This is a genomic window from Enterococcus dispar ATCC 51266 (assembly GCF_000406945.1).
Lineage (GTDB): Bacteria > Bacillota > Bacilli > Lactobacillales > Enterococcaceae > Enterococcus_C > Enterococcus_C dispar.
Window position 1 is genome coordinate 898,101 of record NZ_KE136354.1, and the last position, 115,343, is coordinate 1,013,443.

The 115,343-nt window shown below is 36.8% G+C and carries 124 protein-coding genes, 1 tRNA gene, 1 pseudogene and 1 riboswitch (1 of these 127 only partly in view); of the genes and pseudogenes, 17 read left to right on the forward strand and 109 right to left on the reverse strand.

Annotated features, from left to right (window positions below):
• Positions 1–547: 547 nt before the first annotated feature.
• The 12 genes from RK01_RS04305 to RK01_RS04360 all read right to left on the reverse strand — a co-directional run bounded on the left by RK01_RS04305 (position 548) and on the right by RK01_RS04360 (position 13,362).
• Positions 548–730 (reverse strand): hypothetical protein, encoded by a 183-nt coding sequence (locus RK01_RS04305; RefSeq protein WP_016172055.1) that lies wholly within the window; start codon positions 728–730, stop codon positions 548–550.
• A 101-nt stretch (positions 731–831) separates the two neighbouring features.
• The gene (locus RK01_RS04310) at positions 832–1,467 is read right to left on the reverse strand and encodes an HAD family hydrolase (protein WP_016172056.1); all 636 of its coding nucleotides are present in this window, start codon (positions 1,465–1,467) and stop codon (positions 832–834) included.
• Between the two features lie 12 nt (positions 1,468–1,479).
• On the reverse strand, positions 1,480–4,209 hold the full coding sequence (locus RK01_RS04315) for a sigma 54-interacting transcriptional regulator (protein ID WP_016172057.1): 2,730 nt from the start codon (positions 4,207–4,209) through the stop codon (positions 1,480–1,482).
• A gap of 107 nt (positions 4,210–4,316) precedes the next feature.
• A complete protein-coding gene (locus RK01_RS04320) occupies positions 4,317–5,294 on the reverse strand; it encodes an SIS domain-containing protein (RefSeq protein WP_016172058.1) in 978 nt (325 codons plus the stop codon).
• A gap of 53 nt (positions 5,295–5,347) precedes the next feature.
• Positions 5,348–6,160: a PTS system mannose/fructose/sorbose family transporter subunit IID gene (locus tag RK01_RS04325; RefSeq protein WP_016172059.1), complete on the reverse strand. Its 813-nt coding sequence runs from the start codon at positions 6,158–6,160 to the stop codon at positions 5,348–5,350.
• Positions 6,161–6,175: 15 nt separating this feature from the next.
• Positions 6,176–6,955 (reverse strand): PTS mannose/fructose/sorbose/N-acetylgalactosamine transporter subunit IIC, encoded by a 780-nt coding sequence (locus RK01_RS04330; protein ID WP_016172060.1) that lies wholly within the window; start codon positions 6,953–6,955, stop codon positions 6,176–6,178.
• 18 nt (positions 6,956–6,973) lie between these two features.
• On the reverse strand, positions 6,974–7,444 hold the full coding sequence (locus tag RK01_RS04335) for a PTS sugar transporter subunit IIB (RefSeq protein ID WP_016172061.1): 471 nt from the start codon (positions 7,442–7,444) through the stop codon (positions 6,974–6,976).
• Positions 7,441–7,857 carry a PTS sugar transporter subunit IIA gene (locus RK01_RS04340; protein WP_016172062.1) on the reverse strand — a complete coding sequence of 139 codons (417 nt, stop codon included), beginning with the start codon at positions 7,855–7,857 and terminating at the stop codon, positions 7,441–7,443. Before RK01_RS04340 ends, RK01_RS04335 begins: the two co-directional genes overlap by 4 nt.
• 453 nt (positions 7,858–8,310) lie before the next feature.
• Positions 8,311–10,797: a glucosaminidase domain-containing protein gene (locus RK01_RS04345; protein ID WP_016172063.1), complete on the reverse strand. Its 2,487-nt coding sequence runs from the start codon at positions 10,795–10,797 to the stop codon at positions 8,311–8,313.
• A gap of 242 nt (positions 10,798–11,039) precedes the next feature.
• The gene (locus tag RK01_RS04350) at positions 11,040–11,558 is read right to left on the reverse strand and encodes a GNAT family N-acetyltransferase (protein ID WP_016172064.1); all 519 of its coding nucleotides are present in this window, start codon (positions 11,556–11,558) and stop codon (positions 11,040–11,042) included.
• Between the two features lie 14 nt (positions 11,559–11,572).
• On the reverse strand, positions 11,573–12,082 hold the full coding sequence (gene lepB, locus RK01_RS04355) for a signal peptidase I (RefSeq protein ID WP_016172065.1): 510 nt from the start codon (positions 12,080–12,082) through the stop codon (positions 11,573–11,575).
• A gap of 347 nt (positions 12,083–12,429) precedes the next feature.
• Positions 12,430–13,362, reverse strand: a complete 933-nt coding sequence (locus tag RK01_RS04360; RefSeq protein WP_016172066.1) for a dihydroorotate oxidase — start codon at positions 13,360–13,362, stop codon at positions 12,430–12,432.
• Positions 13,363–13,550: 188 nt separating this feature from the next.
• Between RK01_RS04360 and RK01_RS04365 the strand changes: the two genes are divergently transcribed.
• Positions 13,551–13,886, forward strand: a complete 336-nt coding sequence (locus tag RK01_RS04365) for a metal-sulfur cluster assembly factor (protein WP_016172067.1) — start codon at positions 13,551–13,553, stop codon at positions 13,884–13,886.
• Positions 13,887–13,989: 103 nt separating this feature from the next.
• Here RK01_RS04365 and RK01_RS13895 read toward each other — a convergent pair.
• The 5 genes and pseudogenes from RK01_RS13895 to RK01_RS04395 all read right to left on the reverse strand — a co-directional run bounded on the left by RK01_RS13895 (position 13,990) and on the right by RK01_RS04395 (position 21,919).
• A pseudogene (locus RK01_RS13895) lies at positions 13,990–16,658 on the reverse strand (HAD-IC family P-type ATPase).
• 543 nt (positions 16,659–17,201) lie between these two features.
• Complete coding sequence (locus RK01_RS04380) at positions 17,202–18,110, reverse strand: YitT family protein (RefSeq protein WP_229084962.1); 909 nt, start codon at positions 18,108–18,110, stop codon at positions 17,202–17,204.
• Between the two features lie 139 nt (positions 18,111–18,249).
• Complete coding sequence (locus RK01_RS04385; RefSeq protein WP_016172071.1) at positions 18,250–20,586, reverse strand: ATP-dependent DNA helicase; 2,337 nt, start codon at positions 20,584–20,586, stop codon at positions 18,250–18,252.
• 212 nt (positions 20,587–20,798) lie between these two features.
• Positions 20,799–21,170, reverse strand: a complete 372-nt coding sequence (locus tag RK01_RS04390) for a phage holin family protein (RefSeq protein ID WP_016172072.1) — start codon at positions 21,168–21,170, stop codon at positions 20,799–20,801.
• Between the two features lie 53 nt (positions 21,171–21,223).
• Positions 21,224–21,919, reverse strand: a complete 696-nt coding sequence (locus RK01_RS04395) for a B3/B4 domain-containing protein (RefSeq protein WP_016172073.1) — start codon at positions 21,917–21,919, stop codon at positions 21,224–21,226.
• Between the two features lie 135 nt (positions 21,920–22,054).
• Between RK01_RS04395 and RK01_RS04400 the strand changes: the two genes are divergently transcribed.
• The 3 genes from RK01_RS04400 (at position 22,055) to RK01_RS04410 (ending at position 24,475) form a co-directional block, all read left to right on the forward strand.
• Positions 22,055–22,687, forward strand: a complete 633-nt coding sequence (locus RK01_RS04400) for an MBL fold metallo-hydrolase (protein ID WP_016172074.1) — start codon at positions 22,055–22,057, stop codon at positions 22,685–22,687.
• A 50-nt stretch (positions 22,688–22,737) separates the two neighbouring features.
• Positions 22,738–23,445, forward strand: coding sequence for a histidine phosphatase family protein (locus tag RK01_RS04405; protein WP_016172075.1), 708 nt, complete (start codon positions 22,738–22,740; stop codon positions 23,443–23,445).
• A 196-nt stretch (positions 23,446–23,641) separates the two neighbouring features.
• Positions 23,642–24,475 carry an undecaprenyl-diphosphate phosphatase gene (locus tag RK01_RS04410; protein WP_016172076.1) on the forward strand — a complete coding sequence of 278 codons (834 nt, stop codon included), beginning with the start codon at positions 23,642–23,644 and terminating at the stop codon, positions 24,473–24,475.
• A 53-nt stretch (positions 24,476–24,528) separates the two neighbouring features.
• Here RK01_RS04410 and RK01_RS04415 read toward each other — a convergent pair whose 3' ends face one another.
• Both RK01_RS04415 and RK01_RS04420 read right to left on the reverse strand, forming a co-directional pair.
• Positions 24,529–25,152 carry a DUF47 domain-containing protein gene (locus tag RK01_RS04415; protein WP_016172077.1) on the reverse strand — a complete coding sequence of 208 codons (624 nt, stop codon included), beginning with the start codon at positions 25,150–25,152 and terminating at the stop codon, positions 24,529–24,531.
• Positions 25,153–25,173: 21 nt separating this feature from the next.
• Positions 25,174–26,157 carry an inorganic phosphate transporter gene (locus tag RK01_RS04420; RefSeq protein ID WP_051113724.1) on the reverse strand — a complete coding sequence of 328 codons (984 nt, stop codon included), beginning with the start codon at positions 26,155–26,157 and terminating at the stop codon, positions 25,174–25,176.
• Positions 26,158–26,396: 239 nt separating this feature from the next.
• Between RK01_RS04420 and rpsT the strand changes: the two genes are divergently transcribed.
• Positions 26,397–26,651, forward strand: coding sequence for a 30S ribosomal protein S20 (gene rpsT, locus RK01_RS04425; protein WP_016172079.1), 255 nt, complete (start codon positions 26,397–26,399; stop codon positions 26,649–26,651).
• 142 nt (positions 26,652–26,793) lie between these two features.
• On the opposite strand, the gene holA is transcribed toward rpsT, so the two are convergent.
• The 8 genes from holA to RK01_RS04465 all read right to left on the reverse strand — a co-directional run bounded on the left by holA (position 26,794) and on the right by RK01_RS04465 (position 34,464).
• The gene (gene holA / locus RK01_RS04430; RefSeq protein WP_016172080.1) at positions 26,794–27,816 is read right to left on the reverse strand and encodes a DNA polymerase III subunit delta; all 1,023 of its coding nucleotides are present in this window, start codon (positions 27,814–27,816) and stop codon (positions 26,794–26,796) included.
• Between the two features lie 45 nt (positions 27,817–27,861).
• Positions 27,862–30,069 (reverse strand): DNA internalization-related competence protein ComEC/Rec2, encoded by a 2,208-nt coding sequence (locus RK01_RS04435; RefSeq protein ID WP_016172081.1) that lies wholly within the window; start codon positions 30,067–30,069, stop codon positions 27,862–27,864.
• Between the two features lie 37 nt (positions 30,070–30,106).
• Positions 30,107–30,592: a ComE operon protein 2 gene (locus RK01_RS04440; RefSeq protein WP_016172082.1), complete on the reverse strand. Its 486-nt coding sequence runs from the start codon at positions 30,590–30,592 to the stop codon at positions 30,107–30,109.
• Positions 30,593–30,616: 24 nt separating this feature from the next.
• Complete coding sequence (locus tag RK01_RS04445; protein WP_016172083.1) at positions 30,617–31,243, reverse strand: ComEA family DNA-binding protein; 627 nt, start codon at positions 31,241–31,243, stop codon at positions 30,617–30,619.
• 196 nt (positions 31,244–31,439) lie between these two features.
• Positions 31,440–32,057 (reverse strand): HAD-IA family hydrolase, encoded by a 618-nt coding sequence (locus RK01_RS04450; RefSeq protein WP_016172084.1) that lies wholly within the window; start codon positions 32,055–32,057, stop codon positions 31,440–31,442.
• A 12-nt stretch (positions 32,058–32,069) separates the two neighbouring features.
• Positions 32,070–33,413: a PFL family protein gene (locus RK01_RS04455; protein WP_016172085.1), complete on the reverse strand. Its 1,344-nt coding sequence runs from the start codon at positions 33,411–33,413 to the stop codon at positions 32,070–32,072.
• A gap of 15 nt (positions 33,414–33,428) precedes the next feature.
• Positions 33,429–33,695: an ACT domain-containing protein gene (locus tag RK01_RS04460; RefSeq protein ID WP_016172086.1), complete on the reverse strand. Its 267-nt coding sequence runs from the start codon at positions 33,693–33,695 to the stop codon at positions 33,429–33,431.
• Positions 33,696–33,795: 100 nt separating this feature from the next.
• On the reverse strand, positions 33,796–34,464 hold the full coding sequence (locus RK01_RS04465; protein WP_016172087.1) for a 2,3-bisphosphoglycerate-dependent phosphoglycerate mutase: 669 nt from the start codon (positions 34,462–34,464) through the stop codon (positions 33,796–33,798).
• Positions 34,465–34,645: 181 nt separating this feature from the next.
• Between RK01_RS04465 and RK01_RS04470 the strand changes: the two genes are divergently transcribed.
• Entirely contained in the window at positions 34,646–36,001 is a 1,356-nt protein-coding gene (locus RK01_RS04470; RefSeq protein WP_016172088.1) for an MATE family efflux transporter, read from the forward strand.
• Positions 36,002–36,091: 90 nt separating this feature from the next.
• Here RK01_RS04470 and RK01_RS04475 read toward each other — a convergent pair whose 3' ends face one another.
• The 6 genes from RK01_RS04475 to RK01_RS04495 all read right to left on the reverse strand — a co-directional run bounded on the left by RK01_RS04475 (position 36,092) and on the right by RK01_RS04495 (position 40,462).
• The gene (locus RK01_RS04475) at positions 36,092–36,460 is read right to left on the reverse strand and encodes a P-II family nitrogen regulator (RefSeq protein ID WP_016172089.1); all 369 of its coding nucleotides are present in this window, start codon (positions 36,458–36,460) and stop codon (positions 36,092–36,094) included.
• Positions 36,457–37,212, reverse strand: coding sequence for a DUF1538 domain-containing protein (locus RK01_RS04480; RefSeq protein WP_016172090.1), 756 nt, complete (start codon positions 37,210–37,212; stop codon positions 36,457–36,459). The genes RK01_RS04475 and RK01_RS04480 overlap by 4 nt, the downstream gene beginning before the upstream one ends.
• Complete coding sequence (locus tag RK01_RS04485; RefSeq protein WP_016172091.1) at positions 37,209–37,892, reverse strand: DUF1538 domain-containing protein; 684 nt, start codon at positions 37,890–37,892, stop codon at positions 37,209–37,211. Before RK01_RS04485 ends, RK01_RS04480 begins: the two co-directional genes overlap by 4 nt.
• Positions 37,893–38,259: 367 nt before the next feature.
• Positions 38,260–38,904: a 3D domain-containing protein gene (locus RK01_RS04490; RefSeq protein ID WP_016172092.1), complete on the reverse strand. Its 645-nt coding sequence runs from the start codon at positions 38,902–38,904 to the stop codon at positions 38,260–38,262.
• 349 nt (positions 38,905–39,253) lie between these two features.
• Positions 39,254–39,391: a hypothetical protein gene (locus tag RK01_RS13610; protein WP_155855884.1), complete on the reverse strand. Its 138-nt coding sequence runs from the start codon at positions 39,389–39,391 to the stop codon at positions 39,254–39,256.
• A gap of 105 nt (positions 39,392–39,496) precedes the next feature.
• Entirely contained in the window at positions 39,497–40,462 is a 966-nt protein-coding gene (locus tag RK01_RS04495; protein ID WP_016172093.1) for an L-lactate dehydrogenase, read from the reverse strand.
• A gap of 147 nt (positions 40,463–40,609) precedes the next feature.
• A riboswitch (Fluoride riboswitch) is annotated at positions 40,610–40,682 on the forward strand.
• 96 nt (positions 40,683–40,778) lie between these two features.
• On the opposite strand from RK01_RS04495, the gene RK01_RS04500 reads away from it, so the two are divergent.
• Positions 40,779–42,053 (forward strand): chloride channel protein, encoded by a 1,275-nt coding sequence (locus tag RK01_RS04500; protein ID WP_016172094.1) that lies wholly within the window; start codon positions 40,779–40,781, stop codon positions 42,051–42,053.
• Complete coding sequence (locus RK01_RS04505; protein ID WP_016172095.1) at positions 42,050–42,400, forward strand: hypothetical protein; 351 nt, start codon at positions 42,050–42,052, stop codon at positions 42,398–42,400. Before RK01_RS04500 ends, RK01_RS04505 begins: the two co-directional genes overlap by 4 nt.
• Positions 42,401–42,522: 122 nt before the next feature.
• Here the strand turns inward: RK01_RS04505 and nifJ are convergent, their stop codons facing one another.
• The 18 genes from nifJ to RK01_RS04595 all read right to left on the reverse strand — a co-directional run bounded on the left by nifJ (position 42,523) and on the right by RK01_RS04595 (position 62,969).
• Positions 42,523–46,065, reverse strand: coding sequence for a pyruvate:ferredoxin (flavodoxin) oxidoreductase (gene nifJ / locus RK01_RS04510; protein WP_016172096.1), 3,543 nt, complete (start codon positions 46,063–46,065; stop codon positions 42,523–42,525).
• Between the two features lie 51 nt (positions 46,066–46,116).
• Positions 46,117–47,520, reverse strand: coding sequence for an NADPH-dependent glutamate synthase (gltA, locus tag RK01_RS04515; protein ID WP_016172097.1), 1,404 nt, complete (start codon positions 47,518–47,520; stop codon positions 46,117–46,119).
• Positions 47,507–48,346, reverse strand: a complete 840-nt coding sequence (locus tag RK01_RS04520) for a sulfide/dihydroorotate dehydrogenase-like FAD/NAD-binding protein (protein WP_016172098.1) — start codon at positions 48,344–48,346, stop codon at positions 47,507–47,509. The genes gltA and RK01_RS04520 overlap by 14 nt, the downstream gene beginning before the upstream one ends.
• Positions 48,347–48,370: 24 nt before the next feature.
• Complete coding sequence (locus RK01_RS04525) at positions 48,371–48,814, reverse strand: flavodoxin (RefSeq protein ID WP_016172099.1); 444 nt, start codon at positions 48,812–48,814, stop codon at positions 48,371–48,373.
• Between the two features lie 349 nt (positions 48,815–49,163).
• On the reverse strand, positions 49,164–50,102 hold the full coding sequence (ribF, locus tag RK01_RS04530; protein ID WP_016172100.1) for a riboflavin biosynthesis protein RibF: 939 nt from the start codon (positions 50,100–50,102) through the stop codon (positions 49,164–49,166).
• 4 nt (positions 50,103–50,106) lie between these two features.
• Positions 50,107–51,030 carry a tRNA pseudouridine(55) synthase TruB gene (truB, locus tag RK01_RS04535; protein WP_016172101.1) on the reverse strand — a complete coding sequence of 308 codons (924 nt, stop codon included), beginning with the start codon at positions 51,028–51,030 and terminating at the stop codon, positions 50,107–50,109.
• Positions 51,031–51,127: 97 nt separating this feature from the next.
• Positions 51,128–51,475: a 30S ribosome-binding factor RbfA gene (gene rbfA / locus RK01_RS04540; RefSeq protein WP_016172102.1), complete on the reverse strand. Its 348-nt coding sequence runs from the start codon at positions 51,473–51,475 to the stop codon at positions 51,128–51,130.
• A gap of 21 nt (positions 51,476–51,496) precedes the next feature.
• A complete protein-coding gene (infB, locus tag RK01_RS04545; RefSeq protein ID WP_016172103.1) occupies positions 51,497–54,160 on the reverse strand; it encodes a translation initiation factor IF-2 in 2,664 nt (887 codons plus the stop codon).
• Positions 54,161–54,172: 12 nt separating this feature from the next.
• On the reverse strand, positions 54,173–54,475 hold the full coding sequence (locus RK01_RS04550; RefSeq protein ID WP_034864505.1) for a L7Ae/L30e/S12e/Gadd45 family ribosomal protein: 303 nt from the start codon (positions 54,473–54,475) through the stop codon (positions 54,173–54,175).
• On the reverse strand, positions 54,468–54,764 hold the full coding sequence (rnpM, locus tag RK01_RS04555; RefSeq protein WP_016172105.1) for an RNase P modulator RnpM: 297 nt from the start codon (positions 54,762–54,764) through the stop codon (positions 54,468–54,470). The genes RK01_RS04550 and rnpM overlap by 8 nt, the downstream gene beginning before the upstream one ends.
• Positions 54,765–54,779: 15 nt before the next feature.
• Positions 54,780–55,985, reverse strand: a complete 1,206-nt coding sequence (nusA, locus tag RK01_RS04560) for a transcription termination factor NusA (protein ID WP_016172106.1) — start codon at positions 55,983–55,985, stop codon at positions 54,780–54,782.
• A gap of 18 nt (positions 55,986–56,003) precedes the next feature.
• The gene (gene rimP, locus RK01_RS04565; RefSeq protein WP_016172107.1) at positions 56,004–56,477 is read right to left on the reverse strand and encodes a ribosome maturation factor RimP; all 474 of its coding nucleotides are present in this window, start codon (positions 56,475–56,477) and stop codon (positions 56,004–56,006) included.
• Between the two features lie 139 nt (positions 56,478–56,616).
• Positions 56,617–56,964 (reverse strand): DUF2752 domain-containing protein, encoded by a 348-nt coding sequence (locus tag RK01_RS04570; protein ID WP_016172108.1) that lies wholly within the window; start codon positions 56,962–56,964, stop codon positions 56,617–56,619.
• Positions 56,949–57,365 carry a DUF4234 domain-containing protein gene (locus RK01_RS04575; RefSeq protein WP_016172109.1) on the reverse strand — a complete coding sequence of 139 codons (417 nt, stop codon included), beginning with the start codon at positions 57,363–57,365 and terminating at the stop codon, positions 56,949–56,951. Before RK01_RS04575 ends, RK01_RS04570 begins: the two co-directional genes overlap by 16 nt.
• A gap of 160 nt (positions 57,366–57,525) precedes the next feature.
• Positions 57,526–59,466, reverse strand: coding sequence for a threonine--tRNA ligase (thrS, locus tag RK01_RS04580; RefSeq protein ID WP_016172110.1), 1,941 nt, complete (start codon positions 59,464–59,466; stop codon positions 57,526–57,528).
• 289 nt (positions 59,467–59,755) lie between these two features.
• Positions 59,756–59,932: a 2-hydroxymuconate tautomerase gene (locus tag RK01_RS04585; RefSeq protein WP_016172111.1), complete on the reverse strand. Its 177-nt coding sequence runs from the start codon at positions 59,930–59,932 to the stop codon at positions 59,756–59,758.
• A 274-nt stretch (positions 59,933–60,206) separates the two neighbouring features.
• Entirely contained in the window at positions 60,207–61,997 is a 1,791-nt protein-coding gene (locus RK01_RS04590; protein ID WP_016172112.1) for a heavy metal translocating P-type ATPase, read from the reverse strand.
• Positions 61,998–62,108: 111 nt separating this feature from the next.
• Entirely contained in the window at positions 62,109–62,969 is an 861-nt protein-coding gene (locus RK01_RS04595; protein WP_016172113.1) for an aminoglycoside 6-adenylyltransferase, read from the reverse strand.
• A gap of 133 nt (positions 62,970–63,102) precedes the next feature.
• Here RK01_RS04595 and helD point away from each other — a divergent pair, with 133 nt between their 5' ends.
• Positions 63,103–65,382, forward strand: coding sequence for an RNA polymerase recycling motor HelD (gene helD, locus RK01_RS04600; RefSeq protein WP_016172114.1), 2,280 nt, complete (start codon positions 63,103–63,105; stop codon positions 65,380–65,382).
• 105 nt (positions 65,383–65,487) lie between these two features.
• Here the strand turns inward: helD and RK01_RS04605 are convergent, their stop codons facing one another.
• The gene (locus tag RK01_RS04605) at positions 65,488–66,135 is read right to left on the reverse strand and encodes a hypothetical protein (RefSeq protein WP_016172115.1); all 648 of its coding nucleotides are present in this window, start codon (positions 66,133–66,135) and stop codon (positions 65,488–65,490) included.
• Positions 66,136–66,231: 96 nt separating this feature from the next.
• On the reverse strand, positions 66,232–67,743 hold the full coding sequence (glpK, locus tag RK01_RS04610) for a glycerol kinase GlpK (protein ID WP_016172116.1): 1,512 nt from the start codon (positions 67,741–67,743) through the stop codon (positions 66,232–66,234).
• 166 nt (positions 67,744–67,909) lie between these two features.
• Here glpK and RK01_RS04615 point away from each other — a divergent pair, with 166 nt between their 5' ends.
• Positions 67,910–68,551 carry a DUF998 domain-containing protein gene (locus RK01_RS04615; protein ID WP_016172117.1) on the forward strand — a complete coding sequence of 214 codons (642 nt, stop codon included), beginning with the start codon at positions 67,910–67,912 and terminating at the stop codon, positions 68,549–68,551.
• A 66-nt stretch (positions 68,552–68,617) separates the two neighbouring features.
• Here RK01_RS04615 and RK01_RS04620 read toward each other — a convergent pair whose 3' ends face one another.
• The 11 genes from RK01_RS04620 to RK01_RS04665 all read right to left on the reverse strand — a co-directional run bounded on the left by RK01_RS04620 (position 68,618) and on the right by RK01_RS04665 (position 76,005).
• Positions 68,618–69,013, reverse strand: a complete 396-nt coding sequence (locus tag RK01_RS04620; protein WP_016172118.1) for a DUF805 domain-containing protein — start codon at positions 69,011–69,013, stop codon at positions 68,618–68,620.
• Positions 69,014–69,320: 307 nt separating this feature from the next.
• A complete protein-coding gene (locus RK01_RS13685; RefSeq protein WP_016172119.1) occupies positions 69,321–69,470 on the reverse strand; it encodes a hypothetical protein in 150 nt (49 codons plus the stop codon).
• A 128-nt stretch (positions 69,471–69,598) separates the two neighbouring features.
• Positions 69,599–70,318, reverse strand: a complete 720-nt coding sequence (locus RK01_RS04625) for a YebC/PmpR family DNA-binding transcriptional regulator (RefSeq protein ID WP_016172120.1) — start codon at positions 70,316–70,318, stop codon at positions 69,599–69,601.
• A 94-nt stretch (positions 70,319–70,412) separates the two neighbouring features.
• Positions 70,413–71,576: a nucleotidyltransferase gene (locus tag RK01_RS04630; protein ID WP_016172121.1), complete on the reverse strand. Its 1,164-nt coding sequence runs from the start codon at positions 71,574–71,576 to the stop codon at positions 70,413–70,415.
• 107 nt (positions 71,577–71,683) lie between these two features.
• The gene (locus tag RK01_RS04635) at positions 71,684–72,418 is read right to left on the reverse strand and encodes a class I SAM-dependent DNA methyltransferase (RefSeq protein WP_016172122.1); all 735 of its coding nucleotides are present in this window, start codon (positions 72,416–72,418) and stop codon (positions 71,684–71,686) included.
• A gap of 1 nt (position 72,419) precedes the next feature.
• Entirely contained in the window at positions 72,420–72,761 is a 342-nt protein-coding gene (gene rsfS, locus RK01_RS04640; protein WP_071864732.1) for a ribosome silencing factor, read from the reverse strand.
• A gap of 49 nt (positions 72,762–72,810) precedes the next feature.
• A complete protein-coding gene (gene yqeK, locus RK01_RS04645; RefSeq protein WP_016172124.1) occupies positions 72,811–73,401 on the reverse strand; it encodes a bis(5'-nucleosyl)-tetraphosphatase (symmetrical) YqeK in 591 nt (196 codons plus the stop codon).
• The gene (locus RK01_RS04650) at positions 73,391–74,029 is read right to left on the reverse strand and encodes a nicotinate-nucleotide adenylyltransferase (protein WP_016172125.1); all 639 of its coding nucleotides are present in this window, start codon (positions 74,027–74,029) and stop codon (positions 73,391–73,393) included. The genes yqeK and RK01_RS04650 overlap by 11 nt, the downstream gene beginning before the upstream one ends.
• Positions 74,030–74,041: 12 nt before the next feature.
• Positions 74,042–74,353, reverse strand: a complete 312-nt coding sequence (gene yhbY / locus RK01_RS04655; RefSeq protein ID WP_016172126.1) for a ribosome assembly RNA-binding protein YhbY — start codon at positions 74,351–74,353, stop codon at positions 74,042–74,044.
• 13 nt (positions 74,354–74,366) lie between these two features.
• Positions 74,367–75,482, reverse strand: a complete 1,116-nt coding sequence (gene yqeH / locus RK01_RS04660; protein WP_016172127.1) for a ribosome biogenesis GTPase YqeH — start codon at positions 75,480–75,482, stop codon at positions 74,367–74,369.
• On the reverse strand, positions 75,475–76,005 hold the full coding sequence (locus RK01_RS04665; RefSeq protein ID WP_016172128.1) for a YqeG family HAD IIIA-type phosphatase: 531 nt from the start codon (positions 76,003–76,005) through the stop codon (positions 75,475–75,477). The genes yqeH and RK01_RS04665 overlap by 8 nt, the downstream gene beginning before the upstream one ends.
• A gap of 240 nt (positions 76,006–76,245) precedes the next feature.
• Between RK01_RS04665 and RK01_RS04670 the strand changes: the two genes are divergently transcribed.
• Positions 76,246–76,316: transfer RNA gene (locus tag RK01_RS04670), tRNA-Gly, on the forward strand.
• 320 nt (positions 76,317–76,636) lie between these two features.
• Here RK01_RS04670 and RK01_RS04675 read toward each other — a convergent pair.
• The 18 genes from RK01_RS04675 to RK01_RS14000 all read right to left on the reverse strand — a co-directional run bounded on the left by RK01_RS04675 (position 76,637) and on the right by RK01_RS14000 (position 92,002).
• Entirely contained in the window at positions 76,637–76,894 is a 258-nt protein-coding gene (locus RK01_RS04675; RefSeq protein ID WP_016172129.1) for a transcriptional regulator, read from the reverse strand.
• A 3-nt stretch (positions 76,895–76,897) separates the two neighbouring features.
• Positions 76,898–77,602, reverse strand: coding sequence for a hypothetical protein (locus RK01_RS04680; protein ID WP_016172130.1), 705 nt, complete (start codon positions 77,600–77,602; stop codon positions 76,898–76,900).
• A 154-nt stretch (positions 77,603–77,756) separates the two neighbouring features.
• Complete coding sequence (locus tag RK01_RS04685; protein ID WP_016172131.1) at positions 77,757–78,695, reverse strand: peptidoglycan amidohydrolase family protein; 939 nt, start codon at positions 78,693–78,695, stop codon at positions 77,757–77,759.
• A 2-nt stretch (positions 78,696–78,697) separates the two neighbouring features.
• Positions 78,698–79,000: a hypothetical protein gene (locus RK01_RS04690; RefSeq protein WP_016172132.1), complete on the reverse strand. Its 303-nt coding sequence runs from the start codon at positions 78,998–79,000 to the stop codon at positions 78,698–78,700.
• Position 79,001: 1 nt separating this feature from the next.
• Positions 79,002–79,274, reverse strand: a complete 273-nt coding sequence (locus RK01_RS04695) for a phage holin family protein (protein ID WP_016172133.1) — start codon at positions 79,272–79,274, stop codon at positions 79,002–79,004.
• A 1-nt stretch (position 79,275) separates the two neighbouring features.
• On the reverse strand, positions 79,276–79,629 hold the full coding sequence (locus RK01_RS04700) for a hypothetical protein (RefSeq protein ID WP_016172134.1): 354 nt from the start codon (positions 79,627–79,629) through the stop codon (positions 79,276–79,278).
• A gap of 25 nt (positions 79,630–79,654) precedes the next feature.
• Positions 79,655–79,918, reverse strand: a complete 264-nt coding sequence (locus tag RK01_RS04705; protein ID WP_016172135.1) for a hypothetical protein — start codon at positions 79,916–79,918, stop codon at positions 79,655–79,657.
• 44 nt (positions 79,919–79,962) lie between these two features.
• Positions 79,963–80,388: a DUF1617 family protein gene (locus tag RK01_RS04710; protein WP_016172136.1), complete on the reverse strand. Its 426-nt coding sequence runs from the start codon at positions 80,386–80,388 to the stop codon at positions 79,963–79,965.
• 11 nt (positions 80,389–80,399) lie between these two features.
• On the reverse strand, positions 80,400–85,463 hold the full coding sequence (locus tag RK01_RS04715; RefSeq protein ID WP_016172137.1) for a phage tail spike protein: 5,064 nt from the start codon (positions 85,461–85,463) through the stop codon (positions 80,400–80,402).
• Positions 85,460–86,149, reverse strand: coding sequence for a hypothetical protein (locus RK01_RS04720; RefSeq protein ID WP_016172138.1), 690 nt, complete (start codon positions 86,147–86,149; stop codon positions 85,460–85,462). Before RK01_RS04720 ends, RK01_RS04715 begins: the two co-directional genes overlap by 4 nt.
• On the reverse strand, positions 86,149–89,139 hold the full coding sequence (locus RK01_RS04725; protein ID WP_016172139.1) for a phage tail tape measure protein: 2,991 nt from the start codon (positions 89,137–89,139) through the stop codon (positions 86,149–86,151). The genes RK01_RS04720 and RK01_RS04725 overlap by 1 nt, the downstream gene beginning before the upstream one ends.
• A gap of 196 nt (positions 89,140–89,335) precedes the next feature.
• On the reverse strand, positions 89,336–89,707 hold the full coding sequence (locus tag RK01_RS04735; RefSeq protein WP_016172140.1) for a hypothetical protein: 372 nt from the start codon (positions 89,705–89,707) through the stop codon (positions 89,336–89,338).
• Between the two features lie 110 nt (positions 89,708–89,817).
• Positions 89,818–90,393, reverse strand: coding sequence for a hypothetical protein (locus tag RK01_RS04740; RefSeq protein ID WP_016172141.1), 576 nt, complete (start codon positions 90,391–90,393; stop codon positions 89,818–89,820).
• Between the two features lie 11 nt (positions 90,394–90,404).
• Entirely contained in the window at positions 90,405–90,812 is a 408-nt protein-coding gene (locus RK01_RS04745) for a hypothetical protein (RefSeq protein WP_016172142.1), read from the reverse strand.
• Positions 90,812–91,213 (reverse strand): hypothetical protein, encoded by a 402-nt coding sequence (locus RK01_RS04750; RefSeq protein WP_016172143.1) that lies wholly within the window; start codon positions 91,211–91,213, stop codon positions 90,812–90,814. The genes RK01_RS04745 and RK01_RS04750 overlap by 1 nt, the downstream gene beginning before the upstream one ends.
• The gene (locus RK01_RS04755) at positions 91,152–91,556 is read right to left on the reverse strand and encodes a head-tail adaptor protein (protein WP_244874951.1); all 405 of its coding nucleotides are present in this window, start codon (positions 91,554–91,556) and stop codon (positions 91,152–91,154) included. Before RK01_RS04755 ends, RK01_RS04750 begins: the two co-directional genes overlap by 62 nt.
• The gene (locus RK01_RS04760) at positions 91,549–91,869 is read right to left on the reverse strand and encodes a hypothetical protein (protein WP_016172145.1); all 321 of its coding nucleotides are present in this window, start codon (positions 91,867–91,869) and stop codon (positions 91,549–91,551) included. The genes RK01_RS04755 and RK01_RS04760 overlap by 8 nt, the downstream gene beginning before the upstream one ends.
• 4 nt (positions 91,870–91,873) lie before the next feature.
• Positions 91,874–92,002 (reverse strand): hypothetical protein, encoded by a 129-nt coding sequence (locus tag RK01_RS14000; RefSeq protein WP_276324657.1) that lies wholly within the window; start codon positions 92,000–92,002, stop codon positions 91,874–91,876.
• Here RK01_RS14000 and RK01_RS13900 point away from each other — a divergent pair.
• Positions 91,992–92,204 carry a hypothetical protein gene (locus RK01_RS13900; RefSeq protein WP_244874952.1) on the forward strand — a complete coding sequence of 71 codons (213 nt, stop codon included), beginning with the start codon at positions 91,992–91,994 and terminating at the stop codon, positions 92,202–92,204. The two genes, RK01_RS14000 and RK01_RS13900, sit on opposite strands and share 11 nt — an antisense overlap.
• Here RK01_RS13900 and RK01_RS04770 read toward each other — a convergent pair.
• The 22 genes from RK01_RS04770 to RK01_RS04870 form a co-directional block, all read right to left on the reverse strand.
• A complete protein-coding gene (locus tag RK01_RS04770; RefSeq protein WP_016172147.1) occupies positions 92,176–93,297 on the reverse strand; it encodes a phage major capsid protein in 1,122 nt (373 codons plus the stop codon). The two genes, RK01_RS13900 and RK01_RS04770, sit on opposite strands and share 29 nt — an antisense overlap.
• Positions 93,294–93,971 (reverse strand): head maturation protease, ClpP-related, encoded by a 678-nt coding sequence (locus tag RK01_RS04775; protein ID WP_211212153.1) that lies wholly within the window; start codon positions 93,969–93,971, stop codon positions 93,294–93,296. The genes RK01_RS04770 and RK01_RS04775 overlap by 4 nt, the downstream gene beginning before the upstream one ends.
• Positions 93,949–95,130, reverse strand: a complete 1,182-nt coding sequence (locus RK01_RS04780) for a phage portal protein (RefSeq protein ID WP_016172149.1) — start codon at positions 95,128–95,130, stop codon at positions 93,949–93,951. The genes RK01_RS04775 and RK01_RS04780 overlap by 23 nt, the downstream gene beginning before the upstream one ends.
• A 19-nt stretch (positions 95,131–95,149) precedes the next feature.
• Positions 95,150–96,838, reverse strand: a complete 1,689-nt coding sequence (locus RK01_RS04785) for a terminase TerL endonuclease subunit (RefSeq protein WP_016172150.1) — start codon at positions 96,836–96,838, stop codon at positions 95,150–95,152.
• Positions 96,816–97,130 (reverse strand): hypothetical protein, encoded by a 315-nt coding sequence (locus RK01_RS04790; protein ID WP_016172151.1) that lies wholly within the window; start codon positions 97,128–97,130, stop codon positions 96,816–96,818. Before RK01_RS04790 ends, RK01_RS04785 begins: the two co-directional genes overlap by 23 nt.
• 392 nt (positions 97,131–97,522) lie before the next feature.
• The gene (locus RK01_RS04800) at positions 97,523–97,867 is read right to left on the reverse strand and encodes an HNH endonuclease (RefSeq protein WP_034864499.1); all 345 of its coding nucleotides are present in this window, start codon (positions 97,865–97,867) and stop codon (positions 97,523–97,525) included.
• 98 nt (positions 97,868–97,965) lie between these two features.
• Complete coding sequence (locus RK01_RS04805; RefSeq protein ID WP_016172153.1) at positions 97,966–98,385, reverse strand: hypothetical protein; 420 nt, start codon at positions 98,383–98,385, stop codon at positions 97,966–97,968.
• 21 nt (positions 98,386–98,406) lie between these two features.
• Complete coding sequence (locus RK01_RS04810) at positions 98,407–98,769, reverse strand: hypothetical protein (RefSeq protein WP_016171574.1); 363 nt, start codon at positions 98,767–98,769, stop codon at positions 98,407–98,409.
• 131 nt (positions 98,770–98,900) lie between these two features.
• Positions 98,901–99,320, reverse strand: a complete 420-nt coding sequence (locus tag RK01_RS04815) for a hypothetical protein (protein WP_016172154.1) — start codon at positions 99,318–99,320, stop codon at positions 98,901–98,903.
• Entirely contained in the window at positions 99,317–99,463 is a 147-nt protein-coding gene (locus RK01_RS13690; protein ID WP_016172155.1) for a hypothetical protein, read from the reverse strand. The genes RK01_RS04815 and RK01_RS13690 overlap by 4 nt, the downstream gene beginning before the upstream one ends.
• Entirely contained in the window at positions 99,460–99,627 is a 168-nt protein-coding gene (locus RK01_RS13695) for a hypothetical protein (RefSeq protein ID WP_016172156.1), read from the reverse strand. The genes RK01_RS13690 and RK01_RS13695 overlap by 4 nt, the downstream gene beginning before the upstream one ends.
• The gene (locus RK01_RS04820; RefSeq protein ID WP_016172157.1) at positions 99,624–100,184 is read right to left on the reverse strand and encodes a DUF1642 domain-containing protein; all 561 of its coding nucleotides are present in this window, start codon (positions 100,182–100,184) and stop codon (positions 99,624–99,626) included. The genes RK01_RS13695 and RK01_RS04820 overlap by 4 nt, the downstream gene beginning before the upstream one ends.
• A 330-nt stretch (positions 100,185–100,514) precedes the next feature.
• Positions 100,515–100,859 (reverse strand): hypothetical protein, encoded by a 345-nt coding sequence (locus RK01_RS04825; RefSeq protein WP_016172158.1) that lies wholly within the window; start codon positions 100,857–100,859, stop codon positions 100,515–100,517.
• Positions 100,860–101,117: a LexA family protein gene (locus RK01_RS04830; protein WP_016172159.1), complete on the reverse strand. Its 258-nt coding sequence runs from the start codon at positions 101,115–101,117 to the stop codon at positions 100,860–100,862.
• Positions 101,118–101,127: 10 nt separating this feature from the next.
• Positions 101,128–101,538 (reverse strand): RusA family crossover junction endodeoxyribonuclease, encoded by a 411-nt coding sequence (locus RK01_RS04835; RefSeq protein ID WP_016172160.1) that lies wholly within the window; start codon positions 101,536–101,538, stop codon positions 101,128–101,130.
• On the reverse strand, positions 101,531–102,367 hold the full coding sequence (locus RK01_RS04840) for a DnaD domain-containing protein (protein ID WP_016172161.1): 837 nt from the start codon (positions 102,365–102,367) through the stop codon (positions 101,531–101,533). Before RK01_RS04840 ends, RK01_RS04835 begins: the two co-directional genes overlap by 8 nt.
• Before the next feature lie 55 nt (positions 102,368–102,422).
• Positions 102,423–103,457, reverse strand: a complete 1,035-nt coding sequence (locus tag RK01_RS04845) for an exodeoxyribonuclease X C-terminal domain-containing protein (protein ID WP_016172162.1) — start codon at positions 103,455–103,457, stop codon at positions 102,423–102,425.
• Between the two features lie 2 nt (positions 103,458–103,459).
• A complete protein-coding gene (locus RK01_RS04850) occupies positions 103,460–104,419 on the reverse strand; it encodes a DUF1351 domain-containing protein (RefSeq protein WP_016172163.1) in 960 nt (319 codons plus the stop codon).
• 370 nt (positions 104,420–104,789) lie between these two features.
• Entirely contained in the window at positions 104,790–105,026 is a 237-nt protein-coding gene (locus RK01_RS04860; RefSeq protein WP_016172165.1) for a helix-turn-helix domain-containing protein, read from the reverse strand.
• Positions 105,027–105,028: 2 nt separating this feature from the next.
• The gene (locus RK01_RS04865; protein WP_016172166.1) at positions 105,029–105,568 is read right to left on the reverse strand and encodes a hypothetical protein; all 540 of its coding nucleotides are present in this window, start codon (positions 105,566–105,568) and stop codon (positions 105,029–105,031) included.
• An 85-nt stretch (positions 105,569–105,653) separates the two neighbouring features.
• Positions 105,654–105,806 carry a hypothetical protein gene (locus RK01_RS13700; RefSeq protein WP_016172167.1) on the reverse strand — a complete coding sequence of 51 codons (153 nt, stop codon included), beginning with the start codon at positions 105,804–105,806 and terminating at the stop codon, positions 105,654–105,656.
• Positions 105,803–106,033: a helix-turn-helix transcriptional regulator gene (locus RK01_RS04870; protein WP_016172168.1), complete on the reverse strand. Its 231-nt coding sequence runs from the start codon at positions 106,031–106,033 to the stop codon at positions 105,803–105,805. Before RK01_RS04870 ends, RK01_RS13700 begins: the two co-directional genes overlap by 4 nt.
• A 139-nt stretch (positions 106,034–106,172) precedes the next feature.
• Between RK01_RS04870 and RK01_RS04875 the strand changes: the two genes are divergently transcribed.
• The 4 genes from RK01_RS04875 (at position 106,173) to RK01_RS04890 (ending at position 109,525) form a co-directional block, all read left to right on the forward strand.
• Positions 106,173–106,841, forward strand: a complete 669-nt coding sequence (locus RK01_RS04875; RefSeq protein ID WP_016172169.1) for a LexA family protein — start codon at positions 106,173–106,175, stop codon at positions 106,839–106,841.
• A 30-nt stretch (positions 106,842–106,871) separates the two neighbouring features.
• A complete protein-coding gene (locus RK01_RS04880; RefSeq protein ID WP_016172170.1) occupies positions 106,872–107,462 on the forward strand; it encodes a hypothetical protein in 591 nt (196 codons plus the stop codon).
• A gap of 78 nt (positions 107,463–107,540) precedes the next feature.
• On the forward strand, positions 107,541–108,212 hold the full coding sequence (locus tag RK01_RS04885; RefSeq protein ID WP_016172171.1) for a DUF4352 domain-containing protein: 672 nt from the start codon (positions 107,541–107,543) through the stop codon (positions 108,210–108,212).
• 164 nt (positions 108,213–108,376) lie between these two features.
• On the forward strand, positions 108,377–109,525 hold the full coding sequence (locus RK01_RS04890; RefSeq protein WP_016172172.1) for a tyrosine-type recombinase/integrase: 1,149 nt from the start codon (positions 108,377–108,379) through the stop codon (positions 109,523–109,525).
• Positions 109,526–110,093: 568 nt separating this feature from the next.
• Here RK01_RS04890 and RK01_RS04895 read toward each other — a convergent pair.
• The gene (locus RK01_RS04895) at positions 110,094–111,407 is read right to left on the reverse strand and encodes an IS1380 family transposase (protein WP_016171469.1); all 1,314 of its coding nucleotides are present in this window, start codon (positions 111,405–111,407) and stop codon (positions 110,094–110,096) included.
• 644 nt (positions 111,408–112,051) lie between these two features.
• Here RK01_RS04895 and RK01_RS04900 point away from each other — a divergent pair.
• A complete protein-coding gene (locus RK01_RS04900) occupies positions 112,052–112,339 on the forward strand; it encodes a hypothetical protein (RefSeq protein ID WP_016172173.1) in 288 nt (95 codons plus the stop codon).
• 67 nt (positions 112,340–112,406) lie between these two features.
• On the opposite strand, the gene RK01_RS04905 is transcribed toward RK01_RS04900, so the two are convergent.
• From RK01_RS04905 to RK01_RS04920, 4 genes are all read right to left on the reverse strand, one after another.
• Complete coding sequence (locus tag RK01_RS04905; RefSeq protein WP_016172174.1) at positions 112,407–113,141, reverse strand: amino acid ABC transporter ATP-binding protein; 735 nt, start codon at positions 113,139–113,141, stop codon at positions 112,407–112,409.
• 24 nt (positions 113,142–113,165) lie between these two features.
• The gene (locus tag RK01_RS04910) at positions 113,166–113,855 is read right to left on the reverse strand and encodes an amino acid ABC transporter permease (protein WP_016172175.1); all 690 of its coding nucleotides are present in this window, start codon (positions 113,853–113,855) and stop codon (positions 113,166–113,168) included.
• A gap of 14 nt (positions 113,856–113,869) precedes the next feature.
• Positions 113,870–114,679, reverse strand: a complete 810-nt coding sequence (locus tag RK01_RS04915; RefSeq protein ID WP_016172176.1) for a transporter substrate-binding domain-containing protein — start codon at positions 114,677–114,679, stop codon at positions 113,870–113,872.
• A 523-nt stretch (positions 114,680–115,202) separates the two neighbouring features.
• Positions 115,203–115,343: the 3' end of an acetyl-CoA carboxylase carboxyl transferase subunit alpha gene (locus RK01_RS04920; protein WP_016172177.1), read on the reverse strand. It continues 642 nt past the right edge of the window; the window shows 141 of its 783 coding nt (coding positions 643–783); its start codon lies beyond the right edge, outside the window; the stop codon is at positions 115,203–115,205.

Here is a 115,343-nt window from a genome sequence, read left to right on the forward strand (position 1 = left end):
GTTTCAGCAACTCTTATATCTTATCAGCTGACGTTTTGTTTGTCAACTGTTTTTTTCAAAAAGTTTTGAAAACTTTTTGAAATGATATTTCAGAAATGTACTAATTACTAAGCAACTTCGTTAGTTTAGCAATCATTGTTACAATTGTCAACAACTTTTTTCAAAAACATTTCAAGTTGTTTTCAACTGTGTGACTGCTTTGTCAACGTTGATTAATTTACCACTTCTATGCTTTTTGGTCAATAGTTTTATTTTTTACAAACGCTACTATTTTTATTGCAATAAAACGACTTATATTTTTCATTCGTAAATTTTGCGCTTTCATTTTTTAAATCAGAGCTAGAAGGATTCTATTAAATTAAATACGCAAGCAATTTCTTCTTTTGATTAGTTAAAATTCGTGATTTTTTTATTCTTTGCAATAAAAAATCTGAATAGACCCGTTTAGATCTAAAGCAATAACTTTGGTATATCGTCCTCATTCCTTATGAAAATCACATAATTTCTTTTCCTACAAAAAAAGGAGATTTTCATCCCCTTAGCTCACTTATTTATCACGCGTCAAAAATCGGATGCGTTTTCCTTCATCCCGATAGATAATCGTTTCTTCATTCAAATAAGAAAAAGTCAATCGATCCAATTCCGGTTCACTTATCATTTTTTCATATCCAGTAAAGATATCGTGAATATATTTTTTATAGGCATGCTTTTTCTTCAATCTTTTCTTCATGAGGCACCTTCCTTTTTCAAATCACTGCCATCTTACCAAATGTGTAGGTGATAGGACAAGTAATTTTAGTGATTTATATGAAGGATATGCTTCTCAGTAATTTAATATACAATACAGTTTTCTACCACTTTAATAATATCGTATAGATTATCGATAAGTAAATCAGCTTGGCTTTGATCGATTGGAAAGTCTTGTTTTAGTGCTAACGTGTACAACTGAGCAGCTTTTGCTGAATATATTCCAACTGGAGAATCTTCTATCGCAATACATTGATTACAATGCAAAGCTTCTTTTGAAATTTGGTATATTTCAGGATGAGGTTTGCTTTTTGTTAAACTTTCACCTGAAATAACGAAATCAAAAAACGATTGCAAATTATTTTGATGAATCATCGCTTCGATTTCACTTTTAGGAGAAGAAGAGGCTAAAGCGATTTTTATCTTCTCACGTTTTAGATACTTTAATACTGCTTTTACGTCACTTCTTAATGCTTTCGTAAAATCAATAGGATGTCGTTTGCGATACTTTTGATATTCTTTTTTTAAGAAAGAGCGGTTTTCTGTTATTGGAACTAACACTTGCCAAATCTCTGCCTCTGTTAATCCAACAAACTCTAGTTTATCTCTTGACCCTGGAATTAGATTTTTCTCTTTAAAAAAATTCATTCGTCTTTCAAAATAAAAACTTTCTGAATCGATTAAAACACCGTCCATATCAAAAATTACCCCTAATGTCATTATAATCTCTCCTTAACCATTAATAATTTCATGGATTAAACGTAATTCCAAATCCGAAATCTTGATGGTATATTCATTCTCAACATGACGAAAAGCACGATGTATCAGTTCCATCTCTGAACCCGCCTGTGTCACATAGTCTATTAAATCTGATTGTTCATCGACACTTTCTTTTCGTAAAATGCGCTCAATCATGCAACAACAGTGTAAATATAATAAAAATAGTTTACTATTTGATAATTCAATGCCCAAATTTTCTTCTGCTAAAGATACAGCGCTTTGCACCAGTCGCAAAAGTTTAGCAGCATCTAAAATTGTTAAATTCTCAATAATTTTATTAATGGAAAAGCTAAACATCAGCTGTTCTTTCAACACTTTATCCGTAATATCAAAATGATCATTTAAAATCATGACAAATTTTTCGATATCCGTACCATTAATTAGATGATCCAAACCAATATAAGGAATTTGTTGAATTTTAGGATTTTCTGTCCCGACAATCATAAGCACTTCATACATTTGAAAAGGATCTTCATAAAGTTTATTCTTTTCTAATTTATGATAATCATAAGGAATAATCGCCAACTCCTCACAATAATCCTCCAAACAATGTTCTAAAATTTCTTGAATTTGAATAGCTGAGCCCATGCCTGTATAACAACAGGTCAAAATAGCCTGTTTTTTTTCTTGTTTTGGTAAAATTAATTGCTTTTGAACTTTATTTTCGATCTCAATCTTCTGGCTAATTTCAGAAATCGACACCTGATTTTGCACTAAATGTCCAATTTCCAACACTAACGGAGTAGAAACATAATCAATAATCAGTAGTGGTCCTCTAATTTTATTTTGCAATCGTTCCCCCAATTGATTTAAAGAGCCCATATCTACCAACAATATTAAACCCGCATCTGTTCGATAATCATTGATAAAACGAATAACTTGTTCTTCTACTTTATCTAATGTGATATTTATTGGCATATCATAGGCATGAAAAATGTTTTGTTTTAGCATTCTGTTACCAACATTTGCCATACTACTAGCAGTGGAATAGCCATGAGCTAAAATAATACTTTTAATCTCTTTTTCTCGTGGTGTTATTTGCAGCCCATGAAAGTAAAAAGAAACAAAAATCAAATCCTCATCTTTGAAATCTTGATCTAATTGACGAGAAATATGCCCTAAAACCTTTTTGGCATACCAATAAGAAGTAGCCATCGAACTTGAAATAAGATGTAAGAGTTTATTTTTAATGGTTTGCCACTGGTGATTTTCAGCAATAGCGTCGGTATTATTTTTCCGATACAGATACTGGGCTAGTGCAATAACCCGATTCCCGTCTTGATCAAAGCCATAATTCTCGTGCATCCAATCAAACGTTTCTCGAATTTGATAGGTCAAAACAGAATAAAAAGACTCTTCACTTGCATAATTATCTTTAAAAATGAATTCGTCCATTAAGTTATTCACACGATTTACCATTGTTTCAATAAGATCTTTAATGGTTAAATCTTGGTTCTCTACTTTTTGATAAAGTTGTATCATCTGTTCAAATAATTGTCGGATTTGCTTGGCTTCAAAAGATTCTAAAAAAACTTGATTGGTCGTGTGAGGTAAATACTGGCGATCTGGTAAAGCCTTAATCGTCTTTTTTAGTTGTCCTTTTAAACGCAGTGCATTTTCAGCTGGTAAATCTTTTAGGCGGACACGAATAGCAGTGCTATTTTGTTTTTTGGCAAATGCACTACCACAAACGTATTTCACAATATTTTTAATTTTACCTACGTTACCTTCTAAGTCACTATTTAACAAAAAATCGACAAGTTGATAGCTCACATCCACCCGTTTGGATAAAATATTGGCTTCATTAATAAAAAAAGTATCAATTAATTGCATTCTTTCAGACTGCGGTCGTTGTTCATAGTTGGGAAGTGTGACGATAACTGGCAAACGACGTATGAAAGTTGGTAAAAAAGTTTGATAGACGTTTTCTGTAGTAGCAAAAATCAAACGGACATCAGCTTTATGCTTAATAGAATTGTCTCCCATCGGCGAAAATTCACCGCTATCCATAAAGGTAAATAATTTTTCTTGGCCTTCATCTGATAAACGATGTACTTCATCTAAAAATAAAATACCAGTATTCGCTTTTTCGATAAGACCAACATGATCTTTTTCTGCCCCGGTAAAAGCTCCTTTAACGTGGCCAAACAAAGCTGATGATAGCAGTTCCGGATTATTAAAGTATTGCGCACAGTTATACGCAATAAAAGGAGCCTCTTTTGGAATGACTTTTTCTGAAATAGCATATTCATGAATCTTTTCAGCTAGAAAAGTTTTCCCTGAACCGCTGCTGCCAGATAAAAGAATAGGCAAACCATTATCAGGATATAAAATTGCTGTTTTTACTTGGTCAACTGCTTCTTTTAGACTACCTTTAGCACCAATCACAGTCTCTAAAGCATTTTGTTTTTCCAATATAAATAATTCTTCCCAACTTTCATACTCTGAACTCTTCACTATAATCCCCGCTTCAGCTAATGCCGCAATGTGCAAAAAAGAAACAGGATACCCTTTAACTTTTACGAGTATTCCTTCTTTTAATCCCTGATTTAAATAAGAACTTATTGTACTGCGGTTTAAGCCTACTTTTTCACTAATAACTGAAGCTGAAAAATCAGCTTTATCATGATTTGCATAGTTTTGAGTTAACTTTTTAATATATACTTCTACTTTTTGATTCATGATAATCACCACCTAAGTTCTTTTATTAAAACTATTGTAAGAGATTTTACAACCGCTTTCAATACGATGAAAGAAAAGCCGAGGCTAATGCCCCAGCTTATGAAAGTTTAATACTCTAATTTCCACATATAACGACGTTTAGTTAAAGGATGTTGCCGGGCTTTTGCTAATTCTTCAGCATAGACACGGAAAACTGCGGTAATGACAAATGGGTTAAAGTAATCTAAGACTTCCTTTTCAATATAAGCAGATAAGCCCCAATCTAGCGCATCCACAACTTCTGTTTTGGCATCAAAGCGATCTAAGAAAGTTAGTGCTCGTGCATCGATTGATCGCGTACGTCCATCATTCATTAATAAGATGAATGGAACGTTCTTGTCTGTAATTTCAAAAGGACCGTGGAAGAATTCTCCAGCATGAAATGTCCCTGAATTAATCCACTGCATCTCCATTAATAAACAGATTGAACTTGAATACGCTACTTCATGAGTAGCGCCTGAACTCATGACATAGATTACTTTTTCATCTTTGAAACGCGACGCGAATTTTTTAGCTTGGGAGCGAGCGCCTTCAGCACTTTCTTGGGATAAATCATAAATTTTACTGAAGCCAGCCATCATTTTATCGTAATCCGCGTAACCTTCAATCTGATTTAACAATTCTACTGCTAATTGCAAACAATAACCTGTTTTTTCGAGTTTTGCAGCATAATTTTCAGAAAAACGGTGGTAAATGACATAATCTGCATCTTTTGTTAGCGGAGAGTCGACGCTACGTGTTAAACTAATAACTGTGGCACCTTTTTCTTTGGCTACTGCGTTAGCTTGGACAGTTTCAGGAGTGGTACCTCCTAATGAAGCTGAAATAACAACAGTGTTCTCGTCGACAGAACGAGGTGTCGCGTAATTAAATTCATTCGCAGTAAAGTGACTCACGCGTAATTGATTAGCGTTTTGATCTAAAAAATATTTTGCTGGATATAAATCGGCTTTTGATGCACCACAACCTACAAATACAATCGATTTTACTTCTTTATTGCTAATAACCTCTTTTACAATCTCTTTTGGACCTAATTTTGAATTCATGCTTGAATTCCTCCTCATAACTTTTTTATTTTCACCTTATTCAGGTTTGTCCCTTAACTAAAAATTCCGCATACACTTAGTAAAATACCGCCCACAATACAAATCACTAACATTAAGCCTGTGCGTACTTTCTTTTGTAATAACCAATACATGAAAAATGTTAATCCTAATGGAATCAATTGCGGCATAATATTATCTAAAACATCTTGTAAGACAAAAGCCTTACCAAATTTTAAAGGTGTAGTAATACCAATCATGCTGGCAATCATAGCGCCAATTACCATTAAGCCTACAATAGTACAAACATACATAACCTTATCCATCAAACCTTCTTGATAGAGTTTAGCAAGATATTTATTGCCAGTGTTATATCCGATCTTTCCACCATAGTACGTTACAAAAAATGAAGGTAAAAATGAGATAATCATCGCTAAAATTGGTCCTAAAATACTACCTTGTTGTGCTAAATTAATTCCAAAACCAAAAGCCAATACACGTACTGTTCCTTGGAAAAAGGAATCCCCAATGCCTGATAACGGCCCCATTAAAGAAGTTTTCAAGGCCCCAATTGCTTCAGGATTAAAGTTTTCTTGATCTTCAGCATATTGCTCTTCCATTGAAGCAGCTAAGCCCAAAACAAATGCACTTGTTTGCGGCGTACAATTGTAGTAAGCCATATGTCGTTCGTATGCTTCTATTTTTTTTGGAGTATCTTCTGGTTTATCATAAATTTTGTCAATAATAGGCGCAATGCCATACATAAAGCCCATGTTCATTTGACGTTCATAATTCCATGAAGCTTGAATTGCCCATGAGCGCCAGAAAAATTGCCAATATTTCCAACTGTTTGGATCTTTTTTTGTCATTTGTTAAACTCCTTTCTACAAATCATCTAAAGGATCAGGTTCATTTTGACTCATACTATCTTTTTTACCGCCAAAATTTACTTGAGCCATCACAAAAGCGACAATACAGGCAAAAGCAGCAACTCCGGTTATACTCAATCCCGAATAGGCTGTAATCAGAAATCCTAGTAATAAAAACGGAACCATTTTTTTAGTCAACATAGTCTGTAATAATAAAGCAAACCCATATGCTGGTAAAATTTTACTTGCTACCGTCAGTCCACTGGTCAACCAGGCTGGAATAATATCCACAATGCTTTTAACCAAATCTGTTCCAAAGTAAATTGCTAAGAAAATCGGGATAAAATACATTAAAGAATACAAAACCGATCCATAGATGATATGAATCCGTCTGGCACTACTAAATTTCCCATCAGAAATTAAAGTATCAGCTCGGTGCGTTAAATTAGATAAAACCGTTCGCATTAAAATGCCTAGCATTTGACCTAAAACAGAGATTGGAATAGCAATAGTTAATGCCGTTTCAGCATTGGAACCAGACAAGATAGCAAAAGCTGTCGCAATGATAGAAGCCATATTCATATCTGGTGGTGCCGCAGCGCCAATGTTTACCAGACCTAAAGACATTAACTCCAACGACGCCCCAACCATTAACCCTTTTTCCAAATCTCCTAATACTAAACCAACCAGCGTACTGACAATCAAAGGCCGTTCAAAGTTCAGTCTACCTAACAGTCTAGAGTCCAGAATACAAAATATTCCGATTAACCCCAGGGCAATCGATTGAAACAACATAGCGCAAACCCCTTTCTTTTAAATCATTGTATTTAAATCTTCTTTTTTAGAAGTTGGAACTTGCTGCATAAACTGTGCAACTCCCATTTCTTTCAATGCTTTAGCATCTTCAATTTCACTATCTGTTAAAAAAATTGCGTTACTGAATTGCTTGGCACCTTCTTTTTTTATAATGCCTCCGTAATTAATGGCATTGATTTTAGGATAGCTTTGGCAGAATGTGCGGACATCTTTGGTATTTCCAAAAATCATCATGATATTCTCGTTTAATGTTTCAACCTTTGACATCTTGCTAAGAGTATTTTCAACGGTAAAAATATTCAATTTAATCCCCTGTGGCTTAGATAGTTCAAGAGACATTTTCTTAAATTCATCATTCGCCGCTTCGTTGTTGACAACAATGATCCGGTTTATTTGTAAAGACTTACTCCAAGAAAATACAACTTGTCCATGTAATAATCGATGATCAATGCGTACGAGTTTGATCATAGATCATCACCTCCTTTTCCTGATGTTTGTAGTAGGCGACTACAATCGATTAAAGAATTTTGACTTTCTGTAATAATTGTTTGCAAATCACTAGAATTAATTTCATCTACTTGTGTGGCAATGGAAATCACAAGTGGAAGGTTCATCCCCGTGATAAGATGTATTTCAGGATTTCCCTTTAAAAGCGTTAACATTTCATTATTCACGCTACCACCTAAAATATCGGTTAGAATAAATAAATTTTTTGTCCCCCTTTTTTTGATAAAGCGTTGCATTTGTTTTTCAATCGACTCATCTTCATCGCGATAGGCCGATAATGCATAGATATTATTTGCTGGTCCTAAAATCATTTCAGCAGTTTGTTTTAAGCCTTGAGATAGTTCTCCATGACTTGCTAGAATGATAGTATTCATATTTTCTTCCCTCCTTACTGACACTTTATTACAAGCAAGATATGTGCCAAGTTTTGTTTGGCATAAAAAAACCGTCACCACGCTTTTCCCCCAACACTTTCAACACATCGCCTGCTTATGTAGATAGTGTTGAGATGTATATTAAAATGTGTTGAAAGAGTCCATCTTCTTTATTGCGACTTATTACCTTCAGAATTACAGAAGAAAATTTTCAACTTTCCTAGAAAAAAACACTTCAATTGTGACAAATACATCAAATATGCTAAGGACTGCAAATATCCATGGGCCATCCATATTGTATGTTTTACCTGATAACAAAAGTTGAACGGACTCCTTCAGCTCTTAAACAAGAGACTTGATATATTGATATTATTCATTGTTGAAATCATATAATTCCTTTACATACAAAAAAAGCAGTCATCAATAATTGATGACTGCCGAGATTTATTTTGTTTATTTTGGTGCAACGTACGTTACATTATTGGAACGTGCGATACTATTTGGAATAATGCGATATGAAACCGTTGAGGGACTTACAACATTTCCTTCTGAGACTAAGATTCCATCAGGACCAACCGCTTCGACAAAAGCTACATGTCCATAAGCTGAGCTAGAACCGGCGATACCAGGATGGAAACTTACAGCATAGCCTACCTTTGGCACAGCAGTTGTTTTATAGCCTAACCGTGAACCTTTTTGGCCCCATTCACCACCATTGCCCATGAAGTTATCGACATGACCACCAAGCTGGGTAATTCGGTTGTATACATACCAAGTACATTGCCCCACTGGATATGAGCCCGAAGTATTGTAGTTTTTACCATTATAATCCGGGAAAATCATCTTGTTTCGATAGTAAGCCGGAATATTTTGGCGGGATTGAATAATCATTCCTGTTTGCGTTCCTTCAGGTGTTTTGGGTTCATCGTATTGCGTAAGATGATACGCCGCAATAATAGAGTTTAATTTGTTACTATATTGAGTATCGGTCGCGTATTTTCCCATTAAGTGATTAGTCGCTTGTAAGTAATTCCCTGCTTCTGATCGCCATGCATCTTGATAAAAGCTATCGTTACCAGCGATACCTCCACGGATTAATTCAACGTAATCTTCTAGTGATTCTTTGTAGCTAGGATAACTTCTGAAATTAGCCGTAATTTGATACAATTCACCATTGCCCTTATCCTCCATGGTCTTCATCGCAACAGAAGAACCCGAATGGGAACCTTTAATACCAAATAAATTGTAATACGGGGCTTGGGATAAGCCACTTCCACCAGAGCCACTTTCTAAAATAGCTTGCGCAATCATGACAGAAGCAAAAACATCATATTTCAAGCCTAATTCTCTTGCATTATCTGCAATTGTATCGATAAAACGCTGCGTAATCGGATTTTTCTTAAAATCAATTGTAGCAGCGTAGCTTGCCAAAGTTTTTTCGCCTTTTTTAGTTAGTTTCAAATCGGTAGGCATGCTTATAGCAAATGTTGGATTTTCAATCACGCCATACTTTTCCGTTAACAATGAACTTTCTTTTTGATCAGCTTGTTTCTCTCCATCAGCTTCGATTTTCACCACACCAGCGGCATTTACTTCATAACCTTGAAGGGTAAAAATTTGAACGCCAGGTAATGCTTTAGAATTTGTTTCATTAGTCTCGCTTTTTTCTTTATTAGCATTTGCTTGATTTTTCTTAGCTTCTTCTTTTAATTCGCGTTGCTCTTTTAGTGCTTCGTGATTTTCATCTGTAGCCATCATATATTTTCCTTGACCCAAATATACAGCCACTTTGTTCACTTGCTTATCTTGCCAAAAAAGCAAATCTCCCGGTTGCGCTTTTTCAAGTGAAATTTCTGAACCAACTTTTTTCATTTCTTCATAAGTATCACCCAGGGCTGCACCGAATATTTCGCGATACAAATAATTAGGCAAGCTTAGATTGTTGAAGGCGTCCGGTGCTTTTCCATCCTTTTCAAAAGGCTTATTCAAAGTTTTTAAGGCAGCGGCAATCAATGCTGCTTGTTTTTTATCTTTAAAACTACTCAATAATGGCAATTCGAAACCATTCAAATTGGAATCCGTCAAGCTGTCGACAACCAAATTACTATCTAGTTGCTTAGAGCTTTCAGTTTGGTTAGGTCCTTGCGTATCTTGTTTTGACGTTGTTGCCTGGCTAGTACTAGGTTTTGGTTTTTTATTATGACTTGTGACATTTGGTTTGTTGGTAACTGGTTTGTTGACAGCCGGTTTATTTTGCGCTGGTTTATTGGGTGTTGGCTGCGGCTTAGGATCTGGCTTTGGTTTGGGATCCGGTTTAGCAGCTTCTGCCTTTACTAAAGCATTGATTGCCTTTTGCAAATCGTTTTGGGCTTTCCCAACTTGATCAATTGTTGCATCCTCATTTTTCAATATTCCGTTTGCAATCTGGATTTGTGTTTGTAATGCTTTAAAAGAAGCTGGTGTATAGTCGCTGGCATTAAAAGTAGCCGCTTTTGTTAGTAACCTTTGTAGATTAGATTTATCTGCTTTAAACTCTAGGCCGTTTAAAAGAATATTGATATTTTCCGCACATGTTGTCACACTAACTTGGTCCGCTTCATTATCAGCCAACAATGTTTTTGCTTGATCATATAATTCGGCAAAACGTTCACTAGGATAAGTTGATGGACGATATTGTTGCGCATTTGCTATTGCTTCTTCCAAAAGTTTAAACTCTTGTTCCAATTTTGTTTTATCAACCACCACAGGTGAAGGTTCAGGAACTTGTTCTTCACTACTCTCTTGGTTTACTGTTTCCGTTGTATTTTCTTGCTCTGCTTGACTAGAACCACTAGTAGCAGCTACATTTGCATAAGCTGGCGCGCTTTGAGAAAACAATACCAACAACACACTAAATGCTGAAAGTGCACGTCTCAAACGCAAACTATTTCTTTTTTTCATAGAGCAACCCCCTTTTATTACCTCGCTATTATATTATCACAAATTCTCATTAAATTCTAAGCAAGAACGACCATTAAATTAAAATAACTAACGTAACGATAACAAGATTGCAAAAAAAGAATCCTACAGTCCCATGGGATACAGTAGGATTCAGATTAAGACGGGAGCAATTCAACCATTTTTAATAAATAAATTTCATTATTTTGACGCTAGTTTTTCTAAAAACAAAAGTATAAATAACTTTATTTTTCAAAATACAATTGGTAAGCATTTCGCATACCAGATGGAATAGGAAAATGAACTTGACCACAATAAATAAAACCTAACGTTTCAATCGTTTTAATCATCGGCTTATTTTCAGGGTATGTATCAATTCTGATATCCTTGTAACCTTCTTCATGAGCCACTTCTATTAATTCTCCTAAAAAGCGACGCGCAATACCTTGTCCAGTAAAGTTTTTATTTACAGCCACACGATGAATGGCAATATAGCCGTTAGAATCTTCTTTGATCCATTTACCCGTAATCGCACTATATACAGGATCAACGCCTTTTACAAGACTGGCAACGGCGACAATTTTTCCCTGGACGATGGCGATCCAACAAAAACGATTGACAATGTCTGTCGCCATTTGTTTACTATCGGGACCATAGCCGTTTTGCCATTGCGGTAATCCTTGTTGCTGCAGTGAAATACGGCCATCTTCAATTATCTTCATAATATCTGGTAGAATATTTAACGTAGCTAACTGTATTTGCATTTTAAACTCCTTTACTAAAATAGACGAAAAGAACTAATGGGATAAAAACGTAAACGAAATGCTCCGATAATTTCATCTCGATGAATCGATCCAAAATTACGACTATCCGTGGAATGATCGCGATTATCACCTAAGACAAAATACTCTCCTTTGGGAATTTGATAAATAAAATTATCCATTTCCCATACCATGTCTCCGGTTTTAAAATTTTCATTTGTAGCTTTATCATCAATGTATAAATCGTTATTCTTGTACTCAATTTTTTCACCTGGCAGACCAACTACGCGCTTAATAAATTTTTCTTCTTCACTAAATTGATCAGGATTTTTCAATACTACGATACTAAAGCGTTGCAATTTGCCAATTTTCAATGCGAAGCCACGATCACTGTCATAAAGAGTTGGTGCCATAGAAGACCCGTCCACAATTACAGGTGAGAAAATGAATATTCGAATGATTACTAAAATGGCAATAAAACCACCGAAAATCCCGATATCTCGAAGCGATATCTTCATTTTTTTCATATACACCCTCCTTTGACAGATTTAATTGAGTTGAAATGGTTAAAACAACATTAAAAAAATATTAATCAATACGAAAGCCGCACTATAATGTGTAACTTCTCATAATTAATATATAACAACCCTATCGCCATTTCAATGAATATCCTTTTATTGTAGAAGATAAAAAAGCTGAGCGGCGTCGTTCAGCTCTTAAGCGATTTATCAAGTTGTCGTCTTAGTGCCGTAGAAAGTTCGTTCGTGAAGCTAAATCCCAATAACCTTAGTATATCATCTTATCCCTTGTAAAAATCCTATAATCTTTTTACTCATAAAAAAAGATTGCACTAAAAAGTGCAGTCTTTTTTATTTTATGCAATAGTTTTTAATTGCCCACGAAAGTCAGCAATTGTTTTGTATCCTTTTGCTTTCATAATAGCAGTTAACTCTTCTTGCAACCGATCAAAAATCATTGGGCCTTCTTTTTGTAGCTGTGTACCTACTTGGAGCATCGTTGCACCACATAATAAATGTTCGTAGGCATCTTGACCCGTTATAATGCCGCCGGTTCCAATAATTTTAATTTCAGGCTTTAGCCGGGTATAAAATGCCCGCACATTGGCTAACGCTGTCGGTTTTACATATTCCCCACCAATTCCACCAAAGCCATCTTTGGGCTTAATGACAACTTGATCACTAGTTGGATCAATATACAATCCATTACCAATACTGTTAATGGAATTCACATAAGTTAGCGGATATTTATTTAAAATTGCTGCCATTTGATCAAAATGAGCCATATCAAAATACGGAGGTAATTTTACCCCTAACGGTTTAGTGAAAAATTCAAAGATCCGCGATAATGTTTTATCTGTCAACTCAAAATCATAGGCAACTTGTGGTTTCCCTGGAACATTGGGACAAGACAAATTCAATTCCGTTACACCTTTAAAATCACTTGCTTCAATTTCTTTTAACATAGCAATATTCTCTGCTACACTCATACCCGCTACTGAGAAAAATAGTGGTCGTTCTGTTCTTTCTTGTTGTTGTAAAGCATACTCCAAATAATATTTAAAACCTAGATTAGGAAGGCCCATTGAGTTAATACTGCCTAAGGGAACGTCAAAGTATCTTGGTGCAGGATTGCCATCTCGTTTTTCCGGCGTGGCACTTTTCATAATATATGCTCCTGCGTTTGAAACAGCCAGCTCATCAAGTTCACTAGTCGTCATACAATGGACGCCAGATGCGTTCATAAAAGGGTTATCAAAATCAAAATCTAAGAAGTTGGTGGTTAACACAAAATCGCCTCATTTCATTTGGTTGGCCTTAGCATAGCGATTTTTTAATATAAATTCAATAGTATCTTTAGTAACTCTGCAAAAAACAACAGATTCGTTCGCCTTTACCTATTTTTAGAAAACAGATGATTTACAAATAGACAAAAACAAGTTATTATTTGAAAAGAATTCTAAAAGGGGTTGCTGTTATGAATGAAACGCGTAGTAAACAAGAAGTTGAAGAGATTAAAGAGCGTATTTTAACTGCTTTAGAAACTGTGATTGACCCTGAATTAGGGATAGATATAGTCAATCTTGGTCTAATATATGATATTGAATTTGAAAGCGAAACTGGTGAAACAATCATCAAAATGACGTTAACTACAATGGGCTGTCCTTTAGCAGATATTTTAACCGATCAAATTCATCAAGCTTTAGTTGAGGTGCCAGAAGTTACCAAAACAGAAGTAAAGTTAGTTTGGTATCCAGCTTGGACAACTGACAAGATGAGTCGTTATGCCCGAATTGCCTTAGGGATTCGTTAGACTTTATACTATCTAAAAAGCGTATGCGTCACACAACTTGGTGAAACGCATACGCTTTTTTTCTGTTGCGATACTTTGCTGGAACAAGCAAATACTTAGTAGCCTATTTTTGCGTGTTAGCTCTTTTTAATCGGATTAATTTATCACATTCTGTAATTGCTAAGATGATAACTCCTGCAATAAGTGCAATCCCCCATTCCAATGGCGATAAAGCACCTGTATAAAACCAAGTTTGCATAATTGGCAGGTACGTTAACATGAGTTGCAATAAAAGCATGACCCCAATGATCACAAAAGCTTTCGGATTTGTAAAGAAGTTCTTGGAAAAAAGCGGCGCTTTCGTGCGGATATTGAACAAGTAAAAAATCTTACTTAAGACAACAATATTAATCATCATCGTACTAGCAACTCTGGTTGTGACACCTTGTGAAAGTAACCACTCATAAGCGACAAGGCTTATAGCTCCTACTAAAATTGAAACATATCCCATTTGAAAAATATCATGACGATTAAAAATCTTTCCCTTTGCTTGGCGTGGTTTTTTTGACATAATATTTTTTTCTGCCGGTTCAAAAATGAAGGCAAATTGAATTGTAATCGCCGAAACCATGTTAATCCAAAGAAGTTGAGTTGGCTGTAATGGCATGTCTTTTTGCAATAAGATTGTAAAAGCAATAATCAAGCCTTCTGCAAAAGAAGTGGGAAGCAAAAAGAGAATACTTTTTTTGATATTGTCATAGATGCGCCTACCTTCACGGATAGCAATAGCCATTGTTCCAAAATTATCATCAGTTAAGATCATATCTGCTGAATCTTTGGCGACATCTGTCCCCTTTTTGCCCATTGCAACACCGATATCAGCTTTTTTTAAGGCAGGTGCATCATTGACTCCGTCTCCTGTCATGGCAGTTACTAAACCATTTCGTTGCAAGGCGGCGATAATTTCCAACTTGTTTTTAGGCGTCGTACGAGCAAATACTTGATTCTCAATTACCGCCTGCTCCAGTTCGGATGAAGACATTTGATCTAGTTGCCCACCAGTCACAACTGAAATTTCCGGTGCCAAATTCAATTTTTCAGCCACAGCTTTTGCTGTTAGCGGATGATCGCCAGTAATCATTTTAACTTGAACCCCTGCCCGGTTCATCTCTTTTAAAGCAGGAATAACGGCCTCTTCAGGAGGATCAATGATTCCAGCCACCCCTAAAAAGTTAATACCCGTTGCTAAAAGCTCTGGTGTAATTTCAGTGATATTTGCCGGGACAAATTTGTAGCCAACCGCTACAACACGTTTACCTTGTTCGGACAAAGTAGTGACTTGTTGCAACCAGTATGGCTCATCAAACTTTGATTCTGCATGAGCTTTTGCCATTAAAAACAGTTTATCAGGGGAGCCTTTAATAAATAGCAAACGTTGCTTTTCTTTAGTTTCGACAAGTTTGGCAATATAACGATAATCTGAGTCAAAAGGCAACATATCAATTTCTTTATACCTCGGTTGATTGGGAAATTGAAATTGCTTATAATAAAGTGTCAGAAAGGCTCCATCAGTTGGTTCTCCATTAATCTTCCAGCCGTCTTCTTGAACTAGAACAGTATCATTTGCTTCAAAACCAGCTTCTAAAAACAACTTTAATTCTTCATCTAACAAAACAGTTTTATTTTCACTGGTAGTGATGTTGCCAATTGGTGCATACCCATCACCAGTAACACTTAACTTACGTTTTGAGAGGATGATTTCTTTAACTGTCATTTCATTCTTGGTTAAGGTTCCGGTTTTATCTGTAGCAATAACGGCCACCGAACCTAATGTTTCAACAGCGGGTAACGTTTTGACGATGGTGTGATTTTTTTGGCCATATCACTTACTCCCATCGCTAAAACGACAGAAGTTGTCGCCGGTAACCCTTCTGGAATTGAACCGACAATCATCGTCACAACAGCTAAAGAAAGAACTGAAATTGCATAAGTTTCTAACAACAGACTAATAATGAACAAAAGAATGGAAGTACCAATAATTATCCATGTAATTCCCTTACCTAAATTATCAATTTCCTTCATAAGGGGTGACTTTTGTCTTTTCGTCTGTGAGACTTCGGTTGAAATTTTACCAATTTCACTTTTTGCCCCAGTCCCAATAACAATCCCAATCCCGCTGCCAGCTGTCACAGAAGTTGATGCAAAAGCCAAATTTTTTCTTTCTGCCAAAGGCGTACCAGCATCGCAAATTTTTGCGGAAATTTTTTCCACTGAATCCGCTTCACCAGTTAATGACGATTCTTGAATGCGTAAATTATCCGTTTCCACCATACGCAAGTCAGCAGGAACGTTATCACCAGCTTCTAAAAAGACCACATCTCCTACTACTAATTTTTCTGCTGCGATATCTTGCCGGACACCATCGCGATAGACGGTAGCTTCTTGTGATAACAAATTTTTAATTTTTTCCAATGCATCCGCCGCACTTGCTTCTTGATAATAGCCAATCAAGACGTTGACAATGACTACAATCGCTATAATAATCGCGTCAGAAGTATGTCCCATTACCAAAGTCAACGCAGCAGCAAATAGCAAAATGTAAATAATCATATTATGAAACTGGCGCAATAATAATTTCCACTTGGGCGTCTTTTGACTGCTTAATTGATTCAATCCCTCTTTTTCTAAACGACATTTTGCTTCTTGGCTATCAAGTCCTGTTTCTATATTTTTTAGACCGTATCTATTTAATACTTCTTGTTCTTCTAATTGAAAATCTTGATATTTTTCCATTGTTGGTTAAGCTCCTTCAAATTTTAAATAAACGACAAATAAGCCCCTCATTGGTTAAATACAACCGCAGACGTGCTTTGTTTACTCAATTAAAAAGTAAGCCATACCAACTAAATATCTCTGCTCTCCTTCAGGCGAGTCTTCGTCCAAAAAAACCATCCCCTTTCCTATAAACTAAAGATAAATAATGAGTAAATTAAAATTTATCCTTTCCATTCAAAATAGCACATGTTATCCCAAAAGGAAAAATTTCCCTGCAAAAATTGAGATTATCTCTTTAATTTTATATTTTTCTTAAATTTCCGTATAATTTTATTGGATCATGATAAAAACAAGCGAATTATTCTCATTTAAGCCATCTTCAAATTATGGGTAGCAGATACAAAATATTGATTATACTGTTTCCCTTCAATTCTTCACACTAACAAAAAAACGAACTCTTCCAAAGATTAAGAAGTGCTAGCAATAATAAAGCTAAAGAACTTTTTAATCATTCGAATAGTCCGTTTATCTGGGATCTTTATGTTTCGGAATTTTTATTAATTATTTATGCGCCTTTTTCTTTGTCATTTTTATTTCAGGAAAAACTCCTGTTGCCTTAAAGGTACGTTGATCATCTTCGCTGGCAAAGCGGCCGATAATTGATTGAGTAGGAACAAAATCAACAAACGCATTTTCGTCGACTTCTAAAATCGCTTGTTCCAAATCATATAATTCATATCGTGTAACGACCATCATAATCATCTTACCTTCTACACCTGAATAGCCTCCCATAGAAGGCAGCAATGTCATTCCACGAAAAATATGCTCGGAAATATTTTGGCCAACTTTATCAGGCTTCGTTGTGATAATAAAGGCAGTGACTTTTTGATGACTCGTATGAATCGCATCTACAACATGACTCATTGCATAAATAGAAATGATGGTATATAAAGCACTTTCCCAATTAAAGATGAAGCCAGCGATTAAAACGATAATGCCATTTAACAATAACATAAAATTACCGACAGTTTTACCAGTGGTATTTGATAAAATCAAAGAAACGATATCTAATCCACCTGTTGTAAATCCAAGCTTCAAAGACAAACCACCACCAACACCTAATAATACACCCCCAACAATGGCATTCATCAAAATGTTATTTGTGACTTCTCCTTGCGGGATAATGATCGTAAATAATGAAACACTAATTACATTCATAAAACTCCAAAAAGTCGCAGCTTTTCCCAATTTTAAAAAGCCAACGATAAAAATTGGAACATTTAATAGAAAAATGAAAATACCAGTATCAAAAGTGATACCAAAGTATTGTCGACCTAAAGAAACAACAATTTGTGCCACACCGTTCATTCCTGCGGCCAGTACTTGAGCGGGGATTAAAAAGAAGTTCAGTGCTACAGCAGCAATTACGCCCGAGAGCAAAACAACTCCAATTTTTTTCATCATTTCCATTTGTAGATGCTGCTGCCAAACTTTTGTCACAACCTTCAATCTCCCTTTGCAATAAATTATTTTACTGTCGACAACGACAAAGTTATTCCATTTCTAATATAGCAGTTGTCGCTTTTAATGCAATCATTTTACCCACTTTTTATTCCCAAAAAGACAATAAATTTTTCTTTAATTCCTGGCGATTGTGAATTGGCAAAAAATGACGCCAATGAGCGGGGAAAAGCACCTGATAATCTGTCCTTTCAAACCGTTGATCAACTAACAAAACTACACCAAAATCATTTTGATCACGGATCACCCGTCCAGCAGCTTGCAGCACTTTATTCATTCCAGGCAAACGATAAGCATAATCAAAACCTTTTTGTGCACCATAATATTCCTTAATCAGCTCTTGTTCATGATTAATCTGGGGCAAACCGACAGTGACTACCATACTACCAATTAAGCGGGTACCTTTTAAATCAATTCCTTCAGAAAAGACGCCCCCCAATACACAAAAACCGACTAAAGATGTTGCGGGTTCGGCGACAAATTCTGCTAAAAAGTCCTCTCGCTGCGTTTCGGTTAATTCCGTATTTTGAATTATAGCCCGTATCTCAGGATAGGTTGTTTTAAAAGTTTCTGCCACTAAATCCAAATAGGCATAAGAGGGTAGAAAAACAAAATAATTACCATTTTTTGCTGTCACCATTTCATAAATTGCCGCCACCAAATCTGACAAACTATTTTCTCGCTGCTTATAAGTTGTCGGAATATAGTCTAATAAGAGCAATGCTTGATGTTCTGGGGGAAATGGGCTGGGCAAACGATAACGCAAAGCATCTGCTCCTCCACCTAAAACATCTTGATAATAACCTAGCGGAGTAAAACTAGCGGAAAATAAGACCGCCCCTTTCCCTTTGGCTAACATTTGTTCCAAAAAAGGAGCAGGATCTAAACAAAACTGTTTAATAGTCACGTCTTGATATTGCCGCGTAACAGTAGTTATATAATGATCATCATACAGTTCACTGATTTTAAGATAATTTAAAACAGTAAAATAATAATTGAGTGCTGTTTCCTGCGCCTTATTTTCCGGATTTTCCCCTAACCATTCTTGAAGTTTTTCACTGACTTTATACAACTGTTTGTTCAAGCTATCTGCAGGCAAAGTTTGGGCAAAAAAATTATCCTTTTTTTCTGCTACAGCTGTTTCAATTAAGGTAAATTCATCATCTAATTTTGTGAGGCTACGACGTAATTTATGATCTTGTTTTGGCAACATATTCAACAAATGTTCGCCGCTTTGACGATTAATCGCTGCTGAATACATTTCTTTTGAACGCGAAACAAGATTATGTGCTTCATCAATTAAAAAATAATAGTTCTCATTTTCCTCTTCAAAAAAACGCCGTAAGTATACAGTTGGATCAAAAAGATAATTGTAATCCCCTATAATGACATCACACCACAGGCTAACATCTAATGAAAGTTCAAACGGACAAAGGGTATGCTTTTTTGCATATACTTCAATAACAGAACGGGTAATCTGATTTTCATGATGCAATAAATCCCATAAACCCTCATTAATACGGTCGTAGTATCCGTTGGCAAAAGGACAATGCTCTGGAGTACAGTTTCGTTCTGTTAAAAAACAAATTTTGTCTTTTGCCGTTAAAGTTACACTTTTTACTTCAGCACTACTTTGAGCGCTAAGCGCTTTTAGCGCATCCTCTGCTACTTGGCGTGTAATGGTTTTGGCCGTTAAATAAAAAATGCGGTCATTGTTTTCTTCCCCTAAGGCTTTTAGCGCAGGAAAAAGTGTTGAAATAGTCTTACCTGTCCCAGTTGGCGCTTCAACAAACAAGCGTTGTTGTGTTTTCAAGGTTTTGTATGCTGCAATAGCCAATTCCCTTTGTCCTGTACGAAATTCATCAAATGGAAATTGGAGCAACTGTAATGAAGTATTTCGGACTCTACGCCAATTATTTTGAAATTCCAGCCATTTTTGGTATTCATTAATTAAATCAGAAAAAAAATCTGCCAATTCCGAAAATTGGAATATTCGCACTTCTTTTGTGATTTTTTCTTCTATAGTTTGGAAATAGGTTAATTGAACACTTATTGTTGCCAATTCTTGTTGTAATGCGTAAATATAAGCATAGACCATCCCTTGATAGAAGAACAATTCTTTTTGCTCTGAAGCCAATTCTTCAAAAGGAGTCTCAGAGGTTTTAATCTCATCAATGACATAACCTGCCTCGTCTTGAAATATACCATCAGCGCGGCCCTCTACTGTTAATTCATCTTTTGCTACTTTTAGAGTATATTTCAAAAAGACTTCTTTTTGATAATCCTCCCCCGCAGCTTTTTGCAAACGGCGATGAATTTTGGCGCCTTCTTGTGCAGTATGGCTACTAGTATGACGACTGTCGATACTGCCGCTGCGTAAAATAAACTCTACTAATTTTCGAACAGACACGCGAGCACTTTGCAAAAGACCACCTCCTATCACTGAACTTGAAAGAAAAATTTATCACACCGCGTTTAAAAGCGCAAAAATCAGTGTGCAATTTTTTGAAATACAACTCAATTTAACAGAAATTATATGGAGAAACAACTGTTGAATTGAAACGACTAAAAAGCTGCAGCATCACTGCTACAGCCTTTACACAAGGTGGCCTCAACTTAAGAAACAGAATCTAGCTTTTATTTCCGTTTTCTGATTTCTGCTAAAAACTTTTTAATGATTGAAGTATCTATTCCAAGTTTACGATAATTTTCCAAAATGGATTCTACTTCTAACCACAAATAACCTAAATAAAATACCCATAACATTGCAACGCCGGTACTTGCTGGTAAAATAAAGGCTACTGGTACAAAAAAAAGCAATAAAAACATACTTGCGAGCTTACGGATAATCCCATTAATGCCAATCCGAGAAGATACCGTCTTGGTTAGCGTTGCTGCGACCATCCCACTAAAAAAATCGAAAATCATAGCAATAGCCAAAACTGCAACAACGTTAAAAATACCCGTCTGCTCCAAAAACAATAGAAATTGCCAAAATTGATGATACATTTTCATCTCCTCCTTCCTAGTAACAACGAAGAAGAGGAAAGAAATGTCAAATACTATTCAAAAAAAGTATCTGTTTCTGGGGTCACAATTGCGATTTCATAATTTGCTTGCGGACAAACCTTTTGGATATTCTCACAAATACGAGTCAAAGCAGCCACACGAGATGCCACATCGGTATTGGCATTTCCTTGCATGATTAATAAAAGATTTTTAGTTGTTGCCGTGATTTTATAAGCTTCGCCATCTCTGGCATCAAGATAAGCCATCACACCGTTTAAATCGCGATAAAGAATATCTCCAATCGCTACTTGTTTTTCACTTGAACCAATGGGAAAAAAGACAGCTGGTTCTTCTGCTCTGGTAAATTCGACAAATTCTGTAATCGTATCATAATCATGAGCCCCAATTGCCAAAAATGAATGAAGTGCTTCAGCGTTATACAAATCTACAATACTATTTACTCGCGGCATCCTGCCACGACGCTGAATATTTTTGATGAGAGCCTCAGCTGTTGGCGGATTTTTTTTCACACTTTGCCCAATTTTTTGCATTTTTTCCCGATAACCAGCAATAACAGAATGAAGACGGATGGCTTCACGATCATAACTTGCCGCTAATTCTTCGCTGTCCGCAATATATTTTTCTAATTCGCCAGTTAACGTAGCATCGGGATTCACATTACTTACTTTCGCCACTACAATTGCTTCCATCCCTAATTGGACTATGCTATCGCGTAAATAAAATTTCACATTCACAAACCTCCATTACGACTTTTTCCTTTATCATAGCATATCTATCTGCAGTATTTCTTCAGACGTCTCTCTTTGTTTGTTTTAGTTCTTTAAGCTATACTGAAAGGGACAAACGTTGTTGGAGGCGAAAAAATGGAAATTATCAAAATTCCCACTGGTGCAATCCAAGAGAATTGCTATCTAGTAGTAAAAAAAGAAAATCTATTAATCATTGATCTTGGTGCTGACGGCCCTTTGATTGTGCAAGAAATTGATAAATTAAAGGCAAATCCAGTCGCGATTTTATTAACCCATACTCACTATGACCATATCGGTGCTGTGGATGAATTGCGTGAATATTATAATATTCCAGTTTACGTCAGCCCTTTAGAAGCAGATTGGTTACAAGATCCGCTTATGAATCTTTCTGGTTTAGGTCGCCATGATGATTTGGAAAATATTATCGTGGCACCAGCGGATTTCTTATTTGAATTGAAGGAATACACTTTAGGTGAAATGACATTTACCGTTGTGGCAACGCCAGGTCACTCCATTGGCAGTGTTAGTTTTGTCTTTGATGATTTCGTAATCAGCGGGGATGCACTATTCCGTGGGAGCATTGGGCGCACCGATTTACCTACTGGCAATTTGGAACAATTATTAAACAGCATCAAAACTGAACTTTTTACTTTACCAGATGAATTTCCCGTCTATCCAGGCCATGGTGAAGCTACTACGATAGAACGAGAAAAACAATCCAACCCTTTTTTTAAAGGCAAACTTTAAAAGATTGACTGGTCATGAAACTAAATTATTTTATAAAAGGAGATTTTTAGATGGAAAAAGTTGAACTTTACGTTATTCGTCATGGCAAGACCATGTTTAATGCGTTACAACGTGCTCAAGGTTGGTGCGACACCCCTTTAACTGAAAAAGGAGCGGAAATGATTCATTATTTAGGATTAGGTCTGAAAGAAACAGATTTCGTCGAAGCTGTTTCCAGTGATTCCGGGCGTGCCATTGAAACCATGCGGATCATTTTGGGAGAACATCCTAAGGGCAGTAAAATTTCTTATTCTCTTGATAATCGGATTCGCGAATGGTGTTGGGGCTCTTTGGAAGGCGGTTATGATTCGGAAATGTGGGGTGTTTTACCACGCGTTTTAAATTTTAAAGACAGTGAGGAAATGTGGGAAACAAATATTTCTTTTGGAAAAATTGCTGAGGCCGTTAAAGATGCCGATACTGCAAACTGGGCAGAAGATTTTGAGACAATTAAAAATCGCGTTCTTTCCGGCTTTGAAGATATCGCCCATCGGGTTCAAAAAAACGGTGGCGGTAAAGCAGTGATTGTATCCCATGGTTTTACTATCGCTTTTTTACTTAATTTAATTGATGCCAACCAACCCGTACGCGTTGATTTACAAAATGGTAGTGTTACGCGCTTAACTTATGACGAAAATGGAAATTTTGCTATCGAAGAAGTTGGCTCTACCACATTTATTAAAGAAGGCCAAAAGATTTCAAAAAATCTTTTAGCATAACTCCCATATTTAAAGAGATTATAAAAAAACATTTCCATTACAGGCAGTCCGCCAAAAGATTTTGCGGATTGTCTTTTTTTTGTAAAAGACTCAATAAAGCAATTGGTTTTCCAAAAATTTCAAGGTATACTATAGCCTGTAATCTTTTTATCGGCCGAAATGCCGATTACTTATAACTTAAGAAAGGAATGAAAGCATGTTTTTGCTTAACATTTTAAAAGCAATTATTTTGGGGATTATCGAAGGAATCACCGAGTGGTTGCCAATTAGTAGTACCGGGCATTTAATATTGGCTAATGAGTTTATCAAGTTACAAGAATCAGAAGCCTTTATGACTATGTTTAACGTTGTCATCCAACTCGGTGCTATCTTAGCTGTGATTTATCTTTACTTTAATAAATTGAACCCTTTTTCACCAAGTAAAAGTGACATTGAGAAAAAAGATACTTGGAATCTTTGGTTCAAAGTTGTTGTAGCCGTTATTCCTTCTGTCATTATCGGATTGCCATTGGATGATTGGTTAGACGCCCATTTCCACAACTTCTTTTCAGTTGCGTTAATGCTGATTATTTATGGGATTGCTTTTATCATTGTCGAAAAACGTAATAAAAACGTTACACCAAAATGCACCGATTTAAATAAATTCACTTACAAAGCAGCGCTAATCGTGGGTATGTTTCAAGTGTTGTCTTTAGTTCCTGGAACTTCTCGTTCTGGCGCGACTATTTTAGGCGGTATTTTAATTGGCGCTTCTCGATTTGTCGCTACTGAATTTTCATTCTTCATGGGAATCCCCACAATGATTGGTGCCAGCGGCTTGAAAATTGTCAAATTCATCATGCATGGTAATAGCTTTAGTTTTCAAAGTACAATTGTATTGTTAGTCGGAACTGTTGTATCGTTTATTGTCTCTGTCTTAGCAATTAAATTCTTAATGAATTACCTTAAGAAAAATGATTTTACCGTCTTCGGTTGGTACCGTATTATCTTAGGTGCTATTTTAATCGGTTATTGGTTAATCGCAATGTAACATAAATAAAAACGCAAACTATTTCTTAAATGAGAAAAGGTTTGCGTTTTTATTTATGTGTTTTTAATTACCATTCCGTCAATAATGTCTACGGCTGCTTCACTGGCATTGACAATTTGTTCGAATCGATCATAAACATCTTTCCATTTAATAATTTCTAAAATATCTGTTTCTTCTGTAAACAATCCTTTTTTCAACTCTGAATAAAGACGGTCAGATTCAGATTCTACCCGATTCACTTCATCAATCATTTTCTTTAGTGTTTTCGAGTGTTTAAATTTGGGAAACTCTAACATTGCGGTGTGGACACCGTTTGCTGCACCCAGTACCATCGTTGCAAATTCATCGGTTTGCGGACGCATTTTTTTAATTGCCAAATTTTCAAATAAATATGTTAGTGCGTTAATGCCATCTAAAATATCATCAATACGTTCAGCAATAATTAAAATATCTTCGCGATCAATCGGCGTAATAAAAGCATCATATAATTCATTGGTCAGCTCTGTTACAATCCGGTCACCTTCTTTTTCTAAATCATGAATCTTTTCAGCTTTTGTTACTAACGCTTCAGCGGAATAATCTTTAACCAATTGAACCAATACCTCCGCTGCTGCTGCTGCATTTTGCGTCAAGTGTGCCATTGCTCCTAAAAAGTCATATTGTTTTCTTCGTGCCATTTTTTAAGCTCCTTATCTAAATTAAAAGATTGCGACAAATAATTTCGCCATCAAATAAGCAATTAAACCGCAACCCGGGAAAGTCATAACCCAAGCAAAAATCATCTCTTTGACAATTCGCCAGTCTACACTGGAAAGTCTTCGAGAAGCACCGACACCCATAATTGCTGTTGTTTTAGTATGCGTAGTGGATACTGGGATACCAAATATCGAGGCCAAAAATAAAACAATGGCCGCACTAACATCTGCGGAAAACCCTTGGTATTTTTCTAGTTTAACCATATCCATCCCGACAGATTTAATAATCTTCATACCACCTACAGAGGTTCCAAATCCCATCGTAATGGAACACAATGCCATGACCCATAAAGGAATGGTGAAACCGCCCCCGGTTTTTTCCGCCAAATTATTATAATAAAGGCCTAACATAAAGACCCCCATAAACTTCTGCCCATCTTGTGCCCCGTGCAAAAAGGCATTTGCAGCGGCAGCGATTGCTTGACCGACTGTAAAAAATTTATTGGCTTTTCTTCTCGGAATATCCCGAAAAATAATTGCAATAAGTTTAGTAATTAAATAGCCCCCACCAAAACCTAGAATGGTAGAAACAACAAGACCAATTAACACTTTAACCCATTCTTGTCCATTCACAGCACCAAGGCCACCTAACGCCATAGCTGATCCGGTTAAGCCGGCGATTAAAGCATGAGATTCACTCGTTGGGATGCCAAAATACCACGCAGCTACCGACCAAACAACAATTGAAAAAAGCGAAGCGGCTAACGCCACTTGAGATGCGCCAATATTTCCTTGTGCATCAAAACTAACAATATTACTAATTGTTTCTGCTACTTGCGCATTAAAATAAGTCATGACTAATGCACCGAGAAAGTTCATGATTACTGCAATCCAAATTGCCACATTAGGCTTTAATACCCGCGTGGAAACAGCGGTTGCAATGGCATTGGGTGCGTCGGTCCAACCGTTCACAAAAATAACGCCCATTACCAAAGTAATCGTTACAACTAATGCTATCAAAAAGTTACACCACCAAAAAGCAGATTTGTATTTTTACGTTAGTATCATAGCATATTTCAATTTTGTTTGCGTCATTTTTTTAACTTTTTCTGTTAAGTAAAATTTCTTTACAACTTTTATTGCATTGCTTACAATGATTGGGTATAATGACTAGTGTTGATTTGTATGACTTGTCATGCAAAACTTTTTATTCGGAGGTGAAACTTATGCCAAACATTGAATCTGCAATCAAACGCGTGAAAACTAGCACTGCTGCTAACGCTAAAAATTCATCTCAAATGAGTGCTATGCGTTCAAGCATCAAAAAATTCGAACAAGCTGTTGAAGCTGGTGCTGACAACGTAGAAGCTTTGTATAAAGAAGCTAGCAAAGCAATCGACATGGCCGAAACAAAAGGCTTGATTCACAAAAATAAAGCTAACCGCGATAAAGCTCGTTTAAGCAAAAAAATCGCTAAATAGTGTCAAAAAGCGTTGAAGCTTAAGCTTCAACGCTTTTTCTTTGATATAATTTCTTGTTAGCAATGCTCTAGAGATACTAAAAATTTTTAGTATCTCTTTTTACTTACTATATAAACGACTCCTAAATCACTTGGCCATTTTCTTATTGCGCTGTCTTCAAAACAAAGAGCTGAAATAAAAATTCTTTATCCATTTGCCCTGTTTTTACTAAATAGTCATTTTCAATTAATTCATCATACAGGGTCATTAACTGTTTTTCATCATATTTGCGAACTTGTTGCATCGCAAGCTTTACCCGGTAGGGATGCACTTTTAAAGTTTGCGCAATATTTCCTTGTTGATAACCTGCTTTGGTCAATATTTTTGTTTGTAATAATAGTCGGACTTGACCAATTAAAATAGCGTTGATTTTGATTGTTTCTTCTCCTTGCAAATGCAAATCTTCGTAAATACGCAATGCCTTATCCGCATTTCCAGTCAAAACGTTTTCTGTCAATTCAAAAATATTATTCTCCAAAGATTTCGGCACTAATTGTAAAATCACATCTTTTGTCAATGGAGCGCCATTGGCAGCATATAATAGCAATTTTTCCAATTCTTGCATTGCTTTGGTCAAATCCATTTCCGTTAATTGCATAAAAGTATCAAAAGCTGCGCGCTCCAGTTGGATATTTTCTGCGCTTAACGTTTGACGAATATAGCGTTCTACCTCTTGCTCTTTTAATGGTTGAACATCGATTACAACTGCCTGCTTTTTTAGTAGTTTACTCACTTTTTTGCGCTCATCCAATTTTTCATAAGGGGCGATGATTACCACTACGCCACTTTCAGCTGGCGCATTTAAATAGGTTAAAAAATCAGTCAAATCTTGTTCTATTACATTGCTCTTTTTTTCCGCTGTTAAAAACAGAGGATTTTCAGCGATAATCAAACGCTTATCTTCCAAGGAAAATAAAGATGGTGCCTGAGCTTCTGCTACTACTAAATTCAAAGGATCTTGTTCTAAATCAAAATAAACCAAGTCTAAATCATCTTTTTGCAGTTGTAGACGTTCCATAAAAGCTTGCTTTATTCGGTCTTGTAAATAACTTTCCGTTCCCAAAATAAGATACAAGGGAGCCAGCGGTTTTTCTTTGATTGCTTGTAATGCTTCTTGAGCTTTCATTATCTTTCTCCTTCAAATACTCTTTTTCTATCCTACCATTTTCTACTATTTAGAGCTAGGAGATTCTTGGATTACTACAGGTGTAGCTTCTGATTGAAAAATGCGCCACTTAAAATAAATCATTCCATGTTGGTCAGTCCGTAGTGTCTGAATTTGGTTTTCATTTAATCCTCTCAAAACTTCTTTATGAGGATGACCGAATTGATTGTTTAAACCACAAGAAATGATTGCGGTTTTTGGCGCAACCGTGCGAATAAATTTTAAAGAAGATGAAGTGCGACTGCCGTGATGTCCTAATTTTAAAACATCACTTTTCAGATTGGGATAATCCTTTACTAACTGTTCTTCTCCAGCCTGATGTAAATCACCAGTCAATAAAAAGCGTTGTTTGCGAATTTGAATTTGTAAGACAAGGGAATCTTCATTCTCACCTTGACCGTGGATTGGGGCAAACACATACATTGGAAAAATCCCATTTACAAATGATTTTCCTTTAACTACTCGCAAGGCTGTTTTACGCGGTAGTTTTTTTAAAGTCTTCACCATGTTTTTATGATTTTGACTACCATCACCTAGAATCAATTGTTTTACATTAAAATGGTGCAACACTTCTTCTAAATCACCCATATGATCCGTGTCCCCATGTGTGATAAAAACCTTATCAATTCTTGTAATACCTAAGGATTTCAACACTGGAATCAAAGTGTTTTGTGCGTTACTATTTTGAATTTTCCGTTGCCAGTCTCTTGTTTCAAACAGCAGTTTCCCACCCGTATCTACCAAAATAACTTCACGATTAAAGCGGGATTTAAACAAAATGGCGTCGCCTTGACCCACGTCCACGAAAACGGTCATTAAAGGAAATAGAAGACGATTTACCATGAAAGGTAAGAAAACAAGTAACACTACGACTAACCAGCGGGGATATTTCCTTTGATAAAGAAAAACACCTAACAACATAAGAAAAAGGACAAAAAAAGGAGGCAACCAACCAATCGGCAAGGTAAAAAATGTGGTTATGTTTAAAATATTTTCAAAAAATTGAATAAAATTTTCAAATAAAGATGCGAAGAAACTGTCTGTTATAAAAAAGCTACCTACCATGATTATAAAACCAACAGGTAATAAAAAGAACTTGAAGATTGGTAATAATATAATTGTAAAGACACCACCTAGGATTGGCCATTCATAGAAATAAAAACTAATAAGCGGCAAGGCCAATAACGTTAACCAACAACTTTTTTTAAGACTCTTAAAAGTACTTTTGGTATTGTCGGTTGTTAACAACAATAGCGCCATGATAAAGGACAACTGACCACCCATTTGGAAGATTAAGAGTGGATCTTTAAATAGGCAGAGTAAAAGAACGATACTAAATTTGTCTAATTGAGATAAAGAGAGAGGAGCGAGTTTTGTAGCAATGCCTAAAAAGAAAGATAAGGTTGCACGCCAAATGCCAATCCCTCCCCCGCTGAACAATACTATTATGCCACCAAATAAAATTAGCAGTGGTAAACTTTGTTTTAAAGTTAAGCGCAAAAATTGCAGAAAATATAAAAATGTTCCTAAAAAAATATGCACATGCAGCCCTGAAATGCTAAAAAAATGTAAAATACCAGTTGGTGATAATACCGCTTGCGTTTCTTTAAAGTCTTGATCTTTATAACCTAAAAACAATGCACTTAAATAAGCCCTCGTTTTATTAGGTAATTTCTGCTTAAGCTGACGAATACAGCTCGCTCGAATTTGTCTGAAATTAAAAGACTTTTTAGTCTGCCATTGCAATTTTTCTACGTTCAAATTACCACAGTAATGGTGACTTCTTAAATATTTTACTTGATCAAAGCCTCCAAGATTACGTTGTTTTCTCCCTTTACTAAATTGGCCATAAACTGTGACAAAATTTTGGGCAATAGGTTTTTGAATTAGATAATCTTTTTCTTCTTTATTTTTTATTCGATAATAACAACTAAAGCGTTCCTGACGTGAGTTTGTACCAGAAAAGCTTAAACTATCACCGTTTATTTTTAGACTATCTTCTTCAATCTTAAGAACAAATTGTTGTTTTTGAGAATAACTTTTATCAGTTTTTTCTAAAATAATGAGGCAGCGCGGTACGATAAAAAAGCTGCAGATACCAACAACTAACAGAAGTTTGAATTGGCGACTACAGCAAAAATAGATACAATACAAAGAAAGTAATAATAAGAGCAGTGGCTGTTTTAAATAAATACTACAAATGATTAAGACCAAGGCTAGACTCGGGAAAATCCAGCGATTGGTTAAGCCGTTATTCAGTTACTTCGTTTAGTGAACCAAAAGAAAGTTTTTGAAAATATTCGGGATCTAAGATTACTTTTTGCGCTGTCGCACCGACCTGCGCAATTAATTCAACTGCATAAGGATCATTGTGGTAATCATGTAAGTAATATATTTTACGAATCCCTGCTTGTAAAAGAGCTTTTGTGCATTGTAGACAAGGAAAATGAGTGACATAGACTTCTGCTTGATCAGTCGAAATTCCCAATTTCGCACATTGTAACAATGCATTCATTTCAGCATGAATCGTGCGGATACAGTGGTTATCTACAACATAACAGCCATCATCTATACAATGGACATCCCCACTAACTGATCCGTTATAACCTCCTGCAATAATTCGTTTATCTTTTACCAATGTTGCACCGACCTCAAGACGAGTACAAGTACTACGTAATGCTAAGAGTACCGCCTGTGCCATAAAATATTGGTCCCAAGGAATTCTTTGATCCGTCATAACTTCGCTCCTTTATTATTTTATTTATATTGTAATCGATGCACGTAATTTTTCAACCGTCTTTTCCCCGATTCCCGAAACTTCTTTTAGTTCGTCAATGGATTTAAAATTTCCATTTTCCTCCCGATAGGCAATGATCGCCTCTGCTTTTTTTATGCCAATGCCAGATAAAGTTTGCAATTGTGTCAGGTCTGCCGCGTTAATATTTACTTTTTCTGTGTTATCATTAGTCCCATCCTTAATCTCGTTCAGCGTACTACTATCCCCTATATTTTTAGGGGATATTTCTTTGTGATTTGGTACATAGATCATCTGCTGGTCTTGTAATTTTTGAGCCAGATTAATTTCTTTTTGTTGCGCCTTTTTAGTAAAGCCGCCAGCCATCTGGACTAGTTTTTGCATTCTTGCATCATGGGGTAATTCGTAAACTCCAGGTCTTACTACTTCTCCTTTAATGTCTACGGTAATCGTTGCACTTTGGCTTTCACTTTGTTTTGATACCATTTCACTACTAGAACTACTAGGCAAGGTCTCCCATGTACTATTTTCTTTTTGTTTATACCAGATAAAAAATACTCCTATAATTGTAATACAAATGAAAATACCACTACCAATTAACAACTGCTGTTTTTTATCTCCTAAAACATTCATTTTTTTCCTCCTTTCATAGTTAACTACGCAAAAAAAATTATTTATTACTATTAACTAAAATTTCACAAAAAAAAAAGCAAAACCAGTTTAAAACTGATTTTGCTATTTATAATTTATCCTTTTATTCTAAGCCAATAACTAAAGTTAGCAATAGATGCTACATTATTGCACTATACTTCAAAAAATTTGCCGAGGGCTAGCTTTCACTAATTAAATTTTGTAACTGTAAAAAATCTGTAGCGTAGTAATCAGCAGAAATATTTTCTAACAATCCTTCATTATCAAAGAAACAAGTTTTTAATCCCGCTTCTTTTCCTGCTACAATATCTAAGAGCCGATCGCCTATCATTACCGTCTGTTTTTTTGGCAAATGATATTTTGTTACTAAATAAAGAAGTGCCTCAGGATCAGGTTTTCTCGCAAAATTATTTTCTTCACCAACAATTTCAACAAAAAAATCCGTCAATTGATAGTGTCCCAACAATTTTTTAGTAGAAGACACAGTGCGATGCGTCATAATAAAGTTACGGCCGCCGTTTTTTTGAACAGCAATTAACATCTCTGTCACATAGGCAAAAGGATGGGGCCACTTTTCCATTTCATTTTCATATTTATGAAAACGATGCGAAAAATCAGTAAAGTCGAGTTGATAGTGCTGTGTAACGGCTTTTGAAGATTTTTCCTTTAATAATCGATAAATATTTTCGCCCTCAGCGCTAATCCCTTCTTCTTGCAAAACTTTCAGAATTGCTTTTAACATATTGGGATAAGTATCAAATAACGTTCCATCAAAATCCCAAATAAAATCTTTCATTTTCATCAACCTTTAGTTTTTAAATGAATGAATGGGGGCCGGAATACGCCCACCCCGGGCAATAAAGTCGCTACTTTTCGCAGGATTAACTTTCATTACAGGTGCACGGCCTAATAAGCCGCCAAATTCTACCATATCGCCTACTTTTTGCCCTTTAGCCGGAATAATGCGCACAGCAGTTGTCTTATGATTAATTACACCAATTGCTGCCTCATCAGCAATCATAGCCGCAATTGTTGCAGCGGGAGTATCACCTGGAATTGCAATCATATCTAAGCCAACAGAACAAATTGCCGTCATGGCTTCTAATTTTTCTAAATTCAACAAACCATTTTCTACGGCTTTAATCATTCCCGCATCTTCAGAAACAGGGATAAAAGCACCTGATAAGCCCCCAACATGATTACATGCCATTACCCCCCCCTTTTTAACGGCATCATTTAAAAGAGCTAAAGCAGCCGTTGTTCCATGAGTTCCAACAGATTCTAATCCCATTTCTTCTAATATTAGGGCAACACTATCCCCAACAGCAGGTGTGGGAGCCAAAGACAAGTCGACAATACCAAAAGGAACACCTAAACGTTTCGAGGCCACTTGACCAACCATTTGGCCCATTCGTGTAATTTTGAAGGCTGTCTTTTTCACGGTTTCTGCTACAACATCAAAGGATTCACCTTTAACTTTTTCCAAAGCACGCTTCACTACACCTGGACCACTAACGCCTACATTAATTTCACAGTCTGCTTCGCCGACCCCATGAAAAGCCCCGGCCATAAAGGGATTATCTTCGACTGCATTGGCAAAAACGACTAATTTGGCACAGCCCATTTCTGAAGCTGCGGCTGTTTTTTTGATTGTTTCGCCCATTAATTTGACGGCATCCATATTAATTCCAGCTCGCGTTGAGCCAATATTAACAGAAGAACAAACAAATTGCGTTTCTTTTAGAGCTTCGGGAATGGAAGCAATTAGCGCTCGATCAGCACCTTGATAACCTTTTTCCACTAAAGCAGAAAATCCTCCGATGAAGTTTATGCCTAAAGCAATTGCGGCTTTATCCAAAGTTTTGGCAAAAGGAATACAATCATTAGTACCGCTTGCAGCAGCAACAAGAGAGATTGGCGTGACCGAAATTCGTTTATTGATAATGGGAATACCAAATTCGGTTTCAATATCTTCTCCTACTTTTACCAAATCACGTGCTTTGGTGGTAATCTTTTGGTAAATATTATCACAGGTTTTATGAACATCACTGCTGATACAATCTAGTAAAGAGATTCCCATTGTAATCGTACGAATATCTAGGTTTTCTTCTTCTACCATGCGAATGGTTTCTAAAATCTGATTAGTTTCCATGGACTAAGCTCCTTACTATAATTTATGCATTGCGTTGAAAATTTCTTCATTTTGAACGTTGATTTTGACACCCAATTTATCACCAACAAGATTCAATTCCTTTTTCATACTTTCAAAATCCGAATTTTGTTTTAATTGCAACATCATGGTCATGGTAAAATAATCTTCCATAATCGTTTGAGAAACATCTAAAATATTGATGTCCAAATCTGCCAGTTTTTGGCTAACACCGGCAATAATGCCCACCTTATCTTGACCAATTACTGTTAAAATAGCTTTCATATTTAAAATACCTCCTGTTTTTTTCGAGTATAGCAAAAATAAGTTAACCTTTCGATAAAAAAAGGAACAAAACCAAATTGTGCTTTGAAATTGTTCGTGTTTATATTAATTTTTTTTCAACGATTTGCAACTTATCATCAAATTCATAAACGATTGGTTGAGCATTGGGAATAGCAATGCTAGCCAATTGATTATCCGGTACTTCTTCCAAGTATTTTACTAATGCTCGTAAACTATTACCGTGACCTGCCACCAAAATATTTTTACCATCCAATAAAAGTGGCGCTATCTGATCTTGCCACAAGGGCACAACCCGTTTTAGTGTTTGCGCTAAACTTTCACCTTTAGGCAGATCTTGGGATGCTAATGCTTGGTATCTTCGGTCAAATGTCTGACTGTTTTCTAACGGTGGTATTTCCCAATATCCGCGGCGCCATTTTTTCACTTGTTCGACGCCATAAAGAGCTGACATTTCATCTTTATTTTTACCGATTAACGCGCCATAATGGCGTTCGTTTAATCGCCACGTTTTTGTAACCGGTACCCATAATTGATTACATTCTTCTAACACCACTTGACTAGTTAGAATTGCCCGTTTTAAAACGGAAGTAAACACCGCATCAAATTGAATATTTTCAGCACTAATTTTCTTACCTGCATTTTTTGCTTGTACCTTTCCTTTTTCCGTTAAAGGAACATCAAGCCAACCGGTCCAATAATTTTCAAAATTTGCAATACTTTCACCGTGGCGTATCAATACAACTTTCATCTTGCCGCCTCCTTATCTCTATTATCCCAGTAATAAAAAGAAATGTCATGAAAAAATTGAAAATTCTTGCAAAACCTCTTTGAAAAAGCTTGTATTTGGTAGCGGTTATGCTACCATTTACTTTGCTTAGGTAACACTGTAGAAAAAAATAATAAATTTACCAAAAAATAGGAGTAACGAAATGAAAGATTTGACAAAAGGAACACCTGCCAAACTGATTTTTATGTTTACCATTCCGTTGTTTGTGGGAAATGTTTTTCAACAATTTTACAATATGGTCGACATGATTATCGTCGGCCAAACTATCGGCAAAGATGCTCTCGCTGCTGTTGGCTCCACCGGAAGTATTACGTTTTTAATCATAGGCTTTGCTCAAGGCTTAACAGCAGGACTTTCAATTATTACCGCACAACGTTTTGGTGCTAAGGACTACAAAAGTGTTAAAAAAAGTTTTGCCGCAAGCCTTGTGATTAGTTTAATTGTCACACTTATTTTAACCTTGTTAAGTTTAATTTTTCTCCGTCCTTTACTGCTTATTATGCAGACACCACCCGAAATTTTTGATCAAGCTCAAGAATTTATCTCTGTCATTTTAGGTGGGATGTTTGCTGCGATGGCATTTAACCTTTTAAGTAACATGGTCCGAGCTTTGGGTGACAGCCGCACCCCTTTGTTCTTTTTGATTTTTGCCGTTATTATTAACGTTGTTCTCGATTTGGTTTTCATCACACAGTTTAATATGGGGGTGGCCGGTGCAGGTTATGCTACAGTTATTGCGCAGATGTCAGCTAGTTTAATGTGTTTTATTTATATTAAACGACGTATCCCATTGCTACAAATTAGTAAAAGTGACTTTAAGGATTTAAAAGAAGAATATCGCGTTCATTTAAATGCTGGTTTACCAATGGCCTTTCAAGCCTCGATTATCGCAATTGGTGCGGTTATTTTACAATCAGCACTTAACAGTTTAGGAACAGATGCGGTAGCAGCTCAAGCAGCTGCCGGCCGAATTGATCAATTTGCTACGCAACCAATGATGAGCTTCGGGGTTACGATGGCCACCTTTACCGCACAAAATTATGGTGCTAAAGAATACGGCCGCATCCTTGAAGGTGTTAAGCAGTGTTTGATTATGAGTATTATTTTCAGTATTGTTGCTGGCATTGTTGTGATTACATTTGGTGATTCTTTTGTGGCTTTATTTGTCAGTCGTAGTGAAACAAAGGTTTTTGAGCTTTCACGAATTTACTTTCTTATCGTGGCCAGTTTGTACTGGATATTAGCCATTCTGTTTATTTTGCGTTATACCTTACAAGGATTAGGACAAACCAAAATCCCAACAATCGCCGGCATCATGGAGTTAATCATGCGTTCTTTTGCAGCAATTGTTTTAACCCATTATTTTCAATATCCAGGTGCGGCAGCAGCCTCACCACTTGCTTGGGCAGGTTCTGTGATTGTTTTATTGTATTCTTATATTAAAGCGATCAAAGAGTTACGACGCTTAGACCACGAACAAAAAATGCAACTAAATTGAATCAAAAATACCCAATAATCGACTTCCAAACTATTGTGAAAATAGGTTGAAAGCAGATTACTGGGTATTTTCTTCTTTGATAAGAAGCAACTAATCTAATAATTGATCCATATCGACAACTTTACGATAAGAATTAATTTCTGTAATGCCCATTACCTTATCAATATCAATACTAAAGCAAATACCATTGCCAGGTTGGTTAATTTTAATGCCTTTGCCAATGGCATCCATCACTTCATTGGTAAGACTATCTGGTACTAAAGTTAAGACAATATCTTTTTCAGGTTCAATTTCAATTCCAAAGAAACGTCCTTTATCATGTGACCCGGATCCTTTACCATGAAGCAAAGTCCCCCCATTTGCTCCAGCTTGTTTGGAATATTCAATGACGGCATCTCCTATGCCCCGTTCCACAATTGTAATAATCATTTCAAGATTCAATGCCACTGGTTTGTTCATTTTTCAGCCTCCACTTTTACATCTTTTTGTTCTGCTCTTCTTTTATAAATATACCCTAACGCAAGTGTAGATAAAATCGGTGTTAAAGCAATTAATGCAACCACACCAAAGCCATCGATTAATGGGCTACGTCCTTCAATTTCAGCAGCAATCGCAACAGCCATGGATAAGATAAAAGTCGAACACATGGGCCCTGTCGCAACGCCGCCATTATCAAATGCCATCGCCAAAAACATCTTATCTACTTTTCTACCTAAAATAAATACAAGAATATAGCCTGGAATAAGAAAATAATACAAACTAAAGCCAGCTAATAAACGCCACATTGACAAGCTGACAGCAGCCCCAATTCCCAGAGAAACAACAGCTAGTAAAACTTTGCTACGGACAGTGCCGCCACTTTCTTCTTCTACTTGTTTGACCATCACATGAATTGCCGGCTCAGCAAATCCAACTAAAAATCCCATCAAAAAGCCTAATGGAATTAAAATCCAGTTGTAATCCAACTTGGCAATTTCACTACCTAGATATTGCCCGACAGGTACATAAGCAATATTTACACCATGGAGAAATAAAATTAAGCCCACGGTTGTAATGAGAAAACCTTTCAAAATTTGGACAAACTTTTTCTTATTTAATTTGAAACTGGTAAAATTCAACAAGACAAAGAGAAAAACGATCGGAAATATCGCCAATAAAACTTCTTTCATCATCGTGGTAAACCCGCTAAACACTTGTTGTAAAAAAATCATTGGAAGATCACCCCCAAGACCATAACAGCTAAGATTGGACCCAAAGAAGAAACCCCTACCATTCCAAAGCTGTCATTTTCACCCTTACCTTGATGAATCATACTCGTTAATCCACTTGCTAACGCCAAAATAAAAGGGACAGTAACTGGTCCAGTCGTCACCCCACCCGCATCAAAAGCAATCGGCATAAATTCTGGACTGGTAAAAAAGGACGCGATGAAAACTGCCACATAGCCCAGTAACATCATATGATAATAAGACATACGAAAGACCGTTCGTAATAATGCAAACGCTAAGAAAATTCCTGTTCCAACACTTACTACGCCAATCAAGACCGCTTTAGTGATAGCGCCTTCAGAAATTTCAGTGACTTGTTGGGCTAAAACTTGCACAGAGGGCTCCGCTATTGTAATTCCAATTCCAATTGAAAAGCCCAGACTAATCATAATTGCTAAGCTACGACGCTTAATCATATACTCTCCCACTAATTCACCAACACGCAACATAGAGTACTCCGCTCCAAATAAAAACAGCGTCATCCCCACCATCATGATAGCTGCACCGATGATAAATGTCGCTAATTCATCAATAGGCAGAGGTGCAAAAATAAAAGTCAAAATGACAATTAAGATTGTCATCGGTAAAATTGCCACAATTACTTCTTGAAAATTTTTCCGCATACAGTCCCTCCTTAATAAATGAAGTTGCTTTTAAAAATCCAATAACTTTAGTATACATGAAAATGACAAATAAAAAACAAAACTATGTATGTTTTTTAATAAAATGTGATTTAAACTCATTTATTTATTAAGGATACTATTCTTTTAAAGCGAGTAAATCACTTATAAGTACACCCTTAGTCGGTGCAATTGTTAGAGGATATCATGATTCAAATTTCTATTGATCAAAAGCATTCTATTCGTGCGAAAATACCACTTCATCACTAAAAAAGTGCTTATAATTAAAAAAATGAATTAGAACCTAAAAAAAACCAACATTCTTGTCTTCAACGAATGAAAACAAAAATGTTGGGTAGTAATGAATTGTTTAATTATCTAAAATTGTTACTTGAACTTGACGACGTCCCCAAGACTCACACTGTGCAGCTGTTGGAAAATGGACATCGATAATGTTACCTTGAATTGCTGAACCAGTATCAACAGCGTAAGCTTCGCCATATCCTTCAACATATAAGTGTGTCCCTAATGGGATGACACTTGGGTCAACTGCAACTGCCATTGGGTTTTCCAATAGGTTTTGACCGGTCGCAGTTACTGTTCCGCCACCTAGTGCATCGGCTGGATCAGAACTATAAGCCGTTGATTCCATCGTGATTGTCCGTCCAGAATAGGAATTGTTTGTACTTTGTGAAGTCGTAACAGCTTCCTTTTCATTTTGGGTTTCTGTCTGTGAAGCTGTCGTACTATTATCTACAGTAGTATTGGCTACATTAGCATCTGTATCAAATTTTAATACTTGGCCATCGATAATTAGATCCACATTTTTAATATTGTTTGCTTTGGCAATTGTATTCACATGATTTGTATCTCCGTAATATTTTAAGGAAATACTTGTTAAAGTATCAGAACTTGTAACAGTGTGTGCAACTTCTGCTGCATTGGCATTAACGCCAAAAGCTGCAAAGCCAGCTAAAATGGCAGTTGTGGCAAAAAGTGATTTTACTAATTTCATATATGAATTGCTCCTTTGTCTTTTCGATATTCGTCTCAAACGACTTCCATATCATAACAAGGAGCGAGAGCTGGTAGGTAACAACCACTTAACAGAATATTTCAAATCCACCAAAATTATTACAAAAAACCCCGTTTATTTAAAAAGGGAGGCTTTATTGCTTTTATACGTGGAAAAATACCACTTGAGAATTTTCTGACGATTGTCATAAAACACCTTTTCATTTTCCACTAAAAATTAAGAAACTTTTAAACGCGCACCATGTGACCCTTTTTGTTAGCAAACATTACAGAACTATTAATTTGTTACCACTACATTAGCAACATATCAAAATAAAGTGGCATCCAATCTATTTTTTCCTCGCATGAACTTTTATAAGTTTGTTTATCACCAACGTACCGCAAAAAATAAGTGTTACGGTTTGAATCATCTTATCCGACACATCTAATTGATAATGGAAATTTTTATTTTGCACCTGAACTTTCACTTCTTCTCCTCCTAAATCAAACAACAAGCGCCTACTGCTCTTCTTAGCTTAATAAATCCAAAAATCATTTCTAAGGGCATAATCATATGGGTAACTTGGTGTTATCTATTTTTCATCTGCGTATTTTTGGATTTTTGCTGTATATTCTCGAATAATGTCCGCAGAATGATGGAATTTTTCTTCTTCACTGTCTGTCATATGAATTTCTAAAATATCAAAAACACCAGAACGATTCAAGACCGCTGGGACGCCTGCGAATATTCCAGTCTCGCCATATTCACCTTCTAATAAAGTTGAAACCGGAACGATAGAATTTTCATCATACAAGACTGCTTTAATGATTCCCACACAGGCAGAAGCAATCCCATAATAAGTTGTTCCTTTGCGATTATAGATTTCCCAACCTTCTTGAGTCGTTTTATAGACGATCTCATCCAAATCAACATCTCCCACAAGCTCGGCATTATCTGCAATAATATCTGTGAAGGATTTACCGGCAATGGTTACAGTTGACCAAGGTACCATTAACGAATCGCCGTGTTCGCCTAATGCATACGCATAGACACTTCTAGGATCTACATCCACCATATCAGCTAAAAAGTTTTGCAATCGGGCAGAGTCCACTGAAGTACCAGAACCAATTACTTGATTTTTTGGTAAGCCAGAAAGTTTGTAAACAAGATGAGCCAACATATCGACAGGATTTGAAACCACCACAAAAATACCGTCAAAGCCGCTTTCCATAACTGGTTCAACAATTGATTTTGCAATCTTTGCACTAATGTCTAAAGTATCTAAGCGTGTTTGGCCAGCTTTTGGGGGAGCCCCAGCAGTAATTACGACAATGTCAGCATCACTACAGTCAGCATAACTGCCAGCTTTTACCCTGACATTCCGGTCTAAAAAGCGAATGGAATTACGTAAGTCTCGTACTTCTCCAGAGGCCTTTTCTGCATTAATATCTACCATCAATACTTCATCGCAAACCCCTTGTGTAATTATACTAAAGGCAGTAGAAGAACCCACCAGCCCACTACCAATAATAGCAACTTTTGATTTATTTATTCGCATATCTTTCACCTCAAAATTATTTTAAACACATCATCATGTTATCAAAACATTGGCTACCTGACAAAGCATTGGTGTTTTTTTATTCCAAAAATCTTTTCTGAAATTTTCTTGACGTGATGAAATCTTTCCGCTAAACTAACAACAGTTGAATATTCAGGGAATGATGATCTCCCATGGACTTATCCAAAACCGCTATTAAGCTAATGACTTCTACAAGTTTATTTGTAGAACCATTAGCTTTTTTTGTTTTTATTTCATTATTAATAAAAGGAGTCTTTTCCTTGGTATTTAGCAAATCATTTTCAGGAGGATTTCAATGCAAAAGAAAACAAGCGTCACCATAGTAAAAGAAAGTGGAATTTTTTATGGTGCCGTTCTGATAGTCGCCGTAGTAACCGGTAGTGTATCTCATTTTTTATTAGCCGGGCTTACGTGGGTGGGTAATTTTCGGGATAGTCATTCCTATTTATTATATTTATTACCACTTCTTGGTGTACTTACGGCTTATACTTATCAAAACTACGGAAAAAATTCTGACAAAGGAAACAACCTCATTATTGAAAGTATTCAAAAAGAAGCAGAAGTTCCTGTTCGAATGGGAGTTTTTACTTTTATTTTTACCCTTTTATCTCACTTATTCGGAGCTTCAGTTGGTCGTGAAGGCAGTGCTGTTCAAATTGGGGGAGTAATTTCCAATAAGTTAGGCGAGTATCTAAAACTAACTAAGAAAAATCGAAAATTATTAATTCACGCTGGAATTAGTGCAGGTTTTAGTTCAATTTTTGGAACACCTCTGGCTGGAGCCTTTTTTGGCATGGAAATGGCGTATATTGGAAAGATCGAACGAAATGCACTTTTATCCTGTTTTACCGCAGCCTATATCGGAAATTTTACCGCCCTTGCCTGGGGAACGACTCATAGTCACCATTTCATTTCCCCGACAATCAATGTGTCGCCACAATTTATTCTTATCTTTCTTTTGGCTAGCATTCTTTTTGGCCTGGCAGGGCGACTTTTTGCTTATTTAACCCACACTCTAAAAAGGCTCTATCGGCAAATTTTCGGCAACTATTTATTAAGAGCAGTTATTACAGCACTCATTGTCGTTGTTCTAATGATAGTTTTTCAGGGACAAAAGTATGAAGGATTAAGTCTGTGGATGATGGATGATGCTTTTGCCGGCTTAGCAACAATTCCGCAAGCACTCTTTAAATTGCTGTTTACCAGCTTAAGTCTAGGTGCGGGTTTTCAAGGCGGAGAAGTAACACCGTTGTTTGATATTGGGGCTGCTTTAGGTTCGGGAATTGCATCAACTTTCCAATTATCGCCTAGCTTATTTGCCGCTGTTGGTATGATTTGTGTTTTTGGTTGTGCAGCCAATGCACCTTTAACAACTATTATGCTTGGTATTGATTTATTTGGTTCCAAAATGATCCCATTTTATGTGGCAGGGGCATTTATCAGTTATCTTGTATCCGGACATCAAGGCATTTATACTGCACAATTGATCGTACGACCAAAATCTCTTTTTTTACAACATGACAAAGGATATCGCTTATCTGAATTACCTCAAAAAGGAAGTATCAAATGACACCAAATGCTGAGACAATCACTTTGACCAAATTATTTGGTAATAAACGCGTGCATACCATTCATTTCAACAAAACTGGGGCAAAATGCTTCCACATTAAAGTTCACGAAGGAACAATACACGTTTCACACAACCGCTATAGTATGGACAGCGGGAATTGGCTTGATGTGCCTAAAAATGATACTGATACCCAATCTCATCATCTTTTAAAGGCTGGCGAGGAGAAGACTATTCACTATACTATTGGTAAAATATATCATCAGCCCGATAAAATTTTTATTATGAATCATCATCTCTTTCAGTCAGCCCGTTTTTCTATCTATGAGATTACTGCTGAAAATATTTAGTGCTCCCTTGTTTAAGAGAGGTATCATAAATCCGATTAAGAACTTAAAATTATACAAAAATGCCCGCAAAAGTTAGATTTTATCTTCCTTTTGCGGGCATTTTGTATAATGTTCAATATTTTTTATTTCTTCAAATCAGCCAACTGGCTATACACACCAGTTCTTTCTTCCATATCTTGAACTGTTTGTTCAAGCATCTCATCCACTTCTTCGGAAGAAGTTTTGATATTCCGTAAAGCAGAAAAACGTACTTGATTTTCTAAAAATTCATTCATCTTCGTAAAATCAACTTTTTTAAAGTCAATTCGCATTGGATCTTTTCCTTTTTCACGCAAACGTGGATCGTAGCGATACAATTGCCAATAACCACTTTCGACTGCATCTTTGCTTTCTTTAATCGACTGACTCATACCACCTTTTAGTCCGTGATTAATACAAGGAGTATAACCAATTATAATTGAAGGCCCAGGATAGCTTTCTGCTTCCAAAATTGCCTTCAGTGCTTGTTTAGGGTTAGCTTCAATTGAGATTTGTGCAACATAAACATCTTGATAAGCAATCGCCATCATCCCTAAGTCTTTTTTCTTCGTTTTCTTACCACCGGCAGCAAATTTTGCAATTGCAGAAGTTGGCGTAGCTTTTGACATCTGGCCCCCGGTATTTGCATACAGTTCATTATCCATCACAAAGATATTCACATCTGCTCCAGTTGCTAAAACATGATCAATACCAGAATAGCCAATGTCGTAGGCCCAACCATCGCCACCGACAATCCATTGACTTGGTTTAACAAACATATCTTGATATTCTAATAATGGAGCGATAGCAGGAGTATTTGCCTCTGATTTCAAAGCAGCTATGACTTTTGCTGCCCGTTGTTGCGTGCCTTTTCCCTCTTGGGCATGCTCTAACCAATCAACTAATAATGCAGCAGTTTCAGGGGAAACCACATTTTTAGTCAATATGTCTTCGACTGCATTTGCCAAACGTTTCCGTTTGGTTTCATTGGCAATGTACATACCCAAGCCAAATTCTGCATTATCTTCAAATAAAGAATTTGACCACGCAGGTCCACATCCATTGGCGTTAGTAGTATAAGGGGTCGCAGGAGAAGATCCCCCCCATATTGAAGAACAACCTGTCGTATTGGCAATCATCATGCGATCGCCATACAATTGCGTTAATAATTTAATATATGGTGTTTCACCACAACCGGCACAAGCGCCGGAAAATTCTAGCAGCGGCTGCTCAAATTGAGAACCCTTAACAGATTCTTTTTTCACTGGATTTGCTTTTTGACGCAATGTCATAGCAAAAGCCCAGTTCATTGCTTCATCTTTCATCTCTTCGTATGGCCGCATCACCAAAGCTTTACCTTTGGCAGGACAAGCTTCAACACAAAGACCACAGCCGGTACAATCTTCAACTGATACTTGAATACGATATTCCAATCCATCAGCTCCCCGCATCTTACGCGTAATAAAGCCTTCTGGAGCTTCTTGTGCCTCATCTTCATCAGCAAGAAAAGGTCGAATCGCCGCATGGGGACAAATAAAAGCACATTCATTACATTGGGTACAAGCATCTGGCAACCACTGCGGCACTTCTAAAGCAATCCCACGTTTTTCATAAGCGGCAGATCCCATTGCCATCGTGCCACCTAACATGTCGTTGTCCATTAAATCTTTAACAGAAAGGCTGTTGCCTTCTTGGCGATTAATCGGTTCTAAAATATTACGAATATAAGCCGGTTTATTGGAATCCTCTTCGGGCTTTCTAACTCTTACTTGAACGTCTCTCCACTCGCTTGGTACTTCCACTTTTATCAAAGATTCAAATGTTTCATCAATGGCATGCCAGTTATTTTCTACTAATTTCATTGATTTTTTACCGTAAGCATTTTGGACTTCTTGTTTTAATAATGGTAAGAATGTGTTTCGATCCATGATGTCTGTTACTTCAAAGAATGCAGCAGAACAAACCGTATTGATGCGACGTCCTAAACCATTTTTGATAGAAATATCCATCGCGTTGACAATGTAAAAATTAATGTTATGCATAGCCAAATATTTTTTTAAATGACTTGGCAAGTTTTTCTTCACTTTTTCTTCGTCCCAGACAGTATTAAGTAAAAAAGTTCCACCATCTTTTAGTCCTTTTAACAAATCATACTGATGGATATAGGCGCTATTATGACAGGCAATATAGTCAGCAGATTCCACGTTATATGTCGAACGAATTTCATGGTCACCAAAACGCAAATGAGAGATGGTTAAGCCACCTGATTTTTTTGAATCATAGGCAAAGTAAGCTTGGGCATATTGATTGGTATTATTGCCAATAATTTTAATCGCTTGTTTGTTTGCTCCCACTGTACCATCGGAACCAAACCCCCAGAATTTTGCCTGAAAAGTGCTTGGCGCAGTTAAATCCAAAATTTCAGATTGTGGTAAAGACAGGTGGGTAACATCATCTTTAATTCCAATCGTAAAACGGTATTTTAATTGCTCAGGAGGCAGCAACAAATGATCAAAAACAGTCACAATTTGATCTGGCGTTACATCTTTTGATGCAATTCCATAACGACCACCAATAACAATCGGACGATTAACGTGACGGTATAAGACGCTTTGGACATCTAATAATAATGGTTCACCATCAGACCCGGGCTCTTTTGTTCGATCTAAAACAGCAATGCGTTCCACTGTAGAAGGTAAGTTTTTCAACATATTTTCAGCTGGGAAAGGACGATATAAATGAATATTCAAATGCCCTACTTTACGTCCTTGCTTATTTAAATAATCCACCGTTTGCTGAATTGTTGGAGAAACAGAACCCATCGAGATAATAACTTCAGTAGCTGCAGGATCTCCGTAGTAATTGGTTAGATCATAGTCGGTACCGCGTAAGTCATTAATTTTCCCCATATATTTTTGTACTATCGGCAAAATATTATCGTAATATTGATTAACAGTTTCTCTTTGTTGAAAATGAATATCAGGATTTTGAGCAGTACCTGAAACAGTCGGATGATTAGGATTCATTCCGCGCTGACGGAATTTTTGCAATTCTTCCCAATTTACCATTGCCTTTAAATCTTCATAAGCCAATACTTCAATTTTTTGTAATTCGTGACTAGTCCGAAACCCATCAAAGAAGTTCATAAAAGGTAAACTACCTTCAATTGAGGCCAGATGCGCCACAGCAGACAAGTCCATTACTTCTTGCACGCTGGATTCAGCCAACATACAAAAACCCGTTTGTCTTGCTGCCATTACATCGCTGTGATCACCAAAAATGGATAAAGCATTTGTTGACACTGCTCGTGCCGCAACGTGAAACACAGTTGGCAAAAGTTCACCCGCGATTTTAAACATATTTGGAATCATCAAAAGTAAGCCTTGTGATGCTGTATAGGTCGTGGTTAAAACACCTGTTTTTAAGGAACCGTGAACAGTACCAGCTGCGCCTGCTTCTGACTGCAATTCTACTAAATTAACAGGTTCACCAAAAATATTACGTTGTTGGTTAACAGAAGACCATTCATCGACCATTTCCGCCATTGTTGAGCTTGGCGTGATCGGATAGATTGCTGCGACTTCCGTAAAGGCATACGATACGTAAGCTGCGGCGGTATTCCCATCCATCGTTTTCATTTTTTTCATTCCGTTCACCTCACTTAAAGTTATGACAAAAAAGTCATAAATACTTTGCTATTATACATGGAGTTTTTGATTTTGGATATAGCTGTCGATTTGTGTCGCGGCAATTTTTCCAGCGCCCATCGCCAAAATAACTGTTGCAGCTCCAGTAACGATATCTCCACCAGCAAATACACCGGGGATATTAGTTTCACCCGTGCTTGTATTGGCATCAATATAGCCCCACTGGTTAAGTTGTAGTTGCTCAAATGTGTCCAATAAGATGCGATTAGAGCCTTGCCCAATTGCTTCAATGGCAGTATCTGCTTCTACAATAAAGTCACTGTCACAAATCGCTTCGGGACGACGTCTACCCGATTCATCGGGTTCGCCTAATGTCATTTTTACACACTTCACTGCTTTTAATTTTCCCCTACTATCACTAATATATTCAATTGGATTTGTTAACCAATGATAGTGAATACCTTCTTCAATCGAATGATGATATTCTTCTTCTCTGGCTGGCAACTCTTCTTTGGAACGACGATAGATAACCGCAACGTTTTCTGCTCCCAAGCGTTTTGCAGAGCGAGCTGCATCCATTGCCACATTACCACCACCAATGACGACTACATTTTTTGAAGATTGAACAGGCGTATCGTAATTTGGAAAATCATAGGCTTTCATCAAATTGATTCGCGTTAAATATTCACTGGAACTATAAACACCATTTAGCGACGTGCCAGGAATGCCCATAAAATTGGGAGCTCCCGCTCCAACTGCAAGATAGCAGGCATCAAAATCTGCTTGAATTTCCGCCATTGTAATTGTTTTTCCCACGACAACATTGGTTTCAATAGTTACACCTTGGGCAATAATGGATTCAATTTCTTTTTGAACAATTTCTTTAGGTAAACGAAATTCAGGAATTCCATAAGTTAAAACACCACCTGCTGCGTGCAAGGCTTCAAAAATAGTGACGTCATATCCTAATTTAGCTAAGTCGCCAGCGGCAGTTAAGCCAGAAGGTCCAGAGCCAATCACGGCGACTTTTCCTTTATCTTTTGGATTGTTCACTGCTTCCAGCGGTTGTTGCAACGCCCAGTCTGCCACTAAACGTTCTAATTTTCCGATTGCGACCGGTTCAAATTTCTTTGAGCGCCCTAAGCGACACGTCATTTCACATTGTTTTTCTTGCGGACAAACGCGACCACAAATTGCGGGTAAGTTTGTATATTTGCGAAGTACTTCGTGAGCTGCTTGCATATCTCCAGCTTCAATATATTTAATAAAACCCGGTATATCAATCATAACCGGGCAATTTTGAATACAAGGAGCATTTTTACACTGTAAACATCTTGCAGCCTCCAATTGTCCCTCCTCTAAGCTATAGCCTAAAGCAACTTCAGAAAAATTGTGCTTGCGTATTTCAGGAGCTTGCTCACGCATAGGCGTTTTCGTATAACTACGCTTTGCCATTTTGCATTCCTCCTTTAAGTAGGTTAGCAGCAACCTTTTCTTCATTGGAATACTGTTGCATCCGATTAATAAATTCATCCCAATCTACACTAGCACCTAAAAATTCCGGTCCATCGACACAGGCAAACCTGATTTGGTTATCTATCGTAACACGACAACCGCCACACATGCCGGTTCCATCTACCATAATCGGATTTAAAGATACAAAAATAGGGATTCCCGCTTCATTGGCTGTTAAAGTTGAAAACTTCATCATCATACTGGGTCCAATTGCCCATGCAGTGTCAATTTTTTCTTTAGCAAAGATCGCTTTCATAGCATCTGTAACTAGTCCCTTTTCTCCTAAAGAACCATCATCGGTCATTAGATAAAGTTCATCTGAATATTTTTCACATTCCGTTGCTAAAATCATTAAATCTTTGTTTTTAGCCCCTAAAATGGTGATTACTTTATTGTCAGCTTCTTTTAAAGCTTTAATAATTGGAAACAGTGCCGCAATTCCGACACCGCCTCCAACAAGTAATACGGTTCCATATTTTTCAATTTCCGTGGCTTTTCCTAATGGTCCTACTAAGTCAAGTAAACTATCACCGACTTGCAGTTGCGCTAAATCAGCAGTAGATTTACCGATAACTTGGAAAATGAGGCGAACAAGCCCTTTTTTAGAGCATGTATCTACTACTGTTAAAGGAATTCGCTCACCATTATCGTCGATGCGCAAAATAACGAATTGGCCAGCCTGAGCTTTTTGGGCAATCCGTGGTGCTTCAACAAAGATTTCAAATTCGATTGGATTTAATTCGTTTTTCTCAATTATTTTAAACAACGAAAATCAGACTCCTTCTCTAATCTATGCTTTTGTTAAAGCTGTCACAAAAACTTTCAACACCTCTTCATCTTCATCATCGGCATCATTTTCAATTTTAACTAATTGCGCCCCACGTTTTGCACCCGTTTTTTCAAATGCTTGATCAAAATCAACTGCTGCTTGACAGAAGTAATCCGGATATAATTCACTATCACCAGATCCTACAACCCCAAATACTTTTCCATCTAATTCAAAGTCAGGTAAATCATCATAGAAATCTTCTAAATCAAAGGGAACTTCTCCATCACCATCCGTATAAGTTGCCACTACACAAATATCTGCATCTTCAAAGGTTGAATCATCTGCATCATCTGCTTCAACTCTTTCTACGTCAATATCTAAGGCTTTAAAAGCGTCTTCTAGAATTTCTGAAATTCCTTCTGTGTTTCCTGTTGCACTTGCATATACGATTTTTGCTACTGTCATTATTATTCCTCCTCGGATATTCGAAATATTTTTAAATTCAATTCATTATAGTAATTAATACTTAATCACATTTTACTTCATTCCAGATAAGAACTAAACAAAATTTGGCATTTTTTTCAGCTTTCCTTCGCTTATAACAGCCTTTTTTATTCTTAATGTGATTAAATAAGTTCTATTATAACCGATTACCTAAATATGCGGATAATCATTTTGTAATCCCCCGAAAGTCTTTTTTATCTTCAACCTGACATTCATACTGCCCATAGAGCTCTTTTTAACCTTTTTAGCTATCAAAGCATTTTTCGGGTAACTAAAAAGAAGTCTACCTTTTAGTAAACTTCTTTTTAGTTTATTTATTAAAATAGTCTCGGGTATCTTCTTCGTCTTGATTTAGTTGTTTTATTAGACCTTCAGCTCCAGCAAATTTTACTTGCTTGCGAATAAGATGATTAAAGCGAACACGAACAGTTTCACCATAGATGTCTTTATTAAAATCCAGAATAAAAACTTCAACCGTTAGTTTTCTACCTTCGCCAAAAGTATCGTTATGGCCTATTGAGCCCATGGCTTGATACCACTTATCTGCTACTTTGATTTCTGAAACATAAACGCCTTCCATCGGTAAACGTACACTATTTTTAAACCGAATATTTGCGGTGGGATAGCCCAAAGTCCGACCCCTTGCGTCGCCATGAACCACAGTTCCTTCGATTTCATAAATATAGCCGAGTAATTTTGCTACTTCTTCCATATTCCCTTCATCTAATAAATCACGAATTCTGGTTGAGCTAATTTTCTCGCCAGTCAAGGTTTCTTTAGGGATGGTAACAATTTCAAAACGGTCTTTGGCATATTGGGGTAAATGAGCTACGTCTGCGATATCTTTGGGACCATAAGTATAGTCAAACCCACTTACAGCAGCTATGGCATGTAGACCCACAATATACTGGTCTACAAAATCTTGTGGTTTTAAATGAGCAAAATTAGAAGTAAATTCAATTTCGTATAAATAATCCACTCCGAGGTGCTCCATGTGATATTCTTTTTGTTCTAAAGTGGTAAGATACTTTAAATTTTCTCCCTCTTGTTTTTTAAAAACGACAGAAGGATGCTGATTGAAAGTCATTACAGCTAATTTTACCCCTTTTTGTTGCGCTAACTCTTTCCCAGCTAAAATAACCTTTTGATGTCCGCGGTGAACACCATCAAAAAAACCTAAGACAAGTACAACGGGTTCATCAGGAATTTGTTTTTTTGTATAAGGATGATGAATTTGGATAATTTTCACAATATTAGACCTCGGTTCGTAACATTTTTAAAGGCTTTAATTTATTTTTTTCTTTTGGGTTGTTCTCATATAAGGCTACAACTTTGTCTTCATAATATAAAGCAATTGGTTTACTTGGCATTTGTTTAAGACCAAACACATCAGGTGATAATCGCATACCATTTTTTACTTGCTGCCAAATTTTATCGGTAATGGTAACTTTGTCAAAAGACGATATACCATATTCAATCGGTAGTAAATATTCAGTAATAGTATTATTTGCAACCGCATCCGCTACTTGGGCTAAAGTCAGTGCTTGGGCAGGCTTTAGCCCCCCACTTTCCAAACGAGTTAAATCAGACATGTGGGCTGCTGCTCCCAGTTTCTTACCTGTATCTACTGCTAAAGTACGCACATAGGTCCCTTTGCCACAAACAACTTCAAACCGCCAACTTTGGGTTTTATTTTGTTTGTCATATTCTGGTTCACTTGTACGGCAAAAACTATCAATCTGTGCTTTACGTTGTGGTCGTTCTACCTCTAAACCTGCTCGCGCATATTCATATAGACGTTTTCCATTGACTTTAACTGCTGAATACAGCGGTGGAATTTGAATAATTTCTCCTTCCATTTGTTTCATAACGCCATCAATTTCATTCATACTAAAAGGCGTTTCAATCGGCGTTGTCGCTATTACATCACCAGAGGCATCTTCTGTGGTAGTAGCAAAGCCCAACGTAATTTCACCTGTATAAATTTTCCCACTATCTTGCATGAATTCAATCACTTTGGTCCCTTTACCAATACAAATAGGTAAAATGCCATCAACATCTGGATCAAGGGTACCACCATGACCGATTTTTTTTGTTTTTAAAATTTTGCGTAATTTGAACACGCAGTCATGACTGGTCATCCCGCGTTCTTTCCATAAAGCTAAAATGCCGTCCATTCTAACTCCTCGCTATCTCTAAATTCATTTCAACTGCCCCATTATAGCAGAAAAAGAGTCTCTTCAAAAGGTTTCCCTTTTAAAGAGACTCTCATCATTAATCTTTGTGTAAATTACGAATCATTTCGTCGATTTTGTTACCATATTGAACAGAGCTGTCTAATTCAAAAGAGATTTCCGGTGTCTTATATAAAGTTAACCGTTGTCCTAATTCGCGGCGAACTAATCCGCTCGCTTTTTCTAGACCAGCCTGTGCTTTTTCTTTGTCAGAGGCAAGATCAGATAAAATACTATAAAAAATTGTTGCTTGTTGCAAATCCCCAGTTACTCGCACATCCGTAATTGTCACATCTTGAACACGGGGATCGCGAACAGTTTTACGTAAAATATCATTCACTTCTCTTAAAATTTCGTGGGCAACCCGACGATCACGATAATTGGCCATAATTAATCCCCTCCATTTATCTTAGTCGTTTTTAATTTCTTCCATTACATAAGCTTCAACAACATCGTCCACTTTCAAGTCATTGAATTTTTCAATCATAGCACCACATTCAAAACCTTGTCTTACTTCTTTCACGTCGTCTTTAAAACGTTTCAAACTAGCAAGAACACCTTCATAAATAACGATGCCATCACGGATAACCCGTACACCACTATCCCGACGAATAAAGCCATCTGTGACGTAACAACCGGCAATCGTTCCAACTTTTGAAACTTTATATGTTTCACGAACCACCATTTGTCCTGTGATTTTTTCTTCAAATTCAGGATCAAGTAAGCCCTTCATTGCAGTTTCAATTTCTTCGATTGCTTTGTAAATAATGCGGTGTAAACGAATATCAACTGTTTCGGCATCAGCTTGTTGTTTTGCTTGCGGTGTTGGTCGTACGTTGAACCCGATGATAATAGCATTACTTGCTGCTGCTAATGTAACATCACTTTCATTAATGGCACCAACTGCAGAATGGACGATATTAACTCGCACGCCTTCCACTTCAATTTTTTTCAAGGAAGCGGCCAATGCCTCAGCAGAACCTTGTACGTCTGCTTTAATAATAACGTTAACTTCTTTTAATTCGCCTTCTTTTAGGCTTTCAAATAAGTTATCTAATGTCACTCGACTGTTAGAAGCACGTTGTTCCATCAATGCTCGTTTTGCTCGTTCTTCACCGGCCGCACGCGCAGTTTTTTCATCTTCAAAGACAACAAAACGATCGCCGGCTTGTGGTACATCATTTAAACCGGTAATTTCTACTGGCGTAGCTGGTCCAGCCGCTTTATCACGACGACCTAAATCATTCGTCATTACCCGTACACGACCGTAAGTGTTTCCGACTACAATTGGATCGCCAACATGTAAAGTACCTTGTTGCACCAATAATGTCGCAACTGGTCCTTTACCTTTATCTAGCCGTGCTTCAATAACTGTACCAATTGCCCGTTGAGTTGGATCAGCTTTTAAGTCTTCCACTTCAGCAACTAAAACGATCATTTCTAATAATTCGTCAATATTTTGGCCGAATTTTGCTGAAATTTCTACAAAAATTGTATCGCCGCCCCAGCTTTCAGGAATTAACTCATATTCACTTAACTCTTGCATCACGTGTTGTGGATTAGCACCAGGTTTATCAATTTTATTAACTGCCACGATAATTGGCACTTTCGCCGCTTTCGCATGGTTAATTGCCTCAACCGTCTGTGGCATAACACCGTCATCTGCTGCCACTACTAAAATAGTAATATCTGTAATACTTGCCCCACGTGCCCGCATACTTGTAAAGGCTGCGTGCCCTGGTGTATCTAAGAAAGTAATTGGTTTGCCGTCAATATCAATTTGATAGGCACCAATATGCTGTGTAATACCACCGGCTTCTCCACTTGTTACACGGGAATGACGCAATGTATCAAGTAACGTTGTCTTACCATGGTCAACGTGTCCCATAATTGTAACAACGGGTGGACGCGGTACTAAGTTTTCTTCTACCACTTCTTCTGGCTCAAAGAACTTATCGATATCTGCAATATCTACCTGTACTTTTTCTTGTGCTTCAATTCCATAGTCAGTTGCTAAAAGTTCAATTGTATCTTTGTCCAATGCTTGGTTTTGGTTCACCATAACGCCCATCATAAATAACTTCTTGATGATTTCTGCTGGTTCGCGGTGAATTTTTTTAGCAATATCCGCTACATTCATACCTTCTGTATATTCTAATACTTCTGGTAATTCCCGGAATTTACGAGGTGGTACTGCCGGTTTGTTGGAAACTTGTTGTTTTCCTTTTTTACCTTTTTTCTTGAATCTATTTCGATTTTGTTGGTAACCGCCTTGGCGATTTTGTTGTCCGTAATTCTTGTTACGATTATCGTTACCACGATTACCCGCTTTATTGCCATCTGCTTTAGCAGCTGGTTGATTATTAGTAGGTTTCGCTGCCGGTTTGTTGGTATTAGGAGCTGGTTTTGTTGCTGGACGTTGTTGTGCAGCAGGTTTTTGTGTTGTTGTTTTTTGATTTTGTGTTTTTTGTTGCGGAGCTTGTTGAGCTGGTTTTGATTGTCCAGTTTGATTACTCCGTTTTTGATTATTATTATTAATAGGCTTTTGATCCTCCGTCTTTTTGTTCACTACTGGCTTGTTAACCGGTGCAGCTTTTTGTGGTGTGTTTTCTGTTCTTGATGGAGCAGATTTTGCTGCTGGTGCTGCCGTATTATTGGAACGGTTGTTTTGTGATACTTGTTTATTCACTACCCCTTGTTGGCGGTTTTGATTCTGTTGATTTCGTTGTTGCCCTTGATTGTTCCCTTTATTTTGACTTTGGCCTTGTTTGTGGCCTTGTTTCGTAGATGGATTATTCCGATTTTGAAATTTTGGATTATTCCGTTGGGTAACAAATTTCTTATGTTCAGGTTTCTTTGCTTCATCTGGGTTAGCTGGTTGGGATGCAGGTTTTGGAGCATTGCCAGTACTTTCATTTACACCAACTGCTTGGCGTAACTTTTTCTCCTCAGTATCTGAGATTGCTCCCATATGATTTTTCACATCAAATCCTAAAGATTGTGCCTTATCCACTAATTCTTTACTTGATTTGTTGATTTCTTTTGCAAGTTCATAAATTCGTTTTTTTCCCATGCAATCACCTTCCTAACCTTGTATTAATTCTCCTATCTTTTTGGCAAAGCCTCCATCCAAAATACCAATGACCATCCGTGGCTTGCCGATCGCACCTCCAATTTCCAAGGCGGTTAAACGATCATTATAGGGAATTTTATAATAAGTGCACTTATCACTTATATTTTTATGGGTATTTTTACCAGCATCAGCGGCAATTAATACCAAACGTGCTTTGTTGCGGCGAATCTCTTTTAATGTCAGTTCTTCGCCAGTGACCAACTTGCCAGCGCGCATTGCTAAACCTAACATGTTCAATACCTTGTTTTTATCCATTACCAAATAACTCACGACGGGCTTTTTGGTGGGTAACATAATCAAGAAGTTCTTGATAAAACGCATCGGTTAAAGTCGTTTCCAACACACGGTCCAAAATCTTTTTATCCCAGGCTTTTTGCACTTCTGCTGGTTCAATGGCAACATAAGCGCCACGGCCGGGCATTTTGCCAGTCGGATCAATTGAAACTTCTCCTTCTTTAGACCGCGTAATGCGAATTAATTCTTTTTTTGGTTTCATTTCACCGGAAACAACGGATTTACGTAAAGGAATCTTTCGTTTCTTCATGAAATCGCCTCCTGGTTAATCCTCTTTTTCTTCATCAAACGCGATATTTTCGTAATCATCACTCGTCATAGCGCTATTTTCAATCACTTCGTCAACAGAATCTGTTTCATTTACACCTGCAGTTTCTTCATTCGTGAATTCACCTTCATCAATATAATCGCCTTCTTCTAATTTGGCATAAAATTCTTCCATATCAGATTCAGCCTTAATATCAATTTTATAACCGGTCAATTTTGCCGCTAAACGGGCATTTTGTCCTCTTTTACCAATTGCAAGTGAAAGTTGATAATCGGGCACAACAACTGTACAAGCGCGAGGATTATCTAAATCAAAGATAACGTCTTGTGCTTCAGCAGGATTTAGCGCATTGGCAATATAAATTGCTGGATCTTCATCCCATTCAACGATATCCATGTTTTCACCTTTTAATTCGTTGACAATTGCTTGAACCCGCTGACCTTTAGGACCGACACACGTTCCTACAGGGTCAATATTAGGATCATCTGATCGTACTGCAACTTTTGAACGATCCCCAGCTTCTCTGGCAATGCTAACAATCTCCACAGTACCATCATAAACTTCTGGCACTTCTTGTTCAAATAAACGACGCAATAAATCTGGATGAGAACGACTAACAAAGACTTGCGGACCTTTGGAAGTATTTTCCACGCGAGAAACATACACTTTAATACGATCATGGGGTTGATAAAATTCGTTTGGCATTTGATCTTGTTTAGACAAAACGGCCTCTATCTTACCCAAGTTTACATAAATGTAGCGATTGTCTTGACGTTCTACGATGCCTTGCATAATATCTTTTTCATAAGCTGAAAATTCATTATAAATAATGGTTCTTTCTGCTTCTCTGACACGTTGTAAAATAACTTGTTTCGCTGTTTGAGCAGCAATTCGACCAAAATCTTTGGGTGTTACTTCAAAACGGATCTTGTCGCCAATTTCATAAGCTGGATTGATTTTGATTGCTTCTTTTAAAGATACTTCTAATTGGGAATCCATGACTTCTTCTGTTACTTCTTTAACAGCATAAACATGAATGTCGCCTTTTTTTTGGTTAAATTCAACTTCCACATTTTGGGCTTGTCCATAATGACGTTTGTAAGCAGAAACCAAGGCGGCTTCTAACGCTTCAATCACGATTTCTTTTGAGATGCCTTTTTCAGCTTCCAATGCATCTAATGCATTTAACATTTCTTTACTCATCTGCTTGTGACTCCTTTTTTAAAATTGAATAGCTAAGCGAGCTTTGGCAATATTTTTGCGGTCAAAAGATAACTCTTTTTCCCGTGTTTTAATTCGAATTTTTAAAACAAGTTCCGTTTCATTTAGAGAAACTAAAAATCCTTCGTATTGTTTTTGACCATCGACTGCTTGATATAATGAAATATTGATGTATTCGCCTAAAGCCTTTTTATAATCAGCTTCTTTTTTCAACGGTCTTTCGGCACCAGGAGATGACACCTCTAGAAAGTAAGCTTGGGGAATCGGATCAGGATCCATACTATCCAATTTCTCACTTAATTTTTCACTTACATAGGCACATTCTTCAATATCAATGCCGCCTTCTTTATCGATGAATACTCGCAAAAACCAGTTTTTACCTTCTTTAACAAACTCTACTTCGACTAATTCAAAATTTTGTTCATCTAAAATTGGAGTAACCAAACCAGTTACTGTCTCTACAACTGTACTCAACAACCATCGCCTCCTTAGACCAATTCTTTTCATTAAAAAGAGTGAGGGAAAAAATCCCTCACTCCACTAAGTATCATTACCGTTACATATTCTAACACATTTTTTTGAAAATCACAACTGAAAGCAGAAATAGCGTTATTTAAGGAGCAAAAATTTTCCATATTTTCGACAAAAAGGCATTCGAATTGAAATCCAAGGGAACTTGATTTGGAAAAAGATGAACCATTCGATAAAAATAGACACCTAAAAACAGGACAGCAATTCCAATCCACCAATATTTATTAGTCAAAATTTTGGCTATGGTTGGCTTTTTCAAACTAATTCCGTATAGCACAACCAATAAAATAATTACCCAAAACAGCGGATGATAATAAAATGCTGTCGTGATCTCTCCTTGCGCTAAATGAACAAAAGCGCGCGTCATCCCACAAACAGGGCAAGGCAGACCTGTCACAGCTTTTAAAGGACATTCTAATAATCCGACCATTCATCGTCTCCTGTTGTATTCAGACCAGACACTTCTATATTTAAATGTTCATAAACATCATTTAAATCTGCTTGCAAAATTGCCATATTGATAACCGATAAACCAAAAATACGTAACACGATAAATAGTAGTCTATTGTCACTGCGGTAAGGTCGCAAAGCTTGTGCTTGGGCAGCCATCACAAGATCATTGATGCGATACCACCAATAAAACATATAAAGTCCACAGGTAATAAGTCCAAAAAGTAATGTCCATCCCGGTCTTAAGCGATAATCATCGGTTAATTCATTTAAGTCCTTAGTGGTAGTGTAAATAAAATAGATACCGTAAATACCACCTGTTAAAAGTGTAAATAAAATTACCGCTATTACAGAGCGTTTTTGCCATTTTTTTTGCGCCATAATTCCTACTTCCTTTCACGTCTTTCATTATGTAAAAGAAGCTGCCGCCTCTTTAACTGTTTTGGATAAAAATAATTTATTCCTGTTTGAAAATTCTTCAGAACTTTCTCAAATTACTTTACCATAAAAAAGTTAAATAAGGCTAAACAGCTTCAAAAAATTACACGCGACTGTAGTTGGCTACTTCAGCTACAATAGAGTCGACAAAAATATTTAATTCTTCAACTGCAGTATCTTTACTTCCGTAACGACGTACGTTCACAGTTGCATCTTTTACTTCGTTATCTCCCACAACAAGTTGATATGGAATTTTTTGTGTTTGAGATGCACGAATTTTATAGCCCATTTTTTCGTTCCGGTCATCTACTTCCACTCGAATCCCTTTTGCTTGTAAACGCTCCTTGATTTCATAAGCATAATCAGAATGTGCGTCGACAGAAACGGGAATGATTGTTGCTTGAATTGGTGCTAACCAAGTTGGAAATGCGCCTTTGTATACTTCTGTTAAATAAGCGACAAAGCGTTCCATTGTTGAAACAATCCCTCGGTGAATAACAACAGGGCGGTGAGTGTTTTCGCCGTCTTCTCCCACATAAGTTAACTCAAAACGTTCTGGTAATAAGAAGTCCAATTGAATAGTCGATAACGTCTCTTCCATTCCCATGGCAGTTTTAACTTGAACATCAAGTTTTGGACCATAAAATGCAGCTTCGCCTTCTGCTTCAAAATAATCCAAACCAAGTTCGTCCATGGCCGCTTTTAACATTGTTTGGGCATTATCCCACATCGCATCATCGTCAAAGTATTTTTCAGTATTGTTAGGATCCCGATAGCTTAAGCGGAAACGATAATCTGTTACATTAAAGTCAGCATAAACGTTTACCATTAAATCAAGTGTCCGTTTAAATTCATCTTTAATTTGATCGGGACGCACGAAAGTATGACCATCATTTAACGTCATTTCCCGTACCCGTTGCAATCCAGACAAGGCACCCGATTTTTCATACCGGTGCATCATGCCAAGTTCTGCAATCCGGATTGGTAATTCGCGGTAAGAATGAATATCATTTTTATAGACCATCATGTGATGAGGACAATTCATTGGACGTAAAACGAGCATTTCACCATCCCCCATATCCATTGGTGGAAACATATCTTCATGGTAATGATCCCAGTGCCCAGAAGTCTTATACAAATCGACATTAGCCATAATTGGTGTATAAACGTGTTGATAGCCTAAACTTACTTCTTTATCAATAATATAGCGTTCAATAATACGACGAATTGTAGCACCTTTTGGTAACCAGAAAGGAAGTCCGGCACCAACTTCAGGCGAAACCATAAACAAGTCCAATTCTTTTCCTAGTTTACGGTGATCACGTTCTTTTGCTTCTTCTCTTTGTTTAATAAATTCTTTTAAGTCTTTTTTATCAAAGAAAGCTGTTCCATAAATACGTTGCATCATATGGTTGTCAGAATTCCCCCGCCAATAAGCACCTGCAACAGATAATAGTTTGAAAACTTGAATACGACCAGTTGAAGGAACGTGTGGGCCACGACACAAATCGACAAATTCTCCTTGACGATAGGCTGTAATTGTTTCATCTTCTGGCATTTCATTAATTAATTCGACTTTATAAGGATCTGCTTGAAATAAATCCAACGCTTCAGCTTTTGATAAAACCAAACGTTCAATTGGTAGATTTTCTTTCACAATTTTCATCATTTCTGTTTCAATAGCAGGCAAATCTTCGGCTGTAATTGGCTGTTGACCGTTATCAGTATCATAGTAAAAACCACTATCAATAGCAGGACCTACGCCAAAGTGAATATTGGGAAATAAACGACGTGCTGCTTGTGCCATCAAATGTGCAGCAGAATGACGAAGTAAAGGCAACGCTTCTTCATCAGCAGGTGTGATAATTGCTAAGGTTGCATCTTCATTAATAGGACGATTTAAATCTACTAATTCACCATTAACTTTTCCTGCCAAAGCCTTTTTTGCCAAACTGTTAGAAATGCTAGCTGCAATATCTTTAATTGTACTACCTGATTCAAACTCTTTTTTTGCGCCATCAGGAAATGTAATTGTAATTGCCATAAATAATTCCTCCTTAAATAATAAAAAAAGTCCTAGTGCTGTAATAGCACTAGGACGTAATTAACGTGGTTCCACCTAATTTTAAGACATATATAATTGCCTTCTCTTTTGCAAGTAACGGTTGCGTCCGCCTGAGATTAATCAGGAATGCGTAAAGTGGTCATCATCTGGTTTTCTGTTGGAAAACTTTCAGCAGTTGTCTTCCTCTCTGTGACAGACTCTCAAAATCAGTTGGCTTTACAAGTTGACTATATTTAAACACTTCTTTTGAAAAAATGCAAGAATGAACTTACTTAAATTCCCCATTAACAGCATAGGTTCCTTTTTTCATTTCATTAATAATAACATGAATATGTTCTTTTGGCGCACCGGTATTCTTATGGACAGCGTCGGTAATATCTTTCATCATCGCTGTTAATTGTTCAGTACTGCGTCCTTCCACTAGCTCAACATGAATAAATGGCATATCTTTCACTTCCTTTTTAGTCTAACTCTATTTTAACCATAAAAGAATTGAAATGTCTCACCTAAAACTGATATTTTTTCATAAAATTTAAGACTGTATTGTCGATATTGGCTGGTAAAGAACTTTTATGCATTTTACCCAAATGGGGAATGAATGATTTTCGATATCTTCAGTAACAATATTTCATTCGCTAAGAAACAAATTTAATGTCGAATCTTTCTTTACAGAATCTGTTTAATCGTATTCACCTCTTCTTACATGCTCTTTAGCAATTTTAAGTATTACGATCGTTTTTAGCCCGTAAGGCACTCAAAATGGAGACCGTATCAACCACCTCTTGTAACATCGCACCGATTAGCGCAGGAATCACACCCGTACTAGCAACTAGCATCAACCCAACACAGATAAAAATTCCGATTAAAACTGATTGTCGGGCGATTTTCATTGTATCTTGCGAGATACTGACAGCCGCGGCCACTCTACTTAAATCATCTTTCAAAATCACAGCATCGGCACTTTCAGAAGCGGCTGAAGAACCGTGAGCCCCCATAGCAATACCGACATCAGCAATCGCTAAAGCCGGGGCATCATTAATTCCGTCACCTATCATAACTAATGGACGCTGCTCTTTGGAAACATTTTTTAAAACGTTAATTTTATCTTGTGGGAGGCATTCGGCATGAACTTCTTTAATTCCAACTGCGGCAGCTGTTAATTCTGCAATACCTTTACGATCTCCAGTTAACATAATTTCTTTATCGACACCTAAATTACGTAATTGCGTAATAGTCGTTTTGGCTTCTGTTCGTATTTCATCGGCAAAAGTTACACTACCGATGTATTGATCATCCAATGAGGCAAAAATCATTGTCGCATCACCGGCAGTAACTGTAGCATGAGCAAATTCAGCTCGCCCAATTTTGATGACTTTTCCGTCAATTTCCCCTTTTACCCCAGAGCCTACAACTTCTTCTAGATTCTTAACAGGTACCAACTCAACACGTTTAGTCGCATATGAAACAAGTGATCTAGCTAAAATATGCAGTGATTCTTGTTCTGCACTGGCAAGATAACTTAAAAATTTATCTTCAGGAAAACCAACTATAGGATTTACCGCTTCCACGGTTAATTGGCCTTTTGTAATAGTCCCTGTTTTATCAAAGGCAATGGTTTTTGCTCCTGCAAGTTTTTCAATCGTGGTCCCAGTTTTAACTACAATTCCGTTACGACTAGAGCGACTCATCCCTGCTACTAACGCCACTGGTGCAGCTAAAATCAATGGACAAGGAGAAGCAACGACTAAGACTTCAGCAAAACGAACGGGGTCTTTGGTAAGAAACCACGCCACTCCGCCAATTAAATACGCAATTGCAGTAAATGGAACGGCATAACGATCTGCCATCCGCACAAAATGAGCGGGTTTTTCTTGTGATTCTTTTACAAGTTTAACGATTTGTTGATATTGGGAATCTTCCGCCAAGGAAGTAACTTGATAGAGTAAAGTTCCTTCACCATTAATAGCACCAGACATAATTTCATCTCCGATACTTTTATCAACGGGGCGCGACTCACCAGTTAAGGAAGATTCATCAACACTGCCTTCTTGCAAGGCAGCTCCATCAACGGGTACAATTTCATGGGGTTTTACCACTAAAATGTCCCCTACTTTAACCTTATCCAAAGTTAAATCTTCTAGACGATCACCATTTTTTCGGTGCGCAATTTGGGGTGAATTATCTAATAAAGACTGTAACTCACGGCCAGCTTGGCGGCTGGCATAATCTTCTAAACTATCCCCACCTGTCAACATAATTAAAATCATCAAACTTGCCCAATATTCTCCCACAGCTAAAGTGGCAACAATGGCCGTAATCGCCAAAATATCTACTCCATAACGTCCAGATCGCAATGTTTTTACCATTTCGATTAACATTGTAAAAGCCATAATACCGCCCACAATTGTCACCAGCAGATAGGCCCACTGCCCTTGTTTAAACCCAAATTCAAACAGGCAGGCTAATGCACCTACAACCAATGTTAAAAAGAATTTTTTAAAATGACTCATTTTCATCCCTACTTTCCCCACTTGAATTACTCAAGCTTCATTTATAGGATAACTTTCTTATTTTGAAATGAAAATGAAAAAGGGCTAAATGAAAAAAAGAATCATTTACAATTAGCCGATATTACTCACGAGATGCCATTGTTGGCAATAGTTTTGAACAGAAATTGCCGTTTTTGCATCATACGAAAATCCGGTAATCGAAGCAAGTTTTAACGCGGTTTCATGAAAAATTTTTTGTGTTTTATCAAGACTCTGCCAAATTTTTTCATTCGTGGTAAAATCCATCAACTCTAATAATAGCTGTTGCGTTTGCTCGTTGAGATACTTTAGTAAATATTTGTCATTTTTACCAATACTAATGGTGAATCGGTGTTCAAAAGCAACTTGCCAACTTAGTAAGCGCCGTAATTCCTTCTGACAAATGCCATAAAGGTGATCTGTAGCATATAAGGTTTCTTGGCGCCATAATCCTTTGACAATATAAGTCGATACCCACCAAAACTCATTGCAACAATCTGCAAACTCCTCCTGACTAGGGGGCATTAAAAGATACCCAGCAGCATTCGTTTTTTTTAAATCAGAAAGTAGGTTTTGGGGATCCCATAAGGGCATGACGATTTTTTCTGTTTTTAACCAGTCGGACAGGCTTTTTATAGGACAAAGCAGCAAATCAATGCGATTATTATCAGTAAACAACATTAAAAATGTAAAACAGTCTCCTAATGTAGCCGGAAATAATGTCATCTCTTCTGGACATTGCATAATTAAGATTTCACCAAAATCTTTTAGCCAACTGCGCTCTTTTAATAAACTCTCTTTTTCATCAACCACGTATACAATGTCATAGTCTTGAAATATATCTTTTGGTGCTTGCGGATTAACCCGCGATCCAGAAATTGCCACTGCTTTAACCTGAGGTAAATTTTTAGCTACTTGTTTTATTCGGGCTAACATTTCTTTTTCCGTACGCATTTTCTCTTCCTTTCTCATTTACATAAAAATTTAGAAAATCTTTGAAAGATGTAACCTTTTTTTCATAGCCGAACTTGTGCTATAATTTTATGGCGTGATTTTATCACACACTTACGGAATGGAGGCTTGTTTTATGGATGAACGTGCCAAAGAGCAACAGCATGTCACTCGAACTATTGCGCTCATTTACAATGAGCAAAAAGTAATTAAAGAACAACAACAACAATTAACTGGCAAAATGCAAGCTGAATTAAAAGAAGTCGCCGATCATCAAATTCGTGGTGGTTCAAATGAATCTTTTTATGAATCTGCTGTCGAGTATCGGCAACATGAACAAGAATTATTACTCAAATATCACACCGCTGAAAGTCAGGCAAAACGATTAAAAACGCTTTATGCAATGGCGGGAAATCCTTATTTTGCGCGTATTGATTTTAAAGAAGGCCAAGAAAATAAGGAGACTCTTTATCTGGGTATTGCCTCTTTGCGGGATAAAAATCAAGAAACAATTGTAATCGATTGGCGGGCCCCCATTGCCAATCTTTATTACGAAGGTGAGCTGGGGCCGGCTTTTTATGAAACCGATCACGACCGCTATGAGGTAGAACTTTTATTAAAACGACAATTCAAAGTTCAAGATGGCCAGATGCTTTCTATGGTAGACACTTCTGAAGTGATTAATGATGAATTTTTATTAGAAATTTTAGATGAAGCCTCTTCTTCTCAAATGAAAAATATTGTCTCCACTATTCAAAAAGCGCAAAATAGAATCATTCGGAATACCACCAGTAAAGTAATGTTAATTGAAGGCATCGCCGGTAGCGGTAAAACTTCGGCCCTTTTACAGCGAATTGCTTTTCTGTTATATCGGAATCGTAAATGGCTGGCAGATGAACAAGTTCTTTTATTTTCACCTAACCACTTATTTTCTGATTATATTTCAATGGTTTTACCTTCGCTTGGGGAAAGCACAGTCCCAACTCGGACGTTCCGCTCTTTTATGGACCAATTGTTACCACAATTTACTATTGAAAAAGAGGCCGAGCAAGAAGATGTCTTTTTATCAGGTAATGAAAAGCACAGCGAACGGTTAAAAAGCAGTTTGGTTTTAGTAAATGCAAGTAAAAAATATATTCAAGCAATTACGGAATTGGGGCCGCTGTTTCGCAATTTGAAAGTCAATGGGCAAACTTTAATTTCTACTAAGCAGATGCGAACTTGGTATCAAGAAACAAACCCAAATTTGCCTCTTTATCAACGCACACAACTATTGCAGACAAAATTATTGAAAAAAGTTGGCGGCCTTCAAAAAGATGAAGCCAAAAAGACTTGGGTAAAAGACGCAGCCGAAGAAGAGTTGCAACAATATTTTGCAGATCATCCTAACCTTACTGACTCCGAAGAAAACGAACGAAAATTACGGAATCAAATCAAAAAACAAATTGTAAAACGGCATTTTCGCAGTATGGTTAAAAGTATCCATCGTTTTCAATTTATTAACTTTTCTAAACAATATTTGCACTTTTTACAAAACGTTTCTAAAAAAACTTTGGCAGAAAACCATGTGACAGAAAATCAATGGCAAAAAAGTTGGGAAGATACTCGCGAATTGTTAAAAAATCGTCTTTTAAAACAAGAAGATGCCGTTTTATTCTTTTTACTCTTAAAAGGGTTGCGGCCAATCGACCTTCCTGTTCAAGCCCGCTTTATTTTTATTGATGAAATGCAAGATTTTCCCCCAGCTCAAGTTGCCTTATTACGAGAACTTTATCCTCAAGCTAACCTTACCTTGTGTGGGGATTTAAATCAAAAGGTTTTTGGTAACGAAACGATTGTAGGCAATCTATCTGCTCTTTTTCCAAATCAAGAAGTGACCCGTTATCAGTTAACGACTAGTTACCGTTCAACAAAAGAAATCACAGACTTTGCTAATCAGTTTTTATCTAAAGAAGATGCAGTGGAAATGACCGCCCGAAAAGGTGATTTGCCAACCTTGGTTACTGGTTTTAATAAAACACAATGCCTTGATTATTTGAAAAACGATTTACAAACAAATGAAGCAAAAGCAAAATACTGGCGTACTGCCATTATTTGTCGCACGAGTCAAGAGTGTATCGCACTCTATGAAGCATTAGATGAAAAAATGCAACAAGAAATACAATTAATCGTTTCAGAAGAAGACTTTATGAAACGACGAATTATGATTATTCCTGCCTATTTAGCAAAAGGATTGGAATTTGATCGCGTCTATGCATGGCAAATTGACGATAGCTTTAAAACAACACAAGATCGCTTAATTTTTTATACAATTGCTACCCGGGCAATGCATGAACTGACAGTTATTAGTCATGAACCCCTCTCACCATTTTTTGAAACCGCAGATCCATTAACTTTTAATAAAATTATTTTATAAAATATTGTACGTCTAATTAATTGCTAAAAAATACCCAAACTATCACAGACTGCTTACTTGTCTTATCGACTTTAAAAGTAGGTCCTTGCAATAGTTTGGGTATTTTTAGATAAATAATGGCATGTATGGATATTTTAACTGAATAATTGCTAAAATCATTTTTAATTCGGATAATTGTTTTTTATCGGTTTCATCAAACAGTTTAGCATGGCGGCCGACCAAACCATTATCAATTAAGCGATGCCTTTTATTCCACACTTTAAATTCATTTAGGCTTTGGCATTGACTCAGCGGTAAGCCCGCCGCGTCAATTATTTCAGATAGCCGAAACACTAAAAAAGCACTATCAATAACAATATATTCTTGGTATTTATGGGATCTTTCTTGATCTTTGCGATCTCGCAAAATTACTTTTTGGGGTTCGTTTTTTAAATACCATGCTAATAGTTTAAAAAAGCCCTCTAAACGAAATTCTTCAGCAAATAATTCATAACTTTCAGGATTTTGGCGAAAAACTAAAGGAATCAGATAATTTTGGCGATAAATAAGCATTGGCGCTTGCGTCACACTGTAGTAAACATAACGATTTAAATACCCAGCACCACGAAAATCACCCAAGCGATATCCTTCTACGCCAAAACGTTGACACCGTGCAGCTAATGTTGAACAAGCCCCCACAGAGACAGCTAATTCCGCTTTTTGTTGATAATCACTTAAAATGCGATCAAATGGTTCCAAACAAATTTTTTCCAAGCAATCCCACCACCTTAAAGATAACGTTTTCTCTTAATCAGTATAGCATATTTTCTTTAAACAAAATGAAATGAAATTTCCAAAAAAGAAAAATATTTATTTTTCCAAAGGGCGATGTTTAAAGCCCATTGTCGCCTGAACAGCTTCTTGCCAGCCTGCATATAGATTTTCACAAACATCTGCGGCCATTTGTGGTTGAAATGTTTTTCCTTGGGCTTGAAAAGCTTTCAACTCGGCTAAATCTTGCCAAAAACCAACGGCAAGCCCTGCTAAATAAGCAACACCCAGCGCAGTTGTTTCTAAATAACTGGCTCTTTCAACCGGTGACTGTAAAATATCAGCTTGAAATTGGAGTAGTAAATCATTTTTAGAGGCACCACCGTCAACTTTTAAAATAGTGATGGGTGTTTGTGCATCTGCTGCCATCGTTTTCACTACGTCACAAGTTTGATAAGCCAAAGACTCCAGTGTTGCGCGAATTAAATGTTCTTTAGTTGTTCCTCGTGTTAAACCAAAAATAGCACCGCGAGCTTCTTGATCCCAGTAAGGCGCCCCTAATCCAGTAAAAGCTGGGACAACATAAACGTTATCACTATCTGCTACGCGACTGGCATAATTTTCAGAAGCTGGCGCTTGATCAAATAAACGTAAGCCATCTCGTAACCATTGGATAGCCGATCCTGCTACAAAAATACTTCCCTCTAAAGCATAAGTAATATTGCCATTGAGGCCATAACCAATTGTTGTGAGCAATCCATTTTTTGAAGTAATCGCCTCTTGTCCAGTATTCATCACAATAAAGGCACCAGTACCATACGTATTTTTGACGTTTCCTACCTCAAAAGCCTGCTGCCCAAATAAAGCAGCTTGTTGATCCCCTGCCATACCTGCAATTGGGATTTTTTGGCCATAAAACAAGTAATCATCCGTATAGCCATAAATTTCTGAATTGGATCGCACTTCTGGTAATAAACTTTTGGGAATATCCAAAAGGGCTAAAATCTCATCATCCCAACTTAAATTATGAATGTTATACATCATTGTACGACTTGCATTGGTGTAATCTGTAACATGAACTTTACCACCGGTTAGTTTCCATAAAAGCCAAGTATCGATAGTTCCAAAAAGTAATTCGCCGTTTTCCGCCCGTTTTCTCACACCTTCTACTTGATCCAAAATCCATTTTACTTTGGTAGCAGAAAAATAAGAATCGATTAATAGGCCTGTCTTTTCTTGAATCATTTTACTGTAACTATTATCTTTTAAATTTTTGGCAATAGCATTGGTTTGCTTGGATTGCCAGACAATCGCATTATAGACCGGTTCTCCTGTTTTTTTATCCCAAATGACCGTCGTTTCTCGTTGATTTGTGATGCCGATCGCGGCAATTTGATGGGGTTTAATATTCCCATCAATCAAGGCATCGGCAATCACTGATTGAATGGAATTCCAAATTTCGACTGGATTATGTTCTACCCAACCTGCTTTGGGAAAAATTTGAGGAAATTCCCGCTGTGCACTTACCACAGCTTCTCCTTTTTTATTGAAGACAATAGCACGTGAACTTGTTGTCCCTTGATCTAAGGCTAAAATATATTTTCTTTCCACAAATGCGACCTCTTTCTTTTTAACTATAAAGCAGTAATAGTATAGCATAATTCAATAAATTTCCTATTATTTTTGGCAGCCCTTTCTAAAAGACATAATAGTTTTCAAGTTCTAAAAATAAGGCTAAAATAAAAAAGTAAGCAAATGAATTGATGGAGTGATGTAGATGAAAATACTAAAGGAATATGGCTTTTACTTACTACTGTTGGCCATTATCAGTGAAATTGCACTCCCTTTTATTTTGGCAAGGTATTATCCTAATTATAGTCAAATCAATAATTTAATCTCAACTTTTGGCGAAACAGATAGTCCCACAAAATGGGCTTTTAAAATTTGGGAAATCATTAATGGCAGCCTTTTTGTCTTAAGCGCACCAGCAATTTATGAACGATTTAAAGAGACAAATCACAGATTTGCTCTTATCCTTTCATTGCTAGTCGTTGTTTTTGGTCTGGGGGATTGCATCATTACAGGTCTTTTTGATCGTGCTGCCAACCAAAGTGAAGTTGACTTCACGTCTTTGTTACACAATTATGCTTCTGGCGCTGGTTTTGTGGCGCTTCTAATCGGCACACTGCTGCTGTTTTTGCTTTATCGCCAAGAAAAAAATGAACTCTTCACCATTTTTTTACCGCTTATCTTTTTGGCTGCAATGGTATTTATGTTTTTATTCGCAATGCCTAAAATTCCCATTATCAGCCAGTTCCAAATTTCTCATCGCGGTTTGTGGCAACGATTAAATCTATGGTTTTTATATTTACCTTACTTTCTTACCGCAATTCAAAGCCTTTTAAATAAAAAAGCTTAAAAAAGACCAAGTTCTTACTGGTAAGAACTTGGTCTTTTTTTCGGTATGTTTGTGATTCACAACAATCTAAAGTTCTGATTGATTGATAGGCCAACGTGTATTAGCTTTACTTGGCAAGATTAAGGTAATAAAAATAATGATAGTGCCAATTAAAGGAATTAAGTAAAATAAAATCCACCAATTGCTATGATTGCGATCATGTAAACGACGCGCGCGGACAGTAAAATTAGCTAACCAAATTAATGCACTCAACAAAATGAAAGCCAGTGTAACAGCATTCCATTCTTTAATAACAGTACCATCGTCTGGGGTAATTTCAATGTAGCGGTTAATTCCTGTAACAACAGAATAGATTGCCAAAACTAAATAATTAATAACTTGCGGCCACCAGTATTGTCCTCTTTTAGCTGATGCGTTCATGACAGTCATGTTATGCCAATATTCTTTATAAGCGTTAATCATTCTAACACCTCCCATTCCACTATCCCAAAGGCAGGAAAGCTTGTCAAAAATTAAGCTTAAATGCAAAAAATATCTTTAAGCAGCGTTATAAATTTTAACAAGTCAGTTTTTTTATGACTACAATTTATGCTTATGATACTTGCAAGTTCTACTCTTATCTTTTCTTTCTCGCATACCAAGAAAAAATACCTGAAACAACCATAGCTACAATAGATAACCACCAATTTTGTATGGATACTGCATAAAATATTGTTAAAATTGCTAATAACCACATAATTTTAAAACTATTGTTTTTATTCATTTTTACTCACTTTCCAATTAACATCCAGACGATGAATTCAAGAAATACTAACCATGCAATCAAAACTTTGTAGTCACGCTTATCTTTAGGGATCCACTCTGTTTTCAAAGTCATAATAAATTTCCCACGGCCAATTTTATATTCTTTTACTTTCATAATTTCACCTCAAAATTGATTTGCATTAACGTTACTCTAGCTTATAACACGGTGAAATCTCACTACTGTAATATAAAAAGCACCTCTTACAACGAAGAGGTGTTTAATAATCGCAATTAAAGTTATAGTTAATCGTCTAGTTCAACGTTGTGAAAAATCTGTTGGACATCTTCCAAATCATCTAATGCATCAATCATTTTTTCGAATTTTTCCAAGTCTTCACCGGTTAATTTGATTTCGTTTTGCGGTAACATTTGAATTTCAGCTACTGAAAATTCACTGATTCCTTTTTCTTTCAAAGCTTCTTGAATGCTGTTGAAATCTTCTGGTTCACCATAGACGATGATTTGGTCATCTTCTTGAATTACATCACGAACATCAATATCTTTTTCCATTAGATATTCTAAAACTTCGTCAGCATCTTCACCGGCAAAACCAAAGATAGCAGTATTGTCAAACATATAACTAACTGCTCCAGAAACACCCATATTCCCACCATTTTTGCCAAAAGCTGCCCGTACATCTGCTGCAGTACGGTTCACGTTGTTTGTTAAAGCATCCACGATGACCATTGAGCCGTTTGGTCCAAAACCTTCATAGCGCAATTCTTGATAGTTTTCATCGCCAGAACCTTTTGCTTTTTCAATCGCACGATCAATGATGTGCTTTGGCACATTATACGTTTTCGCCCGTTCGATAACAAAACGTAATTTTTGGTTAGCGTGGGGATCAGGATCACCTGATTTTGCTGCTGCGTAGATTTCAATCCCAAATTTTGCATAAATACGGCTGTTTGCACCGTCTTTTGCGGTTTTTTTCGCGACGATATTTGCCCATTTACGTCCCATACTTTCACTTCCGTTTCTATATTATTCAACTGACGAAAAAACGTCCTTTTCCATTATACTTGTGTCTCAGCTTTATGTGAAGTATTTTTTTATATCAATTCAGTTTAAGTGGCATCCGACCAAAGTTTTGTTCTTGGATTTCTTTACTTGCTAAACGATAAATTTCATCTGAGCGCAACGTTAATGGTACTTGTTTATTTCCACTTTTTCCTACCCGGGCTAAAATAGGCCAACTTACAGTTTTTTTGATACTATTCAAATACTTTTGACCCTCAGCAGTAAAACCTAAAATGCGCAAATAATTGTTGTCCCACGCATTTGTGATTTCTTCTGTGCGTATATTCAACAAAATGTAACAAAGCACTCGTTGGATATGGGTGACAGTAAAATGTTTTGATTTAACTTTAGCCAGAAATATTGTAAAATCACTCTGTTTTGCGGCTACTTCTTGTAATTTTAAAGCTAAGCCTAATTCCATTTGATAAATTGTCAATAGCTCGTCTACTGTGCTGCTCAGTATGCGGTAGCGCAGATAAGGCCAAAATTGCTGCCACGAAATATTGGGCATTTTCAAAGCTAGCGCCATTTCATTTGGGACAAAATCAGCAATATTTTTTTTAGCTGCTAGCAATTGCCGGATTGCAGTTGCACTCGCAATTTTCTCATCTGTAATCTCAATGTCATGATAACCGGCTTTTTGTCGCTTAATCGCAATTAAGTGCATTGGATTTTCTAATTGTGCATTTTTTTTCGCATAGCTTAAGCCTAAAATATGATTTGGTAATATTTGATCTACTGGTGACAAATTAAAAAGTGTTTGATAAACCTCTTGCATAATCTGAGGGTAAGTTTTTTTCTGATCGGCTTTTTCTTCAAAAAGAGATTTTATTTCTTCTGTTCGCAAAATTAGCTGCTCTCCAAAATAATTATAGTCAAAAGAAGTATCATAATCGGTACCAAAACATAAACTTTCACACCGTAATTGTGCTAATGTTTGGACACTTCCTTTGGCAAAAATATCCGCTGCTTGGCAGGCATATTGAAAAGGTAGTTCCACTACTACATCGACTCCATTTGAAAGAGCAACTTGTGCTCGTTGCCATTTATCGACAATAGCCGGTTCTCCCCGCTGCAAAAAATTTCCACTCATTACAGCTATTATTACATCGGCCTGACTTTTTTCACGCGCCTTCTTTACATGATAAAGATGACCATTATGAAAGGGATTATATTCAACGATTACGCCACAGGCTCTCATAATTTCCTCCTTCATTATCTAGAAATAAAAACACCTTCGTCAAAAAACAAAGATATCCGAACTTTATATGTTTTATGCTAACATACAAAATTCGGATAAAATTTTAATTATTTTTGACAGACAAAAAACCAACGACGCGTTTTTTCATTGGGTTCACTATCTGTAAAATCTCCCAAACAGGCGACTTGGCTAAAGCCTGCATTTTCTAACATTCTTTGATAGAGTTCTAACGAATAAGTGCGTTCTTTATGCAATTCATCGCGCCGTTCAAACAAATCACTTTCTGCATCTTGGGCGACAAAGAAAGTTAAAAAGTGTTCGATACTGTTAGGGAGTTGGCCTTGATAACTTTCCCATAAGAAAGCAAAATCATCGGTTTGATAATGATAATTATAATCCGGAAAAACTTCATTAATTTGATAAAGAGAATGAACATCAAAAATAAAAATACCTTCATCATTTAAGATTTGATAGACGCCATCAAATACTTGTTGCACAGCTTGTTCGTCTGGCATATAACACAATGAATCGGAAAAACAAGTAACCGCATCATATTCACCTATGTCATTTAAATCCAGCATATCCCCTTCAATAAATTGAACGGAAACATCAGCTTCAAGAGCTCTTTGGCTAGCAATCATTAACATCTCTTCTGACAAATCTAAGGCTGTTACATCATAACCTGCTTTGGCAAACCGACAGGCTAAAGCACCAGTACCACAAGCCAACTCTAACAATTGCGTTTTTCCCTTTAAATGACGTTTGGAAAATTCATACCACTTTTCATAAAGGCTTTTGTCCATGACTTCATCATAAACAAAAGCAAACGTTTCATAGGCCATTTTAAGACACAAGCCATGCATTTAAGTCGACTAAAGGGGCATCTGACCACAATTTTTCCAAATTGTAAAATTCGCGCTCACTGGTACTGAAGACATGAACGATAACATCGCCCAAGTCAATTAAAACCCACTTGGCACCATCTTTACCTTCGATTCGCTTAATGGCAACTCCTTGTTCTTCTTCTTTTTCAACAATTTCATCAATAATGGCATTGATCTGACGTTCACTATTGGCCGAACAAATCAAAAAGTAATCCGCTAATAGTGAAATTTCCCGCACATCTAAAGCAATAATATCTTGTGCATGTTTTGAATCAGCAGCTTTCACAGCTGTCTGTAATATCTTTTCGCTTTCTATGGTGATTCCCTCCTAAAATTGTACTTCTCTTTAATTAAGCGCGTTTTGCAACCCACTTGTTATATGTCTCAATGGTTTTGGGATAAATTGGTTTTCCTTGTTTAATTAAATAAGCTAATGTATGTTTGGTTTCATAAGCTACTGCATCATCTAGATTAACCAAAGCAATTTCTCTTGCTTCATTTACACCAGGAAAATCTCGTCCCGGTTCAATAAAATCTGCGACGTAAATAATTTTAGCTAAAAGCGACATTTCAGCTGCTCCAGTAGTATGCAATGCAATGGCGTTCAAGATTTCATCATCATCAATGGCAAGCTCCCTTTGCACAAAATCAGCCCCAACGATACCATGCCAAATCGCATTATTCCATTTTAATAATGCTAAATCAAAGCCATCTCGACGAATGACAAGTTGAAACTCTTCATCGCTTCTTTCTTTAGCATAATCATGAGTCAATGCGGCAATGCTGGCCTTTTCAAGGGAGGCGCCGTACTTTTCAGCGAGTGCAATCGCAGTTTCTTCAACACCTAAAACGTGTTTAAAACGTCTTTCGCTCATTTGCATTTGAACTTTTTGCATTAATAATTCACGATCCATTGCCGTATAATTTTCACTATATTTCATCCAGATACAGCCCCTTTTCTAAAATATAGTTTAACACAGGATCTGGGAGAAAGTAGCGAGCTGAGCATCCTTGAGCAATTTTCCTGCGAATCTCAGAGGAGCTTAAATCCATTTGCGGAATATCCACCCAAATAATGGGATACGGACTTTCTTGGCTGTAATTAGGACGTTTCACCCCGACAAATTGAACCAAATCGATTAATTCATCGATTTGGCGCCATTTTGGTAAATAAGCCACCATATCACCGCCAATAATGAAATAAAAATCAACATCTGGATTTTGCTCTTTTAGCAGTTTCATCGTTTCGATAGTATAACTTACACCTTGTCGCTTCACTTCAATATCTTCTACTTTTAAGCGCGGATTATCTGCTACAGCAAGCTCCAACATCGCCAAGCGATGTTCTGGCGCAATTGTTTTTTTTGCATCGACATGAGGCGGCAGATATTCTGGCATTAAGCGTACTTCATCTAAACCCAAAAGTTGCCCTACTTGATCTGCAATGATTAAATGCATCAAATGGACAGGATTAAAGTTTCCACCTAAAATCCCAACTTGTTTCCGCCGGTCGGTTTTGAGTGGTGCAACCTTAACAGTAGGTGCGACATCAATTGTCACTTTTTGCATCTGCCAAACCTCCTAAATCGCTTTTACTTCTTTTGAAATTCGTTGATATTTCTCTTTGCTACTTGGACGGTATAAAACCAAAACACGACCAATAATTTGGACAACTTGACAATGTACTTCATCGGCTAAAATATGGGCGACATCTGTTGCAATTTCATCCGTATTTTGTAGCAAAGAAACTTTAATTAATTCGCGCTTTTCCAACGCTTCTCCAATTTGTATAATCATTGGACCGCTGACACCGCCTTTACCAATTTGAAAAATTGGTTGTAAGTGATGCGCTTTACTTCTTAAAAATCGTTTTTGTTTTCCGCGTAATTCCATAATTGCCTTCTTTCTAAATCAATGCTTTTCTAGTTAATACAGATACGCCTTTAGGAGCCCAACCAGCTATAACACAGGGTACGGTAATCGTAATCCAGCCTAGCCCAGCAAAGACAATATCAGTTTTTTCTTTAATTGAAAATTCAAAACGCTGTAAAGGTGGAAAGTCTTTTACTTCATCTGGACGAGGAGGCTGTAATAATCCCCCAACATGTTTTTCATAAAAAGCATCCGCATTTGCAAGTTTAGTTCGATGAATCTCTACATCATTTGAAACATAGGTTACAAATGAGCTCCGTTCGCCTTTAATAAAATCAAAGCGAGCCAAACCACCCAAAAAGAGTGTTTGTTCTGGATTTAATTGATACACTTTAGGTTTAACTTCTTTTTGCGGCGCGATAATTTTTAAATCTTGCGCTCCTAAGTAGTGGGCCATTTGCTCGCGATGAATAATTCCTGGTGTATCAATTAAGAAATGTCCATCTTCTAAAGGAATTTCTATTTTATCTAAGGTTGTACCCGGAAAACGTGAGGTGGTTATTAAATCCTGCACCCCAGCCGTTTGCTTAATAATTTGGTTAATCAAAGTCGATTTGCCAACATTTGTTACGCCTACCACATAGACATCACGTCCGTCGCGGTATTTTTCAATTGCTTCCAGTAGTTCTGTCATTTCTTGTGGTTTTTTTGCACTAGTCAATAAAACATCAACGGGACGTAAACCAACTTCGTGCGCTCTTTCCCGCATCCATTGGGTCATTTTACCCCGTTTTAAAGATTTCGGTAAGATATCCACTTTGTTGCCTACTAACAAGACAGGATTATTTCCTACAAAGCGATGCAAGCCTGGAATAATAGAACCATTAAAGTCAAAAATATCCACTACGTTTACAATTAGTGCATCTTTTTGCCCTAATTCGTTTAATAATCGCAAAAAATCATCATCCGTTAAAGCAACGGGTTGAATTTCATTATAATGCCGCAAACGAAAACATCTTTGGCAATAGACTTCGCCACTTTCAAGTCCTTTATCCAAAGCTGATTGGGGCGTATAACCTAGTTCGCCTGGACGTTGTGTTTGAATCTCTGCACCACAGCCAATACAATAAATTGTTTCAGTTTCAGTCATTTAGTTCACCTTGCCATTTCATATCCGGATTATTTTTTTGTAAATGCTTCATAATTTTCCGTTCAAAAAAGCGATTGATACGGGTATTCCAGCCGTCTGTTGCCACCACAGGCTTGACTAAAATACTTTTCACGCCAGCTCGGTTGGCCCCACGAATATCCGTCATAATTTGATCGCCTACCATCACGACATCTTCTTTTTTCATTCCCAGCTTTTGATAGCCGGCTTTAATACCTCTGGAAAAAGGCTTTAACGCACGCGCAACAAAATCCAAGCCAAATGGCGCTAAAGCATGAGCGATACGTTCATGGTTATTATTGGAAACCACCACGACTGGAATCTTCGCTGCGTCCATTTGTTTTAACCAATGACGCAACTCTTCTGTGCCGTTAGGGTTATTCCATGCAATTAAAGTATTATCCAAATCTGTTAAAACAGCTTTAATACCATGTTTTTTTAATTGTTCCGGTGTAATTTGATAGATGGCTGATACCATCCAAGTTGGTTTATATTCCTGAAACATAGGTGCTCCTTTACTCAAAAAATGAAGAAGTACCCTGTACTCCTCAAACCGAAATTATACTATAAAAGCTGTGATAATTCTAGCTTTCGAAATTTTCATAATAATTATTTCAAACTTTATTAAAATAAGAGACGATTTCTCTAAAAAGGGGATACTATTTCTTTCTTTAAAGCCTTTTTCAAAAAGAACAACAAATTACTTGCTCGAAAATAAAAAAAGCTATATACTAATTCTTGTCTCGCGGGTGTAGTTTAGTGGTAAAACAGAAGCTTCCCAAGCTTCCGTCGCGAGTTCGATTCTCGTCACCCGCTTCCATTAACAGCTCTAAACCTTTGATATATAAGGGCTTAGAGCTTTTCTTTTTGACCAACTACCCAAAAACTACCCAAAAAACGAGATATAAATTTTTTAATTTATATTTTAATAAACGTATATATCTACATATTGTTATTTTGGGTAGCTTTTGGGTAGCTTTTTAAATTTATTGTACTATATTTTTTAAAGCGAACATGTTTACGTTTTTTAAATAATCCGATTCTGTTCTTCTAAAATATGTAGTAGTTTGCTATAAATATTAAAAAAAGAGCCTTTTATTTAGGCTCCTTTTTCTTTGATAAAAATATAGTCAATTTTAGCCATTCAAATCGATCCCAGCTTTTTCTGTCTCGTAATCAATTTCGTACTGCATCAGCTTGTGAAGTAAATCATCATAAGAAAGTCCGGATTCAGCTACTAGATCGACTAATAGCTGAATAGGTAGTTCTCCAACCGTTTTTTCACGTGTTTTCCACATTGATAGTCGCGATTGCTTTGTAAACGTGGCTTTAGCAAAAGCATTGACAGTCATGTTTAAGTCTTCTGAAATGAAACGATAGACAGAATATTGCATTTATCATTCCTCCTTCGGCATATCTAAAACAGGCTCGAAGCTTGTATCGCTCCCACCTAAAAAGTCTGAACGTGGTAAATCGTAAATATCTTCAAAATCTTCATCTGACATAATTCGAGCATTATCAGCCATTTCTATCTCGTATGAAAGTTCTTCAAATGTGACTTCTTTCTTTTCAGCAGATTTAGGTTCATTTTGTTCTTGTTTAGGTCTGAAAGTAAACATTGGTTCCATTTGTTTTGTTACTTCGTGTTGATAATAACTATCTTCACGTTCATAGCGACGTGCTGCATATTTAAAAAATGCGTCTCGTACAAATCCAGAATCGAACTTTTCAAATTCATCAATCGCTTCAACTAATTTTTCGTCTAAGTTTATAAAAACGAGAGCTTGTGGATAAGTTTTTTTCATTTCAATTCCGTTTAAATCTAAAGATTTCATAAATTCAATAATTTCTTGTTCTTTATTTGTTTTTACTTCATTCAGTTCAGCAGCTAATTGTTCTGCTTGTTCATCTGTTATCGCTAATTTATTTGCTTCTTTACCATTAATCTTGATGTCACGGTTAAATCGTAAGAATTTTTGTCCTTTTTTAGTTTTTTCAATAGAAGAATAAGCTTTTACTGCGATGTCATTAACATTTACATTAAAGTAGTCGCTTGAAGCTACAGTAATTTCGAATGTTGCAACAGGTTTTTGAATAATCATAATGATCGTCTCCTTTTTTTATTATCTCTTTCTATATTTATATATTATCACATTTGTGATATATCGTCAACACATTTGTGTTAATTATTGAAGTGTTTTTTAAAAAAAGAGCAAAAAAATAGCCCGACCTCAATTAAGAGATCGGGGTTTTATTCTATTTAAATGTTCCCCATGCAGCCTTGCCAACGGGTCGCACAGGAATATAACGTTTGTCCTTTGTGTAAATCCATGTGTATCCTTCCGCTACTTTCCACCCAAGATATTTAACTGATTGACCTGGGAACAGAGCTGCTGCTGTAGGAGAAGAAAGACTTGGTTTATTTTTGCGAGTAGTGATAGGCTCATTACCATTCACAAAGGTTAATTCTTCTTTTGTGAAGCCAGTAGGTAGACTTGGTTTAGACCCTACATTGTTAGCGCCATAACCGCCTTCAATATCTTGGGATAAAATCCAGCCTAAAACTGTGCTTTTATTAGTAATTAAATACTCTTGGTTAGAGTAAGAGTAAGAAATAGGGCGTTGCTGCTTAACTTCAAAAGTACCGCCTTTTACAAAGCTTGCAATTTTTGCACTCTTACTTGAAGGAGACCAGTTAGTTGCATGATTTAGCACTTTCACTTTTCCAGCTGAAGGTGTTGATGGTGAAGTGCTACCATTTTGTCGGTATACATACCACCCCATGCTGTAAGGACAAGTAGTGGCTTCATTGTCAACATAAACCCCATTTGCACTAGCGGACTTCCATGTACAATGAATGATCTGTGTGTTGCTAATGAAAATAACTACGTGGCCTGCTGCTCCGCCAGATGCGCCTTTTAGTCCAAAGATTACAATATCTCCACGCTTTGCAGTCCATTCTTTATTAGTTGCAATACATTTAAAGCCATTCTTTTCCAGCCAACTGTGCATACTGTCAGTATTCAATACCCAGCCTGCATCTGTAGCGCCACCTTTTCTAAGTGAAGCATAGACAGTTCCAGAACAATCTCCTGTGCCATCAGTACCTGTACGGCTGCCATTCATGGAGTACCTGATACCTTTTGCCTTGAGTGATTCCATATGTTTAATTGCAGTTTCCATATTCGTAGACATAGTCACTTGCCTCCTAACAAATCTTGTTTAGCCGTTTCAATTAATTTGTAAATTTCTTCATAACTAAAGGAGATTTTATCTTTAGTCAAAGCGTCAATTAACTGTGATTTAACAAGTTCACGATCAAATCTATTCGACGAACTAATAAAAATCTCTGCGTAGCTACGTTTGATAGATAACTCATTCTTTAGTCGCTCAATACGAAAGGATTTCAGACATTGATAAATGGCAACTAACAAAGCAAACAGTAAAATCCCAAAAAGCGCTAAAATGATAATGTTTGCTACTCCGTCAAAAATCTGCATGTTATTCACCGTCCTTTTTTTGACTCCCACTTAATCCATCTAAAAACCGTGTAAAAGCTTGATGTAAACCAGTCGAAGCTAGTCCACTAACTGCACCAGCAATCGCTACCTCAACACTAAATCCGTTTAAGCTAACAGCAATTAATGCTCCCAAAACAGCTAAAACCGTTGGGATATAATCGTTAATTTGTAAGCTTTTAATACTTTTAATGCAATAACCTACTACTAAGCAACCTGCCATAACCGCTGGTACTAAATACTGACTAAAATCCATTTTATTTTTCCTCCTTAACATTCGGCAACAGAAGGACCTTTTTGTATAAGGTTTCTCCTGTACCATTTCCGCCTAATTTCTTGTATCCACGCCACAAATATTCCAAATTTTCCATATCGTCTACTGATATCCAACCATCTTCAAGAAATACAGTGCATTGTTTGTAAATTTTGTCATGGAGTATTGCGACATTCGCATATTCCAAAACTCGAAATCGTTCTTCCGTTCTTTCACGCGAGGATTGCGCTTGTTCTCGTGATTTTTTTACTTGCTTGTAAATCAGTCGACAAAAACCGGTAATCCCTCCTAATCCCAATGCAAGTAAAAGACTATTAAGTTCCAATAATTTGCCCATAACATACCCTCTTCAAAACCGATGATTATTTTTTAACCAGCTTATTTTTTGCTGTTTCTTCATCTATCAATTCATCTTCGATTTTCCACACCATTTGTTGAAATTCTTCGTAGTCAGCACGACATTCTTCTCTATTTGCTTTGTAGATTTCATAATCAGTGATAGATTGATTAATACTGGTAGTGTTGTTGCCGTCAGTGCTAACATTTGCACTATAAAAAACTGCTTGGACTCCATTCACCATACTTTGACCATTTAACGATACTGATTTTGTTGTTTTTAAACTCATTTATATTTCCTCACTTTCAATTTTTGTATTAAAAAAGACGCCGATTATTCAGCGTCTTTCATTAAATCTTCTGTTTTTTCAAATTCATCTAATAAGCGATCATAAATTTCAGCATTTTTACCGGATAGTTCCATTTCAATTTCGTTTAAAATTCGTGGAATTTGGTCAATGTTTTTAGCATATGTGCCACCTTCAATAACGACCACTTCGTTTAACAATTTTTGTTGCTCAATATTAAATTTCAAACGATTTTCTTTATTTTTTTCAGTCTGGTCTTTTAATCCACCATCTTCATTAACTAAATCAAATTCTTTTAATAGAGCTTGTTCTTCTTTAGATAGCTCGTTAAATGCACTTACAATTAAGTTGACGAACTTAGAACGATGACGGCTATCAGCCGGTTTTAAGTTTAATGTTTGTAAAAATTCGATTGCTGGTGATAATTCTTTATTTTTCAATTCAATTTTCATAATAATCTCCTTTATGCTACGTTTATTTTTTCTTCTAATTCCAAAATACGTCTTTTCAATTCCACAATTTCTTTCTCGTGTTCTGTCAAAATCACATTGTGGTACATTGTCAATCTGTCATAGGCGAGTGAATCAACTTCTCCTGTTTCGCTATATACAACAACTTCATTCAATCCTAAATCGTGGAATTCGTCGGCAATAAAGCCGTAGTAACGATTTTTAGCCGTCCCATTGAGAAGTTCCTCCTTATCCCACCAACTAGCAGGGTTAATCTGCAATACCTTTTTAGCATGGTTTATCACATCAGTAGCTACTTGAATATCACTCTTGTACTTTCTAGCGGATGATACTCGAAACAAGTTACCACTCGTATCGGCAATTATGTTCGCAGACCCAGATTTACTCGTCATCCCAGTAATGGCAGCCTGCCACGCAGATAATTTACCATTGATATTCGCATTCACGGAATCAACTCTAAATTCATAAGCTTTCAATTGTATTAAATACCCAGTCATGACAATTGACGCTGCAGCCTGTTTCGTATAATCAGAAGTGGTAGTACCGTTTTCTTTTGTTCCAAGCTGAATAGCTGCGACACTAGTTCTCGTGCTCGTGGTAGTGCCATAACGGTGAGTATATCCAAATCCACTTGATAGTGTAATTCCGTTCCGAGCTTGTATCACGGCAGTAGTTTGACCATATCCAGCTGGTGATATCGAAGAATTTGAATTCATCGCTAAGCCGATAGCTCCACCAATTATATTTTGATTGTTAACACCTGCAGTTCCCAAACCATCTCGAATTAAGTTTGAAGTCGTTGGATTTTGTAATTCTTTGAATACTTTTGTCCCAACAGCTACATTCTTTTTCCAAGACTGCCACACACTCGCGTTTGAATCACCATTGTGTAAAATTAGCGAAGGCGCATTTCCAAATGTCCCACTAAGGGTCCAAGTATTAGATCCCGTAGACGCTTGGCCAAAATGCGTATCGGTTAGAATTCCTCCGTAATTAACACTAGTTTCACCAAAAGTCCCGTTTAAAAAATCTAAACGACCATTCATTAAATCGAACCCTGTCGGTAACTTCTCGCCCGTGTCATTCGGACTCAACACTTCACCTCTTGATGAAACTACTCCTGTGATGATATTCATAACAAACGTACCATCAGCATTCCGAATTGAGCCTTTAGTGAACAACACTTCTCCGGTCCCCAGATTAATTGAAAGATTAGCGCCACGAATTATTCCTGTTGTAATACTACTTGCATTTAAATTTATGACGTTAACCGTAGCACCATTAATAGTCCCACCAGTAATTTTATCTGCTGATATTTCTATTGCTTTAATATTGTTGATAAAAGCTTGTTTAGATGTTAATTGTTCAATTAACGCTGTGGTAGCAAACAATTTGTCAATCATCGCATTGTCAGCTTTGATGTGCGTTGATGTGATAGTATTTGCTGCCAAGCTAGATGTGATGATACTTGTGATATTAGCTTTCACGGCATTAATAGTTTTTGTTTCGAGATTGCTGATAAACGCAGTGTCAGCATAAAGTTTATTAATCCAAGCTGCAGTAATAGTGACATCACCATCTAACTGAATTTTTTTCCCTTGAATTAGGATACCTTCAGTTGAAATGTTAATCTGACTAACTACATTTGAACTATCAGCAATTTTAGCCCAGTCCGTCCATCCAGTTTCACCTATGGATTTACGTTGGTAAGTACCGTTGTTTGCCTGGGCAGTTTGTGTTAACACACCACCAGAGGTGTTATTCCAACGCACCGCTGTTTCCAAATATGCATAGCTTCCTGCATTCAAGCCTATAGCAATAGACGTTTTAAATTCCTTAGCAGTCTGTTTAGGATAATTTGAATAATACCAACTTGGGGGTTGATTATCATTACGGGTATCTTTAATTTGGCTATTTGATAAGATGCTCGCATCAACTTGACTTTGAGTCACTCTCAAATTAATTTGGTCAGAAAGTTGGGTAATCTGAGATTGGGTTGCTGAACGGACTTGTAAGAAATAACCTTTTGTTAATTTATTACTTTCGTCTATAAATTTTATAAAATAGCAATTCACAGGCGTAACAAAAGTGGTTTGTTTTTCTCCAGGGCTCGTATTGGTAACAACCCCAATATATTTTTTGTCTGATTGGTAACCCCTAAATCCTAAATTTTTAATTTTCTCTGGTCTCGAAAATGTGTACTGAGTATTTGGCGTTACTGGTACATATTCATTAACAATTGTTCTCGTACCAGATTTAACCTCGCCAGTTGTTAAATCAACATCTTTATTATTTGAGAAAGTGTAGCCTCCTAGTAAATTATTGGCTGAATTTATTCCCTCGACATCACTAACAACACTCGTAATCTGATCAGCTAATTGTGTTACTTGAGACTGGTTAGCTTTAGTAGCAACAGTAGTGACTAACCCATCAACAGTTGCTTGCACACTTGTTAATGCTGTGACTGTAGCCATGTCTTCTGGTGCTGGCGACCAGTCCGATCCCTTAGTTGCTTTACGAATTGCTATTGACAGTAGAGAATACTTACCAATAGCTGAACTAAAGCCTAAAAATAACCTAAAGCCTTTAGCGTCTGTTTTTGAAAATTTGGGGACTATATAATCATATCTGTAATAATTATCGGTTGGCATGTTATTTGAATGATTAACAGCATTTCTATACGTCATTGAATCGGACATATAAACTGTTGGAGAGCTTTGTTTTTCACCCAGTGCTTTCAACCACAAAGATACAGTGATTGGATCATTTTCGTTAAATGAGTCATTTATATTTAATCTAGTTTCAGAAAAGCTCTGTAATATATTTGTAAGCCAATTACCATTGCCGGCATTGGTTATTATTGTCAACGTACCATCACTTTCTACTGAACTTAATATGCCAGATGCATTCAAACCATTTCTAAATTGCTTTGAATTTATTGCATAGTTTCGTCCCCCAACCTCAATCCCAGCTACCTCTTGCTGAACACTACTCAACGTCAAGTTAAACTGCCCAGCTTGAAGCTCCAAATTAGCAATCTGTGTTGATTGACCATCAGTTTTGGTGACTAATCCAGCAATCTTATCAGCTTGAACACTAAGCTCTGCGCTATTCGCGTTTACTTTGCCGCTAATGGTATCAACTTCTGTTTGATTAGCTTTTAAAGATACTTGACCACTTAAAATCGACAAACTTCCCTCTGTCCTTGTAACTCTTCCATTTAGAGTATCTACTGTAGACTGGTTAGCTTTTAAATTGATAGCACTAGTATTTTGACTAATGAGAGTTCCTTGACTTTCAACGGTACCCTTTAATTGATCATAAACAGTTTGACTGACCTTAGAGGTTAGCTCACCATCTATGCGTGTGATCTCAACTGCCACATCTTTTTTAAGTCCATCAATTCCAGCTAATGCATTAGCTGCATCGATAACAGCCTGGTTGGCATCCGTCTTGGCCTGATTGGCACTAGTCACAGCAGATGCAGCATCACCTTTAGCTTGATTGGCCACTTCAACAGAATTATCAGCTTTTTGTGCAGCCTCTGCTGCTTTTGCAACTGCTTCATCAGCTTTTTGCTTACTTTCATCAATGTCAGATGTCAATTCTGTTTTCTGTTGGACCATTTTTTCGTCAAAAGCATCAGATTGTTCTTGAACTTGACGTTCTGCTTCAGTCACTGCATTCGTGTATGCATCAGCGGCATCTTGTTTTGCATCTTCTGCAGCTTTTATTGCATTTTCAACATCAGCTTTAACCTGCGTTAAATTAGCAGTACTTGCTATCATTTTCCAGTCAAGTTCGCCGTCAATTTCTTGATATTGCCAAAGTTCGGTTTCATCACCATTAGGCTTATACCAAAGATCGCCCTTTTTAGGGTCAGATGGCGTTTGACTGCCATAATAATTGACATTTTTTCCATTAGCGGATTGCACTGCAGAATTAGCAATATCTCTAATCTCTTCCAACTGGTCGTTTACCTTATTTGTTTTGACAAAATTCCCTGAAGCTGTTGGAATTACTGTCCCCAATTCAATTTCAGAATAGCTCTTATTAATTGGGTCCCATTTGTAACTAATCATTTGGGCTTTAAGGTGCAAATTATCTTCGTGATGGTGAACTGTCACCCAATCCCAAGGCTCGATTTTCTCTAAGGCCTTGAAGTCTTTGTAATCAGTAGTTTTGGACAGATCAACAAAATTCACTTTATAATTTGCTGTTGGCTCATCGACTTTATTAACACTGAATTCGTTAGTTGCCGCTTCTCGTAAAAGACGATAAGCTTCTTCTTCAGTAACTTCGTCTTCCCCGTCCCCGATTTTTATGTCAGAATAATTTATTACCGCTATTTTCGGATGAATATACTCATTAATTCTTGGACTATCAACATATTTTTCAGGAAGCATAATACCGTCATATCCTGTTGGCATTATGCGAGTTATAACATTCTCATCATCTAAGACAGCTTCATAACCAACCAGATTTTTTTTATTAGTGATTTCAACACCATTGTCAGAACCACGATCTTTGTTCACAATAATTCTGAAACCATCTCGATTAATTTCACCACCCCAGCGATTGACAAATACATTGTCTTTTGAGGAATCTAACAAAGCTTCAACCGGATTGTAACGAACAATTCTACAATTTGTGAATGTGTCGATGTTAGAGTAGAAAGTAAAATTATGTGGATATTGTGTTCCAGATAAAATCTTATTGCCGGCATTTTGACCATCACTATTGACGATAAAAATGTCTTCAATTAAATTATCAGAAAGATCATAAAAAATATGAGGTGCCTCAACTGTTAAAATACCCATTGATGGTGATACTTTTCGAATTCGGAAAGGTTGTCCATCAGAATCAGGCGTATTCACATACACAATTCTTTCTCTCAAAAGTTCTTGAGCATATTTTGACATCATTGGAATTTTAAATGTAAATAAAAAAAGCCCATTCCGGACTTCTTCAACCGTTGCCCCAAAAATATGCTGCTTAATCGAACCGATGCCATTACTGGAAAAATCTGTAGTATCTTTTTCAAATAATTTAATCATACAGCTCTCCACCTCGGCTCAATTTCAATTTTTGATGCCCCACTTATAATTTCAACAGTATTTTCTCCTTCCTCAAAAATAGGAAAGTCACCAATCATCATGTTATTCCAATTAGCATTATTTTTGTAACATTCTTCAATTTCCGAATCAATCACAACACTATCTGATACGCTTTTAACTGTAATGTTGGTTCCATTAACTTTAAACTTACATTCGCTATTTCCATAAATAATAAATTTTGGTTGCGAAAAATAGAAGCCTGCATTTTTAATTACTTTTGGCGTGGTGACAGTAATTAAAGGAACATTCGCAAAATATTCGTGGGGCGCAAATTCAAACTCAACTTCAAAATAGCCATAAATTTCTAATTCATTTTCGATATCACCAAATTTCACACGTTTAACTTTATAGAAAACACTTCTGTCATCAGTTAAAAGAATCGTTTGAGCTTTTCTAAGATGATATTTTAAATCTCGAAATAACGGCTTTATTGATTCATCTTCCAAAGCATTAATTGGAATAGTGTAGGTGATGTTTGAATAGCCTTTTTCAATCAATAACTCACCATCACGCCCATCTACTTCGATTCTTTCGTATCGCATTTCAGCAGACGGAATTTTGGGATAACCAGGAATGCAAAAGCCCATTTCATTAATAGATTTCATTTGATTAATTAATAAGTCCATTACATTCCCCTCCCTGTCGTACCAAAATTAACTTGTGTAGATTTATTTGCAATCCATTGATCTATTTTTTCGAAAAATGAATCGGCCGTTGGACCTGAATCAACGTGATTCGTAATATTAAAAACAACTGAGCTTGAATCGTTTGTTATAGAGTTGCCTTGTACTCCTTGTAAAATCGGCGTCGCATTTACAATACCTCTACCAATATCCCCCAACGTTTGCCGATTTAATGGCAATGCAGCTTCCGGGCCAGCATCTCCAGCGCCTAACAAGTTACCATTTGCCATTCCAAAAATAGACGGCTTCGTAAAAATACCACCTTTGGCATACCAACTCACACTTACGCGCGGTGGGAAATTGTCAGATAAAGGATTAATTGACCCACTCATACTGAAATGTGGTAAGGGAATATGCGGAATAGAGACTGACGGAAAACTCAATCTAAAATTAAAAAGCCCCTTGATGCGGTCTATAATTCCACCCACAGTATTTTTTGCAGACTCAATCGGCGATATAATCGCAGACTTGATACTATTCCAAACATTTGAAGTTGTATTTTTTATACCGGACCAAATATTTCCGATAGTAGATTTGATCGTGTTCGCTATATTGCTTACAGAATTTTTGGCACCAGTAATCGCATTGCTAATTACTGATTTAATTCCGTTCCACAAATTTGAAGCTGTGTTTTTGGCGCCGGTCCATAAATTTGATAAAAAATTAATCAAACCAGACCACAAATTTTTCGCTATATTTACGGTTCCAGTAATCAAATTTGAAACTGTATTTTTTATCCATGTCCAAGCTGAGGAAGCGCCTTTTTTTATTGCTTCCCAATTTTGAGCGATGATGTTTACTAAACCCGCAATCGGATTAATAATGAAAAGGGCAATTTGGCCAACAGTAGTTTGAAAGAAGGCTTTTAGACCGTTCCAAACGTTTTCGGCTGTATTTTTTATTCCAGTCCATAAATCAGACAAAAAACCAGTAAATTGCGACCATTTTTCAGAAATCCAATCGGTGATTGTTCCCCAGTTTTTGAATATTAAAATAGCCGCTCCAATGGCGGCTGCAACTGCTGCTATGATGGGTAATGCTGGAAGTAACGTAGCTGTAAAAAAAGTACCCACACCAGCAAGCAATCCTCCAGCAGCAAAAAGCCCACCTAACGAACTAAACAAAGTAATAATTGATACTATAAACGGAGATAACAACATAAATCCCGTAGCTAAACCACCAATTATCACAATCATTTGTTGTGTTTCTGTAGATAAACCGGAAAAAATTCCAGAAACTCCTTTTAAAAGATCAGAAACCGATTGAAGTATAGGTGCTAATACTTCTGCTAAAGTTGCACCAAAATCAGCCATTGTCATTGTTAAATTGTTTTGTGCTACTTCTAATTCATCAATCGGATCTAAAGTATCTTCATAAGTTTTAGAAACTTTGCCAACTGAATCTTCAGATGCTTTTCCAAATTCACCAAGGCTAAATGTCCCTCGCTTTATGGCATCGACCATACGAACAGCACCTTTTGTTCCAAAAACTTCTGAAGCTATTGTTAAAGCATCTGTTTCACTTTTTGCATTTTGAATAGATTTGACCGTTCCCTGTAACCCTTGCTCAAGAGTTTTCCCATCTTTCGCATAAACTACAGAAGCTTTACTTAAACTAGATAATGCAGCGCCTGAATCTACCCCTGCTTTTTCAAAATTCCCCATAAGAGTTACTCCATCTTGAAAAGATAACCCTAAAGCTTTTATTTGAGGGGCTCCTTCAATTGCTTTTTTAAATAAATCGCCAGTTGCTTGACCAGTATCTTGAGCTACTTTTGTTACAGTATCCAACACCATGCTGAAATCTTTATTCTCTAATTTATATGCAGAAATAGCTTGCTTCGCATCAATCACTGAAGATGTGATATCTTGACCATTAATTTCAGCGAATTTTATTGCTTGCCGGGAAGCTGATTCTAATTCATCGCCTTGGAATCCAAGTTGGGTATTCACTTCACCAATGGCCTCTCCCACTTTTCCCAATTCGACCGGCATATCAGATCCTATCTTACGATAAATCGCTTCATACCCTTCCATCTGTTTTGACGAAGCACCAGTTTTAGTTACAATTGTATCTAAACCTTCATCAACTTGATTGAAAGCTTCAAGTGAATATTTACCTACGTCGACTATTTTTTCACCAATTTCAGATAAATGATCGGCTGCATTTTGCAAATTTCCTAAATCAATTTTTGACCCAATTTCTTCCAATGTTCCTTTTCCAGAAGCTTCTTCAGCGGCTTCACCTAGTTCATGAAACTCTGTTTCTGCGTCGTTTAACGCAGCCTGCATTTGTTTTGCCTCAAGTGAATTTTCTCCAAACTCTTGTTTAGCAGCTTCTAATTGTCTTTCCATCACGCTAAGTTTTTGCTCGGCAAATTCACTTTGCTGCGCAACAAATTCCTGCGCTTTTGCAAATTTTTCAGATTCAGTAGCTGTTTTCCCAGCAGTTGCCTGCCACTTTCGGTATTCACTCTCAGCTAAAGATGCACTCGCTTGTATTTCCTTTTGTTCATTGTCTAGGTCTTTCATTACAGAAGCATATGACTTAATTTCTCCTTTTGATTCAGAAAGAGCTTTTTCTGTATTGGAAATTTCATTGGCGGTTTTTTGTTGTGCTGTTTGTTGATTTAATAATTCTTTTTCTAATCTTTGGACTTCGGTGGAATTTTCTCCATAATATTTTTTTGCATTTTCTAATCGTTCAGATGTTACTTGAATCTTTTGAGACTGCAGATCATAACTTTTTTCTAAAGAAGACAGCTGACTTGATAATTTCTCGGTGTCCGACCCCGTCAGTTTCAATTGAGCTTGAACCAATTTAGACTCAGCATTATTTTTTTGCATTTCTAATGTTATATCTTTTAAAGTTGAACGTAGCCCATTATCACTAGCTTTAAAAACTACTTCTGCTTCTGACTTTCCTTTAGCCATTACTTTTTACCTCCTTCCTCGTAAAGTTTTTGACGTGCTCGACTTTGCCAATTAGCGTATGATGATTTGTTTGATGCAATTTGAGAAATATCATCTAGAGGGAGATCACTCAAGACCAATTCATGCGGCAAATCAAAAATATCCGTAAAAAGGTTATACACATCCACCCAAGTCTCTATCTGAAGCTTGGGCATTTTTATTTTTTTTCATTTTTAACCGCAATCATTTTAGCTTGTCGATCAAACGTCTTTTGATAATCTTCGCGAGCTTTTTTAAACATCATCATGTTATAGAGTTGGGTCGCAGCGGCCATATCAAAGTCCCAGCGATCGATGAATTCGTAATAATCCATATAGTCGTTCATATTTGCCTGACGGTAAGCAATATATGCCGCTTTTGCACCCTGCACTACGGTGATATCCATTGACTTATCGCCAATGCTCAATTTAGCAAATTCGTTCGTGTCAAAATCACGATTGATCATCATTAATTTTTTTAAATTTAATTTTGGTTCGATACTGACAACTGTTCCATCGGTCAGTTCTAATTGATTCATTTCGTCATTCATCTTTTTTCCTCCAAAAAAGCCCACAAAAAAAATGTGGGCTTCAGTATTTTATGATAAATCTATTGTTGCCCCATCAGCAGTAGGCGTAACTGTTCCGACTACGACTGGGGCTATTGTTTTGACGCTTTGATTACATCTGCTGACAAATTAGACATCCATTGATCTGTAATGTCCGATTCTAATTCTGCAACGATTGCTTCGTGGTAAAACTTGTTGAATTCATCAGTCATTACCTTTGTTTCCATCTCAAGCGCTGCGACTTCATCCGCGCCATTTTCGATAGTAAAAGTCAAACCAGTGTTTGATGTGCAATTCAAAAATCCAAGAAGTTTTTCATTTTCTTCGAAATCATCCACGATTTCAGCAGAAAGAGCGAAGTCTTCACCAACGGAATCAGGACCATATGAATAGACACCAGGAACGATTCTTTCGTCTTGAGCTAATCCGTAAAATTTTCGATAAACCGCCACTGGAACATGAGCCGTAATAGTTACTGTCATAGCGATGGGTTTTGATTTTGATTTTACTTCTGTTGAACCACATTTTTTTACGATAGTTTGCATTTCAGTTTCGCCGGAGAGTTGACCGTTACAGTCCGTTGAAACTCCAGCATCTGAGCCTTTGAAATTAAAGGCAATTTTTTTAATTGACACGTTATCAAACATTTTCACAATTGTTGCTGCCATTTTGTTACCTCCTATTTACTGTTTAGTTCATCAAATCCTTTGATAAGTTCTGCAGTAATTGGATCTACCGCAATTTCTAAACCACGTTGCATAAAATCTTGTGGCATATTTCGTTGCGAAGTTCCAATACCTAAATCTGGATATTTGATGTATTCAAAGCTTTTCTTGGGTCTCACACGAAAACCAAGGTTAAAATATTGTACGTTAAGCGGTTTGCTACTTCTAGCATGCCGATGACCACGCCTTAAATCCTCATTGCTAATCGGGATTAAATTCGTAATTTTATCAACTGCTACTTGCCCACCGGTTTCTTTTAATACCTTGTTAATTACAGCCTCACTTTGAGAAGAATAATTTTGCATTTTTATTAGCAATGCATCTTGTCCTACAAGCGTTACTGCCCAGCGATTGTATGCCATCAGCAACCACTCCTAATGATTCGTTTGAACGAAAAAATCACCTGGTCGATAAACCGATCTTGGTTATCAAGCTTCAGGTGATTCACTTCCGTTCCATTAAATTTGAAAGTGGGAGAATGCAGTAATGTTAAAACGTCTAATTGGTCTCCTGTAAGGCTTTCTCGACCTTCTGAATAGAAAGTTACATACACGCTCTGAGAAACGCTGTACTTGCCATTCTCGCCCGATGGTGTGTCGAATCCGTCTTCTTCGATGATGAAATAGTTATAACTGTCTCCAAGTTCATCTTTTTCATCTTTTGACAAGAAATCCTGGACCACTTTAAGTTTAAAATGATCTTCAAGCTTCTTTTTGATCGTGATTGTCTGAGTCGTTAGACGTTTCTTTTCCTGTTCGTTCACTGTATTCACCCACCTTTTCCAAATACCAAAATGCAAAATAATTATCGGAGTCCACGTAGATCACATTGAATTGGTTTCCACCAATTACTGCAAAGTATTTATCATTGTTAAAGTCCCGACAAATTGGATGCATGGGGCTTTTAACCTTTTTAGCAATTCGAGAATCTAATGCCTGCATCGTTGTGATATCACTTTCCCGAATGCTCATGTTCCGGAATCTGACAGATGCTAGTTTCTCATCAGTGACACCAAGCTTTTTACCAGTATCACTTCGCAATGTCGTTTGCGTTTTGATAGTTAGGATACCATCGTTAAAAACTTCAGTTACTCGTTGATTAGACATTAACATCACCATTTTCTTCCCAATCCATCAACGCATATTTTTGAATGTATGCGAGAATCTCACTCGCAAAATTCTTTTCGAATTCATTCAACGCATTGTTCCAGTCATACCTACATCGCTCAATTAATAGCGTATGCTCGATATCGTAACCAGAAAATACTTCAATCGTCAGTTTTTGAGAGACTTTCGACTGAAGATAATTCATGGATTTTAGAATGATGATTTTAATCTGATCATCGTTATCTTTCCAAGTCACAAACAGATTATCTTTTACCTCTTCCAAAAGATTGTCTGAGATATCTTCAATCTTCATGCAATCACGCTCCTGGTAAAACGGTGAAACCAGGAACGTCTACGGCGGCAGATTCTTTACCATTTTCAACAGCAATAGCGACATAATCACCTGTGGCTACCACTGTATCTGCTGCAAGGCCGGTGATTGCCAAGGGAGATGCTCCCTCGACAACCAACGTGCCATCTTTCTTATTGATTTTGAACGTACGAGATGCGGCTTTCATTGTTTTAGTAGCTGCTTTAGCCATTCATATCATCCTTTCTCACGATAGTGCGACAGTTGCCCCATCCGCTGTCGGTGTTACACTTCCGACAGTTGGGGCTGTTATTTTGACGCAGGAGCCAAATTGGTAATATCTAAGACAACAAAACTATCATTGCGTTTTGGTTGGCCATTGGCATATTGTTTTGCTAAATAAACACGTTCATCTTCCACAAAATGGTATTCGTCAGAAGCCTCAATTTTTAAAGTAGAACCAATACCCATAAAATAATCGTCAGCAACACCAACAACAGCTTTTCCTTCTGGAACTGCGATAGATTGCATGTCAGATACTGGAACTGGCAATGTTTGAACATATTGTCCGTTATCAGCTAACACGGTCTTAGCAGGAAAGACTTTAGACCAATAATCAGTTGGGTTAACAATTAAGACAACGTCAGATGGATTTACTGTACGGTAAATTGGATCTGTCACATCCTCAATTGTAAATTTTGATAAACGTGCCATTAATCCGCCCATTGTCACAGCATCTAAAACGGTGATAGCTTCTGCTTCTTTTTCAGCATACTCACCATCTGTTTGTTTTGACATATCACGCATCATGCCAATTGGTTGATCTTTACCAGTACCATCAACAATTGCTTGCTCTAAAGCGATACGTAAAGATTCAACTAAAACCGTACGAACATATCGGTCAATCCATTCTGGACCCAAGTCTAACATTGCTTTACAAATTGGAATATAACCAGAAAGTTTGAACTGTTTCATGTTAACTACGTCAAAGCCATTGTCTAAAACTTTTTTAACAGCTTCACATAGCTTGCCCCACCAAGCAGGATTAACGCCACGAGACACAATCCATTCAGACACACTCGTTACATTGACAAAATTAATCTTCTGCAACAATGGATGAGATTGTTCCAAATCTTCAAATACACGTTCAAAAACAGTAGCTGGTACTAATTCTTCAACACCAGCAAAACCATCATTTTTTACGACCGCATTGTAGTATTTTGTTTCTTGACTCGTTAAAACTCGTTGCCCACGATTCATTAAAATAAGATTATCTTGATTCTGAGTCTGAGCATCTTTTAGAATTTTATTTTGGATTTCATTTGAAAAAGCAACCATTGCTTGGCCAAAATCCTCTTCATTTCCATTTTTAAATGCTTGCAATAATTGTTCACTAGAATCTGTAGCATTTTTTAAATTTTTTACAGTCATTTTTCGTCCTCTTTTCTAATTGTTTTTTGTAGAGCATTTGCAAAAGCTGCAAAGCGTTGTTCACGTTTTGCAAAGACTTCAGCAGTAATTTCAGCGGTTTCTTCTTCAAGTTCTTGTGGGTCTGTTTCTTTTACCTCATCTACAATTTCATCAACTAATCCGTATCGTAAAGCTGTTTCGGCATCCATAAATGTTTCATCAACTAATAATTTTTGTAGTTCATCATCAGTGCCATTGAAACGTTGTTTATAGGAGGCTTTTACAGATTTATCAATTGATTCCAATTGGTCGGCAATGCGGCGAAAATCATCCACATTTCCTTCTTCCCAGGTACTAGCACGGTGAATCATGAGTTGCGCATTGGAATAGATTTGGATAGTATCACCAGCCATTGCAATAATGGAAGCAGCAGAAGCGGCAATTCCGTTAATAATCACGTTAATTTTGGCGTTATTGGCTTTTAACAAATTACCAATCGCAATACCTTGAAAAACATCTCCACCGTTGGAATTAATCACAACATCAATTTCTTCTTTGTCACCTAAACCGTCCAACATTCGTTTAATCCCTTTATCTGTATTCCCTTCAAAGAACCAACTTGAGCCAATAAAACCTTGAATGTAAATTTGAGGTTTAGCTGTATCCTCATTTTTAACTGCTAGAAATGTTTTCATCGTTGTTGTCATTCACATCACCTCCCTTCAAGTCTGTTTCTTCCATATAGTTTTTGGTCATGTAGAGCTTGTCAGCAGCTGGATCATCGGCGCGATCAAATCCATTTCTTTCTCGTGCCTCGTTTGGCGTGGATTGCATAGACCGAATGGCGATATCGTTAGCAGTTACCAGGTCTTTGAAACTTGCAATTTTAATCATGGATGTATCAGCACGAATATAATCACCTCTTAAAAATTCTGCCGAACTATAAAGGTTCGCGTTAAAAGTGTCTTGAATAAGCTCTACCATAGGAATAATGCAGAACATCAAAAAAGCGTCCACTTGATCAGATAAACCGGACATATTGCCCTTAAAAAGGTTTATCGGAACATGGAACGCTATAGCAGCAAGTTCAAACACATCATCTATTAAATTTTTAATGTCTCGCGAATCAGGACGACTTGAATCCGAAATATCTTTCAGATCGTATCCTTCTTGCAATTGAAACACTGCACCAGCATTATCAGCTTCCATAAAAGTCTTAAACTGCGAAGTCATCATGTCATTAATCTTCTTTTGATTCCCGCCGTCTTGTGGTCGAAATAAATCGCCTTTCATAATATATCGTCTAGCATTTGACCGCTTGTAAATGTTCATTGCACTGGCGATAAGTTTTCCATAGCTGAGATAGAAGCTATCTACCAATTGGCGAATATTAGTGTCTGATAACCTAATCAAAAAGACATCTTCTTCGGAAAAAGATTTATCAAACATCAAATCGCCAATAATAACATTTGTGTAATAATCATATTTGATGGCGGATTCTACTACATTCCAACCATCAGCAATAAAAATCTCATCACTAAATGGTTCAGGAGACACAATTAAAACTTCGTTATAATAGATCAATCGCCGAATCAACTTTTTCCGAAACTCTGTCGCACTTTCTTTTTTGTTTGGGGCTACATTAAGTCGATAGTATAGTGAATTTCGAACACTCTTTTTTTTGGAGTACGTCTTAAACTCTACTTTTGACATAGCATTTGCAATTAAGTCAATACAGGTTTCAATTGCAAACTGTTTTACGGCCATGTCAGTCTGTAATTTGCAAAAGTGATCCTCTATAGTCTCTAGACTTCGACGTGTGAAAAAATTATAAGCTGTTGAAATTAATCCCAATATTTTTCACCTCCTCTCATTAAAAGACTAGCGGTTGAAACTCTCCAACATCCCCCGATGGGTTAATAATTTCAATTGGCTGTGAATCATAAATTTCATCCAAACAATTTAATCCATGCAAGAATGAGAAAAATCCATCTGTCTTTCTCGTTTCAGCATCAATCTTTTCATACCGAATATTGCCATTTCCAACATGTTCTTCATAAACATTCATGCAATACCAACGCATGATGGCATCATCGCCAAAATACAATTTCTGACTGATAAATAAATCATCAACAACTTCTTTCAAAATCCCATGAGTTGCTGATCCACTACGCACAATTTCCACTATAAAACCTACCTCTTCTAATGCGGGTTTCAAAATCTTCGCTCGAAACATATCCATGCAGATTTTCTTGATGTAGTAATGTTTGGCCTGTTCCAAAAACCAATTGACGATATATTCGGCTTCAATTCGCTTACCATGAACAATTTGAGCTTTCTTCTGTTCCAGAGCTAAATCAATGATTTCCTTTTTAATATTCTGGGTTTGAAGTGCTGATGCATGGATAAATGTATGCTGCTTGAAAAATGTATCACCACCGTATTTTCCGAGCAATCCAACACTGGCAAAATCTCGTCGGTCTGCAAAGTCGAGAGTTCCAATGACTTCATCCATTTTTTCCGGAAACTCTTTTTCCCTGGTATGAAGAACATCCTCATATGAAGCTACTGCAAAACGAGTATCTTCCATTGGTCGGTTCATTCGTTTAGTCATAAACGTTAGACGTACTTGTGAGCTACGTTGCATCTGAGCATATTCTTGAAACATTTTTTTCTTTAGGTAATCATTGTAATTGATTGATGGACAAGATTTTTCCCACAATTCTGGTGTATCTACCTCTTCATCGGAGTCCAATTTGCAAATAAATGGAAAAAGTCCTGAAAAGCTGACACCCTCTTTGTCTATGCCAAGTTCACCAGAAAAAATCATTTTGGCTTCTTCGATTAGGTCGTCTAGCGGACCTCCTCGGACATTTCCGTTTGTAGTGTCATAGAATTCTCTATAATCTTTTATTTTACCTCCACCAGAAGTTGCAACGTTCATCGTTTCATAATTCTCATTTTCATGGATTTCATCAAACCTATTTGCACCCGGACGTTTCCCATCTTTGGTTCTAGCGTTAGACGTATTGTATTTAAGACGGCTATTTGTTGCTTTGTTCTTGATAACCATATTCGTAGTATCAAAAACTTTCTTATCTAACTCCGGACTGCTTTTGACTACCTGTTGGACATCGATAAAGCTTGTCATTGCTTGGCTCTCATTATTAGCATAAATATCAATGTCATAATTCTTTATACCATGTTTTGCCGTCAGCATAAAAAAGTTATTCCAAGCTGCATAACCGGTCTTACCATTGCCTCGCCCCATCAGCGTCAAAAAGCGGTTAAAGACCAAGGTATCATCTTTTTTCCAGCGAAAACCATAGATAAAACATTGGATAAATTCTTCCCATGGGATCAATTTAAAAGGAAAATATTTGGCTGGTATGGTAATAGAATTTTCTACCATCTCAGAATCAAAGTAGATATCATTTCTAGAAAAAACTCGTTCTTCCAAATATCTCTTCAACTCTAATTGCTCTTTGCATGCTTGAACTTCCCCATTTTCAATAGCATTCAGCCATTTGCTAATAAACTTATAATTCCGGAACTGATTCATTTCCTCCGCTCACCACCTCAGGAGTGATGCCAAGTTTATCAAGCATGAGTCCCATTTGTTTATTAACCGATACCAATAGCGCCACCGAATCATTCTTTTTTCCATCAGGTAAACGAATTCCTTTTTCAGATATATCCGTCTCTAATAAAATTGCTGTTTCCCACAATTTTATGTAACGATCAATGTTATCTGTAAACGGCTCAATGCTAGTGTTTTGATTTTGCAATTGATCCAACAGTGATCGTCTTAACTTTTCTCGGTACCTATTTTTTGCTAACTCGTTCTTGAACAAACCATACACCTCCTCGCGTGATAAAGTTTTGAAAAATATTTTTTCCTGCTACCTTCTTCCGTTCGGAGCCCTTCCTACAAACGGCAAAATATTTTAAGGGGGGGCTTACCTTACCATCGGAATATTTTGATCTGCGTAATTAATATAAAAAATAATTTCTTCTTCAGAATATCCAAATACATTTTTGATACGATTGATGTTTTTTTCTTCTTGAATTGCTGACTTTACATCTAACAGTTTCATCTTGCTACAACAGTTAGGTGATAGCAGGTCTCTAATTGATACATACCTTAGATAGATTAATCGCACAATTGTTCGTTGTGTGTAGACTGAATATGTACTAATCTTTTCAAGGTCATACTCACGTCCATTGTCATTGAGTATCATTGGCTTCACCACCTTTCTGTTGGGTCGAAGTTCTTGAAACTATTCAGCTTCTTTTGTTTTTTCTCAGCTATTGTCATGTATCGTTCATGCACTTCATTATGATGATCAATACATAAGCAGATAAGATTGTCTAAAGTCAGTGCTAAGTCCGGCCTATCCTTCACTTCTTTTATATGATGGACATTCTCAACTTTGTGGTGCCGGCCAAGTGCTTTACACATTTGGCATTCATAATGATCCCGCTTCATTGCTCGCTGTCTTAGATGACGCCACTTAGCGCTGTCATAGAACACCTTGAGCCTATCTTCATGAATCAACTCAACCAGCCATTGATAATACTGTTTATCCAACTAAGACACCTCCAAAATAAAAAGACCACTCAACGAGTGATCTAATTTGATAATACTATTTTAGGCTATTGACAAGCGGAATAATACCGATTTTTTTCTCATTCTGGCAATATACCTCTTTTTCTTGCTAGGGTTTCTAATATTTTATATCTTTTACGATAAACACTACCTGTTGAACAGTGAACCCTATCTGCAATCTCTGTCCATCCCAGATAATCGCTATCTCCCCACATGTATTTATCAACTATTTCCTTTAATTCATCACTTAACGAATCGTACGCCTTGCTAATATCTGCATACAGTTTTGAATAGTAAATGTAACTTTTATTATCTTCTCGTTTAATTAAATCTGACAACGCTCTCTCTGTATGCGACTGTGTGCCTTTTATCCAAGAGTTTACATCTTCCGGCTTCCACTCTTTTGCTACAAGCGCCTCTGCTATTTTTGAAGGTATCTTCCGATATGAACGAAAGTCTTCTTCCAAACTTGCTAACTTTGTCTTGCTTAATTCTGCCAAACTGCCTGCCTCCTAAAATTTTTAAATAAACATCATTGCGATCGACCCAATTCCCCAAAATAGCAATGTGGCTATGATAGATACATACGCTTTTTGATTATTCTCGTACCCATCATTCTTATTTCCAATTTTGGCGGTCAGAAAGCTAACGAATACATCTAAGCCAAACGCTTGCCAGTAACTCAACGTCGCAAGGCCAAACGTTGGTACAATCAATCCATTCCACAGTTTCATCGCCACAAATCCGCCTAATGCGATAGAAAACACCATAAGTGCTAAACTCCATAGACAGCCCCACGATTTAACGGCGGCTTCTTTCGCTAGGTCAACCGTTTCTTTTTTTAGTTGTTCGTTTTCTCTTTCTAAATCTTTCAATTCGTCCATTTCCTTCCTCCCTCACTCGAATCGCCCGCCTATCGAACGGTAGAACGGACGATTTTAAGTTACTCTAAACGTTGATGCAATGCCGTTTGTCAGTTTGCAACCGGTGGAACCGTTAAGGATTGCTTAACAGTTCAACTGTTTCCATTTTGGCAAGAGTTCAAGCCCCATTCCGCAAACGCAGCGAGGACTTGGCACCATTCCACATCTGATAAGCTAGATGGAATCAGGTCTAATTCAACATTAGTTTCATAAAACCAATATAATGCTGCATGGATATTTCTGCGCCGCTGCGTTTCTTCCTTCAACCACTCCAACACGACCTGCTGATCGTCGGTGAGAGAGGGAGAGACAGGCTGTAATGATTCTGGAAATACCGGTATCCACTGTTCAATAGCGATATACTCCTCGTTGGCTTCAATCACGCCATTTAAAATATAAGCATCATTGTCAGAAATGATTGGAAACCCAGTAACATACCCATCACCTTGGTATTTAATTCCAATTTCTGCCATTTGATTTAAGCTCATCATGGACTTGCCTTGATATTTCATTCCGCTACCTCCCAATAAAACAAAACCCATCTATCCTTGGCTGTATAAACAATCTGCTGTATGTTATCAGGCCTAATCGAGCGCGCGGTCACATATCTAAATAAATCATGTTTGTCATCAAAAGACATATACTCAAATTTCATTCTGCCACCTCCTCGTACCAAGCTTCAAAAACGTGAGGGTCAGAGTATAAAGCGTTCACCGCTTCTTCCATTTCTGCTACAGTCTTATCATATTTCATAATGACATCTCGTAGAATTTTCCCCATAAACTTCTGACTGTATATTAATCGGTAATCTTTTTTCATACTTCCTCCACACTCCCCTCAACCAAGACGGCGACCGCCTCGGCTTTGGATTTGTCGGTGAACGTCATCCATAGCGGTTCTTCTGTCGTCCAAACAGGGATGATCGTATTGGTAACGAACGATTCTAAGCCGATATGGTCTTTGCTTTTAACCACCCACCGCTTCGGCTTGAGGGTGTATCCGTCTAAAATAGCTTTAAGAAGTGTGCGTCTATTTCCATAGCTGTTCGCCTTGTCATTAAACCAGCTTGCGAAAATGTATTCTGGGTCTGATATATATCCGCCACATACCGCAGATAAATTCCACCAATTAAATTTGCTAGAAAGTTCTTTGGCGTCGGGGTGATTTTCTAACCACTCCGCCACAAAATCAGGTACTTCCACCTTCTCGGCTTCTCCCATCTTCTCAACGGCTTGAATTGCAAGCGTATAACTATCAACTCGCGCTCGGTTCATCTTTTCGTATTTTTCGTTTTCCTTGTCGCGATAATACTCGAAATTGTCCAACGCCGTTTCACGTTTCTTCTCCAAAAATTCAATAACTTCTTTCTTGTTCATTTTTGCTCCTCCAAAATGATTATTTATAGAATATCCCACAAAATTCTGATAAAATTTGAGTATGCCTGGCGGAAAACAGGCATACTGTTCACTGTTGAGGTAGCCAGTGGTCGGCTGCCTCTAATTTTTTATGCGTAACCTTGTGTAATTGCATATTTTTGCCACTTGCCTTTACCATAATTATTGCACCGGTATATTTCTCCTCTTAATCCTCCATCAGCGACTACGTAAATCAAACCGTTAAACGATTGATATTTTTCATAAGCGTCGGTTAGAGTAAAAGTTCCTGTGGTTCCCACGCTCTAAATTTAGGTATCATCACTCAACCTCCTATCTCATTTTTTCGAACCGCAAGCCTTTGCTCTTGCCTTTTTGCATCACTCGATTTAGCCGTGTGTTGTAATAAATATTTTGAGCTGTCATATCAAAAGCCTTACCAGCTTCATGAGCGTTCTTAAAAATGGTAAACGTGCCGTCGGGATAATGGACTTTGATTTTCGCCATTAGAGTGGCATCACGAAGTTTTTTAGCTCGATCAATTTTTCTCTTTTCTTGTTTTCTAACTACGTGTCTCCGATTGTGTTTATCAACGATTATCATGATATTCTCATATTCTTTTTCTTTGAAAATCTCACCTCTAACAAGGTGATTATCGACAGTGATAAAGTTTCGCACCTAAATGCCCCCTTTTAACGTTTCAAGAAAATCAGCACCTTTTTCGGTGATTCGTAAAGCACGAGGCGACCTTGTTTGCTTCTCAATCAGTCCAGCACCAGCAAGGCGCTCCAAATGTGCGAATACAGTTGATGTTGAGGACAGATAAACTGCCTTTCCAATTTCACGAACTGATGGTGCCCATTTCTCTTTACGAATGTACTCGTCAATGAACTTCAAAATTTTAGTACTGGTGTTTTCGTCATGGGTTTTTGCCATGTCTTCCCTCCTAAAGCGGATCAATACTGATTTCTGTTCTCGGGTTCAAGCTATACACTTTGCGACAAACCATGACTGCTATTTGTCCGTCATCTTTGTATAGCACCCCGTTTAACGCATCTGTCACAGCCTTGAAATAATTATCAATGTCAGGCTTTTTCTCGCAAAACATCATTTCTTGTCGCAATGATTCAGCGTTCTTTTTAACTTTCGCAATATACTGCGGCGGTTGAATATAAAAGCACACATCAAGCGCTACTGCTCCTTTTTCAATTGTCAAAGGTCTTTTTGCTAAAACATGATAGCGAACAGCTTTCTTGTATGCTGTCATTTCAGGCTTTTCATAAGCTCGCTTTTGACGGCTATTAAATCGAGGGCGCGACTGCGGAATAGGTGGAATCGGAATCGTGTATTTAGTCATTAAACATCTTCTCCAATTCCGCCATTTCAGCACGTTGCTCTGGCGATAATTTGCTTTGCTTTTGTGCATTCCAATCTGGCATTTCTTCGATTTTTTGAGGTACGTGCTGATACCGAGGAGATTTAGCTTTTGATGTCCGTTCTTTAAAAGCGTTGTTGGATTCAACAGCTTTTTCTAGCGTATCTATCCCTTTAGAACTCCATGTCTCCACAATCTTTGATACATAGGCATTTAGTCCTCTTAATTCAACTTTATTTTCTAAAGCTACTCGAAAGGCAAATAACGTCATAGGTGCTCCGATAGTTTTAATCCAGTTAACGATGGAACCTTGAAGTAACCCTCTTGGTTGTTCACGCCAATTTTGCTGAACAAATTCAAAAATGCCTATATCATCATCTATTATTTCTTTTAGTTTAGTTTTGTTTTGTTTATTTAATGTGCTACTGTTTTGTACACCATCTTGTATACTAGCTTGTAAACTATCTTGTTTACTGTTTTGTACACCATCTTGTATACTAGCTTGTAAACTATCTGACGTAGTGGAGTTATTGAGCACAATTATTTTGTAAGAGGTAGCTTTCGTTCCGTTGCTTTTAAATTCGATTAACCCTTCCTGTTTTAATACGTTTCTGGCCTTATTGATGCCTTGACGAGATAAACCACATAGGGCTTCAAGCGAGAGATTGGCCGCAGTAAACCACTCTACCCATGCGCATTTATTGTTTATGTGCATCAGTGCGTGCCATAAAGCAATTTGCCCACTGGATAACGGATTTGAAAGCAATCGATCATTAAACGCTTGAACTTGGCGGATATAATTAATTCGCAACTAGATACCTCCTCTCTTTCGTATTTTAAGAGGGAGAAAATCTCCCTCAAATTTATTAATCGTCAAATGGTAATGTACCTGTATAAGGTTCACTTTCAAATGGCGGCTCCATATCATCAAATAAAGCTTCTTGACCTACGTCTTCTTTTGGTACTTGATCTTGTAAAAATTTCATGAAGCGATTAGCTTGATCTTTTGAATAATTTTTATAGTTTTCGAGTTTATTCTTAGATAGATACTCTTCTATGCCAATTCCATTTGCGTTAGTTACAACATCAAGCATTAAATCAATTTCAGCTAATTGGTCGTTTGTCATTGGCTCATTTTTCTTATCGTTTGTTTTTTTAATTTCTTTTTTGGCGTCTGACTTTAAAAGCAACATAGCCGCATGTTTTAAAGGCTCTTCCTTAGCATTTTCAGACAACCATTTCACGTACGAACGATCTGTTTTGAATATTTCTCCTAATGTTCTTCCTTTATTTTTTCCAAAAGTGACCTTCATTGATGAAGCTCCGTTATTATCCATTGTTTCCATAGTTTCTTTTTGGAGGAGTTCTTTCATATCTTCGACATCTTGCGTAAAAACGTTTGATAATGAGCCGACAGTTAATGCCGCATCAACTTGCGCTCGCTTCTTAGCCATTTTTAGAACTGTATTTACTAATGTGTATGGATCTTGATAATCTCCCGTCCATACTTTTTTATGTTCTTCTTCGCTCCATTCATTCAAACGGTAGCGGTTCTCTTTTGTATTTGCACTCCCAAATCCTTCTGTAACTAATTGACCATTTTTTAAAAGGGATGATTTTACAGTATATGCGAAAAATCCATTTGTATAATCTTCCACCTTGTCAACAATTTCATATTCGCTTGTTAAACCCATCAGCATTAATATTTTTTCAGCTCCAGGTTTAAGTAAAGTGGGTTTTTGTGTACCAGGTATCGTGCCAAAATCTTGTTCTGCTCTTAATGTTTTTTGAACTACAATTTGAAAATTATCGATAGCTTGCAATTGACGTGATACTTGCTCCATATCAGCGTTCATAATTAAATCCATCGATGAACTTTGTGGTGCTAATTCATTAGCCATTTTTATTTCGCAACCTTTCTATATGAGATATTATTTTTTTTCATAAAATTATTCATAGCCATCAGCGCTTGAGGAGTTCCTGATATTTCTAAAATAAAGGTCATTGTGTTTGGAATAACTTCATCTTGAAGATCAGCAACTACCTCTCCAGTTTCCAAGTCAACAACCGTTTTTCTTATCATTTTTTGTTTCTCTTTTTCAACTATTTTAATGGCCGCTTCATACTCTTCTTTAGCAATCCGTAACCGTTCTTGTTCTGCTTTATCAGCTTCTTTTTGTTCTACTGCTTTCTTAATTTTTTTGATTACATCTGCTGACGAAAAGGATTGATCAATTAAGCTTTCCCATGCGTAAGGCTCTAGGCCTGATAATTCAGCAAACTCTCTAACAGTTTTTTTATCATCATTTATTCTCTTTTTTTCTAATGAAATGTAGCCAAGTTTGTTGTGTATTGTTTCAATTGTTTTTTTAGTTGGTTCGCCTTTTCCGTTTTTTGTAAATGCAGCTTGTGTGAACAATGACGTTTCAATCTCCAAGTCCTGAATATCATTTTCCGTGAGATCATGCGCTTCTAACATTTCAGCAATCAATTCATTAATTTTTTGTTTACGTATGTGTGTTTGTGTTGATTCATAATCAGCAATCCCATCTTTAATTCCATCGTTGACGCTGTCTATTTGCTTTACGTACCCTTTAATTTTTGTCTCAAAAACTTTTAATGGCTCATTGTATTCCTTTTTTACAGCCTTACGCTGATCTTCTAACATTTTTTGGTAATTGTTTAATTCAGTTCGAGTTTTTTTAGCTTCTGCTATGTTTTTTTCTGTAAAGACCAAAGAACCATATTTTTTAACAACTTCGTCAACAAGCTTTTTCAAGTAATCTTCATTCTTAATCTCGATTGTGCTTGGCTTGTAATCTACTTCAAATTTAATTTCCGGAACCACTATTTCATTCGTCATTCTCTTCATCCTCGCTTTCGTGTTCTTCATCTGGTAACTAAGAATGATTTATATTAGTAAAAATGCAATTGTCAGGATCAGACAGCGCTTTGTCATAATCAAACATTGTTCTCATTCTCCCTTCGTGTTAAAATAGGGCAAAGATATTTTTCACGAATATCAATTGCATGTAGGCTATCGTTGACTTTGGTTGGTTGGTCGGTAGCCTATTTTTTTATGTCTGCGACTATAAACTAGATCATCGTATTCACTAAAAAACCATAGATAATACGTTACCGCTGGTATGAATAGAAATCTCATATCAATATATGCGATTACCAGCATAATTATCGGCATCAAGAAGAATACGATTGCGTTTAGTTGTTTCATGCTATGCCTCCTTCAATAATTCGATGGGATCAACACCCAGTCCCTTAGCTAATTTCTCTACTGTGTTTAATTCCACCTGAAAATTTCCATCCCATCCAGACTTAATTCTGCTTATCGTATTTGCGGAAACGCCGCTTTTTTCTGCAAGTTCAATATTTTTAATAGGTCTGTTTTTATTCATTAAAACTCGAAGATTTCCCGATAAACGAAAAGTTAAACTAGTAGTTTGTTTTTTCATGATTAATCCCCCTTTCCAAAATATCCCGCCTGTTGCCAGTCCTTCATAAATATTTCGAGCAAGTCGCGTATAGACATATTTTGAATATCACACAACGCATTTAAATATTGAATATTAGCGAATACTGCTTCTGCTTGTTCTTTGGAAAACCGTAATAGTAAATCGAAATCTTTTGATTCCAATTTTTGAACTCTTTTCAATAAAACCCTTTGAGCTAGCGCTTTAGCTTCATCACGTTCATTTTCTTCAAGCTCTCTTAAATCGTCCGAGGCTGATAAATCTCTACGATAAAGGTCTCCATCCATCGGTCTAAATACGCCAAAAAATTGATAAATAATGCTCATCGTTAGTTCTGTATCATTTGCATATTCAGCTAATCTAACGCTATTTTCAGGCGTTACAGGTGCTGGTCTATCTTTCGTCCAATCTGTTGGCGTTTGTCTTGAAACGCTTAACGCTTGGGATAATTCTTTTTTGCTTACTTCACTTTTGACTAACCAATTGATAATCGGTTCTCTTAAAACTTGGGAAACTGTTTTCATATCTAATCCTCCTGTTCTTCTGATTACTTCCAATTTTTTTCAGATTATATTTCTGACATACTATGTTTAGAAAAAGTTTCCTCTTTCAGATGAAAGCTGCTTCATCTAGTTCTCGTTGTAAGTCTTTACCAACCTCCTCGACTAATCTATCCAATTGATCGTCGCTAGCGCATTTGATGATATGCACCAGACGAGGCCGTGCATCGAGTATTAAGTTGATTTTTTCTTGCTTGGTCATTTTACTACCTCCTTACTATTTAACTCATTTTTGTAGTTAAACGCCCCAAAAAAAATCTCCTCTTTGGGAATCCCGAATATATCGCCAATATGTTGCATTTGGCTAGGCTTCGGTGTTGTTCTACCGATTTCCCAAGAGCTAACCGTCTTTTGGGATACATTTAGTTTTCCTGCAAGAACTTCTTGGGATATACCTTTTCTTTCTCGGATTTCTTTCAACTTATTCATTTGATCACCTCGTTTACTAGCTTATGTAGTAATAATATACTACTTTTTGTAGTATGTCAATATTTTTTACTACATTTTTTTGTACACAGTTTTATCTACTACACATTGTAGTATACTAATATTTATGAGGAGGGATTCAATGTTTCCGACGAGATTAAGAGAACTAAGAAAAGGGAAAAACCTCACACAGAAAGAATTAGCTAAAATTCTACGAGTTTCTCAACAAACAATTGGCAGCTGGGAAGTAGGACGAGCTGAACCTAATACAGACGTAATAAATTCTATAGCTGATTTTTTTAATGTATCTGGAGATTACTTATTGGGCCGTTCTGAGTTGAGAAAACCAGAAAATATTCCTAACAACACAGTTGTTATAGGTGGCATGATTCCAGAAGACAATTCAATCCCTGTTCTTGGACGGATTGCGGCTTCTGCTCCTGCTGGTTTAGTTAGTGACTATGAAGGTGAGATATTTATCCAACCTTCTACCATTAAAAGGTATGGTAAAAATGATTTATTTGCTCTCAAGATTTTGGGTGATAGCATGAACCGAATCATCCCTGACGGCGCAATTGCTGTCGTACATCGGACTTGCGAATGGGAAAGCGGAGATATTTGTGCCGTAACGATCAACGGCGATGATGCTACTTTAAAGCAGGTCACGAAGACGGACAAGGGAATTAAGTTTACTCCCCTATCCTTCTCTAAATTCCACGCACCTTGGGAATATATCAAGGATGAAGATGAAGTAGACGTTTGCATCTTGGGGACGTTTTTATATGGCGTAATACCGACTGATAAAATGTAAAAATGAACGTAATGTTAGGGAGGTTTTTTAATGGTTGACTGGGGAAAACTAAAGGAAAAAGCACTAGATGTAACAAAACAAGCTAGCGAAAAAGGAGTGGAATCATTTAAGGAATGGAAAAATGATCCTGACCGTTTGGAGCAAAAGGAAGAAAAAAAAGCTCAAAAAGTCGCTGATAAAGAATTTGCTAAAGAAGCTAAGAACCATTTCATTGAATCAGACAATCTAATTTTTAATGATCTAACTGGTGAATGGTCAATTAAGAAACGAAAAAACAGCGATTTTCATCAGTCAGACTTACTGGCTTTTGAATTGATGACAAACGATAAAACCATAACAAAAGGCGGAGTATCAGTTGGTCGCGCGGCGGTCGGCAATCTTTTAATTGGGCCAGCAGGGCTCGTGCTTGGCGGACTAACTGGCCAAAAGAAAACTGTGACTACTGTTTCTCAAGTGCGATTGCAAATTAAGGTTAAAAATTCTAAGAATAAAATTGAAAATGTAGATATCTGGTATCACGTCGGTTCAAAAATAAAAACAGATAGTGCAGTCTACTCAGCAATTATCGATAAAGCCTCAAATGATATGATTCTGCTTAACAAGATATCTGGAAATAGTTGATGTACAGTTTTTTTTGGCGACAGTGCTACCTGCCATTAAGTGGGAGTAAAAAAAGAAAAGTCTGGGAGGTTTTTTGGTATGGCAAAGAAAAAAGTAACTGGGGAAGATGGAAAAACTTATGTAATGAAGGAGAAAAAACCATTCTATAAGAAAGTTTGGTTTTGGATTCTAGTAGTCATAGTTGTTGCTGGTATCGGTGGCGCTCTTGGTAGCGGCAATGATGAAAACAATGCTGTCAAAGAAGCAAATAGTTCTTCCAATGTAGCAGACTCAAATAAACAAGAAACAAAAGAAAGTACTAAAGCTAATGAAGCTCCTAAGGAAGAAAAAGTATATAAAATCGGTGATAAAGTTCCTGTTGGCACTGTTGAGTATGTAATTAATAGCAAAGAAGTAAAAGATCAAGTAGGCGGTGAATATACCGCTCAAAATGCTAAGGCTAAATATCTCGTACTCGACGTAACTATCACAAATAACGGCGATAAGGCCATTACAATTGCAGATGATTTTTTCAAATTGTACAAAGGTAAAACCGAGTTCAAAACTGATTCATCTGCATCAATTGCAGCTAATCAAGAATCCGGCAGTACCGGTCTAGATTTTTTCTATCAAGAATTGAATCCAGAAAGCAGTTTGACTGGTAAAGTTGTTTTTGACGTGAATGAAGAAACAATCAACGATCCATCTACACAAATACAAGTCCAAACTGGTGTTTGGGGAACTGAAACAGAGCGTATTAATTTAAATTAAAAAATAAAGATTAGGCTTCGGCCTTTTCTTTTTACCCACAAAACGAACATACATTCGTATTTCAAGGTGAGAAATCAGAAATATTTGGAATCAGAATACAATTATCTACCCTTTTAACAGTTATTTCTGATTGAATCTAATTTTTTCAGAACGGAGGAATTTAAATGGCAGAACCTAAAAAATTACCTAGCGGGAAATGGCAAATACGTTTCCGCTATAAAGACCCAATCACAAATGTTTGGAAGAACAAAATGATTACGGATACGACTAAAAAAGCAGTCAACGCTCAATATGCTGATTTTTTGGTTAGACTGAATAAAGGGAGCCTTCAAACAAAAGTTAGTTTGCTTGATTTTTTTGATGAATACGTTGAGACGTTCAAAAAAGGAAAAGTTTCAAAAATCACCTTGAACAAGTATGAAACAACTCGTAAATCTCTAAAACGATTTTTTGGTGAAAAGCAGACTGTTGCTGGTATAACCAAATTGTCCTATCAAAAATTTTTGAATTGGTTGGCAAATGAAGGCGGCCATCGTGGTGGACCTTTATCAAAGGTCACAGTTCAAAATCGGCATGACATCGTAAAATCTGTTTTTCTAGAAGCTTTAGATATGGGGTTAATCTCAACTAATCCATGCAGAAGAGCAAAAATTTCTGGTGATGAAGCATTTCACGATAAAGAAAAGACTATGAGTAGAGAGAACACTAAAAAGTTCCGGTCTGTCCTGCTCTCAAGACCGGATTCCACAGGGAAATATTTTGTTTTAACTCAGCTATATACGGGGTGTCGCTATCAAGAGATAGCAGCCCTGCTTTGGGACGATCTAAATGAAGAAAATGGAACGATTGCTATACGTAGAGCATATCAATATCAAGAAGAAGAACGAGGACTTGGAAAGACGAAAACACCATACAGTATTAGAGACGTTGACGTTCCCTCTTCCTTATTTCGTGAATTGAGGAAATACAAGGCTATTCAAAATGAGAGAATGCTACTCGGAAAACTAAAAAATCCAAGAGGACTAGTCTTTGTCAACGACCGCAATACTTGGCCTATCACAAACGATTATGTGAATAAATATATTGAAGAAACCTGCCAACTAGCAGATGTTCCACGTATCACTTCTCACGCTTTCCGTCATGCTAAAATTGATGCGATGATTTTAGCCGAAGCTGACCCAATTTATATTAAATCACAAGTCGGACACAAGAATATTGCGCAATCCTATGATTATGCAACCGCTACTCAAGAAAATCGACAAAAGAATAAAGAAAAGGTTCTTGATTTCATGAAAGGTATAGAGGCAAAATAAAAAATATTTTTGGGGTGTTATTTTTTAGTAATTAAGCCAATTACCCACAAATTACCCAAAATTTATTTTCATTACAAAACAAGATTACACATTGTGTTTGGTATATAGCCATTTTGATGTGTAATCAAACGTGTTGAAATGTAGGCTCGATTCTCGTCACCCGCTTCAATTATAGAGCCACAAACCTTATTATAATAGGGTTTGTGGTCTTTTTTTATTTCGATTACACAAAAATTACACAAAGTTTTTCGATTTAGGGTTTTCTCTTAGATGATTGCTCTGTTTCCATTACAAAGTATGTCTCTTATGTAAGTGGACTATTAAAAAGTTAATTGTAAAAAAATTTACTATATTTTACTATCCTGAATAATTCATACTTTTTATAAACTACCAAATTTTATAATTATCTGTTTAGTTTTATGCTCAATGGTTCTTTTTCTCAAAAATATTTTTCTAAAGGGTTTAATTTATTTTTGCTAACTGATTAAGTTCAAGAAAGACCTCATTTTGGGCGCACTCATCCTATCGAATGGTTAACGAATTTTTTTGAATGGCGCAATAAACGCAACTAACACTGCAGTACCTGAATGTTTTGTAGAATCCGATAAAATAACTTCTGGTAAACATGGTAACTACTTAATTTCAAGTATTGTCTTCTTCCGGAATGAACTATCTTTCCAGCAATTTTAAAGAGAAATAAGCGAATAGTAGAAACCTGATACCCTTTCGTTTCATTGGTAAAACACAATGTTCGCATGAAGTTCACGATATTGTAAGCCAATAGGCTTACGATCATACGAGCATGATTTTCTATAAAACGTGGGCTATCTGTTTTATCCAAGTAAAAGCCGTTTTTTGCTTCCTTAATGTAATTTTCCATCGTTCCTCTTTTTGAATACGTTTGGAAAACCATTTCTGGAGAGACGTCTTTTGAAAAATTGGTAATGATGAATTCATGTCTAAAAAGCAATTCACTAGCTTCTCTGGTTGATTTTATGCAGATCCTTCTGGATTTTCCCCACGACTTTGCTTGATAAGTGGCGTTATAGTAATGAACTTCTTTCTTACTCCAATCGTGATGATCCTTAATGGTAACGAATTGCTCAGCGATTCTGTACAGATTACGATTGGATTTCAAACGGATAGTATACAAACTATCGTACTCTTCACAAAGTTCATACAAATCAGGCATTGCGAATCCACTATCTGCACGTACCATAATAGTGCTTACTGGTGTCACAGAGTGATAATGCTCAAATAATGGACGAGTAAATGCTGCGACGCCTTTTGAGGTGTAGACATTTCCAGAACGAAGTTCTGCTTTAAGAAAGTCTCCGGTAAGACCATCAAAGGCAACGAGTGGATGATAACCGGTTGTCTGGTAATGCGCATTATAATCGGTCATTTCTTGGTTTCCAAAGGTATCACTGTGAGTAGAATCTAAATCGAAAATCATTTCGTTCGTATTTCGAATCGTACGTGCTTTATCAATCAAAATCTGGTTAACCTTTTGTAGTTGGACGATATTTTCTGTTGACATCCGATCCCAAAAGCGAGAAATGGATGACTGTGAAGCCAACCGCTTTTTGCTTAAAACAGCTTGAAAGATAGGATCCGTTGCTAATATATTGGCTGAAGAATCTGTAGGATAGCCTGCAATCAACTGCAAGATGATTTGTTCCAGAATAGATTCATTTTCATGAACATGATACAGTCGGTCATCTTGAATCTGGATGTTTTTACATAAGATTTGGCTAAACTCAAATTTGTTCATGAACTCTTTTGCTAATATTAAGCCGGAATCTGAGGACAAATTTCCACCAGAGTGAGATACTGTAACATTTGAATTGAAAAGTAGACGATTTTCGTGTAAAGTTGCCATTGAGAGAACCCCTTTCTTTGGTTAGGTTTAGTCACTTTAACCATAGCAGATTGGGGTTCTTTTTGTACACCCAAAGGGTGCGAATAAACGAAACAAAATAGACTGTTATAACAAGGTTTTTGAAGCGTTTTTGAAAACTATGAATTATTCAGGACTATTCAACTATTCAATCTTTTTCAGCCAGAATAATCACAAAATACTAGTACAAAATTATTTTAGGTAGAGCAAGGTGATAGAAAAACTAAAAAGGAAATGGATAACTTGTGCACGATATTATTGTCATTGTAGGTATTTTTGTTGTAATTGGTTCTACTGCATGGGTAAAGAGTTTGCCAAGAAAAATGGTTAAAAGAAAAATTGATGTTAAAAATAATCCAAAGAGGCCTTAATTTTCTCATAATTTAAAAAAATTCCAAGCGCCGTCGCAAGTAATTTTATTTAGAAATAAGCAGTTTTTTTACAAGATATAAAATTACATTTATATAGTAATTTATAGTAATTTTTACGAGGTTATCCTCTCCGCAAAGCACAAGCCTTATTTCAGTCAAAAAAATGAAAATATGCTAAAATTATTGAAAGCGATATTTTTGAACTTAGAGTCATATTTGTTACTTTTATTTAAAACTATTAAGGAGTTTATACAGATGGAAATTTTAGGAAATCAAGCTGCTTTTTTAGCAGACTACAAAAAAATTGTCAAAACTGGCGATATGTCTGATGAAATGATTATTGATAAGGTTGTAGGAGAATTGCCTACTGCTCCCAATTTTCAAATCATCGCAGATAACAATGAAACGAAATTAGGACAACGAATTTGTTTTCCTTTTAAACAAGAAGTCACCGCTACTGACCCAGATGGCGTGATTACTACGCGCTATATTTATATCGGTTCACCTTTTGAGCTGGATACTAAAGCAGACGAACAGCCTTAAAATAAAAACGTGTAAAACTGTAAGACCATGATATTTTTGTCACAGTCTTTTCAGTTTTACACGTTTTTTAAGCGAGAACCTTTGATAAGAAGCTAATGGTACGTGGATGTTTGGGCTGATCAAAAATAGCAGTCGGTGTTCCTTCTTCCATAATAATTCCTTCATCCATAAATAAAACACGATCTGCTACCTCTTTGGCAAAGCCCATTTCGTGGGTGACAATTACCATGGTCATACCTTCTTTGGCTAAATCTTGCATGACCTGCAAAACCTCGCCTACCATTTCGGGATCAAGAGCAGAAGTCGGTTCATCAAATAGCATCACATCAGGTTGCATAGCCAGTGCACGGGCAATCGCAATCCGTTGTTTTTGTCCGCCAGATAAAGATTGCGGATAAGCAGTAGCCTTGTCCGCTAAACCAACTTGTACTAACAATTTCTCTGCAATTTTTTCTGCCTCTGAATTGGAAATATTTTTCACTTTTCTAGGGGCTAATGTGATATTGGCTAACACATTCATATTGGGAAACAAATTAAAGTTTTGAAAAACCATGCCCATTTTCTCTCGCATATGATAAAGATCGTTTTTTGCATCTGTAATATTTTGTTCTTCAAAAAAGATTTGTCCCTCAGTTGGTGTTTCAAGTAAATTTAAACAACGTAAAAATGTACTTTTACCTGAACCAGATGGGCCAATAACTACGACCAACTCACCTTTTTTGATTTGGGTATCAATTCCTTTTAATACATCATTATTTTTGAAAGATTTATGCAAATCTTTGACATCAATTAAAATAGACATTTTTATCGCTCCTTCAAATTTTACTTATCGACTGTAACCAACACCCATCTTTTGTTCCCACCAAGCCAAAAGACGCCCAGTGGAAAAGGTAATCACAAAATAAATAGCTGCAGCGACAAAGTAAGGCTCCAAAGGAATATAAGAATTGGTAATAACAATTTGGGCTGTATTCATTAATTCGTAAATGCCAATAGTAGATAGTAAAGATGAATCTTTAATCAAAATAATAAATTCATTTCCCATCGGTGGTAGAATATTTCGTAAGGCTTGGGGAAAGATAACATAACGCATTGCCTGCATTGGCTTTAATCCCAGCGACCCTGCTGCTTCTTTTTGACCAGCATCAACAGATTGAATTCCACCACGAACAATTTCAGCTACATAGGCACCTGAATTTAAAGAGATGACGATAAGTCCGGGAATAAGACGGGTGAAATCCAACTTTAAAATCCCAATATCAATCGTTGGAGCTGAGAATGTCCCTTGTAACAATACAAAACCAATCATAATTTGGATTAACATTGGCGTACAACGAAAAATTTCAATATAAATATTGGCTACCCACCTTAAAGGAGCGATGGGACTAAGTTTTGCCAGTGCCATCAAAATTCCAATGATGGTGCCAATAATAATAGTCACTACTGAAATAATTAAAGTTATAATGGTGCCATATAAAAAATATGGATAATATTCAGCTAAAAAAGAAAAGTCCATTTTTATTCCCCATTTTATTCTTTAGTCGATTTATTGGCTAAGGCAGTATTCTCTTTGACATACTTCTCAATTTCACCTGAATCAATTAATTCTTTGATGATTTTATCCATTTCTTTTTTTAAAGAATCGCTGTCTTTTTGCATCGCAATGGCATAAGCTTCATCTTCACTGGATTTTAAATCAATATCGGCAAATTGAAGTTCAGGGTTTTGAGCAATATAAGAGGCGCCGACTGTTTCTTCCACGACTAAGGCATCAATAGATCCCTGTTTTACCTCCAAAATTAGACTAGGCACTTTTGCCACAGAGACGATTTGAGGGTCGGCTAATTGATTTTTTACAATATCTTCTTGAATAGAGCCTTTTTGAGCCCCAATTTTTTTACCCTTTAAACTTTTAATTGAATTATATTTTGCCGCATCTTTTTTATTAATGACTACTTTTTGTGGCGGATTGTAATAATTAACAGAAAAATCAAAAGATTTCTGACGCTCTGGCGTGGCAGAAATCCCAGCAATTCCAAGATCGACTTTGCCTTCTTTCAAAGTGGCTAAAACAGCATTAAATTCCATATCCTCAATTTTTAGTTTAACCCCTAGCTTATCTGCAATTGCTTGGGCCAAGTCCATATCAGCACCGACAATTTTATCTTTACCATTCACTAAAGTATGAAATTCAAAAGGGGCGAATTCCGCTGAAGTCCCAACCTTCAATTCACCACTTTCTTTAATGGCTGCCAATTTGTCTTCTGCTGTTTTACCGCCACAAGCGCTTAATAAAAAACACGTTCCAATAACGGCCAAGCTGGTCAAAAACTTTTTCATCCTATCACTCCTAATAAATATATATTCATTTTTAAATCTTTTATTGAGAATATATACATATTATCATAGTGCTTTTTCAAATGCACGCTTTTTCTGAATTTTTTCAACAAAAAATAGTATATTTTTTCATTTCAAATTTAGTGTTTTTTATCTGCAAAAAGTCAAATCCCTTTCAAAAACCAATTTCACCTGTTGAAAAAAATTTTTTTCGAAAGTCTGCAATACGTTTATTCATTTTTTATACAAAAAAAGGATAACAACTTTGTATCCTCTTCCTTTACTTCTTATTAAATTTAAACACCTTACACAACAATTTATGCTAAAGGATGTAAATCTTTTAGATACTAGCGAATCTAATTTATTCCAAGGAATCCATTTTACGCTGTGTAAATTTTTTTGTTGCTAATATGTATTGTAACTATCTGACAACTTCTCCAGACTTTTTACGCAAACTAACTATGGGGCTGTTTTATTATAAAAAAAGATTTATCATTCAATTGCGCAATGAATGATAAATCTCCAATTAAAACTTACGGAAGCGCTGATAGCGATCTGCTAGTAGTGTCTGTGTATCTTTTTGTGCTAACTCGGCTAATTTTGTGACAAGGTCGCGTTTCATCGTTTCAATGATAGCATCTTGGGGTAGCCCTTTTCCATCTTTTGT

What these genes read in the sequence shown, in the direction of transcription:
- RK01_RS04305 (WP_016172055.1), bottom strand. Translation starts at nt 730, where the DNA reads ATGAAGAAAAGATTGAAGAAAAAGCATGCCTATAAAAAATATATTCAC.
- RK01_RS04310 (WP_016172056.1), bottom strand. Translation starts at nt 1,467, where the DNA reads ATGACATTAGGGGTAATTTTTGATATGGACGGTGTTTTAATCGATTCA.
- RK01_RS04315 (WP_016172057.1), bottom strand. Translation starts at nt 4,209, where the DNA reads ATGAATCAAAAAGTAGAAGTATATATTAAAAAGTTAACTCAAAACTAT.
- RK01_RS04320 (WP_016172058.1), bottom strand. Translation starts at nt 5,294, where the DNA reads ATGAATTCAAAATTAGGTCCAAAAGAGATTGTAAAAGAGGTTATTAGC.
- RK01_RS04325 (WP_016172059.1), bottom strand. Translation starts at nt 6,160, where the DNA reads ATGACAAAAAAAGATCCAAACAGTTGGAAATATTGGCAATTTTTCTGG.
- RK01_RS04330 (WP_016172060.1), bottom strand. Translation starts at nt 6,955, where the DNA reads ATGTTGTTTCAATCGATTGCCCTGGGGTTAATCGGAATATTTTGTATT.
- RK01_RS04335 (WP_016172061.1), bottom strand. Translation starts at nt 7,444, where the DNA reads ATGATCAAACTCGTACGCATTGATCATCGATTATTACATGGACAAGTT.
- RK01_RS04340 (WP_016172062.1), bottom strand. Translation starts at nt 7,857, where the DNA reads ATGAATACTATCATTCTAGCAAGTCATGGAGAACTATCTCAAGGCTTA.
- RK01_RS04345 (WP_016172063.1), bottom strand. Translation starts at nt 10,797, where the DNA reads ATGAAAAAAAGAAATAGTTTGCGTTTGAGACGTGCACTTTCAGCATTT.
- RK01_RS04350 (WP_016172064.1), bottom strand. Translation starts at nt 11,558, where the DNA reads ATGCAAATACAGTTAGCTACGTTAAATATTCTACCAGATATTATGAAG.
- lepB (WP_016172065.1), bottom strand. Translation starts at nt 12,082, where the DNA reads ATGAAAAAAATGAAGATATCGCTTCGAGATATCGGGATTTTCGGTGGT.
- RK01_RS04365 (WP_016172067.1), top strand. Translation starts at nt 13,551, where the DNA reads ATGAATGAAACGCGTAGTAAACAAGAAGTTGAAGAGATTAAAGAGCGT.
- RK01_RS04380 (WP_229084962.1), bottom strand. Translation starts at nt 18,110, where the DNA reads ATGGAAATGATGAAAAAAATTGGAGTTGTTTTGCTCTCGGGCGTAATT.
- RK01_RS04390 (WP_016172072.1), bottom strand. Translation starts at nt 21,170, where the DNA reads ATGTATCATCAATTTTGGCAATTTCTATTGTTTTTGGAGCAGACGGGT.
- RK01_RS04400 (WP_016172074.1), top strand. Translation starts at nt 22,055, where the DNA reads ATGGAAATTATCAAAATTCCCACTGGTGCAATCCAAGAGAATTGCTAT.
- RK01_RS04405 (WP_016172075.1), top strand. Translation starts at nt 22,738, where the DNA reads ATGGAAAAAGTTGAACTTTACGTTATTCGTCATGGCAAGACCATGTTT.
- RK01_RS04410 (WP_016172076.1), top strand. Translation starts at nt 23,642, where the DNA reads ATGTTTTTGCTTAACATTTTAAAAGCAATTATTTTGGGGATTATCGAA.
- RK01_RS04415 (WP_016172077.1), bottom strand. Translation starts at nt 25,152, where the DNA reads ATGGCACGAAGAAAACAATATGACTTTTTAGGAGCAATGGCACACTTG.
- RK01_RS04420 (WP_051113724.1), bottom strand. Translation starts at nt 26,157, where the DNA reads ATGGGCGTTATTTTTGTGAACGGTTGGACCGACGCACCCAATGCCATT.
- rpsT (WP_016172079.1), top strand. Translation starts at nt 26,397, where the DNA reads ATGCCAAACATTGAATCTGCAATCAAACGCGTGAAAACTAGCACTGCT.
- holA (WP_016172080.1), bottom strand. Translation starts at nt 27,816, where the DNA reads ATGAAAGCTCAAGAAGCATTACAAGCAATCAAAGAAAAACCGCTGGCT.
- RK01_RS04440 (WP_016172082.1), bottom strand. Translation starts at nt 30,592, where the DNA reads ATGACGGATCAAAGAATTCCTTGGGACCAATATTTTATGGCACAGGCG.
- RK01_RS04445 (WP_016172083.1), bottom strand. Translation starts at nt 31,243, where the DNA reads ATGAATGTTTTAGGAGATAAAAAACAGCAGTTGTTAATTGGTAGTGGT.
- RK01_RS04450 (WP_016172084.1), bottom strand. Translation starts at nt 32,057, where the DNA reads ATGAAAGATTTTATTTGGGATTTTGATGGAACGTTATTTGATACTTAT.
- RK01_RS04455 (WP_016172085.1), bottom strand. Translation starts at nt 33,413, where the DNA reads ATGGAAACTAATCAGATTTTAGAAACCATTCGCATGGTAGAAGAAGAA.
- RK01_RS04460 (WP_016172086.1), bottom strand. Translation starts at nt 33,695, where the DNA reads ATGAAAGCTATTTTAACAGTAATTGGTCAAGATAAGGTGGGCATTATT.
- RK01_RS04465 (WP_016172087.1), bottom strand. Translation starts at nt 34,464, where the DNA reads ATGAAAGTTGTATTGATACGCCACGGTGAAAGTATTGCAAATTTTGAA.
- RK01_RS04470 (WP_016172088.1), top strand. Translation starts at nt 34,646, where the DNA reads ATGAAAGATTTGACAAAAGGAACACCTGCCAAACTGATTTTTATGTTT.
- RK01_RS04475 (WP_016172089.1), bottom strand. Translation starts at nt 36,460, where the DNA reads ATGAACAAACCAGTGGCATTGAATCTTGAAATGATTATTACAATTGTG.
- RK01_RS04480 (WP_016172090.1), bottom strand. Translation starts at nt 37,212, where the DNA reads ATGATTTTTTTACAACAAGTGTTTAGCGGGTTTACCACGATGATGAAA.
- RK01_RS04485 (WP_016172091.1), bottom strand. Translation starts at nt 37,892, where the DNA reads ATGCGGAAAAATTTTCAAGAAGTAATTGTGGCAATTTTACCGATGACA.
- RK01_RS04490 (WP_016172092.1), bottom strand. Translation starts at nt 38,904, where the DNA reads ATGAAATTAGTAAAATCACTTTTTGCCACAACTGCCATTTTAGCTGGC.
- RK01_RS04495 (WP_016172093.1), bottom strand. Translation starts at nt 40,462, where the DNA reads ATGCGAATAAATAAATCAAAAGTTGCTATTATTGGTAGTGGGCTGGTG.
- RK01_RS04500 (WP_016172094.1), top strand. Translation starts at nt 40,779, where the DNA reads ATGCAAAAGAAAACAAGCGTCACCATAGTAAAAGAAAGTGGAATTTTT.
- RK01_RS04505 (WP_016172095.1), top strand. Translation starts at nt 42,050, where the DNA reads ATGACACCAAATGCTGAGACAATCACTTTGACCAAATTATTTGGTAAT.
- nifJ (WP_016172096.1), bottom strand. Translation starts at nt 46,065, where the DNA reads ATGAAAAAAATGAAAACGATGGATGGGAATACCGCCGCAGCTTACGTA.
- gltA (WP_016172097.1), bottom strand. Translation starts at nt 47,520, where the DNA reads ATGGCAAAGCGTAGTTATACGAAAACGCCTATGCGTGAGCAAGCTCCT.
- RK01_RS04525 (WP_016172099.1), bottom strand. Translation starts at nt 48,814, where the DNA reads ATGACAGTAGCAAAAATCGTATATGCAAGTGCAACAGGAAACACAGAA.
- truB (WP_016172101.1), bottom strand. Translation starts at nt 51,030, where the DNA reads ATGGACGGCATTTTAGCTTTATGGAAAGAACGCGGGATGACCAGTCAT.
- rbfA (WP_016172102.1), bottom strand. Translation starts at nt 51,475, where the DNA reads ATGGCCAATTATCGTGATCGTCGGGTTGCCCACGAAATTTTAAGAGAA.
- infB (WP_016172103.1), bottom strand. Translation starts at nt 54,160, where the DNA reads ATGGGAAAAAAACGAATTTATGAACTTGCAAAAGAAATCAACAAATCA.
- RK01_RS04550 (WP_034864505.1), bottom strand. Translation starts at nt 54,475, where the DNA reads ATGGATAAAAACAAGGTATTGAACATGTTAGGTTTAGCAATGCGCGCT.
- rnpM (WP_016172105.1), bottom strand. Translation starts at nt 54,764, where the DNA reads ATGAAGAAACGAAAGATTCCTTTACGTAAATCCGTTGTTTCCGGTGAA.
- nusA (WP_016172106.1), bottom strand. Translation starts at nt 55,985, where the DNA reads ATGAGTAAAGAAATGTTAAATGCATTAGATGCATTGGAAGCTGAAAAA.
- RK01_RS04570 (WP_016172108.1), bottom strand. Translation starts at nt 56,964, where the DNA reads ATGGTCGGATTATTAGAATGTCCTTTAAAAGCTGTGACAGGTCTGCCT.
- RK01_RS04575 (WP_016172109.1), bottom strand. Translation starts at nt 57,365, where the DNA reads ATGGCGCAAAAAAAATGGCAAAAACGCTCTGTAATAGCGGTAATTTTA.
- thrS (WP_016172110.1), bottom strand. Translation starts at nt 59,466, where the DNA reads ATGGCAATTACAATTACATTTCCTGATGGCGCAAAAAAAGAGTTTGAA.
- RK01_RS04585 (WP_016172111.1), bottom strand. Translation starts at nt 59,932, where the DNA reads ATGCCATTTATTCATGTTGAGCTAGTGGAAGGACGCAGTACTGAACAA.
- RK01_RS04590 (WP_016172112.1), bottom strand. Translation starts at nt 61,997, where the DNA reads ATGAGTCATTTTAAAAAATTCTTTTTAACATTGGTTGTAGGTGCATTA.
- RK01_RS04595 (WP_016172113.1), bottom strand. Translation starts at nt 62,969, where the DNA reads ATGCGTACGGAAAAAGAAATGTTAGCCCGAATAAAACAAGTAGCTAAA.
- helD (WP_016172114.1), top strand. Translation starts at nt 63,103, where the DNA reads ATGGATGAACGTGCCAAAGAGCAACAGCATGTCACTCGAACTATTGCG.
- RK01_RS04615 (WP_016172117.1), top strand. Translation starts at nt 67,910, where the DNA reads ATGAAAATACTAAAGGAATATGGCTTTTACTTACTACTGTTGGCCATT.
- RK01_RS04620 (WP_016172118.1), bottom strand. Translation starts at nt 69,013, where the DNA reads ATGATTAACGCTTATAAAGAATATTGGCATAACATGACTGTCATGAAC.
- RK01_RS13685 (WP_016172119.1), bottom strand. Translation starts at nt 69,470, where the DNA reads ATGAAAGTAAAAGAATATAAAATTGGCCGTGGGAAATTTATTATGACT.
- RK01_RS04625 (WP_016172120.1), bottom strand. Translation starts at nt 70,318, where the DNA reads ATGGGACGTAAATGGGCAAATATCGTCGCGAAAAAAACCGCAAAAGAC.
- RK01_RS04630 (WP_016172121.1), bottom strand. Translation starts at nt 71,576, where the DNA reads ATGAGAGCCTGTGGCGTAATCGTTGAATATAATCCCTTTCATAATGGT.
- RK01_RS04635 (WP_016172122.1), bottom strand. Translation starts at nt 72,418, where the DNA reads ATGGCCTATGAAACGTTTGCTTTTGTTTATGATGAAGTCATGGACAAA.
- yqeK (WP_016172124.1), bottom strand. Translation starts at nt 73,401, where the DNA reads ATGAAATATAGTGAAAATTATACGGCAATGGATCGTGAATTATTAATG.
- RK01_RS04650 (WP_016172125.1), bottom strand. Translation starts at nt 74,029, where the DNA reads ATGCAAAAAGTGACAATTGATGTCGCACCTACTGTTAAGGTTGCACCA.
- yhbY (WP_016172126.1), bottom strand. Translation starts at nt 74,353, where the DNA reads ATGGAATTACGCGGAAAACAAAAACGATTTTTAAGAAGTAAAGCGCAT.
- yqeH (WP_016172127.1), bottom strand. Translation starts at nt 75,482, where the DNA reads ATGACTGAAACTGAAACAATTTATTGTATTGGCTGTGGTGCAGAGATT.
- RK01_RS04665 (WP_016172128.1), bottom strand. Translation starts at nt 76,005, where the DNA reads ATGTTTCAGGAATATAAACCAACTTGGATGGTATCAGCCATCTATCAA.
- RK01_RS04675 (WP_016172129.1), bottom strand. Translation starts at nt 76,894, where the DNA reads ATGCAATATTCTGTCTATCGTTTCATTTCAGAAGACTTAAACATGACT.
- RK01_RS04680 (WP_016172130.1), bottom strand. Translation starts at nt 77,602, where the DNA reads ATGATTATTCAAAAACCTGTTGCAACATTCGAAATTACTGTAGCTTCA.
- RK01_RS04685 (WP_016172131.1), bottom strand. Translation starts at nt 78,695, where the DNA reads ATGTCTACGAATATGGAAACTGCAATTAAACATATGGAATCACTCAAG.
- RK01_RS04690 (WP_016172132.1), bottom strand. Translation starts at nt 79,000, where the DNA reads ATGCAGATTTTTGACGGAGTAGCAAACATTATCATTTTAGCGCTTTTT.
- RK01_RS04695 (WP_016172133.1), bottom strand. Translation starts at nt 79,274, where the DNA reads ATGGATTTTAGTCAGTATTTAGTACCAGCGGTTATGGCAGGTTGCTTA.
- RK01_RS04700 (WP_016172134.1), bottom strand. Translation starts at nt 79,629, where the DNA reads ATGGGCAAATTATTGGAACTTAATAGTCTTTTACTTGCATTGGGATTA.
- RK01_RS04705 (WP_016172135.1), bottom strand. Translation starts at nt 79,918, where the DNA reads ATGAGTTTAAAAACAACAAAATCAGTATCGTTAAATGGTCAAAGTATG.
- RK01_RS04710 (WP_016172136.1), bottom strand. Translation starts at nt 80,388, where the DNA reads ATGAAAATTGAATTGAAAAATAAAGAATTATCACCAGCAATCGAATTT.
- RK01_RS04715 (WP_016172137.1), bottom strand. Translation starts at nt 85,463, where the DNA reads ATGATTAAATTATTTGAAAAAGATACTACAGATTTTTCCAGTAATGGC.
- RK01_RS04720 (WP_016172138.1), bottom strand. Translation starts at nt 86,149, where the DNA reads ATGGACTTATTAATTAATCAAATGAAATCTATTAATGAAATGGGCTTT.
- RK01_RS04725 (WP_016172139.1), bottom strand. Translation starts at nt 89,139, where the DNA reads ATGGCTAAAGGAAAGTCAGAAGCAGAAGTAGTTTTTAAAGCTAGTGAT.
- RK01_RS04735 (WP_016172140.1), bottom strand. Translation starts at nt 89,707, where the DNA reads ATGAATGACGAAATGAATCAATTAGAACTGACCGATGGAACAGTTGTC.
- RK01_RS04740 (WP_016172141.1), bottom strand. Translation starts at nt 90,393, where the DNA reads ATGGCAGCAACAATTGTGAAAATGTTTGATAACGTGTCAATTAAAAAA.
- RK01_RS04745 (WP_016172142.1), bottom strand. Translation starts at nt 90,812, where the DNA reads ATGGCATACAATCGCTGGGCAGTAACGCTTGTAGGACAAGATGCATTG.
- RK01_RS04755 (WP_244874951.1), bottom strand. Translation starts at nt 91,556, where the DNA reads ATGTCTAATCAACGAGTAACTGAAGTTTTTAACGATGGTATCCTAACT.
- RK01_RS04760 (WP_016172145.1), bottom strand. Translation starts at nt 91,869, where the DNA reads ATGAAGATTGAAGATATCTCAGACAATCTTTTGGAAGAGGTAAAAGAT.
- RK01_RS04770 (WP_016172147.1), bottom strand. Translation starts at nt 93,297, where the DNA reads ATGACTGTAAAAAATTTAAAAAATGCTACAGATTCTAGTGAACAATTA.
- RK01_RS04775 (WP_211212153.1), bottom strand. Translation starts at nt 93,971, where the DNA reads ATGAAAACATTTCTAGCAGTTAAAAATGAGGATACAGCTAAACCTCAA.
- RK01_RS04785 (WP_016172150.1), bottom strand. Translation starts at nt 96,838, where the DNA reads ATGAATCAGTTCCGGAATTATAAGTTTATTAGCAAATGGCTGAATGCT.
- RK01_RS04810 (WP_016171574.1), bottom strand. Translation starts at nt 98,769, where the DNA reads ATGGACGAATTGAAAGATTTAGAAAGAGAAAACGAACAACTAAAAAAA.
- RK01_RS04815 (WP_016172154.1), bottom strand. Translation starts at nt 99,320, where the DNA reads ATGAAATATCAAGGCAAGTCCATGATGAGCTTAAATCAAATGGCAGAA.
- RK01_RS13690 (WP_016172155.1), bottom strand. Translation starts at nt 99,463, where the DNA reads ATGAAATTTGAGTATATGTCTTTTGATGACAAACATGATTTATTTAGA.
- RK01_RS13695 (WP_016172156.1), bottom strand. Translation starts at nt 99,627, where the DNA reads ATGAAAAAAGATTACCGATTAATATACAGTCAGAAGTTTATGGGGAAA.
- RK01_RS04820 (WP_016172157.1), bottom strand. Translation starts at nt 100,184, where the DNA reads ATGAACAAGAAAGAAGTTATTGAATTTTTGGAGAAGAAACGTGAAACG.
- RK01_RS04830 (WP_016172159.1), bottom strand. Translation starts at nt 101,117, where the DNA reads ATGGCAAAAACCCATGACGAAAACACCAGTACTAAAATTTTGAAGTTC.
- RK01_RS04835 (WP_016172160.1), bottom strand. Translation starts at nt 101,538, where the DNA reads ATGACTAAATACACGATTCCGATTCCACCTATTCCGCAGTCGCGCCCT.
- RK01_RS04845 (WP_016172162.1), bottom strand. Translation starts at nt 103,457, where the DNA reads ATGGCTAATGAATTAGCACCACAAAGTTCATCGATGGATTTAATTATG.
- RK01_RS04850 (WP_016172163.1), bottom strand. Translation starts at nt 104,419, where the DNA reads ATGACGAATGAAATAGTGGTTCCGGAAATTAAATTTGAAGTAGATTAC.
- RK01_RS04860 (WP_016172165.1), bottom strand. Translation starts at nt 105,026, where the DNA reads ATGAAAAAACAAACTACTAGTTTAACTTTTCGTTTATCGGGAAATCTT.
- RK01_RS04865 (WP_016172166.1), bottom strand. Translation starts at nt 105,568, where the DNA reads ATGAAAACAGTTTCCCAAGTTTTAAGAGAACCGATTATCAATTGGTTA.
- RK01_RS13700 (WP_016172167.1), bottom strand. Translation starts at nt 105,806, where the DNA reads ATGACCAAGCAAGAAAAAATCAACTTAATACTCGATGCACGGCCTCGT.
- RK01_RS04870 (WP_016172168.1), bottom strand. Translation starts at nt 106,033, where the DNA reads ATGAATAAGTTGAAAGAAATCCGAGAAAGAAAAGGTATATCCCAAGAA.
- RK01_RS04875 (WP_016172169.1), top strand. Translation starts at nt 106,173, where the DNA reads ATGTTTCCGACGAGATTAAGAGAACTAAGAAAAGGGAAAAACCTCACA.
- RK01_RS04880 (WP_016172170.1), top strand. Translation starts at nt 106,872, where the DNA reads ATGGTTGACTGGGGAAAACTAAAGGAAAAAGCACTAGATGTAACAAAA.
- RK01_RS04885 (WP_016172171.1), top strand. Translation starts at nt 107,541, where the DNA reads ATGGCAAAGAAAAAAGTAACTGGGGAAGATGGAAAAACTTATGTAATG.
- RK01_RS04890 (WP_016172172.1), top strand. Translation starts at nt 108,377, where the DNA reads ATGGCAGAACCTAAAAAATTACCTAGCGGGAAATGGCAAATACGTTTC.
- RK01_RS04895 (WP_016171469.1), bottom strand. Translation starts at nt 111,407, where the DNA reads ATGGCAACTTTACACGAAAATCGTCTACTTTTCAATTCAAATGTTACA.
- RK01_RS04900 (WP_016172173.1), top strand. Translation starts at nt 112,052, where the DNA reads ATGGAAATTTTAGGAAATCAAGCTGCTTTTTTAGCAGACTACAAAAAA.
- RK01_RS04905 (WP_016172174.1), bottom strand. Translation starts at nt 113,141, where the DNA reads ATGTCTATTTTAATTGATGTCAAAGATTTGCATAAATCTTTCAAAAAT.
- RK01_RS04910 (WP_016172175.1), bottom strand. Translation starts at nt 113,855, where the DNA reads ATGGACTTTTCTTTTTTAGCTGAATATTATCCATATTTTTTATATGGC.
- RK01_RS04915 (WP_016172176.1), bottom strand. Translation starts at nt 114,679, where the DNA reads ATGAAAAAGTTTTTGACCAGCTTGGCCGTTATTGGAACGTGTTTTTTA.